At 35.0% G+C, this 115,343-nt stretch carries 108 protein-coding genes and 9 pseudogenes (2 of these 117 only partly in view); 38 read left to right on the top strand and 79 right to left on the bottom strand.

The genetic code is table 11. The features are described 5' to 3' along the window. The 15 genes from G7084_RS05345 to G7084_RS05280 all read left to right on the top strand — a co-directional run. Positions 1-464, top strand: partial view of a multidrug effflux MFS transporter gene (locus G7084_RS05345; RefSeq protein ID WP_166010726.1) — the 3' portion only. 709 nt of this gene lie to the left of the window's left edge; 464 of the gene's 1,173 nt are visible here — the last part of the coding sequence; its start codon lies off the left edge, out of view; the stop codon is at positions 462-464. Positions 465-687: 223 nt separating this feature from the next. Then, entirely contained in the window at positions 688-960 is a 273-nt protein-coding gene (locus G7084_RS05340) for a hypothetical protein (RefSeq protein WP_166010724.1), read from the top strand. A 9-nt stretch (positions 961-969) separates the two neighbouring features. After that, on the top strand, positions 970-1,752 hold the full coding sequence (locus G7084_RS05335) for a hypothetical protein (protein ID WP_166010722.1): 783 nt from the start codon (positions 970-972) through the stop codon (positions 1,750-1,752). Positions 1,753-1,791: 39 nt separating this feature from the next. Next, the gene (locus G7084_RS05330) at positions 1,792-2,424 is read left to right on the top strand and encodes a sugar transferase (protein ID WP_166010720.1); all 633 of its coding nucleotides are present in this window, start codon (positions 1,792-1,794) and stop codon (positions 2,422-2,424) included. Positions 2,425-2,493: 69 nt separating this feature from the next. Then, a complete protein-coding gene (locus G7084_RS05325; RefSeq protein WP_246163757.1) occupies positions 2,494-3,423 on the top strand; it encodes an MFS transporter in 930 nt (309 codons plus the stop codon). Next, complete coding sequence (locus G7084_RS08265) at positions 3,381-3,695, top strand: MFS transporter (RefSeq protein WP_246163756.1); 315 nt, start codon at positions 3,381-3,383, stop codon at positions 3,693-3,695. The genes G7084_RS05325 and G7084_RS08265 overlap by 43 nt, the downstream gene beginning before the upstream one ends. Positions 3,696-3,893: 198 nt before the next feature. After that, positions 3,894-4,610, top strand: a complete 717-nt coding sequence (locus G7084_RS05320) for a response regulator transcription factor (RefSeq protein WP_166010718.1) — start codon at positions 3,894-3,896, stop codon at positions 4,608-4,610. Continuing rightward, a complete protein-coding gene (locus G7084_RS05315; protein ID WP_166010716.1) occupies positions 4,610-5,971 on the top strand; it encodes a sensor histidine kinase in 1,362 nt (453 codons plus the stop codon). Before G7084_RS05320 ends, G7084_RS05315 begins: the two co-directional genes overlap by 1 nt. Positions 5,972-5,994: 23 nt before the next feature. Beyond that, positions 5,995-6,630: a uridine kinase gene (gene udk, locus G7084_RS05310; protein WP_166010714.1), complete on the top strand. Its 636-nt coding sequence runs from the start codon at positions 5,995-5,997 to the stop codon at positions 6,628-6,630. 43 nt (positions 6,631-6,673) lie between these two features. Continuing rightward, a complete protein-coding gene (gene pepA, locus G7084_RS05305) occupies positions 6,674-7,750 on the top strand; it encodes a glutamyl aminopeptidase (RefSeq protein ID WP_166010712.1) in 1,077 nt (358 codons plus the stop codon). A gap of 2 nt (positions 7,751-7,752) precedes the next feature. Then, the gene (gene ytpR / locus G7084_RS05300) at positions 7,753-8,409 is read left to right on the top strand and encodes a YtpR family tRNA-binding protein (RefSeq protein WP_166010710.1); all 657 of its coding nucleotides are present in this window, start codon (positions 7,753-7,755) and stop codon (positions 8,407-8,409) included. A gap of 9 nt (positions 8,410-8,418) precedes the next feature. Beyond that, positions 8,419-8,718 (top strand): hypothetical protein, encoded by a 300-nt coding sequence (locus tag G7084_RS05295; protein ID WP_166010708.1) that lies wholly within the window; start codon positions 8,419-8,421, stop codon positions 8,716-8,718. 18 nt (positions 8,719-8,736) lie between these two features. Next, complete coding sequence (murC, locus tag G7084_RS05290) at positions 8,737-10,077, top strand: UDP-N-acetylmuramate--L-alanine ligase (RefSeq protein ID WP_166010706.1); 1,341 nt, start codon at positions 8,737-8,739, stop codon at positions 10,075-10,077. Between the two features lie 94 nt (positions 10,078-10,171). Continuing rightward, complete coding sequence (locus tag G7084_RS05285; RefSeq protein WP_166010704.1) at positions 10,172-10,888, top strand: Bax inhibitor-1/YccA family protein; 717 nt, start codon at positions 10,172-10,174, stop codon at positions 10,886-10,888. A gap of 142 nt (positions 10,889-11,030) precedes the next feature. Beyond that, complete coding sequence (locus G7084_RS05280; protein ID WP_166010702.1) at positions 11,031-11,672, top strand: NAD(P)H-binding protein; 642 nt, start codon at positions 11,031-11,033, stop codon at positions 11,670-11,672. Between the two features lie 636 nt (positions 11,673-12,308). Here G7084_RS05280 and G7084_RS05275 read toward each other — a convergent pair. Continuing rightward, entirely contained in the window at positions 12,309-13,031 is a 723-nt protein-coding gene (locus G7084_RS05275) for an SDR family NAD(P)-dependent oxidoreductase (protein WP_166010700.1), read from the bottom strand. Positions 13,032-13,513: 482 nt separating this feature from the next. Between G7084_RS05275 and G7084_RS05270 the strand changes: the two genes are divergently transcribed. The 3 genes from G7084_RS05270 (at position 13,514) to G7084_RS05260 (ending at position 15,508) form a co-directional block, all read left to right on the top strand. After that, positions 13,514-13,819, top strand: a complete 306-nt coding sequence (locus G7084_RS05270; protein WP_166010698.1) for a hypothetical protein — start codon at positions 13,514-13,516, stop codon at positions 13,817-13,819. Positions 13,820-13,843: 24 nt separating this feature from the next. Further along, positions 13,844-14,913, top strand: a protein-coding gene (locus tag G7084_RS05265; protein WP_166009179.1) for an IS3 family transposase whose coding sequence is annotated in 2 segments (ribosomal slippage) — positions 13,844-14,060 and positions 14,060-14,913 — 1,071 coding nt in all. Because the reading frame shifts where the segments join, the coding sequence is not laid out codon by codon here. A 217-nt stretch (positions 14,914-15,130) separates the two neighbouring features. Continuing rightward, positions 15,131-15,508 (top strand): LPXTG cell wall anchor domain-containing protein, encoded by a 378-nt coding sequence (locus G7084_RS05260; RefSeq protein WP_166010696.1) that lies wholly within the window; start codon positions 15,131-15,133, stop codon positions 15,506-15,508. 38 nt (positions 15,509-15,546) lie between these two features. Here the strand turns inward: G7084_RS05260 and G7084_RS08445 are convergent. Next, positions 15,547-15,675: pseudogene (locus G7084_RS08445) on the bottom strand (IS3 family transposase); the annotation flags it as partial. A gap of 1,083 nt (positions 15,676-16,758) precedes the next feature. Between G7084_RS08445 and G7084_RS05245 the strand changes: the two are divergent. The 7 genes from G7084_RS05245 to G7084_RS05220 all read left to right on the top strand — a co-directional run bounded on the left by G7084_RS05245 (position 16,759) and on the right by G7084_RS05220 (position 22,552). Then, positions 16,759-17,193 (top strand): hypothetical protein, encoded by a 435-nt coding sequence (locus tag G7084_RS05245; RefSeq protein ID WP_166010691.1) that lies wholly within the window; start codon positions 16,759-16,761, stop codon positions 17,191-17,193. A 38-nt stretch (positions 17,194-17,231) separates the two neighbouring features. Next, the gene (locus tag G7084_RS05240) at positions 17,232-18,413 is read left to right on the top strand and encodes a thiolase family protein (RefSeq protein ID WP_166010689.1); all 1,182 of its coding nucleotides are present in this window, start codon (positions 17,232-17,234) and stop codon (positions 18,411-18,413) included. A 218-nt stretch (positions 18,414-18,631) separates the two neighbouring features. Further along, positions 18,632-18,760, top strand: coding sequence for a hypothetical protein (locus tag G7084_RS08360; RefSeq protein ID WP_281346929.1), 129 nt, complete (start codon positions 18,632-18,634; stop codon positions 18,758-18,760). Between the two features lie 63 nt (positions 18,761-18,823). Beyond that, entirely contained in the window at positions 18,824-19,333 is a 510-nt protein-coding gene (locus G7084_RS05235; RefSeq protein ID WP_166010687.1) for a hypothetical protein, read from the top strand. Between the two features lie 440 nt (positions 19,334-19,773). Then, on the top strand, positions 19,774-20,502 hold the full coding sequence (locus G7084_RS05230; RefSeq protein WP_343032798.1) for an EAL domain-containing protein: 729 nt from the start codon (positions 19,774-19,776) through the stop codon (positions 20,500-20,502). A 74-nt stretch (positions 20,503-20,576) separates the two neighbouring features. Then, positions 20,577-21,290 carry an EAL domain-containing protein gene (locus tag G7084_RS05225; protein ID WP_246163752.1) on the top strand — a complete coding sequence of 238 codons (714 nt, stop codon included), beginning with the start codon at positions 20,577-20,579 and terminating at the stop codon, positions 21,288-21,290. A gap of 74 nt (positions 21,291-21,364) precedes the next feature. After that, positions 21,365-22,552: a GGDEF domain-containing protein gene (locus tag G7084_RS05220; protein ID WP_166010681.1), complete on the top strand. Its 1,188-nt coding sequence runs from the start codon at positions 21,365-21,367 to the stop codon at positions 22,550-22,552. 35 nt (positions 22,553-22,587) lie between these two features. Here the strand turns inward: G7084_RS05220 and G7084_RS05215 are convergent, their stop codons facing one another. Next, the gene (locus G7084_RS05215; protein WP_166010679.1) at positions 22,588-24,123 is read right to left on the bottom strand and encodes a helix-turn-helix domain-containing protein; all 1,536 of its coding nucleotides are present in this window, start codon (positions 24,121-24,123) and stop codon (positions 22,588-22,590) included. Positions 24,124-24,327: 204 nt separating this feature from the next. On the opposite strand from G7084_RS05215, the pseudogene larD reads away from it, so the two are divergent. Continuing rightward, a pseudogene (gene larD, locus G7084_RS05210) lies at positions 24,328-25,040 on the top strand (D/L-lactic acid transporter LarD). Positions 25,041-25,149: 109 nt separating this feature from the next. On the opposite strand, the gene G7084_RS05205 reads toward larD, so the two are convergent. Next, positions 25,150-25,515, bottom strand: a complete 366-nt coding sequence (locus G7084_RS05205; protein WP_166010677.1) for a winged helix-turn-helix transcriptional regulator — start codon at positions 25,513-25,515, stop codon at positions 25,150-25,152. Positions 25,516-25,653: 138 nt separating this feature from the next. On the opposite strand from G7084_RS05205, the gene G7084_RS05200 reads away from it, so the two are divergent. From G7084_RS05200 to dltD, 8 genes and pseudogenes are all read left to right on the top strand, one after another. Beyond that, entirely contained in the window at positions 25,654-26,826 is a 1,173-nt protein-coding gene (locus tag G7084_RS05200) for an MFS transporter (RefSeq protein WP_166010675.1), read from the top strand. Between the two features lie 417 nt (positions 26,827-27,243). Beyond that, on the top strand, positions 27,244-27,450 hold the full coding sequence (locus tag G7084_RS05195; RefSeq protein WP_166010673.1) for a hypothetical protein: 207 nt from the start codon (positions 27,244-27,246) through the stop codon (positions 27,448-27,450). A 204-nt stretch (positions 27,451-27,654) separates the two neighbouring features. Continuing rightward, on the top strand, positions 27,655-28,278 hold the full coding sequence (locus G7084_RS05190; RefSeq protein WP_166010671.1) for a sulfite exporter TauE/SafE family protein: 624 nt from the start codon (positions 27,655-27,657) through the stop codon (positions 28,276-28,278). Positions 28,279-28,609: 331 nt separating this feature from the next. After that, positions 28,610-28,747 carry a teichoic acid D-Ala incorporation-associated protein DltX gene (locus G7084_RS05185; RefSeq protein WP_166011718.1) on the top strand — a complete coding sequence of 46 codons (138 nt, stop codon included), beginning with the start codon at positions 28,610-28,612 and terminating at the stop codon, positions 28,745-28,747. Between the two features lie 74 nt (positions 28,748-28,821). Next, the gene (gene dltA, locus G7084_RS05180) at positions 28,822-30,363 is read left to right on the top strand and encodes a D-alanine--poly(phosphoribitol) ligase subunit DltA (RefSeq protein WP_166010669.1); all 1,542 of its coding nucleotides are present in this window, start codon (positions 28,822-28,824) and stop codon (positions 30,361-30,363) included. Beyond that, positions 30,360-31,605 (top strand): annotated as a pseudogene (dltB, locus tag G7084_RS05175) (D-alanyl-lipoteichoic acid biosynthesis protein DltB). Before dltA ends, dltB begins: the two are co-directional and overlap by 4 nt. A gap of 15 nt (positions 31,606-31,620) precedes the next feature. Then, positions 31,621-31,860, top strand: a complete 240-nt coding sequence (dltC, locus tag G7084_RS05170) for a D-alanine--poly(phosphoribitol) ligase subunit DltC (RefSeq protein ID WP_166010667.1) — start codon at positions 31,621-31,623, stop codon at positions 31,858-31,860. Next, on the top strand, positions 31,853-33,106 hold the full coding sequence (gene dltD / locus G7084_RS05165) for a D-alanyl-lipoteichoic acid biosynthesis protein DltD (RefSeq protein WP_166010665.1): 1,254 nt from the start codon (positions 31,853-31,855) through the stop codon (positions 33,104-33,106). Before dltC ends, dltD begins: the two co-directional genes overlap by 8 nt. Before the next feature lie 452 nt (positions 33,107-33,558). Here dltD and G7084_RS05160 read toward each other — a convergent pair whose 3' ends face one another. After that, positions 33,559-34,239, bottom strand: coding sequence for a response regulator transcription factor (locus G7084_RS05160; protein WP_166010663.1), 681 nt, complete (start codon positions 34,237-34,239; stop codon positions 33,559-33,561). Between the two features lie 332 nt (positions 34,240-34,571). Here G7084_RS05160 and xerS point away from each other — a divergent pair, with 332 nt between their 5' ends. Next, entirely contained in the window at positions 34,572-35,648 is a 1,077-nt protein-coding gene (gene xerS / locus G7084_RS05155; protein WP_166010661.1) for a tyrosine recombinase XerS, read from the top strand. A gap of 387 nt (positions 35,649-36,035) precedes the next feature. On the opposite strand, the gene G7084_RS05150 is transcribed toward xerS, so the two are convergent. From G7084_RS05150 to G7084_RS05105, 10 genes are all read right to left on the bottom strand, one after another. Then, positions 36,036-36,707, bottom strand: coding sequence for a Crp/Fnr family transcriptional regulator (locus G7084_RS05150; RefSeq protein ID WP_246163750.1), 672 nt, complete (start codon positions 36,705-36,707; stop codon positions 36,036-36,038). Continuing rightward, the gene (locus G7084_RS05145; RefSeq protein WP_166010659.1) at positions 36,679-37,227 is read right to left on the bottom strand and encodes a DNA-binding protein; all 549 of its coding nucleotides are present in this window, start codon (positions 37,225-37,227) and stop codon (positions 36,679-36,681) included. Before G7084_RS05145 ends, G7084_RS05150 begins: the two co-directional genes overlap by 29 nt. 4 nt (positions 37,228-37,231) lie before the next feature. Continuing rightward, entirely contained in the window at positions 37,232-37,462 is a 231-nt protein-coding gene (locus G7084_RS05140; protein WP_166010657.1) for a heavy-metal-associated domain-containing protein, read from the bottom strand. 24 nt (positions 37,463-37,486) lie between these two features. Further along, on the bottom strand, positions 37,487-39,265 hold the full coding sequence (locus G7084_RS05135; protein WP_246163896.1) for a heavy metal translocating P-type ATPase: 1,779 nt from the start codon (positions 39,263-39,265) through the stop codon (positions 37,487-37,489). A 575-nt stretch (positions 39,266-39,840) separates the two neighbouring features. Then, complete coding sequence (locus G7084_RS05130) at positions 39,841-40,698, bottom strand: GGDEF domain-containing protein (protein ID WP_166010653.1); 858 nt, start codon at positions 40,696-40,698, stop codon at positions 39,841-39,843. Continuing rightward, a complete protein-coding gene (locus tag G7084_RS05125; RefSeq protein WP_246163748.1) occupies positions 40,688-42,817 on the bottom strand; it encodes a cellulose biosynthesis cyclic di-GMP-binding regulatory protein BcsB in 2,130 nt (709 codons plus the stop codon). The genes G7084_RS05130 and G7084_RS05125 overlap by 11 nt, the downstream gene beginning before the upstream one ends. Further along, positions 42,756-44,009, bottom strand: a complete 1,254-nt coding sequence (locus G7084_RS05120) for a glycosyltransferase family 2 protein (RefSeq protein WP_206212063.1) — start codon at positions 44,007-44,009, stop codon at positions 42,756-42,758. Before G7084_RS05120 ends, G7084_RS05125 begins: the two co-directional genes overlap by 62 nt. Before the next feature lies 1 nt (position 44,010). Continuing rightward, positions 44,011-45,606 (bottom strand): hypothetical protein, encoded by a 1,596-nt coding sequence (locus G7084_RS05115; RefSeq protein WP_166010649.1) that lies wholly within the window; start codon positions 45,604-45,606, stop codon positions 44,011-44,013. Then, the gene (wsfD, locus tag G7084_RS05110) at positions 45,599-47,053 is read right to left on the bottom strand and encodes a glycan biosynthesis hexose transferase WsfD (RefSeq protein ID WP_246163746.1); all 1,455 of its coding nucleotides are present in this window, start codon (positions 47,051-47,053) and stop codon (positions 45,599-45,601) included. The genes G7084_RS05115 and wsfD overlap by 8 nt, the downstream gene beginning before the upstream one ends. Before the next feature lie 67 nt (positions 47,054-47,120). Continuing rightward, complete coding sequence (locus tag G7084_RS05105; RefSeq protein WP_166010647.1) at positions 47,121-48,260, bottom strand: hypothetical protein; 1,140 nt, start codon at positions 48,258-48,260, stop codon at positions 47,121-47,123. A 131-nt stretch (positions 48,261-48,391) separates the two neighbouring features. Here G7084_RS05105 and wecB point away from each other — a divergent pair, with 131 nt between their 5' ends. Beyond that, on the top strand, positions 48,392-49,510 hold the full coding sequence (wecB, locus tag G7084_RS05100) for a non-hydrolyzing UDP-N-acetylglucosamine 2-epimerase (protein WP_166010645.1): 1,119 nt from the start codon (positions 48,392-48,394) through the stop codon (positions 49,508-49,510). Positions 49,511-50,597: 1,087 nt separating this feature from the next. Here wecB and G7084_RS08440 read toward each other — a convergent pair. From G7084_RS08440 to G7084_RS08355, 7 genes and pseudogenes are all read right to left on the bottom strand, one after another. After that, a pseudogene (locus G7084_RS08440) lies at positions 50,598-50,768 on the bottom strand (hypothetical protein); the annotation flags it as partial. Between the two features lie 142 nt (positions 50,769-50,910). Continuing rightward, a pseudogene (locus G7084_RS08260) lies at positions 50,911-51,199 on the bottom strand (DDE-type integrase/transposase/recombinase); the annotation flags it as partial. An 86-nt stretch (positions 51,200-51,285) separates the two neighbouring features. Further along, positions 51,286-52,248: a cation:proton antiporter gene (locus tag G7084_RS05085; RefSeq protein ID WP_166010639.1), complete on the bottom strand. Its 963-nt coding sequence runs from the start codon at positions 52,246-52,248 to the stop codon at positions 51,286-51,288. A gap of 164 nt (positions 52,249-52,412) precedes the next feature. Then, positions 52,413-53,254: pseudogene (locus G7084_RS05080) on the bottom strand (IS30 family transposase). Positions 53,255-54,012: 758 nt separating this feature from the next. Next, positions 54,013-55,082, bottom strand: a protein-coding gene (locus G7084_RS05075) for an IS3 family transposase (RefSeq protein WP_166009362.1) whose coding sequence is annotated in 2 segments (ribosomal slippage) — positions 54,013-54,866 and positions 54,866-55,082 — 1,071 coding nt in all. Because the reading frame shifts where the segments join, the coding sequence is not laid out codon by codon here. A gap of 294 nt (positions 55,083-55,376) precedes the next feature. Next, entirely contained in the window at positions 55,377-57,575 is a 2,199-nt protein-coding gene (locus G7084_RS08255; protein ID WP_166010637.1) for a MucBP domain-containing protein, read from the bottom strand. A 533-nt stretch (positions 57,576-58,108) separates the two neighbouring features. Further along, the gene (locus G7084_RS08355; protein ID WP_281346955.1) at positions 58,109-58,234 is read right to left on the bottom strand and encodes a hypothetical protein; all 126 of its coding nucleotides are present in this window, start codon (positions 58,232-58,234) and stop codon (positions 58,109-58,111) included. A gap of 16 nt (positions 58,235-58,250) precedes the next feature. Here G7084_RS08355 and G7084_RS05065 point away from each other — a divergent pair. Beyond that, positions 58,251-59,320, top strand: a protein-coding gene (locus G7084_RS05065; RefSeq protein WP_166010635.1) for an IS3 family transposase whose coding sequence is annotated in 2 segments (ribosomal slippage) — positions 58,251-58,467 and positions 58,467-59,320 — 1,071 coding nt in all. Because the reading frame shifts where the segments join, the coding sequence is not laid out codon by codon here. 179 nt (positions 59,321-59,499) lie between these two features. Here the strand turns inward: G7084_RS05065 and G7084_RS05060 are convergent. The 16 genes and pseudogenes from G7084_RS05060 to G7084_RS04985 all read right to left on the bottom strand — a co-directional run. Beyond that, positions 59,500-59,682, bottom strand: a pseudogene (locus tag G7084_RS05060) (IS3-like element IS1520 family transposase); the annotation flags it as partial. A gap of 383 nt (positions 59,683-60,065) precedes the next feature. Then, entirely contained in the window at positions 60,066-60,467 is a 402-nt protein-coding gene (locus G7084_RS05055) for a helix-turn-helix domain-containing protein (protein ID WP_246163744.1), read from the bottom strand. 70 nt (positions 60,468-60,537) lie between these two features. Next, positions 60,538-62,457 carry a copper-translocating P-type ATPase gene (locus G7084_RS05050; protein WP_166010633.1) on the bottom strand — a complete coding sequence of 640 codons (1,920 nt, stop codon included), beginning with the start codon at positions 62,455-62,457 and terminating at the stop codon, positions 60,538-60,540. Between the two features lie 26 nt (positions 62,458-62,483). Next, positions 62,484-62,855 carry a cupredoxin domain-containing protein gene (locus G7084_RS05045; protein WP_166010631.1) on the bottom strand — a complete coding sequence of 124 codons (372 nt, stop codon included), beginning with the start codon at positions 62,853-62,855 and terminating at the stop codon, positions 62,484-62,486. Between the two features lie 24 nt (positions 62,856-62,879). Beyond that, entirely contained in the window at positions 62,880-63,317 is a 438-nt protein-coding gene (locus tag G7084_RS05040; RefSeq protein ID WP_166010629.1) for a CopY/TcrY family copper transport repressor, read from the bottom strand. Between the two features lie 392 nt (positions 63,318-63,709). Continuing rightward, positions 63,710-64,366, bottom strand: a pseudogene (locus tag G7084_RS05035) (ABC transporter ATP-binding protein). Between the two features lie 2 nt (positions 64,367-64,368). Beyond that, entirely contained in the window at positions 64,369-65,394 is a 1,026-nt protein-coding gene (locus tag G7084_RS05030) for an FtsX-like permease family protein (RefSeq protein ID WP_246163743.1), read from the bottom strand. A gap of 146 nt (positions 65,395-65,540) precedes the next feature. Next, the gene (locus G7084_RS05025; protein ID WP_166010627.1) at positions 65,541-66,821 is read right to left on the bottom strand and encodes a chloride channel protein; all 1,281 of its coding nucleotides are present in this window, start codon (positions 66,819-66,821) and stop codon (positions 65,541-65,543) included. 47 nt (positions 66,822-66,868) lie between these two features. Continuing rightward, complete coding sequence (locus G7084_RS05020) at positions 66,869-67,390, bottom strand: YbaK/EbsC family protein (protein ID WP_166010625.1); 522 nt, start codon at positions 67,388-67,390, stop codon at positions 66,869-66,871. Positions 67,391-67,627: 237 nt separating this feature from the next. Beyond that, positions 67,628-68,644 carry a family 20 glycosylhydrolase gene (locus tag G7084_RS05015; protein ID WP_246163741.1) on the bottom strand — a complete coding sequence of 339 codons (1,017 nt, stop codon included), beginning with the start codon at positions 68,642-68,644 and terminating at the stop codon, positions 67,628-67,630. Between the two features lie 146 nt (positions 68,645-68,790). Continuing rightward, a complete protein-coding gene (locus tag G7084_RS05010) occupies positions 68,791-69,603 on the bottom strand; it encodes an EAL domain-containing protein (RefSeq protein WP_166010621.1) in 813 nt (270 codons plus the stop codon). Between the two features lie 23 nt (positions 69,604-69,626). Beyond that, positions 69,627-70,952 carry a glycosyltransferase family 2 protein gene (locus G7084_RS05005; RefSeq protein WP_166010618.1) on the bottom strand — a complete coding sequence of 442 codons (1,326 nt, stop codon included), beginning with the start codon at positions 70,950-70,952 and terminating at the stop codon, positions 69,627-69,629. 26 nt (positions 70,953-70,978) lie between these two features. After that, positions 70,979-71,560 carry a hypothetical protein gene (locus G7084_RS05000; protein WP_246163740.1) on the bottom strand — a complete coding sequence of 194 codons (582 nt, stop codon included), beginning with the start codon at positions 71,558-71,560 and terminating at the stop codon, positions 70,979-70,981. A gap of 501 nt (positions 71,561-72,061) precedes the next feature. Continuing rightward, a complete protein-coding gene (locus G7084_RS04995; RefSeq protein WP_166010616.1) occupies positions 72,062-73,399 on the bottom strand; it encodes a M20 family metallopeptidase in 1,338 nt (445 codons plus the stop codon). Positions 73,400-73,411: 12 nt separating this feature from the next. Then, a complete protein-coding gene (locus G7084_RS04990; RefSeq protein WP_166010614.1) occupies positions 73,412-74,917 on the bottom strand; it encodes a YfcC family protein in 1,506 nt (501 codons plus the stop codon). A gap of 212 nt (positions 74,918-75,129) precedes the next feature. Further along, positions 75,130-76,485 (bottom strand): MFS transporter, encoded by a 1,356-nt coding sequence (locus G7084_RS04985; RefSeq protein WP_166010612.1) that lies wholly within the window; start codon positions 76,483-76,485, stop codon positions 75,130-75,132. Between the two features lie 255 nt (positions 76,486-76,740). Between G7084_RS04985 and lepA the strand changes: the two genes are divergently transcribed. Continuing rightward, positions 76,741-78,516, top strand: a complete 1,776-nt coding sequence (gene lepA / locus G7084_RS04980; RefSeq protein ID WP_166010610.1) for a translation elongation factor 4 — start codon at positions 76,741-76,743, stop codon at positions 78,514-78,516. A 61-nt stretch (positions 78,517-78,577) separates the two neighbouring features. On the opposite strand, the gene G7084_RS04975 is transcribed toward lepA, so the two are convergent. The 41 genes and pseudogenes from G7084_RS04975 to G7084_RS04775 all read right to left on the bottom strand — a co-directional run. Next, positions 78,578-79,267: a dihydrofolate reductase family protein gene (locus tag G7084_RS04975; RefSeq protein WP_166010608.1), complete on the bottom strand. Its 690-nt coding sequence runs from the start codon at positions 79,265-79,267 to the stop codon at positions 78,578-78,580. A 123-nt stretch (positions 79,268-79,390) separates the two neighbouring features. After that, the gene (locus tag G7084_RS04970; protein ID WP_166010606.1) at positions 79,391-80,017 is read right to left on the bottom strand and encodes a TetR/AcrR family transcriptional regulator; all 627 of its coding nucleotides are present in this window, start codon (positions 80,015-80,017) and stop codon (positions 79,391-79,393) included. Positions 80,018-80,049: 32 nt separating this feature from the next. Further along, positions 80,050-81,141: an ABC transporter permease gene (locus G7084_RS04965; RefSeq protein ID WP_166010604.1), complete on the bottom strand. Its 1,092-nt coding sequence runs from the start codon at positions 81,139-81,141 to the stop codon at positions 80,050-80,052. Continuing rightward, a complete protein-coding gene (locus G7084_RS04960) occupies positions 81,141-81,857 on the bottom strand; it encodes an ABC transporter ATP-binding protein (RefSeq protein WP_166010602.1) in 717 nt (238 codons plus the stop codon). The genes G7084_RS04965 and G7084_RS04960 overlap by 1 nt, the downstream gene beginning before the upstream one ends. 216 nt (positions 81,858-82,073) lie before the next feature. Continuing rightward, positions 82,074-82,955 carry a class II fructose-1,6-bisphosphate aldolase gene (gene fba, locus G7084_RS04955; RefSeq protein ID WP_166010600.1) on the bottom strand — a complete coding sequence of 294 codons (882 nt, stop codon included), beginning with the start codon at positions 82,953-82,955 and terminating at the stop codon, positions 82,074-82,076. 19 nt (positions 82,956-82,974) lie between these two features. Continuing rightward, positions 82,975-83,586, bottom strand: coding sequence for a 5' nucleotidase, NT5C type (locus G7084_RS04950; RefSeq protein WP_166010598.1), 612 nt, complete (start codon positions 83,584-83,586; stop codon positions 82,975-82,977). A gap of 261 nt (positions 83,587-83,847) precedes the next feature. Beyond that, positions 83,848-84,117: a 30S ribosomal protein S14 gene (rpsN, locus tag G7084_RS04945; RefSeq protein WP_166010596.1), complete on the bottom strand. Its 270-nt coding sequence runs from the start codon at positions 84,115-84,117 to the stop codon at positions 83,848-83,850. A gap of 2 nt (positions 84,118-84,119) precedes the next feature. Then, a complete protein-coding gene (gene rpmG / locus G7084_RS04940) occupies positions 84,120-84,269 on the bottom strand; it encodes a 50S ribosomal protein L33 (RefSeq protein ID WP_006845447.1) in 150 nt (49 codons plus the stop codon). A gap of 279 nt (positions 84,270-84,548) precedes the next feature. Beyond that, on the bottom strand, positions 84,549-85,187 hold the full coding sequence (locus G7084_RS04935; RefSeq protein WP_166010594.1) for a hypothetical protein: 639 nt from the start codon (positions 85,185-85,187) through the stop codon (positions 84,549-84,551). Between the two features lie 7 nt (positions 85,188-85,194). Then, complete coding sequence (pepT, locus tag G7084_RS04930; protein WP_166010592.1) at positions 85,195-86,442, bottom strand: peptidase T; 1,248 nt, start codon at positions 86,440-86,442, stop codon at positions 85,195-85,197. 19 nt (positions 86,443-86,461) lie between these two features. After that, a complete protein-coding gene (locus G7084_RS04925; RefSeq protein WP_166010590.1) occupies positions 86,462-87,262 on the bottom strand; it encodes a Nif3-like dinuclear metal center hexameric protein in 801 nt (266 codons plus the stop codon). Further along, complete coding sequence (locus tag G7084_RS04920) at positions 87,231-87,950, bottom strand: tRNA (adenine(22)-N(1))-methyltransferase (protein WP_166010588.1); 720 nt, start codon at positions 87,948-87,950, stop codon at positions 87,231-87,233. The genes G7084_RS04925 and G7084_RS04920 overlap by 32 nt, the downstream gene beginning before the upstream one ends. Before the next feature lie 115 nt (positions 87,951-88,065). Then, positions 88,066-88,491: a nucleoside-diphosphate kinase gene (gene ndk / locus G7084_RS04915; RefSeq protein WP_166010586.1), complete on the bottom strand. Its 426-nt coding sequence runs from the start codon at positions 88,489-88,491 to the stop codon at positions 88,066-88,068. 123 nt (positions 88,492-88,614) lie between these two features. Beyond that, on the bottom strand, positions 88,615-89,286 hold the full coding sequence (locus G7084_RS04910; protein WP_166010584.1) for a hypothetical protein: 672 nt from the start codon (positions 89,284-89,286) through the stop codon (positions 88,615-88,617). A gap of 69 nt (positions 89,287-89,355) precedes the next feature. Beyond that, on the bottom strand, positions 89,356-90,633 hold the full coding sequence (locus G7084_RS04905) for a tetratricopeptide repeat protein (protein ID WP_166010582.1): 1,278 nt from the start codon (positions 90,631-90,633) through the stop codon (positions 89,356-89,358). Positions 90,634-90,674: 41 nt separating this feature from the next. Further along, positions 90,675-90,812 carry a hypothetical protein gene (locus G7084_RS04900; protein WP_166010580.1) on the bottom strand — a complete coding sequence of 46 codons (138 nt, stop codon included), beginning with the start codon at positions 90,810-90,812 and terminating at the stop codon, positions 90,675-90,677. Between the two features lie 13 nt (positions 90,813-90,825). Next, positions 90,826-92,073 (bottom strand): MFS transporter, encoded by a 1,248-nt coding sequence (locus tag G7084_RS04895; RefSeq protein WP_166010578.1) that lies wholly within the window; start codon positions 92,071-92,073, stop codon positions 90,826-90,828. 25 nt (positions 92,074-92,098) lie between these two features. Then, positions 92,099-92,632, bottom strand: coding sequence for an ECF transporter S component (locus G7084_RS04890; RefSeq protein ID WP_166010576.1), 534 nt, complete (start codon positions 92,630-92,632; stop codon positions 92,099-92,101). Next, a complete protein-coding gene (locus G7084_RS04885) occupies positions 92,625-93,446 on the bottom strand; it encodes a bifunctional hydroxymethylpyrimidine kinase/phosphomethylpyrimidine kinase (RefSeq protein ID WP_166010574.1) in 822 nt (273 codons plus the stop codon). Before G7084_RS04885 ends, G7084_RS04890 begins: the two co-directional genes overlap by 8 nt. Beyond that, complete coding sequence (gene polA / locus G7084_RS04880; RefSeq protein ID WP_166010572.1) at positions 93,433-96,117, bottom strand: DNA polymerase I; 2,685 nt, start codon at positions 96,115-96,117, stop codon at positions 93,433-93,435. The genes G7084_RS04885 and polA overlap by 14 nt, the downstream gene beginning before the upstream one ends. 201 nt (positions 96,118-96,318) lie before the next feature. After that, positions 96,319-96,723 (bottom strand): DUF3021 family protein, encoded by a 405-nt coding sequence (locus tag G7084_RS04875; protein ID WP_166010570.1) that lies wholly within the window; start codon positions 96,721-96,723, stop codon positions 96,319-96,321. Continuing rightward, positions 96,717-97,166 (bottom strand): LytTR family DNA-binding domain-containing protein, encoded by a 450-nt coding sequence (locus G7084_RS04870; RefSeq protein WP_166010568.1) that lies wholly within the window; start codon positions 97,164-97,166, stop codon positions 96,717-96,719. The genes G7084_RS04875 and G7084_RS04870 overlap by 7 nt, the downstream gene beginning before the upstream one ends. After that, complete coding sequence (locus G7084_RS04865) at positions 97,163-97,966, bottom strand: ABC transporter permease (RefSeq protein WP_166010566.1); 804 nt, start codon at positions 97,964-97,966, stop codon at positions 97,163-97,165. The genes G7084_RS04870 and G7084_RS04865 overlap by 4 nt, the downstream gene beginning before the upstream one ends. Positions 97,967-98,196: 230 nt before the next feature. Beyond that, a complete protein-coding gene (locus G7084_RS04860) occupies positions 98,197-98,847 on the bottom strand; it encodes an ABC transporter ATP-binding protein (protein ID WP_166010564.1) in 651 nt (216 codons plus the stop codon). A 161-nt stretch (positions 98,848-99,008) separates the two neighbouring features. Beyond that, a complete protein-coding gene (locus G7084_RS04855) occupies positions 99,009-100,253 on the bottom strand; it encodes an ABC transporter permease (protein ID WP_166010562.1) in 1,245 nt (414 codons plus the stop codon). Further along, a complete protein-coding gene (locus tag G7084_RS04850; RefSeq protein ID WP_166010560.1) occupies positions 100,253-101,152 on the bottom strand; it encodes an ABC transporter ATP-binding protein in 900 nt (299 codons plus the stop codon). The genes G7084_RS04855 and G7084_RS04850 overlap by 1 nt, the downstream gene beginning before the upstream one ends. Positions 101,153-101,168: 16 nt before the next feature. Then, positions 101,169-102,638, bottom strand: coding sequence for an MATE family efflux transporter (locus G7084_RS04845; RefSeq protein WP_166010558.1), 1,470 nt, complete (start codon positions 102,636-102,638; stop codon positions 101,169-101,171). A gap of 186 nt (positions 102,639-102,824) precedes the next feature. Beyond that, positions 102,825-103,844 carry a zinc-binding alcohol dehydrogenase family protein gene (locus G7084_RS04840; RefSeq protein ID WP_166010556.1) on the bottom strand — a complete coding sequence of 340 codons (1,020 nt, stop codon included), beginning with the start codon at positions 103,842-103,844 and terminating at the stop codon, positions 102,825-102,827. Positions 103,845-103,984: 140 nt separating this feature from the next. Next, positions 103,985-104,371 carry a hypothetical protein gene (locus G7084_RS04835; RefSeq protein WP_166010554.1) on the bottom strand — a complete coding sequence of 129 codons (387 nt, stop codon included), beginning with the start codon at positions 104,369-104,371 and terminating at the stop codon, positions 103,985-103,987. Continuing rightward, positions 104,364-105,692, bottom strand: a pseudogene (locus G7084_RS04830) (Y-family DNA polymerase). The gene G7084_RS04835 and the pseudogene G7084_RS04830 overlap by 8 nt, the downstream one beginning before the upstream one ends. Positions 105,693-105,850: 158 nt before the next feature. Beyond that, positions 105,851-106,831 (bottom strand): GMP reductase, encoded by a 981-nt coding sequence (locus tag G7084_RS04825; RefSeq protein WP_166010552.1) that lies wholly within the window; start codon positions 106,829-106,831, stop codon positions 105,851-105,853. A gap of 208 nt (positions 106,832-107,039) precedes the next feature. After that, positions 107,040-108,050 (bottom strand): membrane protein insertase YidC, encoded by a 1,011-nt coding sequence (yidC, locus tag G7084_RS04820; RefSeq protein ID WP_166010550.1) that lies wholly within the window; start codon positions 108,048-108,050, stop codon positions 107,040-107,042. Between the two features lie 236 nt (positions 108,051-108,286). Continuing rightward, positions 108,287-109,615, bottom strand: coding sequence for a dihydrolipoyl dehydrogenase family protein (locus G7084_RS04815; protein WP_166010548.1), 1,329 nt, complete (start codon positions 109,613-109,615; stop codon positions 108,287-108,289). 51 nt (positions 109,616-109,666) lie between these two features. Further along, positions 109,667-110,365 (bottom strand): amino acid ABC transporter permease, encoded by a 699-nt coding sequence (locus G7084_RS04810; protein WP_166010546.1) that lies wholly within the window; start codon positions 110,363-110,365, stop codon positions 109,667-109,669. Positions 110,366-110,402: 37 nt separating this feature from the next. Further along, the gene (locus tag G7084_RS04805) at positions 110,403-111,182 is read right to left on the bottom strand and encodes a transporter substrate-binding domain-containing protein (protein WP_166010544.1); all 780 of its coding nucleotides are present in this window, start codon (positions 111,180-111,182) and stop codon (positions 110,403-110,405) included. Between the two features lie 218 nt (positions 111,183-111,400). Next, positions 111,401-112,402: a nucleoid-associated protein gene (locus G7084_RS04800; protein WP_166010542.1), complete on the bottom strand. Its 1,002-nt coding sequence runs from the start codon at positions 112,400-112,402 to the stop codon at positions 111,401-111,403. Next, positions 112,399-113,472, bottom strand: coding sequence for a SepM family pheromone-processing serine protease (locus G7084_RS04795; protein WP_166010540.1), 1,074 nt, complete (start codon positions 113,470-113,472; stop codon positions 112,399-112,401). Before G7084_RS04795 ends, G7084_RS04800 begins: the two co-directional genes overlap by 4 nt. Before the next feature lie 12 nt (positions 113,473-113,484). Further along, positions 113,485-113,973, bottom strand: coding sequence for a pantetheine-phosphate adenylyltransferase (coaD, locus tag G7084_RS04790; protein WP_166010538.1), 489 nt, complete (start codon positions 113,971-113,973; stop codon positions 113,485-113,487). Positions 113,974-113,977: 4 nt separating this feature from the next. Then, a complete protein-coding gene (gene rsmD, locus G7084_RS04785) occupies positions 113,978-114,529 on the bottom strand; it encodes a 16S rRNA (guanine(966)-N(2))-methyltransferase RsmD (RefSeq protein ID WP_166010536.1) in 552 nt (183 codons plus the stop codon). A 9-nt stretch (positions 114,530-114,538) separates the two neighbouring features. After that, the gene (locus G7084_RS04780) at positions 114,539-114,847 is read right to left on the bottom strand and encodes a YlbG family protein (protein ID WP_166010534.1); all 309 of its coding nucleotides are present in this window, start codon (positions 114,845-114,847) and stop codon (positions 114,539-114,541) included. Positions 114,848-114,849: 2 nt separating this feature from the next. Further along, a protein-coding gene (locus G7084_RS04775) for an FtsW/RodA/SpoVE family cell cycle protein (protein ID WP_166010532.1) crosses the window boundary here: on the bottom strand, positions 114,850-115,343 show its 3' end. The gene runs 676 nt beyond the window's last position; the window shows 494 of its 1,170 coding nt (coding positions 677-1,170); the start codon falls outside the window, past its right edge; it ends in the stop codon at positions 114,850-114,852.

Raw genomic sequence — 115,343 nt, 5'->3', positions numbered from 1 at the left:
TCGATCATTTTAAAATGACGCCTGTGGCGTATGGATGGACCGGGTTATTAATTGCCGTCGCTAGTTTAACGGGTTCACTAGTAACGAATCGTTTAATTGGGCGATTTAGTGGTGCTTATTTGATGATGCTTGGTTTAATTGTGGCACTTCTCGGAGCTATTACGATGGGGCTTGGCGCGACAAATGTATGGGTGCTGTTTGGTGCCATTTTAGTAACCTTTACGGGGCTTAATATATTATTACCAATTGTTTTAAGTAATGCCTTATTAGGTTTTGAAGATGTCATTGGTACTGCTAGTGGGCTATTTAGTTTTTGGTATTATTTATTAATTAGCCTGTTAACATTTTTAATGAGTTTGATGCACAATGGGTCAATTTACATTTTGCCAATATACATCTTAATGGTTTTAAGTGGTATGGTATTTAGTTTTTTGGTGATTTGGAAAACCGAAAATCATAAATAACAATAATAATTGGCATATCAAATAGTGATTAATAATTTTGAAAAACCTTGGCGCTTCCGCGCTAAGGTTTTTTATTTTCTAAATATTTAGGTATAATTATTCATATATTTAACTAGTTTAGTATTTAGTGGTGCAAACGATCGGGGAAGATTATTTTTGATAGAAATAAAGTATTAAATGATTGACGAGAATACTTAAAAAATAGATAATATAAAGGATAGTCATGAATTTATCACAGTTTAAAACGGTAACGGAAGCGATGCCTGGCCAATATCAAGTTATGGTTCGGACAGAACAGACAATATTACCAGCAATCGCATTTGAAATAAATCAAAAACAAATTAAAGTTAAAGCTCAAAGTGATGGACAACTAAGCTTAAGAGATTTAAGTGATTTAACCGGTTGGGATCAAAGCCAGTTGGTTTTTGAGCTTGATCAAAAAATGCATTCTGTTTTTGGATATCGAGTTGAGGGGATGCAATTAATTTTAGGGTAGGTATGAAACGTGAAAAATAAAAAATGGTGGTTGATCGGCAGTGTTGTGGTTATTTTATTAGTGCTTGGGGGAGCGGCTTGGACAGTATGGACATCTCAAAAAGCAAACGATAGTCGAAACCCAGATCAAGATCAGTCAAGTCGGCAATCGGCAAAGACGAATTCAATCAAGCCGTTACAAGATGGGGCTAAAAATAAAACTAATGAAAGAACTTATCAGATAACGGATGCCGAAAAAAATTCTGCTCAATATGTTGCAAATGGTGCATTAACGAAAGTGGGCCAATATAGCATTAGTCCAGCCGGCAATCGAACTGAGTTACAACAAATTAATGAACAAGTTAATCAAAAACTCAGTATTGAGGGTTTGACATACGTAGTTAAAAAGGTGAAAGTACAATTAAATCAACCTAAAACCGATGAGGCTCTTGAAATGGCCCAGATGGCATTCAATGATCGAAGTCTTTCAGGAAACTATCAAACTTTGATTTTGAATTATTCGATCACTAATCAAACTGGACAGGTTGTTAAAACCGATGGATTGAAAGCAGTCAAAATTTCAGAACAGCATGTCGTTACCGTTCAAAGTGGTTTAGATAATGATGCGAAATTAAGTCAAATTAGCATTCAGCCAGGATCTACGGTCGAAACTTTTGCTACTGTATTGGTGGGGTCAAATGATGGAACCATCCAAAACCTCAAAACCGTTAATTTGAACTTTGCTGCAGTTTTGGATCAAAAACAAAATAACATTACTGACGAGCAACAAACTAAAATGACGATGACTTTTTAAATATTAATTCATTAGAAATGATAAGGAAGGAGAAGTTGGATGGAAACTAATGCATTATATGTTCTTTCAAAAAGGTTTGTCGATATCTCAGTCTCTCTCTTTGCCTTGATTATGTTATCACCCATTTTTTTGGTTGTTACTTGTTTTTATTTGGTGGGACGCAATCGAGGACCAGTTTTCTATAAACAAACGCGAATTGGTGAGTACGGCAAGCCGTTTGAAATTTATAAATTTCGGTCCATGGTGGTGGGCGCTGAAAAAAGGTTGTATCAAAATCCAGAGCTATATCAAAAGTTTGTCAATAATGGGTACAAATTACCTACGAACGAAGATCCTAGAATTACCAGGTTTGGAGCTTTTTTACGAAAAACGAGCTTGGATGAGATACCTCAATTTTTGAACATATTAATTGGGGATATGACTGTGATCGGTCCCCGGCCGATCGTGCCCTCTGAACTATGTGAGTATGAAACTGTGGCAAGAGTTGATAAATTATTATCAGTTCGACCTGGTGCAATGGGCTTGTGGCAGGGAAGTGGTCGAAGTGAGATTCAATACCCGCAACGGGCTGACATTGAACTAATGTATGTCGACCATCAAAGTTTGTGGTTTGATTTTATTGTTTTATTTAAAAATTTTGTGGCGATTTTTACAGCCCGTGGAGCTCAATAATTAATAAATTATCAATAAAAGGCTTGGACATTGGTCCGTGCCCTTTTATTTTAGAAGGAGGAATAATTAATGGAAACTGAAATGAAAAAGCAAAATTTTAGTTGGCCTTTGTTGGCTTCAAACTTTGCTTCAGTTTTTGGTGAAGGAATTTATCGATTTGCATTAAACTGGTTTTTAGTGGCTAGTTTTGGAAATGCTAAAATTTTAGGATGGTTAACAGGATTCGGCTTTGTAGTCTTTATGATCTGTGACTTGATTGTGGGGATATTATTGGATCGTTATAATCGAAAGATGCTCTTGGCGGGAGCGGATTTAGTTGGAGGATTATTAATTTTAGGTCTTTCATTTTTCTTGAATCCTGATAACCCACAAATTTGGTTATTGTTTGCAGTGACATTCGTTTTAAATGTTGATATTTCATTTGCATATCCTGCTGGTCGAACATTATTGCCCGATGTCATTAAAGCGGAACGGGTTCCCCGATTCAACGCAATGATTAGTATGGCGTTTACTCTGGGCCAGGCTTTAGGACCGATGGCGGGAGGTGTATTACTTTCATTAAATTGGATTAATTTTAAGGATTTTTTGTTAATTTACAGCGGTTTATTAATATTAACGGCGGGAATTAATTGTTTGATTCAGTATCACCCACAAAAAATTGTGCAAAACCATCCTCCTATGCTAAAGGGAATTGTAGAAGGTTACCATTATGTCTTTAAGACGCCTAAGCTATTGGAATCAATGTTATTGGCGATGTGGTCCAATTTCTTTTTTGAAGGCTTCGTTGTAGCGACGCCATACCTAGTTCAAAAAGTTTATGGCGGAGATGCTAAGATTTACTCAAGTATGTTATCGCTTGCGGCCATTGCAGGGCTTTTAATGGGGGTTTGGCTAGCACGTGTGCCGAAATTCAACCGGTTGCAGACTTTGTATTTTGATTTATCAATACTAGGGGGATGTATCTTATTGCCGCCCTGTTCCCTTATCTTCCGGTCTTGACGGTATTGGTGATTATTGCAGGAGCGACTCGTGCTGCGGTAACGATTAAAATTAATACAGTTAACCAACAAGAAAGTGACCCTAAATTTTTAGGACGTGTTATGAGTATTTCGTTCTTTTCGATTGATCTATGGGTGCCTTTGATTGTAATTTTAGTTGGCTATATGGTAGCGCCATTTGGTTCAACAATTCTTTACTTCTTCGGGGGATTAATGTTAGTGGGAATTTGGACGATTCATTGGTTAATTAAAAATAAACAAAAAACCAATTAAGATGACAATTTATAAATTTATCGACCAGCATTTTAGGCTTTTAATGAGCTAGAAATGCTGGTTTTACTTTTTTATTAAATTAAGATTAATCTTAGAAAGATAATTTGGATTATCGTGTTGAAAGTGTTGATATTGAGCCATATTTTTTGCTAAAATGATAGTTAGTATATTTATTACATCTAAATGGGGGCAATGTTTATGACAACTGTCTTGGTCGTTGATGATGAACCGGCAATTGTAACATTAGTAAAATATAACTTAAAACAGAATAATTTCAATGTGATATCAACAGGTGACGGCCGTGCAGTCCTTGAGTTGGTTGAAAAACATCAACCGGATTTGATTTTATTAGATTTAATGTTGCCGGGGGTTGATGGAATGACCATTACAAAACAATTACGGCAACAGCATAAGCAGGTCCCCATTATCATGTTAACGGCAATGGATTCTGAAAGTGATAAGGTCAATGGACTGGAAAATGGGGCGGATGACTATTTAGCAAAGCCCTTTCAAATTAGAGAATTGTTAGCCCGCGTTAAGGCAGTCTTACGGCGAAATAATAATCAGACTGTAAAAGTGGTTAAACCTAAAGAAATTATTGAAACGCTTCAGATCGGTGATATTATGATTGATTTAGTTCAGCAAAATGCCTATCAAGGGTCAACATTGTTGAACCTAACACCGAAGGAATATGACTTATTGGCTTATATGATGCAACATGCAGGACGGACATTAAACCGGGCCGAAATGGCTAAAGGGGCTTGGGATATTGAGCTATCTGGACTTGATACTCGGATGGTTGACATGCATTTATCCAATTTACGGGATAAAATTGAAAGTAAATCCAAACCATCGGTACTGATTAAAACAATTCGTGGCTTTGGCTACCGCTTTAGTCAGGAGGAGGGACAATAATGGTGAGATGGTCGAAATATGTTCGACAATGGTTGGTGCGTACGGTGATTGTTTTTTTAATTATTAAACTCTGTACTTTGATCATACTCAAACTAAATCCCGAAAAAATAGCTATCTCGATGTGGCTAAGCTTAGAATTGGAACTAACTCTAGCGGTGGTCTTAGGTTTAATTTCAGCAGTGATGCAATATCAGCAGGATCAGGCCTTGGCTGAATTTAATCAACGTGTCGGTCAAATTGGTGAACGTGGTAATATTATTTTAGAACCAAAACATCGTCTAGCCCCTCTAGCAAGGACTGTCAATCAACTCCAATCCCGTCAACAGGCGCAAATTCAATTATCTTTGCATAATGCCAATATCTTAAATACAGTTTGGAATGATATGCCCGTTGGGATCATTGAAATAACAGCTAAACGACAAATTTTAAGAATTAATCCTACTGCCCAGCAGGTGTTGCAATTAAAACATGATGTAATTGGCCAACATTACGATGATGTTTTAAATTATCATGAGTTAGTCGTGTTCATTGAACATGGAATTATCAGTGAGGGTAATCACCATAAAATGATTACGTTAGACCAAGATAATAAAGCGATGTTTTTAGACTTAACGATGGAGTATTACCCTGCCGAAGAACAAGTTGATACGGTGGTAATTGCTTTCTATGACGTGACGGATTTAGTCGAAGCACAATTCCGACAAACTCAATTTTTAGCCAACGTTTCGCATGAATTAAAAACGCCGCTAACTTCCATGCTAGGGTTTACAGAAACATTAATCGCCGATCCCGAGATGCCTGTGACAGTTCGACAAGATTTTATTGGAATTATTGCCCATGAATCGGAGAGATTATTAGATTTAACAAATGACATCCTTTCGTTAATTAAGACAGGCGATCAAGTTTTGCCAATTGTGCAGATTGATGTTAATCAAGTTGTGCAAACGATTTTAATGGGACAATCACAAGCCGTTCAAATTAAAAATTTGCGGGTTGAATTAACTACCAAACTACAAATTGCATATTATTTGGAACCACTTCAGCAAATTTTAAGTAATTTAATTTCAAATGCTATTAAATATAATCGGGATCAGGGCTTGCTAAAAATTAAAGTCGAAAAGACAGGCCAACGTTTAAAAATTAGCGTTAAAGATACTGGCTTTGGAATTGCTAGTAGCGCACAAGATCAAATTTTTGACCGCTTCTATCGGGTGGATAAAGCACGTAATCAACAAATTCCAGGGACCGGCTTAGGCTTATCAATTGTCCATGAATGGGTTGAAAGCCTCCATGGTACAATCAATGTCAAGAGTCAATTAGGCGTTGGGACAACGATTAAAGTTGAGTTACCAATTAAATAAAGATAAAGAGAGAATACAATATTATGGTAGGAAAAAAACCAATTATTATAGGGGTGAGTGGCGGATCTGGTTCAGGAAAGACCACAGTTAGTCGTGAAATTGTGGAACACTTGGCTGGTGAATCAGTGGTGATGATTGCCCAAGATTCTTACTATAATCAACAAGATTCGTTGACTATTGAACAACGGCGGCAGGTTAACTATGATCATCCAGATGCGTTTGACACTGAACTTATGATTAAACAGTTAAAACAATTATTACAACGCGAAGCCATTGAACAACCAACCTATGATTATGTGGTCTCAACACGTTCGAAAGAAACTTTGACGATACAACCGGCTGACGTCATCATTGTGGAGGGTGTTTTATTATTTGTTGACGCAAATTTGCGGGATCTAATTGACATTAAAGTTTACGTTGACACTGATGATGATATTCGATTTATTCGACGTTTGGAGCGAGATATGGTTGAACGTGGTCGGTCGCCAGAGTCAGTTATTAGTCAATATTTAGCAACGGTTAAGCCGATGCACCATCAATTTGTGGAACCAACTAAAAGATATGCCGATGTGATTATTCCTGAAGGGGGAGAAAACAAAATTGCAATCAATATGTTAGAATCACAAATTCGTGATTTTTTAAATCCAACACGGCATTAATTAAACGGGCTCATTTAACCCTAATGAAGAAAGAAGGTTAAGGATGGATACGCACACGTGGGAACGAATCGTTAAATATACTGAATTACAGGGAACCTCTGGTCAAGAATTTATGGTCCGTCAAGCTTTTCGTCAGGATTTAGCCCCATTAGTGGATCAAATAGTTCAAAATGGGCTAGGGGGACTGTACGGGTTACGAGAACATCAAAGTAAACAAGCACCTCGGATTATGTTTGGGGCGCATTTTGACGAAGTAGGATTCATTGTCAAAGCGATTACGGAGCGAGGTTTATTACAAGTCAAACCGTTAGGGGGCTGGAACCCATTTGTAGTTTCAGCGCAACGTTTTACTTTATTTACTCGTAATGAAAGTTTTCCGATTATTTCATCATCGATTCCACCACATTTGCTACGAAATCAAAGTAATGTGAATGGCGCCCCCAATTTAGATGACATCTTATTTGATGGCGGATTTAGTTCAAAAGCTGAGGCCTTGAATCTGGGTGTGTGCCCGGGCGACTTTATTGTGCCCCAAGTCAAAACGGAATTGTTGGCTAACCGTAAACGTGTTATTTCCAAAAGTTGGGATAATCGTTTTGGGCTGGTAACGATTTTAGATGTCTTAGAAAAAATTAAAGATCAGAAATTACCGAACACGTTAATGATGGGAGCAAATGTTCAAGAAGAAGTCGGTCTGCGAGGCGTTGGTCCAGCTGTGCATCAACTTCAACCGGATTTGTTCTTTGGATTAGATAGCTCTACAGCCGATGATTTGGTCACTGCGACGGGTCAAGGTCAATTGGATCAAGGAACCATTTTAAGAGTAATGGATCCGGGTGTGATTATGCCTAAGCGGTTAAAAGAATTTATTTTAGATATTGCAAGTGATGAAAAAATCCCGCTCCAGTTTTTTGTGCCAAATGGAGGTACGGATGCTGCTGGTGCTCAGTCACAAAACAATGGGATTCCGGCAGTCACTTTAGGCGTTGCTTCACGCTATATTCATACACACCAAACGCTTTGGTCAATTGCTGATTTTGAAGCAGCAAAAGCCTTGGTAGAGCGTTTAATTTTGCAATTAGATGCAACCACTGTCAATGATATTATTTATGGAGATTAAGTATGTTAATTACAAGTTATAACCCACAAGCTTTAGGGGATGTTTTAATTACAATTGTAAGCCCGTCAAGTGAAAACGATGTCGCTGAAACAAAAAATGGAGTGACAGTTATCACTAATTCTACTGGAGAGCTAGTCGGGATTAATTTTCTAGAGATTTCAAAAGTGTTGGAGGTTAGCAATTTAGCACAAGGACAGGTTTTTTTAACTGCTAGTCAAGTCGATCAATTAAATCAATATTTGAAGACAGCCGGATTTGAGGTGACTTTGAATGGACTGGAACAAGTTAAATTGGTCGTTGGATACGTCCGTAGTGCAGAGGCTCATCCCGATTCAGATCATCTCCAAGTGACGGTAACGGAGGTTGGACCAGACCAAGTGGTGCAGATTGTTTCAGGGTCACCGAATATGCAAGCCAACATTAAAGTAGTGGTCGCTCAAGTCGGCACGATGATGCCAAATGGATTAATTATTTGGCCGGGCGAACTACGCGGGGTCACCTCAAATGGAATGATTGTTTCGGGGCGTGAATTACAGTTGCCCAATGCACCTAAGCAACCAGGAGCGTTAATTTTGCCGAATGATTTTGCTCCCGTCGGAACCATTTTTGACCCGCACTCACTAGCAGCGCAAAGTTTATTTTCAGTTTCGAAAGCATAAGGAGCTGATATGTTAGAACGACCGGTATTACGTTATCAAGAATATCTCCCCAATTATGAAAAGGCCGTCCAACAGCTCATTCAACAAAAACGTGCGCAGGGCTATATTAATTTAGCACCAGCAAATTCGATCACGGCCACGCCAGCGAATTTATCAAAGCAGGAACCCGAACGACCAGCGCAGGTGGTCATCGATACTAATGAATTACTGGTGAAAAATCGAGGATTGGGCTTGAGTTTAAATGATATTATCTCGGAAGAGCAATCAGTCGCGCAACAAGTGAACTTGAATTATTTTAAAGAAAAATAAGAAGAAGGTAACAAAGAAATGGACAAGCAAAAAACTTATTATTTTATTGGAATTAAGGGATCGGGAATGAGTTCACTGGCTTTAATCTTACATGATCAGGGTTATGAAGTGGCGGGATCTGATATTGATCAATATACTTTTACCCAAAAGCCGCTTACGGATGTAGGAATTTCAATCTACCCTTTCGATGCGCAAAATATCAAACCCGAGATGGTTGTCATTCGTGGGAACGCCTTTGATGATAATCAGGTTGAAGTTGCCGCAGCCATGGCTCTGGGAGATGCGATTGAATTAATCTCTTATCCGGACTTAGTTCAAAGCCTAATTACTCAATATACTTCAGTTGGAGTTGCAGGTGCGCATGGTAAAACCTCAACTACGGGACTTTTGGCCCATGTTTTGTCGGGAATTGCGCCAACTTCATATCTAATAGGAGATGGTACGGGAAAAGGTGTACCAGATGCACGTTTCTTTGCCTTTGAGGCCGATGAATACCGGCGTCATTTCCAAGATTACACCCCGGATTACGCAATTATGACCAATATTGATTTTGATCATCCAGATTACTATCAAGATATTGATGATGTTTTTGACGCTTTTAATGATTTTGGTAAAAATGTTCAAAAAGCGATCTTTGCATGGGGGGATGATCTTAAATTGCGTGAAATACAAGTTAATGTTCCCGTATATTATTATGGACTAAACGCAGAAGATGATTTTATCGCGCAAAATATCAAGCGTTCAACCAATGGGTCGAGTTTTGACGCCTATTATCACGAAACATTTTTGGGTAATTTTCAAGTACCATTGTTTGGACAACACGGAATTTTAAATTCTTTGGCGGTTATCGCTATGGCATATGTTGAAGAAATTGATCTTGATTTATTACGAAAAGAATTGCTAAGTTTTAAAGGTGTTAAGCGTCGATTCACTGAGAAAACGGTGGGGGATGTTACTATTATCGATGACTATGCGCACCATCCATCTGAAATTAAAGCAACGCTGGATGCGGCCCGGCAAAAGTTCCCAGACCGCGAATTGGTCGCCGTGTTCCAACCACACACCTTTTCACGGACGATTGCTTACCTAGACGAATTTGCCGAATCTTTAGATCTGGCGGATCGCGTTTATCTAACTGAAATTTTTGCTTCTGCCCGTGAAACGAAGGGTGATATTTCCTCAGCAGATTTGGGAGCTAAAATGACGAAGTTTGGTGGTATTATTTCACCAGAAAATGTGGCACAATTAATGCAGCATGACCAAAATCCGGTTGTGGTCTTCATGGGCGCCGGGGATGTCCAGCAGACAGAGTTTTCATATGAGAAAATTCTTGCTAATGTTACGACTAACTTGCAATAAGCCCTCATGGTTAAGCTGGATAATTATGGTTAATTTAAGGGTTTTAGACTAAAATTGTATTTATAATTAATTAGGTAAAGGAGTAAGGATATTTATGGATAATTTACAAACAAAAGGTCCGCGTTTAGTTAATCCTGGAGCTTCAGGATTAAATTCTTTTTTCCTTAGGGTTTACAGCTATATGGGGATGGCATTACTCGTGACTGCTGCGACGGTCTTTATTGGAGTGACGATGTTTGCTCAACAAATTCTGGCTTTAACAACTGGGCTAGTGCCCACGTTAATCTTGTTTGCCTTATTATTTGGAATTAGCTGGATGGCAAATCGTTCGGCCATGAAAAATCCAGCCCGTTCCTTTGGATTGTTGATGGCGTACAGTGTTATCATGGGATTGTTCTTTACTTCAATTCTGTTATATATGACCCCACAGACGATTATTTTAGCATTCATTACAACTGCTGCATTATTTATGGGAATGGCGCTCTATGGTGTTACGACTAAGCGAGATATGTCAAAAATGGGAACTATTCTATTTGGGGCAGTATTTGCACTGGTAATTGGGATGTTGTTAAACATCTTTATTGGTGGAACCGTCTTGTATATGTTGATTTCGTGGGCGGGAGTCCTTGTCTTTGCGATCATCACAGCTTATGACATGAATCGCTTAAAGCAAATGTATTTACAGGTGGCTGGCGATCATCATGCTGAGCAGGGTGTGGCAGTATATGGAGCGCTAAATCTATATTTGGACTTCATTAATTTGTTCATTTATATTTTAAGAATATTTGGAATGTCATCAAATAGTAATTAATAACTGGCGCGGTTAGGATATAATATATCTTAACCGTACTTTTGTTTTTAGCAAAAATTAAAATGTAATTATAATACGGCTTTAAAGAAGCTCATCAAATCAATCATAAGTGGTTTTAGAAATAGATAGAAAGAAGGATTTTATGCAAATTTTAGTGGTCGGGGCTAGTGGTCGAGTTGGACAAGCCTTAATGCAAGTTTTAGAAGATGCTGGGCATCAAGTTATTGGAACTAGAAATCAAACTGTTAATGGTGAAACAAATAAGTTAGTGGCCTTGGACTTAGTCCACGCGACAGTGGATGAGTTGGCGGCTACGCTTCAACAGATGGCGACGTTTGACGTCGTGTATTTTGTGGCAGGATCACGCGGTAAAGCGCTATTAGAAGTTGATTTAAATGGCGCGGTTAAACTGATGACTGCAGTGGAACAATTAGGAATTAAGCGTTACATCCAATTAAGTTCATATAAGGCAGATCGTCAAAGTGAATGGCCTGGTGGTTATACAGCGAGCTTGACGCCATATAATATTGCTAAATTCTATGCTGATCAATGGTTACAAACTAGAACAAGCTTAGCTTATACGATTTTGCAACCTGGAACTTTAACCGAAGAACCAGAAGTGTCTGGGGTAGAACTTAATGGTGATCAACCTGGGGAAAATACAATTACAACCGTAGCATACGTTTTGGCTGAATTAGTGAATTACCCCGCTACAATCGGGCAAACGATTGTTATGCGGTCTGGTGATATGACGATTAAAACGGCCTTAGAGGCATTAAATTAATTTTGATATGAGAATATGAATATTCGCTTCGACTTAATAGTTGAAGCGATTTTCTTTTAAATAAAAGATTTCAATTTATTTGTAAAGTTGAATTGAACTCAAAAATTAAAGCTTATTCTAAGTGATTGATTGGAATTTTTTTTGAGGTTTTATCGAAAATTTTCCGTTCAATTTTGTTTGTATTTGTTTGCCGTTTTTATAAAACACAACATAATAAATAATTTAAGACATGCATAATGTTTTAAAATTAAACATTTAGTTCATGCATTATCTCTATAAGGACTAAGCTATTTTTCTAATTGCTTCAACTTGTCATTTCCCGATTTAAAGAAGATAGATTTTTCACGTTAGATGGTCTCAATCATATGTACATTTTCAGAAATTAATTGTAGCTGTACTTAATACACCTGATTTTTAGTATTTGCTGAAAATTTTGGAATTAAATATTTGAAGTGTTACACTACCATATTTTTGAGAGTAAATACATTTTTGATTTGTTTTGTTAGGAAGCTAGATAAATACATATGTACTTCTTTACTAAGTCTATTGGAATTTATTTTGAAAACATGATAAAACCCCATTAGTTTTTTTCAACTAATAGGGTTCAGTTCAAATGCTAATTATGATGTGATATAACTAGACTTCTGTCATTAAATATTTTGAAAGTCGGTGCTTTGCAATATCAGTGTTATATTTACCATTGCTTAATGGGACGATATGACCGTAATTGTCTATGAATTTACCATTCATATTATCCATATTAGGATTTAAAGCTAGATATGATACGGGTACTTCGGTATTTTTTACGGTCTTCGAGTGCTTCATTAAATTGCTTTGTACATCACCGGGGAAAAATGCGTTTACATTAATGTTATTAACTTTTAATTCTTTGGCAAGTAGTTTCACTAATAAGGTTTTATGGGTTAATTCCCACATTCCACGTAGTGTGATATTAAATTGAAGTTCCCAAATTGGCATTTTTTGAATAGGCTTAGGCATACCGGTTACAATTGCAATGCTAGGATGTTCTGCATTTGATAGTAAGTTTTTCAAGGCATGGTCTAAAAAATAATGTGATCTGAGATTAATGTCAATGTTTATTTGACGTGATTTAGGGTAAACACCAGCGCAGTCGATTAATACCTCAATATGATTGATTTTTTCTTTGATTTCAGTTAATACTGATTGTAAACCAATTTTACTACTAATATCTCCTAACATATAAGAAATATTTCTATTTGAATTTATTTGTTTTATTGCTGATTCGGCTTGTTCTTTGTTTCTTCTGATTAGGATTAATTGAACGTCCTCATTTGCTATGCTTTTTGCGATTGCGAATTCAACTCCTGACGTCCCCACCTGTTATTACTATATTTTTCGTAGACATTTCTAAATCTCTATTCAAAAAATTTTATATTTATTATAAAGTCAAATAATTATACTCCTTGATGTCTTATCGAAACAGGATCAAATAGAGAAATAATGTTTCAAAAATATAATAAATTATTTTAATGGTATCAAATGTAACGACACACAAGTCAAAAAATGAAACAAATCAGACAAAAAAAAGAAGCGCTTACTTTTGGCAACATTGTATACTTAAGTTATTCAAATATTAATATAAACTTAAAATAATAAATTAAATTGACATTATTTTAGAAAGTGGACGCATAATGACGGAGCACAGCACAGCACAGCACAGCACAGCACAGCACAGCACAGCACAGCACAGCACAGCACAGCATTTTTAATTAGCGAAAAAAACACGGAAGTGTGGTTGATGTAGAATTTCCTACAACAGTCATATTTTTTATTTAGCTTTTTGAAGGAGTTGATGATAGGTGGATGAAGAATTAGAGTACCTGATAAATCAGTTAAAGAAAAGCACTGATAGTGGTTTGACACTAGTTAATAGATCAAAAAGAAAGTATTTAACAAAAAAGGACGATTTAGAAACTAGTGTTTATATATTAATTGATGGAGTTGTGATTACTAGTTTAGTTGGTTCTGAAAACCAATATAATTTTTATTATTTAACTAAACCGGGAATAGTGACTATTTTAGGAACAGAAGAAGATAGTGTTGTTGTACAACCATTTGATATCTTGGCTCCTATGATGGAATTACGGACAAATTGTTCGATATAATACATCATAAAGGAGCTTTTTATTATGGTTATCAAATATTCAAATGACTTTAAAGAATCGATCGTAAGCTTGCATAAAGTTGGTCGTTCAGCTAATTCATTAGCAAAAGAATACAACGTTAGTGTTTCAACGGTTTCTAAATGGGTTAATCAAGCCGATCCTAACAATACGAAAGTATTGTCAGCAAATGAAAGGGCATTGATTAAAGAAAATAAACAACTAAAAGAAGAACTTGATATTTTAAAACGAGCAGCGGTGCTTATGGCGAAAAATTGATCATCAAAGGACGTATTCCTACCTTAAAAATTATTAATGACAATCTACAGGTTGGGCACCGCATTACTAAAATTTTGAACGTCCTCAGAATTCCACGATCGACTTATTATGGCTATATACATTGGAAGCCTGGTAAAACCCTTCTTCGTCGCAATTTCATTAAGCAAAAGGTATTAGATGCATGGTTAAAATATCCTATGTATGGATACCCGCGATTAACAATTTTATTAAATCGTCAGTTAAAAATTAAAATTAGCCAGCGTATGGTTTATAAACAGATGTACGCTTTAAAAATTAGGTCTAGGATGACTAAACGAATTAATAAGCCTAAAACACATACTGAATATGATCAACGACCAAATCTAATTAAAGGATTACCTGATCAATCCAATATTCTTTTAACAGATATTACGTATATTCCCGTTAAAAATACTTGGGTTTATCTAGCTAGTGTGTACAATCCCGTAACCCGGCGGGTTATTTCTTATAAAGTTGGAAGTCATATGACTAAGGAATTAGCAACCGACGTCATTAATCAAGTCGCAGTAAAGTCTGTTAAACCAAGCATTATTCATAGCGATATGGGGAGTCAGTATACAAGCGATTTATTTGAAAGTACTTTAACTCGTTTTGGGATTAAGCATTCTTATTCTCGTAAAGGACAACCTGGTGATAACGCAAGAATTGAGAGCTTTCACTCAATTTTGAAGCGTGAATACATTAATTTTCAAGAATTTAAGACAATTAATGAAGCAATAGCTGGCATTGATAGCTATATTCGCTGGTATAACAGTGATCGAATTTCCCTTGTAGCGTAGCTACAAATAAATCATATTAATATCCCGTTTAAAACGATAAGTATAGACGGGTTGTTTAGAATGGCATGGAAACATTAAAGGATGCACTTTTTTAGATAAATCACATACTTTACCAGTACGTTAAATAATTAAAACGTTTTTCAAAATTTATTCGTATTTTTATGTCCGAATTATTGACATAGGAGCCAACCCAAATACAAATACACCAAAAAAACCTGTGAACCCGGTAACAAAGACACCAGTGTTACCTGCAGATCCAGATATAAATACTCCTACTAAACCATTTGAACCAATAGTTGATATTCCACGTCTTTCAGTTTATCCAAAAGTTCAAATACCAACTATGCCAATAAAACCAAATATTGATAATCCAAATATTCCAGTTAATCCAGAAATAAATGTACCGACGTTACCAGTGGTTGATACTGACAATAGTGACTCAAATTCAGATTCTGATAATAACACCAATAGTGTTGTTAACACTATTAAAACGATGTTACCTAAGACTTCAACTCAAAAATTAACATTTACTGGAACTGAAATGTTAATTTTAATGTCATTAGCTGGATTGATTATCTGGAAGAAACACAAATAGAATAATTTAAAAGCTTACTGATATAATCTGAAGTGAACCTATTGGACTGGATAAAAAAATTGTCTAGTTTTCTTGATGGACCCAAGTCTGTATTCAATAGGTGAAAGGCTGCCGAGTCTTTCTTTTATTCGCATATTATTGTAATACTGAATGAATTCTTTTAATTGTTTCTTAAATTTATCTTAACTTATTATGAGTTATATTTGCTTTTATTATATGGGAAAAGTTTTCGATATATGCGTTATCAATTGGCGTTTTCTTATGTCTCATACTCTGTTCAAGGCTCGCTTGTTTTATTTTGTTTATAAATTGTTTCAATTGGTAATGCATTCTTTGATCACTATGAATAATCGCATTTTGTATTTTAGAATATTAGTCAATGGGTTTAATACAAGCTTTTTAACCTTGTGTATAGTTAATTTCTGTTATATCTGTGACAATTTTTTGATAAGGTGCACTTGCTTTAAAGTCGTGTTTAATCAATCGGTCACAGATTTCTGCAAACACATCCTTATAATAACGATAACGACGGATACTTTTTTTGAAAGTCGTACTTAATAATCCGTTCTAGCGCATGATTCGTAGAACGCGTTTATGATTAATTTCGAATACTTTCATCTTGAAAAGTATAGTGATTCTGCGATAACTATATTCTGTTTTAAATTTAGTTGATTTTACATCCTGAATGGCACTGAAGAGCACTTTATCACTTTTGTAATGATTAAGGTGAGGGAAGACATAATAGTAACACTTCGGCTTAGTTTAGCGCTATCGGTTAATTCATCCAAGATCATGCCATTGATTAATTCACGTACGTAGTGTCTTTTACGATGGTATATTAAAATATCGTGTAATTTGAAATAGTGTCTTAGAATATTCAAGACAGTCCCTAACAACTGATTTCTTGAATTGATTTGTATCCGTTGCCATAAAAAATAATCCCCTAAGTTGAACATTATTTTATCTAACCTAGGATGTTTACTTTACTAGATTAATTTTTAGTTGATAGGTTTTTTTATTATGCACAGTAAGCTACTCTAAATGAGATTAAAAAACAGTATTGGTAAATTTCATATCCAATTGTGCGAATTCTTTAACGGGTACTTTAGTAATGAAATAAGTTGAATGTCTTGATATATATGAATATTGACATTGATTAATTGGATGTAATAAAATATTTGTTATAGTTAAAGCTTATTTTATTGTTACCTCGTCATAATTAAATTATGAAAGACGGAGGTACCTAGTTAATGGCAAAATTAAAGAATTTTTCAAAAGTGAATCCAGTTAACCAAGCCAAGCTCTTTTTGATTAGCTCACTTGCAACAGTCATGGTTACCGTTAATTTTAATTTGTTTCAGCCAGTGGTCGCTAATGCAGCGATCACCGAGCAAACAGCCACCGTCAGTGATGGTATTGAAAATTTAACTCAAGTTCGATTAGCTGGACCATTCAATGAGCTAAATAATTCGTTGGACGCTTCACAGCAAAAGATGCAAGTCAAAGGAAACTATCAGGCGGGAGATCTCGTCCAGGTCATGCTGAATGGTACCGCATTTATAGGAGTGGTTCCTAATGATGCGAAAGTGGGGTTGCAGATTGCGTTACCCATAGTTGTACAGCAAAGCAGACTAAACGTGGCAATTGAGGGAACTTTGTATCAGGGAAATATAATTTCAGATTAATCAAATTATCAAAATGATGATCCATAGGAGAATAAATAATGGAGCGAGTTTATATTGTTGGGGCTAAGCGAACCCCCATTGGAAAGTTTGGTAGTGTCTTTGCGCCTTTAACCGCCTCGGATTTAGGGTCATTCGCAATTAAAGGAGCCCTAGAACAGTCTGGGCTAGCACCTGATCAAATTAGTCAGGTCTTGATGGGAAATGTTGTACAAGCTGGTCAGGGTCAAAATCCGGCGCGCCAAGCGGCGTTAAAAGCAGGGCTACCGATTCAAGTGCCAGCCATAACGATTAACGATGTATGTGGTTCAGGGTTATCTAGCATTAATATGGCGGCAGCTTTAATTCAGGCCAAGCAGGCAGATGTCATCGTTGCGGGAGGAATGGAGAGTATGTCTAATTCACCCTACGTTTTGGATCAAGCTCGTTTTGGCGCACGGTTAGGGGATGGCAAGATGGTAGATGCCTTATTGTCAGACGCGCTTACTGATGCGCAGGGCGGCTTTCATATGGGAATTACTGCTGAGAATATCGCTGACAAATATCATATTACTCGTGAGCGCATGGATCAGTTCAGCTATGAAAGTCACCAAAAGGCGATTGCCGCGATAGACCGACAAAAGTTTGATGATGAGTTGGTATCTGTGCCAATGGTTGATCGAAAAGGCCAAACTTATACTATCGCACAAGATGAGGCTCCACGGCGAGACACGTCGATTGAAAAATTGGCAAAGTTACCTACCGTTTATAAAACGGATGGAGCGGTCACCGCAGGTAATGCTTCGGGGCTTAATGATGGGGCGGCTGCCGTGGTATTAGTTAGTGAAAGTAAACTACACGAATTAGGGTTAAAGCCCTTGGCTCAATGGCAAGGAGCATCATTGGTTGGACTCGAGCCTGAACTCATGGGGATTGGTTCTTACTATGCGGTTGAAAAGTTATTCCGTGATTATCCGTATTTTAAGCAAGCGGATGTTGATTATTTTGAATTAAATGAAGCCTTTGCTGCCCAATCTTTAGCCTGTAATCAACTCTTGAATATCGATGCAAATAAAGTCAATCCAAATGGCGGAGCGATTGCTCTTGGACATCCAGTCGGAGCTTCTGGCAGTCGAATATTAGTCACATTGATCTATGAATTAATGCATGCTGATAAGCATGTTGGGGTAGCTGCCCTTTGTGTTGGTGGTGGGATGGGTGTTGCAGGACTGATCACGCGATAAGTTTTTTAATTGATAATAATAAATATACTGTTTTAAGAAAATTTGATATTGAAGGAGTAATTGTTATATGACAATTACTCTTTTTTACAATAGAATTATGATATATATTATCAAATACTCCTTATTTTTGTAGGGAATAGGACCACCAGTTGGGATGAAAGCCTGGAATCTAAAACAATTTTGAAAGATAATATTATATCCGTAGATTTAGGTAGCAAATGGAAATTAATGTCGATAAAAATATTGTTCTGGGACAATTTGTATCTGGTGAAGCAGATTTACAACGATCGGGTACCAAACAATCTAAAAATAATTTTAGTCATACGATTGAAACTTTATATAATTAAACTCAAGATAAGAACCTCCCTCTTTATGTCTTAACGAATGAAATTCCGCCCTTTGATTTTCCAATGTTGCATATTAAGCAACAAGTGATTGATTCAAATTATGGTGTGTTGGGAATGTATCTGAAAAGGTGGATTATGATGTATGAATTCATTATGGAGCATCCTGAAATCGAAAAAGTTGCATTAATGGATATTGACGAAACCGAGGTATTACAAAATTTTTTTAAGTTGATAGAAGATGATAAGTTGTACGTTGGGGATGAACTATTTGATTTGTCAAAAAATAATGTTGCGAAAGATCCTAATTTAGATTTTATCAAAGAGTTTTTAATGGATAACGAGCGTTTGCAACTACTCAATCCGGGATTGATCGCAGGAAGTCGTCGGATGATTTTGGGAATTTTATCAATCTATATCTTCCTAGTTGATCGAACGATTGCAGATGGAACGCAAAATCAATTTGAAAATTATGAAATGAATATTTTTAATTACATAATTTATAAATATTTTGATGAATCAAACAGATTGAAACGAAATGTCAAACAACACGATGAACTTTTTTCAATGAGTTAATATTTACTTCGGATCAGGAGCAGGAAAATGGATTTATAGATCAACAAATTAATATTAATGAACAAGTTACCTTCAAGAAAAAATCTAGTTGGTGATAGAAACGATCATGAATGCACATCAGTCCCAAAAAATTAGTATTTCTATTAGCACCAATGCATTAAATTTTAAAACTTTAGATCTGATATTACCTATTAATAATGAACGACTAATTTTATTAGGAAAGCGCCAAGATATCTTAAATGAGATAGTTGAAATTTACCACAATTAATAAGAGAAAGTTAAATTAAAAAATATTAAAAATTGTTACGATGGAATTAGGTTTACCTTAAAACGAAGTTGTTTTAATATTCCAAATTTATGTTTGTTAAATATTTTGTTAAAGGGGTATTTAAATGTTTACAAACAGTATAATAACCATTAAAATTTAGATAGTATATTTAATGATTGGAGTTTGGTACGTACAGATGAATGATTTTTATTTTATGGGTCAAAAAATAGTGAATTTATTAAAATCTGAAGATCCTGAATACGAATTATTACTACGTAGTCATAGTGTTCCTGGTTTTCCGGAAAAAGAATATGTTTCATATATGGTTTCAGAGGACAAACATCTTGAGTATCTAGATTTTTTGGAGCGTGAATTAATTCATATTCTAGAATTGAATCCAGGGCAACACTTCAGCTTAAACCTCGATCAACAAGAACTAGAGTATGATGCAACTTTAGAATTTTTATGTAAAATTGATGTAAAGTTGCGTGTAAATTTGACAATTGAAATTACTGAGTTACCTCCCCTCAAAAGGCATAAAGATTATCCAATGACTATTAATGTTGATGCAATTAGAGATATTAATCTTCTTGGGTATCGAGTATCCCTTGACGATGTAACACAAGGAAATAATTCCATCGGAAATATTTTATTGGTGATGCCGTATATTCATCAAATTAAATGGTCATATGTCCATGTTTTAAATCGGATTCCCAATGCTAGTATTGAAGGCTTAATTCAATTTTTAAATAAATTGAGCCATCAATTTGATTTGGAATTAGTTATTGAAGGGATTGAAGCATCGGAAATATCGGATTGGTTAGTAAAAAATAATATTACCAATCAACAAGGCTTCTTGTTTGCCAAACCAGCGGGTGTGGCGCCAATCAAGCTAATTTAAGTAGGGACGTTTAAGCCGTAGAATGATTTCGGTTATTAATTGGGGGAATATAAAAAATGTATGATTTTTATTTTATGGGTCAGAAGATCGTTAATTTAGCAAAAGATCAATATGATGAATATGAGTTATTGCTAAGAAGTCATAGTGTGCCTGGTTTTCCAGGGGCCTTATATGAAGAAGCAACTAACACTGAGGAACATCATCGAAACTATTTGGACTTTTTAGCCCAAGCATTGCCTCAGATTCTTGAAATGAATCCCAACAGTAGTTTTTCGTTTAATCTAGATCAACAGGAACTTGAATATGCGGGAACATATCAATTATTGAACTTGATTAAACCTGATTTGCGCGACCGCTTGATTATTGAAATTACCGAAAATCCAGCGACGGATCGAAAGTATGAATATTCAACTGCCATTAACGTGGAAGCCTTCAAGGCCATTCATGAACTAGGTTATAAAATAGCTTTAGACGACATGGAACAGGGTAACAATTCAATTGGTAATTTTTTGTTAGTTAAAGACTATTTAACACGAATTAAATGGTCATTAGTGCATGTGCGAAATATTTTGGATGATGAACAAGTGACTCTAATGATTCAATTGCTAAATACCATAACGATTGATAATCATTTAGATCTTGTAATTGAAGGAATTGAAAAAGAAGACTTATCAGATTGGTTGAAAAATCATAATATTACGATTCAACAGGGATATCTTTTTGCTAAGCCAAGTGACATTCTACCAATTCCATTATTGATTGATGAACGGAAAAAAATTATTGATTAAGCAATAAACATCGTTGCACTTGAGTGACGATGTTTTTATTACGCACTTTATGAAAGGAATATGTTTGAAGGACAATGATAATTTTTTTGAATCAATTATGGTCGGCGATCGGTCATGTCTTTACCTACTATACGTTACATGATTTTTTAATCGTATTGGGTCTTTTAGCGGTTGACTTTATTTTAGTTTTATCATTACGAAGCCATTTGCAGGACCCTGCAAAAAAAAGAATACTACATTTGATTGGCGGTTTTATTCCGATTTTAACGATCATCATCTTTCAGACCTATCTGATTATCATGAGTGGTGGCAAATTACTCCTATCACAGACTAATTTACAATTAGTGATACTGTATTATTTTATTTTAATGTTAGATAATAAAACGCAAATAATTTTAGAGTCTTTATTAGCATTGGGTATGCTGGGTTATTTTTTAACCCAGCAGAGCATTAGTTCTGTCCAATTGGGGTTAGGAATTTTGGGGTTAATCATTGTAGTTTTGAGTAGTTATTATATTAATGCTAACCGGAAAAAAATATTAAATAATATGTATCTTTATGTTTTTTGGATGATTATTTGGGGTAGTTCCTGGTGGTTGATTCTAATTTTGGGTGTGCATAATGGCGCAATTTATCAATACTTGGCCTTGTTAATTAAGTTTATTGTTTTAATGACAATCGTGCATTATCTAAATCACTTTGTACGATCCGCCTTAGACCGGTATTTGAGAATTGAAGATTCATCGAAGAAAGATTTTTTAACTGGAATTTGGAATCGAGAAGCTTTTAATCAAGAAAGTGAAAAATCCTTTCAGTTATTTCAATTGAATCAACGGCCATTCTATTTTCTGATGTTTGATATTGATAATTTTAAAGCGTTCAACGATACTTATGGTCATACGACGGGCGATAATGTGTTAAAGTCGGTAACGGCACAAGTTCAATTAACTTTAGAAAATACCAGCTTGGAAAGTAATTTTTATCGACTAGGTGGTGAAGAATTTGGTATTATTATTAATAATGCGACGACGCTAGAAGTGACTTCATTATCAAAGGTATTGGCTAAGAATGTGAAACGTCATCCGATAGTATATGATGGACAGACTTTAACATTAACGATTTCGATGGGAATTACAGTTATTAAAGCTGCAGATCTAGAATTTGATACGATTTACCAACGAGCAGATGATGCGTTATATTATTCAAAGGAACATGGTAAGAGTGCAATTACGATTGAGGATCAATTAATTGAAATTAAATAAAAATAACCCCAACAATTATATTGCTGGGGTTATTTTTATTTTTCTGCTCTTTTTTCTGCAGTAATCATGGTTACAATTTTATGTAAATTGGTACGATCACTGGAATTTAATTGTGGATTGACAAAAATTTGATATTTTTGATCAATAGACTCATCCAGAAAGAGAGCGGTACTAACTAATAGATCAGGTTGCACGTGATTTGAAGTTTTTTGATTAAAGATCGCAACATTAAAATATGGATCTAAAATTTCTCTCAGGTGTAATGTGAAAATTTGTTCCGCATAAGCCGGAGCGTCCATCTTAATTAAAATATTAATTTGGGGATCAAAATAATGGTGTGGGAAGATAAGCATAAAAGCCATTGCATTGAACATGATTGCAGTATTTAATTCGCCAGGATCAAGTTCAGTGTTGTTGGGTAAGGTGATATTTTTAATTCCTTCGAATAATCCAATTTCAATATTACCACCAAAGTGATCCATATCAATATTTGCAATGGTAAAACTCAAATCGTGGAATAAATTCAAATGGAACTGTCCGGCAATAATGGTAGCGAGAAATAGTTCCCCGGTTGGGGTACTAAAATCAATTTTGGTATTAGTCCGACTCTCAACAGCCATGATATACTTGACATTCTTTTTGTAAAAAGAATGGTTCAATTTTTTGAGTTTTTCATAAATAATCTGGGCGCGGTTACTAGTGGAATAGGCATCACTCATTGATTTAAACCAAAGAACAATAAAAGATAGTTCCGTATCGTTTAACCCAAAAAAATTGGTGAGATAATCATAAAATTCTTGATCACGATCATCTAAAATGAGTAGGTCTAGCATCTCCTGACTAATATCACCTGGGCTAATAAAATTATTAACTGAGATTTGAGAGAAGTTGGTGCCTAAGATGTACATGAGTTCCATTAACTTACCTTGATTAAAATCAATTGAATAAATGGTTCCAATGCGTAAAGCTAAATTACGCATGCTTTTTTGAGAAACGTTAGGGAAAGGCCACTGTAGGCCACGATAATTCCGCCATAAAAAAGTAGCTAAACCAAAACGAATTTTGGGTGCTGTTCCATGCAATGATAGAAAGCCTTTGGCAATTAAAATCGAGAGACCGTACTTCTCCATATAATTATTGAATTTAACGATGTTCCGACGCAGAGCAGTTTCACTAATATAGTGGTCATAACAAAATTGTTTGACATTGATTTCTCGTGTCACTAATAATTGTTTACAAATGATTAATGCTACTGATTCATCAATAATTTTGCTGTAAATATGTTGAAAAGAGATGCGATTACCTGTGAAGTAGTATAAATTGTTTTCTTTTTTTATTTCGCCATAATCAATATTTTCATCAGTTTTATTTTCTTCAGCCAAGGTGGCAACTGCATTTATTTCTTCAATATATTTATATATGGTCCGGCGACTTAACGGAAAATATTCTTGAATTGAAGTTACATCAAGACCACGTGGGTAGTCTGAGATAATTTGAAGAATGGCGCCCTGATGATGAATATCGTTACTATAAATATCAGCCGCAAAATGTGTGCTAAACTCTTCAAGCATTATATTCTCCTTGAGGTGCTAGTTATAAATATAATTATTATTTATTTTCATATTTAAATCAAGTGAAAGTGTAGAACTTACCATTAAAACTTTAATAAAGAGCTTAATGGGGAATAAAACATAACCTAATTATACTATTTACTTTACCATTTGAGTTGAGATATAATAATAAGGTTGTAGAATTTGTATTTTTAGGGAGTTAAAATGATTCATAATTTATTAGCTGAGTTTTTAAGCACCGCTTTAATGATTATTTTTGGGGTTGGCGTTCATTCGGACGTAGTATTGAATAATACTAAATACCATGGTTCGGGGCATTTATTTGCGATTACGACCTGGGCATTTGGGATTTCAGTGGCATTATTTATTTTTGGTGGGGTTTGTATGAATCCTGCAATGGCCTTGGCACAAAGTATTTTAGGACTTTTACCTTGGTCTTCATTTATTCCATATAGCTTAGCAGAATTAGCTGGGGGATTGTTGGTTCAATTATTGTCTGGATTATGTATGCTGATCAGTTTAAAGCCTCAGAGGGCAAAATTGATGGAATTACAATTCGCAATATTTTCACGACTTCACCAGCTATCCGAAACTTACCACGGAACTTTTTTGTTGAAGCTTTTGCAACTTTTATCTTTATTACAGGAATTTTGGCAATTGTCCAAATTAAGGCTGAAGGTGTGCCAGCGATCGGAGTTGGTTTACTAGTTTGGGCGATTGGAATGGGACTTGGTGGAACAACTGGTTTCGCGATGAATTTAGCGCGAGATCTAGGGCCGCGTATTGCGCATTGGATTTTACCAATTGCTAATAAGGCAGATTCCGACTGGAAATATGCGTTGCTTGTACCTGGAATTGCACCCTTTGTAGGGGCAGCTTGTGCAGCAGCATTTGTAAAATACTTTTTACATATTTAATTTATTAAAACAATCGAAACTAAGCGCTAATATTTGCGGTTAGTTTCGATTTTTTTATAAAAAAATAAACCGTGACGAGACGACACGGCTTAGTGCGAAGTTATTTAAACTAGGCTAAATTATCTCGATTTAATACGGTCACAGCTTCACCACGCGTTGAACGACGGTCAATGTTAACTTCTCCCCAAGTACATAAAAGATCAAGTAATTGGTTTAATGATTGACCATATTCTGAGAGGGAGTACTCAACATGTGGGGGAAGTTCTGGAAAAATCTTCCGGTTAATAATCTCGTTTTTTTCTAACTCACGTAATTGGGTGGTTAAAACTTTCTGCGAAATATTGGGAATAACCTTTAAGAGTTCACTGCTGCGCATGGGTTGGTGACGTAAATGGCAGAGAATAATGGGCTTCCATTTTCCTCCAATGATTTCAATCGTGGCTTCAACCCCAATGTTATAAATTTTTTCAGACATAAAATGAACTCCTTTGCGGACATACCTAACATTACCTTAAAGTACCTAAGAGATAATATTGTGCCTAATTGATTAAAGATTATATGCGTCTATAATAATATCACGTTGCTATTTTTATTGATATGGGGGACGAATAAAATGGAAAATAAAACAAATCCCAATTTAATCTTATTTGCTTTAGCTTTGAGCGCATTTGCAATTGGATCGACAGAATTTATTAGTGTGGGGCTTATGCCGTTATTAATGCAAGACTTTGGGATATCGATGGAGTTAGCCGGTTTAACTGTCTCAATTTATGCGTTGGGTATTACGATTGGTGCGCCTATTTTAGCGGTACTTACAAATCATTGGCCCAAAAAACGTTTACTACTACTCATCATGCTGGTTTTTATTATTGGAAATGTGACGGTCGCCACGGCGCCCAATTTTACCGTGGTCTTAATCGGGCGGGTTGTTTCGGCGTTGGCGCATGGTCTATTCATGTCAATTGCCTCGATTATTGCTGCGGATGTAGTGGCACCAAGCCATCGAGCGAGTGCAATTGCTGTGATGTTTACCGGCCTAACGGTAGCGACTGTAACGGGGGTTCCATTGGGGACCTTTATTGGACAGATCAGCACTTGGCATGTGTCATTTTATTTTATTGCGTTAATTGGTGTTTTCGGGTTAATTGCCAACTACTTCTTAATTCCAAATGATTTGCCACGGGGTAAGAAAACCAGTTTCATGGGAGTTGTTCGGGTCTTAAAAAATAAGTTTATTCTCATGGCATTGTTGATTACGGCATTAGGTTATGGTGCGACCTTTACGGTTTATACTTTTATCACGCCCATTTTACAGAATATGATGCACTGGAGTTCAAATGCGATTGTACTGATTTTGGTGATTTATGGGTTGATGGTGGCTGTGGGAAATACGATCGGTGGCCGGTTTGCCAATCAAAATATTTTACCAACGTTGGTTAAGATGTTTTTGGGCCTTTTAATTACGTTAATTTTATTCTTATTACTAATGGGGAATCATTGGTTGGGATTATTCAATGTGATGTTGCTTGGTTTGTTTGCCTTTATGAATGTGCCGGGATTGCAATTATACATTGTTCAAATGGCCGAGAAGTATACGCCTAATGATATTTCAATTGCATCAGCCTTAAACATCTCAGCATTTAATATTGGAATTACCTTAGGTTCACTATTGGGTGGACAAACGGTATCTAAAATTGGCTTAATTGCGACACCAATTTTTGGAATTATTATGGTGGCTCTTAGTATTTTATTGACTTTATATTTAAGTCGCCAAAATACACTTTAATTTTTAGGCATAATTAATTGATTTCTAGGGAACCTTTAGATCAAAGGTTGAGACTTTAAATAATAGTTGTATATGTATATATACAACTATTAATAAAAAATCTAATATTATAATTTTTATATGGTAAGAATAATATGTTAACGACCGTTCAGGTTTGCTAATTATTATTCTTTTTTTATTGCTGAAATGAAGGCGCTATTTGGCCATTTTGAGGGGTTTGAGAGAATCTTCACACCGTAAAATAAAGGATTAAAAAACATCGTCAAGAAAGCGGATACATTAATTCGCCGAAAAATGTAAACATTTGTGACAAAAAACGGGAAAAATTCTAATTGATACATATAATTTGAGTTTACGTATGAAAAAAATGGGGACTATCTAGATAAGATTAATCCAGGTAAGGCGACAACTCGATACTTGAATCAAAAAGTACTGTTTTTAGGTTTTGTTGGTGCGGGGATTAGTATCTTGGTGACTATTATCCCGCTGGCCATAGGAAATCTATTAAAAGTTCATGAAATAGCGACGTTTGGTTTTATTGGGGGAATGTTTTTAGTTATCATTTCTGTTATTGATAGTGGGCTAAGGCAAGTTAAAACAATCTATTACAAATATTGCTTATAGTATTTAGATTGTGATATAACATGGTAAGATAAACTAAAAGAAAATGATGGTTCTTTTTATAAAGTTTTTTGATACTTGTGGTAAATATTTATAAAGATGAAAAATAAAATTTAATTAAAAACTAGCATGATTTAAAGCAGAGCGGGCAGAATACGATATGATATTGATAGACGTGTTGGGAAGTTTTTTAAGGGGTAAATATAAATGAGTTTAACTGCATATATAATATTTTTAATTGGTGCGGCAACCCGCTATATTTTTGGCTTTGGTGAAGCATTAGTGACAACGCCATTATCTTTTAATTCAAACGATGCAGTCGCATTGATTGGGATTTTAGGGCTTGGATTGGCAGCACCAGCTGTGGTTAAAAATTATCGTTATATCGACCTTAAACTAATTATCAAACTGGTTAGCGGGGCGATTATAGGCGTTCCTTTTGGCTTGATGTTCTTAAAATTAGGTAATACGCTAATGTTGAAGTATTTAGTTGGCATTTTCTTAATTATGTATGCCATTTTAAACTTGATTAAGCTTAAACCACGACAAAAATCAAGATTTAAGCTTCCAGTTTTTGTGGCAGGCTTATTTTCTGGATTTATGGGTGGCGCAATTAATACGCATGGCGTACCAATTGCCATTTATGGTCAATTGGCTAAATGGCCAACTCAATATTTGCGAGCAAATTTACAGACATATTTTGGAATTATTGGCTTAATTATTGTTTTAGGTCAAGGATTATCCGGTCTTTGGAATCTTCGCGTGGGCTTAGATTTAATTTTATTATTGCCAGGCGTTGCTTTGGTAATTTTTATTTTGGAAAAAAGTTAAGTCATATTAACATAGAAACATTAAATAAATAGCTATATGGATTTTTAATTTTCAGCGGATGTTTAATGTTTATTTGATCATTATTTAGTAAAGGGGGGGAGTTTTTAGCGTCTTTCAGTATGCGGACATATTTACATATTTACGCATAGTGCGTATGAAAACAATAAACTAATTGCTGACGTTGCTTTTTAGCATTTGATTAGATTTGGGCATTTATGAATTTTCTTCATTTTTTCTTCATTTATTATAAGTTTTTATATAGCAAGGGTTCAGCTATACTTCTCTTTGAAATAATTTAGAAAACAGGTGGTTCTTGATGTTATTAATAAAGATGATTGAAAAAAATGCCGTGCAGATCTTTAATTTCATAATTAAGACTTTGTTTTATATGACCATATTGCTTATTATAATTTACTTGTATGGATATTCTGGAGTTGGTCAAGGCAACTTTATATATAACGAGTTCTAATTGAATATTGAGTCCCATGTTATCTGGCAGATTAAATATAGTTGATCCGTCGAGAAACTATCTAAGGTGAAATTATGAAGATTAAAAATATTGTAAAAACAATTGATCAATATGGTAATACAACACCCGAAAACCTCGTTTATAAATTTCACGATCAGGTGTTTACATATAAAAATTTAAAAAACCATTCCGACAGCCTTGCTGCATATTTAGATGGCTTAAAGATGCCTAGACAATCAAATGTAATAGTTTTTGGTGGTCATGAATATGAAATGATTGCTTCATTTTTGGGCTTAAGTAAAGCAGGATACACATTTGTCCCAGTCGATAAGAATTCTTCAATTGAGCGAATCAAGCATATTATTGAAATTGCTAAACCGAGTTTAATTTTAGCAATTAATGATTTTCCAGTCCAAACGGCGATTCCTGTGGTGAATTTAAACGCTTTAAAACAAATCATACATTCAGATCATTTGTATGAGTTGACACATGAAATTAAAGCATCTGAAAATTATTATATAATTTTCACCTCTGGAACGACAGGTCGACCAAAGGGTGTACAAATTTCCCATGATAATTTGCTATCTTATACCAATTGGATGTTAGCATCCGAAGTTTTTGCAGTACCCCAAGCCCCTCAAATGCTAGCGCAACCGCCATATTCATTTGACCTTTCGGTCATGTATTGGGCGCCTACATTAACATTAGGTGGTACATTATTCCCGATTTCTAGTGAGGAAAACTCCAATTTTAAACAGCTATATCTGGCTATATCTAATTTGCCAATTCAAATTTGGACATCAACTCCCTCGTTTGTTGATTTAGCTTTAGTATCAGATAATTTTAATGCCAAAAATTACCCGTCCATTGAAGCATTCTATTTTGATGGCGAAGAATTAACGGTTAAAACAGCCAAAAATTTAAAATCTCGCTTTCCTAATGCTCGAATCATTAATGCATACGGACCCACCGAGGCAACAGTTGCTATTTCGGCAATTGAGATTAATAATTTGATGATTGAACGAAATGAGCGGCTGCCGATCGGCATTCCCAATCCGGCTGCCCATATCTTAATCTTGAATGATCATGGTGAGGTTAGCTCAGAAAATCAAATAGGTGAAATTATTATTACTGGTCCAACTGTATCAAAGGGTTATCTACATAATACAATGCAAACAGATCGTTCATTCTTTAAAATTAATGATCATTGGGCCTATCGTTCTGGCGATTTGGGCCGAATAGATCAAAACGGCATCCTCTATTACAATGGCAGAATTGATTTTCAAATTAAATTAAACGGATATCGAATTGAGTTAGAAGAAGTCTCACAAAATTTACATCAATCGAGCCTGATCGAATCCGCGGTGGCGATTCCCAGATACGATCGCGATAAGTATAAAGTTAAACAATTGCTGGCATATATCGTATTAAAAAAAGGGATTAAAAATAAATATGATAACGAATTTTTAATTACCAAGGCAATTAAGACACAACTTCAGTCAGTCATGATGCCATATATGATACCTTCACGTTTTATTTTTCAAGATCAATTACCAATGACCAAAAACGGTAAAATAGATGTTAAAAAAATAATTCAAGAGGTTAATGAAAAATGATAAATATTTTTGAATATTTACCGAATTTAGAACCGTATGGTAATCCTCAATATTTTATTTATTTGATAATGGCACTATTGCCGATATCTATTGCCGATATCTATTGGCATATTTTTTTACGGTAAACGAATTAAAATTTATGAAATAATCATTTCAGCCATATTTATTGGCTTAATGTTTACAGGTAATCATTATCATCAATTGATCGCCCTACTCTTCTATGTCTTTTGGCAGTATGTCATTATTTGCTTTTACTCGAGATTTCGCTATACACGAAATGACACCTGGGTATTTGTCAGCATGCTTTTAATGGATCTCCTCCCATTAGTGATTGTTAAATTGACACCTGTATTGGACAGTAATCATAAATCATTTTTGGGATTCTTGGGTATTTCGTATATGATGTTCAAGTCTGTTGGTATTATCATTGAAATACGTGACGGGACATTAAAAAAAATCAATTTTTTTGAATATATTCGATTTATCTTGTTTATGCCTACGATTTCATCCGGACCGATCGATCGTTCTCGGAGATTTAATAATGATTTTAAGCAAGTTCCATCAAAAGATAAGTACCTATCAATGCTGGAAGTGGCTATCAATAATATTTTTAAGGGCTTTCTATACAAGTTTATCTTGGCGTATATTTTGGGGACACTACTACTCCCTTCTTTACAACGAATGGCTTTACAACAGGGTGGCTTTTTAAATATTCCCACGGTTGGTGTGATGTATACGTATGGACTATACCTATTTTTTGATTTTGCGGGCTATTCCCTTTTTGCGATTGCGATCTCAAATATTATGGGAATTGAGACTCCCATCAATTTTAATAAACCTTTTATGGCCAAAAATATGAAAGACTTTTGGAATCGATGGCATATTACCCTTAGTTTCTGGTTTCGGGACTACATTTTTATGCGTTTGGTAATGTTTTTAATGAGAAATAAAGTCTTCAAAAATAGAAATGTTACATCTAACGTTTCATACCTTGTTAATATGACAATCATGGGATTTTGGCACGGAATTACTTGGTACTATGTTAGTTATGGCTTGTTCCATGGTTGTGCTCTGGTGATCAACGATTGGTGGATTCGGACTAAGAAAAAACGCAATCTTCACATTAGGCAGAATAAATGGGTAGATGCTCTATCTATTTTTGTAACATTTAATATTGTGATGTTGAGTTTTCTATTGTTTTCTGGTTTCTTAGATCAGCTATGGTTTAACAAAAAAATGTAATTGGAGATTATTACTATGAATGTAAAAAATGAATTAATTGAAATCTTTGCTGACTTATTTATGGTAGATATTTCAAATATGATGGACGTCGATTTTTATGATGCGGGCATTCTAGACTCACTTGCTACGGTTGAATTAACCTTGGAAATTGAAGCAAAATTTGATATTAGAGTCCCAGTATCAGAGATTGGTCGAAACGATTGGAATACAGGCAACAAAGTTATTTTGGGGATTGAGGGCTTAATGAATGATTAGGCGTGTTTTTAACATTTTTGGTCCTTTAGTGTTAGCAATTTTTTTAATCGGTGGATGGATTATGCTAACACCTATCAATCCTAATAAATATTCTTTTAAAAATGAGCAAAAATCCGCAACGGCCCTAACGGCAGAAGTATTTAAAAATAAAACATTAAAAGAGCAGGCTTTCAGAGATCCAAAGCATAAATTTATTCCATTCTTTGGTTCTAGTGAATGGAGTCGGATGGATGCCCTACACCCCGCTGTTTTGGCTGAAAAATATAATCGTTCTTATCGACCGTTTCTGTTGGGTCAAAGAGGTGCACAATCATTAACGCATTTTTTGGGAATGCAGCAAATAAAAGGCGCAATCTATCAGAAAAAAGCAGTTTATGTCATTTCACCACAGTGGTTTACTAAACAGGGAGCTTCTCCCTTAGCAATCAAGCATTATATTAGTAAAGCACAGGTGTTGACGTGGTTGCTTTCTGCTAAAAATAGTCATTCTGATAAATATTTGGCCCAGCGGTTAATGGCTATGAATATGAATAGTGAATATTCGAAATATTTTAATAAAATTGTTGATGGTCGACCATTATCAACTTTTGATACTAATAGTATCAAATTACAATTGAATATTTTAATGCATGAAGATGCTTTTTTTGCTAAAATGCAGACAACAGATAAGTATCATACTAAAATTGTTCCTAAATTAAATGAATTACCAAATCATTATGACGAACAAAAATTGAATACGATCGCCTGTGAACTTGCAAAATCAAAAACTAATAATAATAAATTTAATATTGAAAATAACTTCTACACTCATCGAATTTTACCTAAACTAAGTAAATTGAAAAATTCTCAAAAACATTTTGATTATACGCATTCTCCTGAATATGGCGATTTAGAATTAGCGTTAAATCAATTTGCCGCATCTAAAACAGATGTATTGTTTGTTTTCCCACCCGTTAATAAAAAGTGGGCAGCTTACTCTGGATTAGATTTAGGTATGTATCAACGGGCAATTAATAAAATTAGATTCCAGTTGAAATCGCAAGGCTTTAACAATATTGCTGACTTCTCAAAAGATGGGCAACAAAAGTATTTTATGGAAGATACCATTCACGTAGGCTGGAAAGGTTGGTTAGCTTATGATAATCAGATTAAAAGTTTTGTAACATCTCCAGTCCATAAAAACAAATATCATATTAATGATTACTTTTTTAGTAAAGCGTGGTCTAACCAAAATTATTCGAAATAATTTGGCTACTAAGTTAATTTTAATTAACTTTTCAAAAATAAATATTGCAGTTTAAAATAGTTAATTCGAGCATATAAGCAAAAAGGACTATCAATTAGATGAGTCCTTTTTGCTTGTTTTTAATATAATACGTTGATTGTTTTTATTCTAGTTATCATTTTGAGAGATTATGAATGAAAAAATACTTCTTTGGGGTCGATTATTGTTAATTAATATTTCGGCATTGATATTTTGGGCTAGTTCTTGAGCAATTGATAACCCTAACTAAGTTCTAGAGATATGACCGCGAATTTCATCACTACGATAAAAGCGCTCAGATATATGCTTTTTTTCGTATTATGAAATACCAATTCCTTGGTTCACCACTTTGATTACGAATGGATGTGATACCTGGCATAACGAAATGAAGATGATTGAATCCATTGGTCTTATTCATTACAAACTATTCCCTGCTATTCAATATAATTATTTGAAATCATGTAACCTTGATTCCGGATCGTATGGATTAAATTCCTAGGTATTTTGTGCCTTAAGTTACGAATGTAGACATCAACTATATTCGGTTGACCTGTGAAATCCACGCCCCAAACGGCATCTAAAAGATCATTGCGAGAACAAGTGCGATCCTTATTAGTCATTAAGTAGACCAATAAATCGCACTCGCGTTTAGTTAAAGCAATGATTTTATCGTCGATACAGACCCGGGTTTTTTCAAGATTAATTTTTAAATTATTAATTGATATTAATTGATCGGAAACGGACTTTTGTGTATGTCGCAATGCGACTTTAATCCGGATTAATAGCTCTTCTAACTCAAATGGCTTTGTAATATAGTCATCTGCACCATTTGACAAGGCCATCACTTTGTCGCTAATGTAATTACGGGCTGTAAGCATAATAATAGGAACTTGACTAATTTTACGAATTTCTCTTAATAAATTCATACCACTCATTTTGGGTAACATCCAGTCTAATATAATAATATCGATTATATTAGTATATTTTTCAAACGTTTTTAACCCATCTTGACCATCTTTAGCAATTAAGACATCAAAATTTTCAAATTTAAATTCAGTTGCAAGAGAGTTAGCTAGCGCTACTTCATCTTCAATTAAGAGCAAAGTTTTATTCATGATTTCACCTATATGATATATTTATAATTAATTGGGTATAATTCTGAATGGTTTTTATCTTTATTTTCCGATATAGATTGAAAAGAATTAATGAGATATTTTGTAATAAGATTTAGTGGAATCATGCTCTGCTCCTAGAAGGATTGTAATATTATTAACGCCCATTATACTATTATTTTGGTTGAAAATTTATGATGATTTTTTGAAGAATAAACTATTATTCCGCTCTACCCAATTGGATTAGGAACGATAGCTATCAAACGATATCCGTACGTACATTGAACTAAAATATGGTAATATGAACATATTATTTAACATTTAGGACGCTAATTATGACTACTAAAGAACAATTTATTAAAAATACGAAGAAAAAGTTGGCAATTATGCCCCCAATCGTACAAAATTTTTATAGTTACCGTATATCAAGTGGTATGCAACCATCAACTATGTATACAACGATTTCGAATCTGCATCAATTTTTTGATTGGTATTTAACAACCTCTCCTACTTCCGAGATAGAACAAATTCAAGATTTTACATTGGAATCAATTGCTCAAATCACAGCTGAACAAATTCAGGAATATATTACAGAAATGTTATCAACCCCGATGCAGACAACCGGAAAATTAATTGGTAAGAATACGATTAATACTAGAATTATGACCTTACGCGGATTTTTTCGATGGTTAACGGTGGAGTCGACTGATCCTAATAATCAACCGTATAGTTACCTGACATATAACCCAATGGCTAAAATTAAATTTAAAGTTGGTGAAGCTACCTTAAACGCGAAAGCCAATGCTATTAATCAGAAAATCTTTGATGGTGAACGTAAATTTGATTTTTTAGAATGGCTTCGTTTAGAATATAAACCTTCATTATCACCACAGGCACGAAAACTTTTTGAGCAAACCGAGCAACGTAATTATGCTATCTTTTCCCTCTTAGTTGCTTCTGGTTTACGTGTTACGGAATTAGTAAATATTAATTTGACTGATTTAGATCAAGAAAATCACTTGATTAATCACGTTGTGCGCAAAGGTGACCATGAAGATGTAGTTAAGTATGCGGGTTGGGCTGAACCCTACTTACAAGATTGGCTAATTGAACGTCAATTGCGCTTTGGCCAAGATGAGCATGCTGCACTATTCCTTTCAACTAGCCGACAACAGGTTTATCGTATCTCCCAGTCACAAGTTGAACGAATGGTTAAAAAATTGACGAAAGCTTATGGTCGTGAAACAACCCCTCATAAGCTCCGGCATACCTTTGGGACTGAATTATATCGAGCAACCAATTCGGTTGTGGATGTTCAACAAGCTTTAGGGCAAACGACAGATTCAGCGACTAAAATTTATATTCATGCGGATCAGCAACGGAGAAATCAGGCAATTGAAGAACTTGAATAGTAGTAGTTTAGGCAAATAACACTAATAAAATGGGTACATTAAGCAAGTCGTATACATGAAGTAAGTGAACTTTTACCCTCCTGCTCTACGATTTTAAAAATTAGCATAAAAAACTGATATCTAAACTTAGATATCAGTTTTTTTAATGGATATTAATAGTGACAATAATTAATGTTAAGCTATTTTTTAATTGATCAAAATATGCCGATTAGAGTGACATCCCCTCTCTGCATTGCTATAAATTATTAACTCATAAAAGAAAAGTTGGACTATCCCAAAGATATTAATAGATTTTCAGTTGATTTACCTATCGCAATCGCTCACGATACCGATTCTATAAACATCATTATAGTACTGAGAAAGCTTTATTATTATGATAGTTAAATATTATTTTTGTATTTTAGAAGAAAAGATAAACCGGTTCAGACTCAAACGTTTTATTTCTTGCTTATCAACTAAGTCCTTCAGCACACGTGAAATAGTTTCGGGTGTCGTTCCTAAATATGATGCCGTATTCTTTAGATTAAATGGTAATTTGATCGTATAACTTTCCTGTTCCTCTATCAAGTCCATCAAGTAAGTCATAATTCGGTCTTTAGTCTTATAAATAGTTAAATAATAATTTTGTTGGTTAATTGTATTGATCTTATTAACAGTATGTTTAGTCAGTTCATAGCTTAACTGTGGTAATTCAATTAATAATTTTTTAAATTGATCTGCGTTGATTCGACAAACGTGAGAATCTTCTTCCGCGGTAAGAAAAACATTATTATTTTTTGTCCCAAATAACCAATTCTCACCGATGAAATCACCAGCGTACAACATCGTTTGGAGGTGTGCATCCCCATTCTCCATTAAACGTTCGACCTTGACACGTCCTGCCTCCAGAATGATTAACTGTTGTTCCTCATTAGGTGCATAAACGATATTGCCTTTTTGGACTAAAGTATGATGAACAATTTTTTCGATCTCCTCTTGATCAGCCCTTATTAATTTTTGAAATAAAGGAACAAGTTGTACGCAGAGCTGATTATTCATCGTCATCCTCGCTTTCAACATAAAGTCCCTCTTTAATCGAATGACCTAAGAATAGCTGACCTTGAGTAATCTGAGCCTTAATCCAACTGTAGAGTTGTTCTAATTGCTTGATTTCACCAAAATGGCTTTCTTTCTGTGCTAAGGCGATTCCCTTTGTAATATAAAGTAATTGGGTATCAAAATCTTTAATTAAATCAAATAATTGTTCGGCTCCGGCCTGATACTTAAGGGATGCATCCTCGGTTAGCCCAGTGTAAGTTTGTATTTCGCTTTGAGTAGTTGGAATTAGTTCATCTTCATCTCTTAGGCTTTGACTCAATTGCCAAATATAAGTTTGTTCGTTTTGATACCAATCTTGCGCAAACTGAGTAAAAAATAATTGAGCATGGTCCGTTGCAAATAATCTAGCTTGCTTAATCTTTAAAGAATGAATGGATAAGTTGGCAATGATATGACCAATCATGGCACCTGCAGTAGGATAATGGTGCTCAAATTCAGCCCGTTGAAGTTCTTCTTCATATTTACTGGTTTGATTAGTCATTAGATTACTCCTTCACTGTAACTTTTTGGACGGGATAGCCCAGATGATTTAGAATGTTTTGAATATTTTCAATGTTGTTAGCTGTATCATCTAGGACTAGTTTAATTTTACTAGCGTTAAAGAGCACATTTAGCTTTGATAAGCCGGGTTGACCCGTGAGTGCTTTTTGAATCTTAATCATACATGATGGACATGATAAATCGTCCAATTGCATTGTTACTTTAAAATTTGCCATTTTGATAACTCCTCTTTTAAAAAATTATTTGAAATAATTTAAGCGTAAAGCATTAAAAACAACTAATAAGACACTTAATTCATGGACTAACATTCCCATAGACATATCGACAAAATTAGTAAATAAGCCTATGAATAAAATTAAGACGGTCGCTAAAGCGATAAAAATATTTTGTTGCATATTATGCATAGTAGCATGCGCAAGTTTAATAGCTCGTGGAATTTGTGCTAGGTTTGATTTAACTAATACTAAGTCCGAAACCTCGATTGCAATATCCGTCCCGCCACCCATGGCAATCCCTAAGTCAGCTTGACTTAAGGCCGGACCATCGTTGATCCCATCGCCAACAAAGACGACAGACTCACCTTGACGCTGTAGTTGCTTCACGATGGTGAGTTTATCGGCTGGTAATAGATTCCCACTAGCTTGATCTAAAGGTAGTGTTTTTGCGATGGCATCGACAGCTTCTTGATTATCCCCAGATAAAAGAATTAGTTTCTTAGCGCCTTGTTGCTTAATTCGCTCCAAATTTTGCTGAATATTGGGACGAAGTTGATCATTGATAGTTAAAATCATGTGAACCCGCTGATTAACGGTTAAAATGACTTTGGAATCGGCTATATTGGTAGTTGATGCTGGGATTTTAATATGTTTGGCTTGCATCATTTTTGGATTGCCCACGAGGATTGATTGATGATCTATGTGAGCCGTTATCCCTTGGCCAGGAATTGTCTGAATATCTTGAATTGGATAAAAGTCATTTGTTTTATTAATCTTTAAAATAGCGCGTGCTAAAGGATGATTAGATTCATTTTCTATACTAGCTAATAGTTTGAGATTGTTATCCTGCTCCCCCATTAAATTTTCAATCTTAACGACAGTGGGTTCACCAATTGTTAAAGTACCAGTTTTATCAAAGATAAAATAATTTCTTTGAGTTAGGATATTAAAACTGGCAGCCCCTTTGGTGATAATTCCATTTTTTGCCGCAATTCCAATCCCCATGACGGTTGAAACAGGAACACCGATCACCAAAGCCCCCGGGCAACCTAAAACTAGTACTGTAATAGCGGTTTCGATGTTTTTTGTCCAAAGGGCGACCACAATACCTAAAATCAAGATCATCGGGGTATAATATTGCGCAAATTGATCAATGAATTGCTGTTCTTTGGTCTGGCTATCCTGTGCATCTTCAATTAACTCAATCAATTTACCAAAGACAGTTTCATCACCAGTTTTGTTCACTTTAACAACAATAGTGCCATCATTAACGAACGTACCAGCGAAAACATCGGATAATACTATCTTGTGGGTTGGTTTAGATTCACCCGTAATACTAGCTTCGTTAACATAACTGGTTCCTTGCACGACTACTCCGTCAACAGGGATTGTAGATCCAGCTTTAACTAAAATATATTGATTGGGAACTAGTTCATCAATAGCCACCTCTTCATAATGACGATCATCGGATGTATTAACTTTTAGCGCGGTGGTTGGGACGGTTTTAATTAGGTCACGAATTGATTGGCGCGTCTTTCTTAACATGATGACCTGTAACCAATCGCCCAAGGTAAAAAGCCATACAACGATTCCCGCTTCATCGTATTCATGAATCATAAGTGCTCCAAGCACTGCAATCGAAATTAGTAACTCAATTGATATACTTTTATATTGTAACGCACTTATGGCACGTAAAAAAATTGGCAAAATACCGATCAGCACCACTAATAATATTAGTATTTGAGATAATTTGCTGAGGTGTATAAAGTGGAACAATAATGCGAAACCTAACAATGTTGACATACCGATTAGATTGGCCTTTTGAAACTTTTTAAAAAAATTTTGTATCGAGGACATAATAAACCCCTTTATTTAGTAATTAAATTGATTGTAAGCTGTTTTATTAAAATATAAATTGATAGGTATCAAGTTTTAAAATAAAAAATACTATCTAAAAAAGCCAGCAAAGATTACTTAATTCAGCTGACTCTACTGGTTTATTTAATTGTAGATCAAGAATGATCATGCTGTGAGTTGGCTGACAACGAGTCGACAAGCGTTTATTGAATTTTGATTTTGGTCACAAGTTGCATAAATATTTTAAAAATTTAGGATAAATACTAAAAAAGCATATCTACGATTGTACTTGGCTAGTGTTCTTGTGTATTCATATAAATATGTATTTGTTCATAACGAACTACATAATTACAATGATTTTTATTAATAAATAAAAATGACCAAGGAACTAATTGATTCGTTAGTTCATCGGTCGTTTGGTTAGATATGAGTATTAGTTGCAACAATTAAATAAAGTTCTTTTTGATAGTATTCAAAATCTAAAAAGCAACTATATTCATAATTCATGGAAATATTTTCATTTAAACATCGTACTCGACTTCTTTAATTGCGGCTTCCATATATGCATTGGTATTTTTAATTTCATCTTCATTGTATTGTACGGCCCCAGTTTTTAAACTGATATCGATATCTTTTAAAAGACTAGAATTTAATAATAATTTGTCAAAATTTTCTTTAATTCTTTTTTCAACTATTTGAGCACCTTGAATATCAGTATAAAGTAAGATTGCCCATGTTAAACTATTCTCATTATCATTTATTAAGTAAGAAATATCATTTCCACGAGTGCTTTGCCGCAATGCGCTAGTTATTAATTGAATTAATTCATCAATCCGGCGATTACTCATAATTTCCCGTAATTGATCTAAATAACGGATTTGAATTGCGACAACACTTGTTGGTATGTTGAAACGCTGACTTGTTTCTGTGAAGATACTCGAGTCCTCTAAAAAAGCGACTGTTGTTCTTAAATGTGTCTTAGGGTTAAAGGCGCCTTGTTCGACAATTCTGGCTTGTAAATCTAAATTATCACTTTGTAGTTGGCGAAATTGAATGGTTAGTGCATAAAATGTAATCGATAATAAGATGGGGATTATTAACCAGTAAATTTGAAGTAGATCTATTTCACCATGATTGACGGTATTCAAAAATATCATATACAAAGCTTGACCAAACATAAATATTAAATTAAAAGCGATACCAATGAACAGATTGAAGAAATACGTTACTAAGATTAAAAGCATAGTTATAAATAAGTAAATGGCGTTAATCATTAGTTGACCTGATAGATTGGTAATAATTGCGGTCGTTAGAATTAACGCTAAAAAAATTAATAAATAAACATCGCTTAAAATAGAATTATTTTTATTATCTTTCATCACTGTTCCTTCCTAATGTTAGCTTACCATTTTTGTGCAAAATCATGATTGCTGATCCAATCAACGAAATTAAGATAAAAATAAAGATAAGAATGTATACAATTAATTTGTGATTGCGCTTTAACTTTAAATCCAGATCTAAACGGGCATCAGCTGCGGTGTCTTTTTTAAAGCGGTAAGTTTGTTTATGATTATTTTGATCAATAACAATTGCATCCCCATGAATTTGAGCTAATGAATCTTGTGAACTAATTTGATTAGCAGCCATAGCGACATCTGAATCGTGAATCGCTGTCAGAATTAAAAGTGATCGCTTTTGGTTATATGGAGATCTTAATAATTGAGCTGTACCAATTGTTTGACTGTATTTGGTTTCTAAACTCATTTTTTCATTTGAAATTATGTTTTGAAAATTATGATCAAATTTAAAATACAAATCATTATTTGCCTTTTTTATAAATTCATTATCATTAGGTGTTCCAAATGCAATGATGCTACTATTTGCGAGTTGACTTTTATTAGGAGTTTTTTGGTATATAGTTATATTTCCCGTATTTTGTTCCGCATAATTCCCAATTCCATAAAATAAACTAGCAAGTGTATCAAGATAAAAACTATTGATTTTTTTAGGCCTGATTAATGCAATATTGTCGAAAGTTTTATTTTTGATAAAAGTGCTTGGATAATTGTCAAATAATAAATTATTCATTGGTTCTGACTTAATTGAGATAGTAGATTGTGGTTCAATTACTGCCCAAGGAGTTGAATTTAAGGAACTATATTTATTAACCAAATCAAAAGTAACTTTTAGATTGAAGTTTCTGCTAAGAGATTGTCCATTTGGAATTTTTACTTCGAATGTATCATCATCTGCCTTTTGGGCTGTGAGTTGATGACTACCTATTTTTTTATCATCAATTTCGACGGAAATTAGAGAGTTCTTAAAGTCGATATTTTTGGCATATTTTGTGTGTAATTTAATTTTTGAACCGTTGGCATTATTTTGATTAACCGGCATAGAAAGCGAATAAGTCGCTTCATGGTGCCCGGCACCTGACAAATACGTTTCCGTTTGGGTTATATTTTGAATGTTTTTATTTTGGGATGTTGCTATGAATGTTTGAGTATTAGTTGAAATTTTCTTTTTTGCTTGTTGTGTCTCATTCATTAATTCTGGATTGGCAATAAAACGAGATGCCTTAATTAATTGTTTCTGATTTTTGGCAGTGACGATTAGATAATGTATATTTTGCTGAATAATAGTTTGAATTACAGCATGATCCTGATCTAAATTGGCACCAATATTTTTAAAACGTTTTGGCAAATGATCCTGTTTTGCAATGATGATTTGATAATTATAATTATCGATGCTGGTATCATTACTAGAAATAAGCGGTATTTTACCCTTATTTGACAGAATACGATCAAGACCTGTTAAAGCATATAGATTAGCCTCTATCTCTGGATCTGTTAATTCGGGATTTATCTGGATTGCAGATTTTTGATTTAAGACAGTATCCATTCCCGTAAAATGAGCGTAAAATTCATTGATTTTTTCAGCTGCATCAGTTAGAGAATAGTTTAAGTTAATATTTGAATCTTGATAAACTGTAAGCCAATTCGCTGGCGTCTCAGCAATGATAGTCTGGTCATCAACTTGATTCATTATCTGCCCTGATATTTGTAAATGATTTGAATCTTGAATTAAATCTGTTGGAATGTCGATCGTTTTGCTTTGCAGGTCAGACGTTGAATCCGGTCGAAAAGAATAGAATTTGACTCCATTTATAGATAATGTTAAATCAGAAACGTCATTATCAGTTAATTGCGATATTTTGAAATTAAAATTAATTTGTCCTTGATCAATATTCCAATAATTCATTTTAGTAAAAAATACATCATAGTGTACGCTTCGTCCAGAAATCGTACTGTTCGAATTATTGAAATTTTGACTAAAACTCTGATGTTCAGCTACATTATCTGCTAAAACAATATTATTGGGCCCATAAAGCATCCCAATTCCTAGAGCAATAAATAATAAAATAACTTGTATATTTTTACTTATAGCGCTTTGTTTTATACCATTTGGCTTCTTTATGAAAAATTTGTTCTCGAACATATCCTACCATCCCATATAAGGCTACTGCTAACCACATCTGACTATATATTAAATACATAGCAACAATTATGAATAAATTACTTATTTTCATTTCACCTTTTTCGGTTGTAATTGTAATAAAAGTTGTAACAATGAAACTTAAAATTGCAATAAACCACAGTGAATTACTAAATCCTATGAGCGTTGAATGAGTAACTCCAGCAACTGATAAAATGAAGATAATATCGGACAAGATTAATGATGCTAATAATAAAAAATATATTGATGAAAAATATACTAAATCAAAACGAATATGTTTACCTTCTTTAGTAAAAAGCTTCTTAAAATTTTTTAAAACAACATATATATTACCCTTAACCCAACGAGTGCGTTGATGGAACCATACATCCATCGTTTGTGGTTCCTGTTCCCAGGTCACCGCTAGCGGTTGAAATTTAATTAGATGTCCCAACCAATAAATTTGGAAACTGATTTCTGTATCTTCAGCTAATGCTTTTTCATCCCATCCACCAATTTGTTCGATAATGTTTCGTCGTATAACATAATTCGTACCGGGAATGGTTCCTAATTTAAATAATTGTTGTCTCCCAGCTTGTGCCATCCATTGAAAAGATAATGTTTCTATATTAATAAACCGGGTTAAAATAGACGCATTTTTATTTCGTGTTCTAAACTTACCAATTACTGCGCCGTATTCATCGTTAGACAGTAATTCAGCAACTAAATATCTGAGCGCACCACGTTCCGGGGTATTATCGGCATCATAAATTGAAATAACAGAACCACGGGATCTTTTTAATCCAATATTTAAGGCATTGGACTTACCCTTCCCCCCTGTGATCTGATCGGTATTAATAACTGTTAAATTACGAGTTGGATGCACCTGTTGTAAGTTTTTTAGTAGCTCAGCGGAATTGTCATTTGAATTGTCATTAATAACAATAATTTCATACTTATCGGTAGGATAATCAAATGCTAATAATGATTGAATGGTTTTGACGATAACAAGCCCCTCATTATGTGCGGGCACCATTATTGAAACAAAAGGAATTGTATTTTGAAGTTGTGGGGCAGGTGTTTTAGACCACTTTAAGTAATTAGTATAGCCAGCGATTGTCAATATTACATTTACAATCATAATGCCCCAAATTGAAATAATTGCAAAAAATAACGAAATATCTAGAATAGAAATTTTAATCACCTCTTTCTGAATGTTTACTACGTTTGAACATTTTCATGTAAGCCTTACGTCCTATAACTAAATAAATACCTAAGATAATAAAGGTTATAATGAAAAATATTAACATCATATTATTTTGAGCTTCGAAAAAAATATTACCCCAATTTTTGACAGGTTGATATTTAGGTGCTTTTTTAATTTTAATATCAACATTATGACGGTCTGCTAGTTGTCCATCTAATAGGTATTGGTTATTTGAAAACATAATTTCATGATCCTTTGTAGATAATTTAGTATCTAAACTATCATGAGTAAACAGTGAGAATTTTATTGACTCAACGTTCTTTTTAAGCTTATTCAATGCTTTTAAATTATTTGGCATATCAAAAGTTATGGCCAGAGGTATATTTGAATTAAAATTTTTATTATTTAATGTTATATCTCTATGGTCTGAATTTATCTGGTTCATATCTACGGCGTAAAATGAATTTTTAACTGTCTTACTAAAATCGTCTTGCTGTGCAAACCCGAATTGGGAAGGATTATTAAATAATATTTGTGTATTAGAGATGTTACTAAATCCATGCCGATAAGTTTTATCACGTAACCAATATTCATCCAACCCTACTCCAATTGGGTAGACATTTCGATCTAATAAATGGTTAACACTGGTTTGTGTTTGGTTATGTAACATTTCAATAGTGTTATTAGCCGGTCCATTATCACCTACGTATGGATTTTTAATGAAGATAAGCCCACCTTTTTGCGTTACAAGATTCAATGCATTACTAAATTTTTGATAAGCGTATAAATCGAAGTTATCATTTGGAATATTTACTGAAATAGCGAACGTTTGATTGAAGTTTTTAAAATAAGTAGAAAGTTCATTTAGTACATTTAAATCTGTATAGGGGGTAACACCGGTAATGGTTAGTAGAGGCTTACTTGATGTATCTGGCAAATGAAACATTGTTTTAATTAATGATGCTATTAAGAAGATACTGTCATCATTGCTATTATAATATGGAACATAAGCTTGATTGTTTCTCATAACCCCATATGGGAATAAACGATCTTGACCTTGTATTTTGAGGGATCCAATCGTATTAGTATCAGATGGTAGTTGATCAAATACTGTTAATTTATCTAAATGGGGTAAATGCTGATCAAGTTTTCGAGTTTGATCAATGAGTAGCCAATCACGTTGATAATAATCGAGGAATACACCATTGATAGCACTAATTTCATTTAAATTTACATTTCCACCGATATGAATTTGGATACCTTTAAATTTTAAGCGGTCCTTTACAAGATTTTGATTATCTTGTTCATGTTCAGGCCAATTAATTAAGGTGATAACCCCATCATAAGCACCCTTATCCAAGGTTCCAGAGTGATACTCATTAATGGGAATCATTTTCACATTACAACCTGTACTAACTAATAATCGGTTAAGAGAATACGCATTATCTGCTTTGTTATTGTCAGTATTATAAGAATCATAAACCAATAAAACTAGGGGATTATTGGCATCAGCATGACCCACGGTATTGAAAAAAAACATTCCCATAATTAATGTAATTAAAATTAACCATATTTTTTTAAACATAATTCTCTTCTCTTTGTTGATTAAAATGCCAGAGTTGATGATTGAGTATATCTGCAATCATAATGACTAAAATTAGATTAATCGCAACTGGAGCGTAAAATAAGTGTTTTGCTAAATCAGCATCACCATCTCCAATAACTGAAATAATTGGAATTCCAATTGCCATACTCATCAATCCCATAATCATAAACCAGCGAATTGTACCAGGGTTTTGACTATTTTTATTTTTAAAGTCATCATACATGGCTACAGAATTAATGAAGGCTAAAGTAAATGTTAATAAAATTAAGAAAGTGAATTTTTGTGGGAATATTGCCTTCATTAGTGTACTAAAGCCAGTAAAAAATTTAATTTGAGCGTATGGCTTAGCACCCGATTGTCTAGTATAATCTCCAACGGCTTGAGGCTGAGTTATCATTAGATCTTGAGCTGCTAAGTCTAGTAGGCGATTGAATTGATTAAGGTGTTTTAGATAGTATTTTATAAGCCATGTAGTTTTAATTTTTTTCGTTAAATGTTGCTGAGTATATTCTGCGGGTGGATTAATATCCGCATAGTTTTTTGGATTATAGGCACTTCCTCGTGTTAAACCAAACTGACCATTAATACCTTCTTTTTCAATTTGTTTGCTGGGATCTGAATCTGTATATAAAACTACACCATTTGAAAAGCTTTGATACATATTAATATCATTGAATTCCTTTGGAATTAAAAGAAATGTAATAACTCCCATAGTTAAGATTGTAAGTATTCCCGAAATTATGTAAATACGATGATTTTTCAGTCTTTGAGTTAGAAGGATGCTAACGGAAATAAAAACAAGACTTAAGGCCAAAGGAGCATTCTGTTGCTTATTGAAAACAAATAAAATAGTGCATATAAAATATATTAAGAGTAGTGGCCATCTTTTCTGATAGCGTTGTCTACTGTAGAGTAATAACATGGCAACGGCAATTATCAACAAGATATAGCCCCCTGCTTCAGCGAATAAAGAATTCATGTAGAGCGTAAATGAAGAATCAGCAAAAACAAAAACAATTAAAATGCTAATTCCATAATTTGTAAAATTTTTCTTGCCTAGAGTCAATGCCTCTGTCAAGAAGTAAATAGCTCCACAAAAAGGTATAAAATATACTAGCCCCATAAATCTAATATCAAAAATGGTTTTACTATAAAAGATTTTATTAATCCAAATTGCAATTTGGACGAATAAATTTTGTGATGAATGAATGATAGTTGGATGTTCGTTATAATATTGCATTATATTGTAATGCTGTACGACAAATTTATATGTGTCAGAATTATCCTTTAACGATGGATAAAGACCATTTTGATAAATAACTCTCCAAAAATCGCCGTTATCAGCATAACCATTCGGATAATTATTAAATAATAATGGTCCAACAATTGATATCGTTAAAATTAGAGCTAAAATTGAAGGTGTCATAAAATTCAAAAATTTTTTTTTAACCCTAGTTCGCATTATTAATCTACACCTCTTGAAGTTTGATGTTTTATTCAGCCGCAATTAATGCATTTAAATTATTATATGAATAAAATTGTTTGGTTTTATCATCACCCAATCCACCGATATATTTCCCACTTTTAAGTTGGCTCTGCCAGATGATAGACATTGCATTATCATAAGATTTTTTGTCATTTGTCAGTTTAAAAATTTGGGCCGCTAAAGCATAATTAGCAACTGAAGTTTCATGACTTACAGGAGTGCCCTTAATTGAATAACCATTAAATAGATTATTATTATTTACTCTTTCAATGAGCCATCTTTTACTGGTTGGTCGTAGTTCTCCGACTTGGGCCATGTGTAATAATACCTCTAAGCCTTCTGAAGTATTTAAATCATCAGAACTATAAATACCACTACTTACATTAAAATTACGTGCATATAATGGGAAGTCATCAGAAATATAACCATCTTTGACAATTTCAACTTGGTGTTTATATATTTTTTGGTTGTGACTATTCTGCTCTAACAATTTTAAAGTAGCTAAATCGTAATATGCCAAGCTACTTACATCCGCCCCTTTTTTGAGAATAGGATCATAATAATCAAGTAGTACATCTTTTTTTATGACAGATTTTTTTAAACTTTGGCATATTTCATTTATATCTTTTTCATAAAAATTGGTTTTATATTTTTGATCATACATAATTAATGATTTTACAATTCTTAAATCGTCTAATGTAGCATTTACACTCGACAATTCTTTATTAATTGGGTCAAAACGATAATTAAATTGATTATTGCGCCAAAAGGTTGCTTTCGTATTTTTATAAAAGCTCTCAAATGATTTTTTTGAGTCATTTGAGTCAACAGATACTAAATATTGTAACCAGATTCCAGAAGATTCAGTAAGCATTTCCTTGCCAGTTGCCAAATGGTCCTTGCTATCAGCATTGTCAACGGCTAAAGTGCTCGTATAAATACCATTGCTCGTTAGCAGATTTTTTTTAATAAAGTTAACTAAATTTTGTTGTTGTTGTGGATATTGATTTAATTTTATATTTTTAGTTAAAGGTATATTATCAGTCCTTACGGTATTACTATGTTTCATCGTAATTTTTATACTTAAAAAAAGGCCGGTTACAGCCAAAATTATCATTAATATTACGATTTTGTTTTTTTTGATCATGATTACTACTCATTTTTCGTATTTAGAATGAATTTAAATATGTAACTCAAAACAAATTATAAGCTTTAAAATATATAAAGTTAATTATATAATGATATATATATTTAGTCAAAAAAATGGAGATATATATCATGAAAAAAATTAAAGTAATGTCTATTTTTGGTACACGTCCTGAAGCCATAAAAATGGCTCCAATTATTTTAGAATTAAAAGAAAACTCTGATGCTTTTGAGAGTGTTACGGTGATTACGGCACAGCATCGGCAAATGTTAGATCAGGTTTTAGATATCTTTAGAATCACTCCTGATTTTGATCTTGATATTATGAAGGCTAACCAAACATTAAGTCAAATAACTAGTCGTATATTAGTTCAATTAGATATAATTATTGAACAAGAAAAACCAGATATTATTTTAGTACATGGTGATACAACGACAAGTTTTGCGGCCAGTCTCTCTGCCTTTTATCATCATATCAAGCTGGGTCATGTGGAAGCTGGGTTAAGAACATGGAATAAGTATAGTCCGTTTCCTGAAGAAATGAACCGTCAAATGACTGATATACTAAGTGATATGTATTTTGCTCCTACGCAACAGAGTTACGATAATTTGATTAAAGAGAATCATATTGCTAACAATATTTATATTACTGGTAATACTGCTATTGATGCGCTCAAGAAAACTGTAAATGATGATTACAACAATAGCATGTTCAAACTAAATGATTCTAATAATAAGATGATCTTAGTGACCATGCATCGGCGGGAAAATCAAGGTGTACCTATGCTTCAAGTTTTCCAGGCAATTCGTAAAGTTGTTGATGCTTTTACAGATATTGAAGTTGTCTACCCCGTTCATCTAAGTCCGTCTGTTCAAAAAGTTGCACGTGATGTTTTAGGAAATCATGAAAGAATTCATTTAATCAAACCACTTGATGTAATAGATTTTCATAATTTATCTGCCCAAAGTTACTTTATCATGACGGATTCTGGTGGGGTTCAAGAAGAAGCGCCTTCATTAGGTAAACCTGTTTTGGTCCTAAGAGATACTACTGAGCGACCTGAAGGAGTGGAAGCTGGGACACTTAAATTAGTTGGGACCAAAGAGTCATTTGTTATGAAAGCTATGACGGAACTGCTGGGAAACCCTAAAATATATCAAACGATGGCTATGGCTAAGAACCCTTATGGTGATGGCCATGCTGCTCGAAATATTGTTAGCGCAATTCAAAATGAATTCAATTCTAGGTAATTTAAAGTACCGTGTCTCACTTTTGTAGAAATATGGTCTTTTAAATGCAATATTTTTGTTCTTAGGTGTTTTTAAAATTTTTAATAATAATGCAAATTCCAGCAGTAATTCTGATTACCATATACAGTAGGTAATAATTAATGGGGCAATAATAACTAGAGACCTTAGTAGCAACTAATAAGTAGAATTGTAAAATTAATTGCAATCTTGTGTTGTTAGTCAAAATTGAAACTATGTTGATTCTACAATTAATACTCTGTAACACTATTAACTGAAATAAAATCTTGTTTAGTAACTTTAAATATTCCCGTTTTTAATTGGGTTATGGTGAACCTTTTTAGCCATTTTCCACCTTAAACGTGGCGTGTTCTTCTGGAATCACGACATAGAAATATTGGTAATGATGTAAAGTATCATGAATTTTTCACGTGTATTCATGTTAACATGTAAAAAATAATATTTTCGACATCGATCGCATTAATATCAACAAGTAAAACTTTATGATGATTGTAGTGCATATTTTGACTATCCATTTTTGACAAAATACCTCATACGGTGTTTTACAGCCTAAGCATTTTTTAGGTTGCTTGTTTAATTTTTTGTGAAGCAATTAACATATATTTCATTTGCTTTATTTATGTCCTTTCTTTTAGGCAAATATTCTTGAATTAGTCCATTGTTGTTTTCACTTGTCCCTATTTTGCCAAGGGGCGGTGGGTTTGAAAAATAAAACTCTGCTTTAAAGTACTTAGTGATTTTATTATGTCTGGAAAATCATTCCACCCTATCGTAGGGGATCGTCTTTAGCTTATTTTTGGGCAAGTTGGTTAATAAGGATTAGTGACGGGCTCTGAGTTTTTCATGATAGGTTTTTAAACTAAAGTATATCTTTATTTCCTATCAGCAAGCGTTACAACAAAAGAATGTACTGTTTTTTGCCAGTCACAGTATCTAGTTCTCAGTGACCGATTTCTTGACGTTGATTAGCTTCTTTAGGCCGTTGACTGATTGGATTTGAAATGTTAATATTCTCACGAGTTTCTTGATAATTCCACGATTGTCATAATTTAATGGCAATACTTTCAAATTACTTAATGATGGCCTTTATGCCACAATGAGTTTTGTATGTATGATAGCGTGATTGGATTTTAGATGTAGAATATTTGTTTCGATTTAATTCTCGAGAAATAGTTGATGTTCGATTGAGGCTTTTAGCAATGGAATTAATTGATAAAGAATCGTGTCGCATAATATAAAGACTTTCTCTTTCTCCTTATGGTAATATGGCGATAAGAACTCATAATTTATTCCTTTCAGTAGATGTTTTAGTCAACATCATTGTACAGAATTTTAATTACGAGGTTTTTTGTTGCACTTAAAGTGTAAATTAGAGCGTTAAAAATGTATTCACGTTTCAAAATTGAGTGAAAGCTTTCAATGCTTAATTTCCAACGTCATTAAAGTACTTTCAAATAAATCGCTGGTATATTGACAACCCATATCTCTATGAATAATTCTTAGTTTAACAGGCTTTACTGCAACTTGATTAATAAAGCCAGTTGCTAATTCCTTGGCCATATGATTTCCAAATTTGTAATAAATAAACCGTCGGGTTACGGGATTAAAGATACTAGCTAGATAAACCTAAGTATCTTTAACAGGAATATATGTAATATCTGTTAGCATAATATTTTATAACCATAATAAAAAGCTACAAAAAAGAGCAGTCGCCAAACGAATTTAGAATTCAGGCTTAGCTCAAAAAATACATTTAGTTATACTTTTTTAAATAATGGTTTCATTATTATTGGAGCTACTACAGTTGAGATGATTACTGCGGCTATAAATTCTGAAGATGTATCTTTATTAAGAATACGCGATGATATCCCAATTTGGATAATAACTAGTGCCATCTCCCCTCTAGATATCATGCCCGATCCAATTGCGTTTGACATATTAACATTAAGTCCCGATAGCTTAGCTCCCATATATGAACCATAGAATTTAGTGATTATAGCTAGTACACTAAATATTATGACGGCCAACAATTTATTATTTAGACTCTTTACTGACACCTCTAGCCCAATCGATCCAAAAAATACGGGGTAAAAAAAACAATTTCCGGATTTTGTAATCATAAGGCCAAGTACTTCAGAAAAATTAAATTTTCTCAAAAACAAACCCAATGCAAATGCAAATAAAGGTAGTAAATTGCTTATTCCTAACGTTCTTCCACCAATAAAAATTAAGAACAATGTTGCTGCTGTTAAAGCCATAATATCATCCAAAACAGCTGCTGAAAGAATAATTGCGCCCATTGGGGTGGCTAGTTTATTTTGTTCAGCTAAAACAGCTAAAGTAATAGAAATCGATGTTGCTGAAAAAACTACCCCAGAAAAAATTGAGACTTGCATACTATATCCAAGTGCTAAAAATGCAATTGGGAAAGTGACAGCCGGCAAAAGTACTCCTGCCCCAGCAATCATAGAAGAATTTTTAACATGTTTTTTCATTTCTTTTAAGTCAGAATCTAGTCCTGAGTTTAGCATCAATAGAAAAACACCTATCTCAGCAATCAAATGAATTAAGTCGTTTGGGTGTACTATATTCAAAAAACTTGTCCCTAAAAAGAGACCAGATAATAATTGTCCAACTACTTCAGACAACCCGAAGTATGTACCTGTTTTTCCAAGCACAATTGTAACAATAATTAACAAAAACAATAATAGATAGTCCATGATTTCTCCTAGCATTAAAAAAGCTTCAAAAAAGTTAGTTCCCCGACTAACAATTCTTGAAGCTTACGCTCAACCGACAAAATTAATTATAATAAGTATATCATAATATTATTAGTTAATTAAATTCTTTTCATAAACATATTATGATAAAGCAGATTGCAACTTTAATCCGAACACCTATCAAAATATTTCCTAAATGTAGACATGGCAGTATTTACGCTCAATATTTTTAATGGCCTATTATTAATTAATTCAAGCGCTTCAAATATTTCGTCCTCGGATACAAGATTAAAATTAGTCTTTTTAGGAAAAAATCAACGCAATTTTCGATTAAAGTATTCATTTGATTCTCGTTTCCATGGGGAATAAGGATGGCCAAAATATACAGGTAAATTGTAGTTTTTATTCAACTCTTGATAGCCTGAAAATTCTTTCCCATGATCAATCGTAATAGATTCAATACTTGAACTAAATCGATTCATAAAGGTTGAAAAAACTTTATTCATAGATTTCTTGGTACGATCTGAAATTTTAATTGCCCAAATAAATCTACTACGTCGTTCCACAAAGGTAGCTAGACATTGTTTTGATTGACCACGAGATGACAGAATAGTATCTGCCTCCCAGTGCCCAAATTCATTTCTCTTATTAACGTTATCTGGTTTTTGATCAATTGTAGCCTCAATCTTAAAGGTTCCACGTGTTTCATAGTACATAGATTGAAATGTAGAGCGATCTGTTCAGGAGACCAAGTCAATCGAAGATGATTACTAATAATTATGGCGTATTTGGGGGTAAGTGTTGTTTTTCGTCCGCACATAGTGCGTTTATAATTAGCATCACTTTGAGCCAAAACAGGGTCATATTTATTCATCCGGTGTAATTCATAACTAATTGTAGATTTAGAACGATTAAGTTTCTTAGCAATTGAATTTTGAGAATAACCATCTTTTAACAATTGATATATGGCTCCACGTTCAAATTGTGATAAAGTAGATGTACTCATAGTAAATGTTTCCTTTCATGGTTTGTGTCGTTACAACCATTCTACATTTACTATGGGTATTTTTTTATTCAAGTGTTCGGATTAATTTTAAAATCTGCCATATCTAAAAAATTAACTATACTGATTTCTAGCCCTGTATCGTTATTTAATATAAGGTCTGAAACCACATACTCCATGTCTATGATGTATTCACTGTCGCTTCTGATAAAAAATGGTAGTTCTTAGTACCCTAGTTCATCCGCAAACATTACTACTAATGACATTAGATAAATTCAGCCTTGATATAATATCTTTAGCATCACAAACCGTATTAATGTGTTCCGTCAAAAATATGTTTTAGTTTTACTTCTTCCATCGATCTGTCCCCCTTTTAGGCACAAAAAAAGAGCTATGTGAATTACACTTAGCTCGTACTTCAACCTTATTAGAATATGTAGATATATTTTCACTTGGTTATTTTTAGTTCTTACTTATGAATTTGATAGAATTTCCTCAACTTCAATTTCCGGAACCCAGAAAAATCAAAATAGCTTCATCAAAACTAATATTCAATTCATACAGTTTCATATTAGGCTCCTATGTCAATAATTCGGACATAAAAATACGAATAAATTTTGAAAAACGTTTTAATTATTTAACGTACTGGTAAAGTATGTGATTTATCTAAAAAAGTGCATCCTTTAATGTTTCCATGCCATTCTAAACAACCCGTCTATACTTATCGTTTTAAACGGGATATTAATATGATTTATTTGTAGCTACGCTACAAGGGAAATTCGATCACTGTTATACCAGCGAATATAGCTATCAATGCCAGCTATTGCTTCATGAATTGTCTTAAATTCTTGAAAATTAATGTATTCACGCTTCAAAATTGAGTGAAAGCTCTCAATTCTTGCGTTATCACCAGGTTGTCCTTTACGAGAATAAGAATGCTTAATCCCAAAACGAGTTAAAGTACTTTCAAATAAATCGCTTGTATACTGACTCCCCATATCGCTATGAATAATGCTTGGTTTAACAGACTTTACTGCGACTTGATTAATGACGTCGGTTGCTAATTCCTTAGTCATATGACTTCCAACTTTATAAGAAATAACCCGCCGGGTTACGGGATTGTACATACTAGCTAGATAAACCCAAGTATTTTTAACGGGAATATACGTAATATCTGTTAAAAGAATATTGGATTGATCAGGTAATCCTTTAATTAGATTTGGTCGTTGATCATATTCAGTATGTGTTTTAGGCTTATTAATTCGTTTAGTCATCCTAGACCTAATTTTTAAAGCGTACATCTGTTTATAAACCATACGCTGGCTAATTTTAATTTTTAACTGACGATTTAATAAAATTGTTAATCGCGGGTATCCATACATAGGATATTTTAACCATGCATCTAATACCTTTTGCTTAATGAAATTGCGACGAAGAAGTGTTTTACCAGGCTTCCAATGTATATAGCCATAATAAGTCGATCGTGGAATTCTGAGGACGTTCAAAATTTTAGTAATGCGGTGCCCAACCTGTAGATTGTCATTAATAATTTTTAAGGTAGGAATACGTCCTTTGATGATCAATTTTTCGCCATAAGCACCGCTGCTCGTTTTAAAATATCAAGTTCTTCTTTTAGTTGTTTATTTTCTTTAATCAATGCCCTTTCATTTGCTGACAATACTTTCGTATTGTTAGGATCGGCTTGATTAACCCATTTAGAAACCGTTGAAACACTAACGTTGTATTCTTTTGCTAATGAATTAGCTGAACGACCAACTTTATGCAAGCTTACGATCGATTCTTTAAAGTCATTTGAATATTTGATAACCATAATAAAAAGCTCCTTTATGATGTATTATATCGAACAATTTGTCCGTAATTCCATCATAGGAGCCTTATGTTGAAATTTATCAAAAACTGCACTGTTCCATCAATTCAAATATAGTTCAAAATACACCACTATTTTAGTTAGGAACCCCTTACCATAAATAACTGCGTCTTTTCCTAGTTCAATAAGATTGTTAGCCCCTAAATTCAAATTAACTAAAGCTTAGGAACCCGCGCAAAATTTTAGTTTCGAGTTTCTTTTATACCGTTTTTGCTTTTAATTTTATACGATATTCAATTACTTACGCTTCTTCCAAATTACTAATCCGGCCATCGCAACTACAAAGCTAATAACTCCAGCTAACGTTAATTTCTCAGCTGCCGTCTTAGGCAATAATGTTTGCACTCCTTCAACTACGTTATTTACAACGTTTTTAATCGTTGAATTACTATCTATATTCTTATCAGTGTCTCCAGAATTATCTGGTGTATCTGGCTCACTAGAATCAGTTGGGTTTTCTGAATCATCATTCTTAGCATAGATATAGGTCACAGTTTGAACTTTATCACTCAACGTTCCCGCGACACTTCCCTTAACTTCTTTGAAAGTATATCCTTCGATGTCTTTCTTTTTAGTTGTGTATTTATCACCAATGTTCCCGCTGTTGATTTCTGAATTGGTTATTTCTTTACCTGATTCATCAACATACTTGGCCGTTACATCAGCTGCTTTAACTGGATTTTTGGTGTAAATATACGTGACGGTCTGGCTCTTATCTGTGAATTCACCAGACTCACTACCTTTGACTTCTTTGAAAGTGTATCCTTCGATGTCTTTCTTTTTAGTTGTATAATTATCACCAATGTTTCCACTCTTGATTTCTGAATCGGTTATTTCTTTACCTGATTCATCAACATACTTGGCCGTTACATCAGCTGCTTTAACTGGATTTTTGGTGTAAATATACGTGACGGTCTGGCTCTTATCCGTAAATTCACCTGACTCACTACCTTTGATTTCTTTGAAAGTGTATCCTTCAATATGCTTCTTTTCAGTTGTGTATTTATCACCGACATTTCCACTCTTTATTACTGATTTTGAAATTTCTTTCCCGTTAACATCAACATACTTTACAGTTACCAATGATTTTGTAGTAGGGTTTTCCCCAATTTTTTGATGAATTATTCCCTTGAAATTAGTATAATCATGCGCGGCTCCAGCACTCCCATGTGCTAATCCCGTAAATTCATATTCTTTTTCACCATTAGAATGCCAAACTATAGTATATTTTCCGTTTTTGTAATCCTTTGTATATGTATCTTGTGCTTCATTAACTTGTGGTACTTCTTTATCTCCATATAAATGAATAACCATAGGAATATCAAATGTTTGTTCTACATAATTATCATACCGTCCACGGAAATACTCATTATTTAGATCAATGTCTTGTCCTGTGGCCAGTAAGTCTAGTTCATAATTAACATCTCCCTTTAATTCGGAATTCTCAGCCAATGTATAGATAGGAGACACATCCATAATATGATTACGTTCCATATTTATAATCATATTACTGACTTTGCTGGAACCATCTCCTGGAACTACTTTAGTATTATTTAATGGAGTAAGGTCATAAATATTATTACCTGTTAAACTAAGATAATAATCGCCTCTTTTTTGAGTAGGATTTTGTAAATTATGCCAATTACTACTAAATTTAATTTTACTAATATTTTCTAAACCCTGATCATTAATATTGTCATAATCCAATGATAAATATGATAATGGCGTATTCTCAAGTGCCTTTAGTGAGTCACTATTAATCCCTCCACGTCCCTCGTTTAAATGGTTGGCCTGTAATACAATTGCATTCTCATTATTCGATTTCATTATTGACAACGGGCTTAAATCAGAAACATTAGCTCCATCAATTATAACAATTGATAAATCTGTCTTTGAGTTACTTAAGAAAGATAAGTCTGTCATATTTGATAATCCTGGAGCATTAAAATGTGTAATATCAAAAATTCCAAGTTTATTTAGCTCATCTTGTGATATACTTCTTTGATTTTGTAACTCTACGTTTTTAATATTATGAAAATATTGAATACCTTTTAATGAAGTTAGTTTCACGTTATAAAGATTTGGGTTTAGACTATTAGAGTTATTGAATTCCGATTGTGGAATAGGCTTATCTAAATATTTTAATGGATTTAAATCAGGACTTAATGCATCCCATACACCTTTTGAAATATACTTTTGTTCACCATATGCATCAGACTCCCACTCTTTTGCCGTCATTTCTGGTACATCTTCTAATACAACAGACTTAGCATTTTTTGAAGTGATAGTTTTACTTTCAGTATATGTATCACTATCTGTTTTACTCATACTATTTGAAATACCCTTTGCATTGTCATTATGATCGGCTAATGCAATCATTGGTTTAACTAACCCGAGGACTGTGGAACTTAATAATAAATATTTACCTATCTTCATATCTTATCTCCTAAAAATATATTATTAAAAGCACAAAAAGAACTATTAATGTGGTTATTCCAAATTAATAGTTCTTCTATATTTTGATACACATGTAAAATAAACATTTTGTTTTGTCATTATGTAAATCCTTTCTGATTATACTGTCAAGTACATTCTTTTTTAATTTTAAATATTAACATTCAAATAGAATTACATATCATGATTTATATTTTAAACTAATTTTTACCCATTATCGACAATATATGTTTCATAATTTTAATCTTTTTATTAACATTCGATTCATTTAAATAGGGTTATATTAATTGTCTCTTGTGTCAAGAATTAGGACATAAAAATACGAATGAATTTTGAAAAACGGGTTAATTATTTAACTTAGTAGTGAAATATGTAATTTATCTAAAATAAATTACTTGTTTATTATTTCAAGGATATTCTAAATAACCCACTTATATTTATCATTTTTAAGTGATCTATTAATATAATTAACTTAGTTGTAACTACGCTATAAGGAAAATTATGTCACTGTTATACTAATGAATATAGCTATTAATTCCAGCAATTTCTTCATGAATGGTTTTAAATGTCTGTAAATTGGTGTATTCACGTTTGGCTCCTATGATGGAAATGCGGACAAATTGTTCGATATAATACATCATAAAGGAACTTTTTATTATGGTTATCAAATATTCAAATGACTTCAAAGAATCTGTCGTAAGCTTGCATAAGGTTGGCCGTTCGGCTAATTCATTAGCAAAAGAATACAACGTTAGTGTTTCAACGGTTTCTAAATGGGTTAATCAAGCCGATCCTAACAATACGAAAGTATTGTCAGCAAATGAAAGGGCATTGATTAAAGAAAATAAACAACTAAAAGAAGAACTTGATATTTTAAAACGAGCAGCGGTGCTTATGGCGAAAAATTGATCATCAAAGGACGTATTCCTACCTTAAAAATTATTAATGACAATCTACAGGTTGGGCACCGCATTACTAAAATTTTGAACGTCCTCAGAATTCCACGATCGACTTATTATGGCTATATACATTGGAAGCCTGGTAAAACACTTCTTCGTCGCAATTTCATTAAGCAAAAGGTATTAGATGCATGGTTAAAATATCCTATGTATGGATACCCGCGATTAACAATTTTATTAAATCGTCAGTTAAAAATTAAAATTAGCCAGCGTATGGTTTATAAACAGATGTACGCTTTAAAAATTAGGTCTAGGATGACTAAACGAATTAATAAGCCTAAAACACATACTGAATATGATCAACGACCAAATCTAATTAAAGGATTACCTGATCAATCCAATATTCTTTTAACAGATATTACGTATATTCCCGTTAAAAATACTTGGGTTTATCTAGCTAGTATGTACAATCCCGTAACCCGGCGGGTTATTTCTTATAAAGTTGGAAGTCATATGACTAAGGAATTAGCAACCGACGTCATTAATCAAGTCGCAGTAAAGTCTGTTAAACCAAGCATTATTCATAGCGATATGGGGAGTCAGTATACAAGCGATTTATTTGAAAGTACTTTAACTCGTTTTGGGATTAAGCATTCTTATTCTCGTAAAGGACAACCTGGTGATAACGCAAGAATTGAGAGCTTTCACTCAATTTTGAAGCGTGAATACATTAATTTTCAAGAATTTAAGACAATTCATGAAGCAATAGCTGGCATTGATAGCTATATTCGCTGGTATAACAGTGATCGAATTTCCCTTGTAGCGTAGCTACAAATAAATCATATTAATATCCCGTTTAAAACGATAAGTATAGACGGGTTGTTTAGAATGGCATGGAAACATTAAAGGATGCACTTTTTTAGATAAATCACATACTTTACCAGTACGTTAAATAATTAAAACGTTTTTCAAAATTTATTCGTATTTTTATGTCCGAATTATTGACATAGGAGCCCAAGTTCTTCTTTTAACCGTTTATTTTCTTTAATTAATGAACATTCATTTGATGATAATACTTTCGTATTGTTAGGATCGGCTTGATTAATCTATTTAGCAACCGTTGAAACACTAACGTTGTATTCTTTAGCTAGTGAGTTGGCCGAACGGCCAACATTATGCAAGCTTACGATCTATTCTTTGAAGTCATTTGAATATTTGATAACCATAATAAAAAGCTCCTTTATGCATTCGGCGATAACCGTAGGTTTCCCGAGATCTGATTGATTCTTGCTGAATAAATTCTTTCACTTTGGCATATTTATCAGGCTTCTGGTTACGTTTTAAGCGATCATAATGTGTCGCTCGAGGTAGTTTAATTCGTTTCAACAGTTCTGGCAATGAATACTACGACCTTAATTTAGTAACGATGTCGGCTTTTACTTTAGTTGTGTATTGTCCTAATTATTTTTTGTCTCTTTCGTTAAAGTCGCTAGCACTTTTAAAATATCACGATCCAATTCTGCATCATGTAGTTTGTGTTTAAGGTTAAGTATTTACGCTCTTCTTGTGTTTGTTAGAGTTGTTTCATCGGTTTAATTTTTACGTGCTCTGCCATAGTACGGGGGTTTCCTTTCACTTTAGTTCGTAGCCCAACAATACCTTGTGTCGAAACGATACTCACCCAGCTCTTAACTTGGCTAGGAGAGATATTAAAATGAACGGCCGCTTGAGACTGACTAACTTGATGGGTTTGAACATGGTTTACCACGGCAATTTTGAAATCTTGAGTATAAACCTCTTTAGTATGGCTTGTTGTTACCGCGGTCATTCCCAATGACTGCACTAACTTAACCCAGTGTTTAATTGGAGTTGTAGAAGGAATGTTATATTTTAGGGAGAGTTGTTCAAAAGTTAAATCTCCATTCAAGTAATCACTTACAACTTTTAATTTTAAGATACTGCTATACTTAGTCATAAAAAATACCCCACAATCGTTAGAATAACTGTCTAACAATTGTGGGGCACTTCAAATGAACGGATCCTTTTTACTGGATTCGAGTTTCATTTAAAAGTAAGGAATTAAATACAACTGAAATTGAACTGAATGCCATTGCTAAACCAGCTAATTCAGGACTAAGTGTGAGTCCTGAGTTTGTGAAGACACCTGCGGCGATGGGAATACCAATAATGTTATAGATAAAGGCCCAAAAAAGATTGGCTTTAATCTTATGAAATGTTTTCTGACTAATTTCAATCGCTCTTGTGACATCCTGAAGGTCGTTTTTGACCAATACAATATCTCCTGAATCGATGGCAATATCTGAACCTGAGCCCATAGCGATCCCTAAATCGGCCGTAGTTAGAGCTGGTGCATCATTAATTCCATCGCCCACAAATGCTACAGTTCCGCTCTTTTGCAATTGAATAATTGTTTCTGCCTTTTCAGTTGGTAAGACATTTGCAATTACTTGATCAATACCAACGCTTTGACCAATGTTTTTCGCGACACCCTGATTATCACCTGTTAACATAACGGTTTTAATTCCGCGTGATTTTAGCATAGCGATTGCAGCTTTAGAACTAGTCTTAGGAATATCTTGAATCGCGATGATTCCGATGACCACAGCATCTACGCTTAGGTAAACAATCGTTTTGGCTTCAGCTTCTAACTGCACCGTTTTTTGAATGAAATCATTTGATATTTTAGTATCAGATGATAAAATCTGATTATTACCTAGGACAATTGAATGATCTTGAATCATACCTTGAGCGCCGATACCAGTTAACGATTGAAAATTATTGACCGGCAATGTAGTAATTTTGGCATCATGACCAGCATTAAAAATGGCCTTTGCTAAGGGGTGTTCAGATAATTGTTCTAAACTAGCTGCTAATTGTATTATTGAATTTTTATTAGATCCGAATACATCAGTTACTAATGGTTGCCCCTGTGTAATAGTTCCGGTTTTATCAAAAACAACGGTTTTGATGTTTTCAGCAATTTCTAAAACATCACCATTTTTAATTAGGATTCCCATTTTGGCGCTTCGCCCAGTTCCGACCATTAAAGCAGTGGGCGTTGCTAAACCTAATGCACAGGGACAAGCAATAACAATTACTGCAACCGAATAACTGAGGGATTGACCAACGGGTAAATGTAAAGCCAAGTACCAGGCTAAGAAAGTTATGATTGCGATTATGAGCACAATTGGTACAAACACGTCCGAAACTTTATCGGTTAATTTTTGAATGGGTGCCCGACTAACCTGTGCCTTTTTGACTACATCTACGATTTGTTGAAGCATGGTTTCATTTTGAGTCTTAGTAACTTTAATGATAAGAGTTCCGTTGGTATTAATGGTTGCTCCAATGACTGGATCATCAACCTGTTTTTCAATCGGCAGACTTTCCCCTGTGATCGATGATTCATCAATGCTAGAATGACCGTCAATAACCACTCCATCAATTGGTACTTTTTCTCCCGGCAATACCTTAACTTGATCATTAATTTGAATTTCGGCTAACGGTAAAGTAATGTATTGACCAGCTCGCCAAACAAGGGCTGATTTTGCTTGAAGCTTAAGTAGCTTTTCGGTGGCATTGGCAGCTTGTTTACGCATTCGTTCTTCAAAAACTTGTCCCAATAAAACAAATGTAGTGACTACGGCGGCGCTTTCAAAATAAACGGGTTGATGAAAAAGCATGGCATAGATACTATAGAAATATGCCGTCGCTGTTCCAACCGCGACTAATGTGTCCATATTAGCGTGGTGTTTTTTTGAAGCCGACCATGCGCTACGCCAGAATGGTTGAGCAGAAAGTAACATGATTAGAGTTGTTAGTAAAAAGGCAATTAAATTATGACCAGGTAAGGACCAGCCCAAGGGCATTAAGATCATTTCTACTAATAAGGGAAAGGTCAAAAACAAGGAAATAAAAAAACGTTTAGTAATACTTAAATTCATAAAAGACTCCCTTACGTTACGGAACATTATTTAACAATTAACTTACCATGAAACATATTCATACCGCAGGACCACTCAAATTCTCCACTCTCTTCGGTATTAAGCATAATGGAAGTAGTTTGATCCTGGGGTAAGGCTTGGTTAATTCCAAAATCTGGAAAGACGACGTGATCTAAACAACTGGAATTATCGAGTTTAGTGAAGCGTAATTCTGTCGGAATTCCTTTTTTTACAATAACCTGTTCAGGTGAATAACCACCATCAACTTTAATATCAATAATTTGCTTTGATTGTTCCATCTTAGCCTCCTTCGTTTCGACCTGATGTTTACCGAAAAACCACCAAGTAATTAATACGATTAAAATAATACCAACAATTAAGACGCTGATTTGAGTCATGAGTTTCTCCTTTGTATTTTAGCTTTAAGTATGGCTATGTGCACATTGTTCAGGTAGACAATGACATTCAATTTCTGCCGGTGCATCGCTAAGGCGGTCCATTAAAATTGCCATCATGCTTTTGATATCACTTTGACTTAACGGAGATGTTTGGACTAAATTGGTAATCGCTTCACCTTTATGATGGTCACAGAATTGGCTAAACATATCTTGTGTGTATTGATTTGTGATATACGCTTCATCCACTGTCGGTATATAGATTAGTTCTTTACCATTACGTAAAGTTGCTAAAATTTCTTTTTTGACCAAACGACCGAGTAAGGTTTTAATCGTTGAATCTGACCAAGTTTGAGATTGTTGTAGAATATCAATCAACTCACGACTTTTAATTTTCCCTTGGGCCCAAATGACATGCATGACAGATAATTCAGCCGCGGACATGGCAGAATTTATTTTTGGCATCCTAAAAGCCTCCTTTTTTACAATCTACATCTGTAAATCTAATTATAAGAGATTCGTTTACAGATGTCAATTGTGATACTATGAGTCTATATATTAAATCATCTAACTAGTTAGTTTCATTAGTTCAATCTAATGAATCAATTTGTTGTTTTTAGTAATGTGTATTCGATACGTCTATAAATATTTGAACTGAGGTAACTTTTATTATGTGTGTAGACCTGGGTTTAATGTGCTGCAAATTTTGGTTTGTGGATCGAGCACAAATCATTTGTGACTATTATTTTACTTCCTGATCAATAATAACCCTCCGTAAATTGGACTAATCCTATTTTACGGAGGGTTATTTTAGAATTAGAGGGGCTAGGTCACAAAAAAACACATACTCCTTTCCGCTAAAGTTGTTCCATTTTACCATCGATGATTTGATAAACTTTATCCGCCATTTTTTTAAATCTTAAATCGTGGGTCACGACAATAATAATTTTATTACGGTCGTGTGCTAAGTTTTTAAGCATATCTATGACTGCAAATGAACGATCAGTATCTAATGCTGCCGTTGGTTCATCAGCAAGAATATATTCGGGATTGGTGTATAAAGCTCTGGCAATTGCTTTGTCCACCGGACAATTGATTAGGGTATTTATTTAGCAAATTTGTTAAACCTAGATCATATAATAATTTTTGCGTTTGTGCAGTATTTACATTGTTTTTCTTAATTTTATCGGCTAATCTGAATTGTTCCTCCACCGTTAGAAATGGAATAAGATTATACGATTGTAAAACAAAGCCGATTTTTTCTAAGCGAAGTTTCGTCTGCTCTTTTTTGGATAAGCTATCGATCTGTTGGTCATTAATAGTAACTTCACCTGCGCTTGGCGTCTGCACCCCCCCGCAATGGTTAGGAAAGTTGTTTTTCCGGAACCAGATGGACCAACGACGAGGATTAACTGACCACTTTGAGCTTGAAAGTTTATATTATCAAGTGCAATAGTTTTACTACTATATTCCCCGAAAATTTTTGTCACAGAATAAAAAATTAAAATTGACATTGTTAACCTCCAATAATTTTATATGGGTCAGCTTTAGTAATTTGCCGAATGGGTATTAAGGCGCCTAATAAGGACGTTATGATAATACCTAATCCGGTAATTAAGGTATTGCCAGGATCAATTGTAATCGGGACTTCAGTTGGTAAGACTACTGCAGTTCCTTCGCTCAAAATGATTGCTAAGATCACACCAATCAATGACATTATAAAGGATTGAAATAAGGTACTTATGACCAAATATTGTGTTGAAATGCCTTGCGCTTTCAATACACCAAGGTTTGGTAATTTTTGAACAGTCAAAATGTATAAGAAGATCGAAATAACAATTAGAATAATAATATACAAAAATCCAATCATAAAGTTGAAAGTTAGCTGTTGTGCATTATAGCCAGGTAGCTTATCAATAAATTGAGGAATTGGATATTGTTCAACCTCCCTGGGGATTTTGATATTCTTAGGTACTTGTCTAAAGACCACTGCATTGATTACACCACCATTTAATGGCTTAATTGTTTGAAAGGAAGTATAAACGACCGGTAAAGCACTCAAGGTTGCTCGGGGGGTAAATCCAGTAATTTTAATTTTTATATCCGAATTGGCGACTTGAATGAAATCGCCTATCTTGAAACCATCTTTTTTAAATTTATCAGATACTAAACCTTCGTTGATATTTTCACTTGGCCGTACGTTTGTGATTTGTAGATTTTTAACAATAAAAGACTCGGGATCAACAGCGATTAATTGGACATTCTCTTTTAAACCTGATGCTGATTTGACTAAGGTGCTGTATTGAGAAACTTTGGAACCGTTTTTTGATAAGATATCAACCACCGCGGGCGAAAGAAATGATTGTGGCAGCTTTCCTTCGGCGTAACGATTTAATACAATCTTATTCGCTTGCCATTCGGTTACTGCAGCTTTATTAAGATTGGCCAAACCGGTAGCTAATCCACTTAGAATAATTAGTAGATAACTAACAAGAAAAATTAAAGCTACGATCAAACCATAACGTAGTTTTTCATGTAACATTTATTTAATAGCTAGAAACATAATTAACTCCTTATAATTTTTAATACTTTAGATTACTGATTTATTTTTTAGTTATTATATCTGAAATGTCTTTGCGAACTAAATTGTACTATTAAATATGTAACAAGGATAATAAATATCCAAGGTTACAATCGACCTTTAAAATATAATTGAGAAATAATAACTGCGATTGTTACACCTAGACCTAACGGTAAAAATGCAGAATAATCCAGATGACTAACTTCAAAAATCATAAATAATGCCATTAACGGCGCCTGTTGTGAAGCAGATAATAAAATTGCAGCCCCTATTAATGCTGCTTGACTCAATGAAATTGGAAAGCCCAGTAAATGAAAGCCAAGCCCGATCAAAACACCTAATGCTGATCCGATCGCGATCGAAGGAGTTAAAGTTCCTCCTGATGCTCCAGCACGAATGGTTAAAACTGTCACAAGGGCTTTCGCTAAGGCACCAAATATCAGAATTCCAATAAAAAATTGATGACTATAATTCATAGATAGTTGTGCTAATGCACGGCCATTCCCCATAATTTGTGGGAAAACCGTTGCCACTAAACCGGTTAATATGGCTGCTAATGGTAACTGCCATAATATTTGTTTGTTTTTTGCTTGAAATTGATCAGCCCACTGAAATGCTTTGCGAAATAATGCGCCTGCGATTCCAATAAGAGGACCAGCAATTAAAACAAACGGGAGTATTCTGAAATTGAAATGAGTATCGTGAATTAAATAGTAAGGCTTAAAACCTTTTACCAGAGTACCTATGAGCATCGAAATAACACTCATACCAAGACTCACCGCCACTGTTTTAGGGGTTATTTTTTTTAATAATATTTCAACACAGAATAACATCCCCGTAATAGGTGCAATGTAGATTCCTGCAAATCCCGCCCCGGCAGCGGCTGCAATTAATAACTGTTGGTCTTCCAGTGTGATTTTAGACAAGCCTAACTTATTAATCAAATTAGACCAGCGTTGTGCCAACATGGCCCCGGCCTCACGGGGAGCTAACTCACGTCCCACCGATCCACCAGTTCCCACAAACATAATCTGAATTAAGACATCAATGATTGTTTGAACCCACGGCATCTGTTGACCCTTTAAAGCTTGATTAATACTGATGATTGGCTTAAATTTGGTTCGTAAAATATACCAAATGGCAGTCGCGACAACCCCACCGATGATCACTGACATAAGGCGATGGTTTCCAGTAATCATGATAGCACTAGGCATGTCAGCTGATTCTTTGAAACTCAAGAAAAACTGTTCAACTTTATCTAAAAATAAACTTAATATTAATGAACTGATTCCCACCATGATACCTAAAACAACCGTAGAAATAATTAATATCTCTGTTTGTTGATGAAGCACCTTTAGATTTTTTTGCTCTTTTAATCCGCGTTCCATTCATTCTTCCCCATTATTTTTCAGCCTGCTATTGTGAGATTTATAAACTAAATCTTTAAAATTTGATATGTATATCCGTAGCTCTCAATGAACTTCATAACATCCTGAGCCTCTAGGAAAATCGTATGTGTATTTTCATTGGGATGAAAAGTCAATCGCGTTTCATTATCTAACATTTCTTTATCGAAGTAGATGTCAACGGCTTGTTCTTGACTATACATCACACCAAACGGGGAGATAATACCTGGTTCTAAATTGAAAAGTTGCTCAATCTCTGGCGCCTTAGCCAGAGTTAAACGCTTTTGGTCAGATACTTCTTGAAAATGTTTAAAATCTAGCCGTTTTGCATCATCCATGATAATTAACGAAAAATGCTTCTTTTTGTCTCGGACAAGCATTGATTTAGTACGAACCCCTCTTAACCCGGCAATATATTGATCTGCCTCCTGAGTGGTCTTCGCTGGGGCGTGATTGAGCAACTGATATTTGATGTTCAGGGCATTGAGACGAGTAATTAAGTCTTCATATTTTTGGTGATTTTTAGTGATAAAACTTTCATTATTTTTCATGATTACTCCCGCCTCCTGTTTAATTTAAGTATATTAATTATACCAAAAATGAGCGCTTAAAATTAACCATTGTCCATTGATCTTGGACTGTTACGTCTTCTATATATTCAAACAGTTGAAACTTTAATGTGATAAAAAAAATTACCAAACGGTAATTTTTTAGCATTAGAATTGACGTACATTATTACATAGTTTTCTGATATTCGGTTAATTGAACTGAAAACGGGGGTGAATTTTCTAGGATCCAAGGTGGTTTTTGTTAATTTCAATCCTTTTAATAAAATTGACAATGGCTTGTGGCGTAATGAGATTTGATTTTTCTCCCCACAATGAAAAGAGCGCTCCTTTGGTGGTAATTTGCGGTTCCAATGTCCAATTTTGATTATTCGATTTTGGATCAATTTCATTGAAAATATTGGTCTGCCATTTATCATTAAGAGTATTGATGACAAAATCATCATCATTTCGATTACCAATATTACGAATTTGATAATACAAAACGTAGCTATTGGAATTAATGATTTTGCGATCTTCCCGCAGGATGTCTTTAACAGAAATATAATATTTACGACGCTCTGTGATTAAATTTTGATCATTAATATCGGTATGATTTCCCGATTGAGACCAGTAGTTAATGATTACATTATAATCTAATTTTGGTAGCTCAGTTTTTAAGATTTGATCATTCCAAACTATATTGGTAAAACCGAATTGATTTTGATGACGATTGACTTGATTGATGAATTCGACTAATTGTTTATGCAGTGATCGATTACCAGGGACCTCATCAGCCCCAATTACGAAGTTTAAATTAGGTTGCTGAGCAAAAATCGGGTTGAGTTCATCATAGATTATCTTAACAAATGTCAAAGCTTCAGGTTTAGTGTAGTCAATGGTTTCATGATCAAGTTTAATCTTTTGATAGACCTTAGGATGTGATATTTGAAGTTGTTTTAAAATTGCACCCATGTGAGCTGGGACATCTAAATCAGGCACTAACTGAATATCTATTTTATTAGCATATTGCACTAGTTGTTTTAACTCGGTTGAAGATAAGGCGGTTTGATCCGTAGTGTTTTTTAGATATTTTGATTGAAAACCAATATTTTCATTATCACTCAAGTGCAACTGAACATAATCAAAATGTTGTTTTTTAGCTGTTTTAAGAAGGATTTTAAGTTCCGATTTTGATAGCGGATGACGCGCAATATCAATGGTTAAACCTTGTTTATTTTCTAAATGGCCATAATTCATTAGCTGATTAATTTTAAAACACACTATTCCAGCACACAATAAGGTAATCACGATTAGTCCGACGATTCTTTTTGACATATTACTTCCTCTCAATATTTTGTATAAAAAAGACATCAGAATATTCTGATGCTCTTATAAATTTCAAACTAATGTAAATCAACATGACCATAATTTGGTTTATCAATTAAATAACCTTGACGGTATTTTAATTTTAAATTGTCAGCTAGTTCAATATCATCTGAATTTTCTAATTCTGTCACATCAATTTCAAATCCATAGCGCGTCGCAATGCGTTTCCACTCCCCCATATTGATATCAACCCACTGATTATCATCGGTTTTGCGGTATTGTGAAAAAGGAATTTTAATTCCGGAAATATCTTTGAACATCCAATTAACCTTTTTCAGGAAAATATTTGTAGATTCAATTTTTTCTAAAATAACATCTACACCTAATGCGCTACTTTTCCTTAAATTACTAATAATTCGCCTTTTAACGAATAAATTGGGGCGATAATCATCAGGAAAACTAATTTCAATTCTTAATTTCACGGGATAGATGGTTCCTCGAGCCCATCGAATGAACCATTCGTAACGCGGGTCATACATTTGATTAACTGTAATGTTGATTGAAAGAAAACCTTGCTCACCGTTCAAGCGGGGCAATACGTCTTTTAATAATGGGATCATTTCACGCAATGAAAAATTTTGAAAGTTCATAGGAAATTTCCAACGTTGATCGTCTGGGTCATAAAAACGCAAAAGCGCCTCATACCCTGCTTGATCACCATTCTCATCAATAATGGTTTGAATAAAATAACTATACTGATAGCTCGCATCGACATCCACAGTTGAATAGATGCCATTTTGATGTTTCGCCCAGAAAAAGTTCATGATAATTGATATCCCAAAAATAAAGGCGATGAAAGCAATTATCATGAGGGCAACGTATAAAATCATGAAGCACACTCCTACAATAAAAATTATTTTTTTAGTGATTTTCTGGTGGGACTGACCCAAGTTCCCTCACCCATACCCAACAATGATTTAATTGCGGGAATAAAAGTAGTGACAATGGTTAAAGGGTTAACCATCCAAAAAAACATCATATACAAAGGAGCAAATAAGAAATATTTAAACTTAGCAGCACTTTGATCTAAAAGCAAGGCAGCTAATAATTGTAAGAACCCTGAAAACAACTCGAACGTAACAAAAATAAAGCTCATGGCTAAACCGTGCCAAATACGTTCAAAATTACTTGTAAATAGAAAATATAACATTAGCAAAATAAAGATAACGCTGGTAATGAATAAGAAAAACGACCAGACAATTGAAAACGTGGTATCAATAAACATTGAAATGACATATCGGTATTTAATTGGATGAAGTAAAAATAAGTGTGCATTAGTGAGCCAAACTTCAGTTCCACCCTGGGCCCAGCGTTTACGCTGCTTATATAACTCACCCAAAGTTTCAGGCACGTTCATATGAAAAATTATATCTGGTGCAAACCGTGGTGTAACTCCAAATAATAAATGATCCCAAGCAATACTAATATCTTCAGTAGCTCGATCCTGTCGAAATCCACCAACATCAATCAAGAATTGTTTACTATACATCGTGTTCGCACCACTATATGAATACATCGAATCATTAATGGCCGTTTGACTACGCTTAATCACGCCAACGATGCTGGAAAACTCAACGGTTTGTGACTTACCCAAAATTTTTGTTCGATTTTGAACGTCCATGTTGGCAGTTACGGCAGCAGTATTAACATCCTCGGCATTAATAAAGTAATTCATATACTTCATTAATGCATTGGGCTCTGGCAATGTATCAGCATCATTACTTAGAATATATTCGCCTTTTGCAAAATACATACCAATATTAAAAGCATGTGCTTTCCCTTTATTTTTAATGACACGAATAATTCTTAAATTGTGATATTCCATTTGTAAACGGCGAAGGATTTTATTTGTATCATCTGTGCTACCATCATCCATAACCAGAATTTCATAATTATAATAATTCAATTGCGTGCTTAGATAATGAATGGTTTCTTCAATCATGACTTCCTCGTTATGAGCTGGAATCATGATCGTTATCATCGGCTGCTTTGGCACGGGGATAAATTTAAAATTAACTTCTTTACGGTTCGTCTTCAGCCAGCGATAACTGAGAGAACCAAAAAACCAAAACATGGCACCAATGACCGGGTATAGGCAAAGAATTAGTAAAATTATTCTTTCAACGATATCCCAGATACTGCCGCTACTTAGCATTTCATTAAATATAGTATTGACCATTCAATTTTTCCTATCATTTTATAACATTATCCACGATCAACTTTTAAGTAATCTGGCAGTTCATTATCGGCTAAATTTTGTTCTGGTTGTACCTCAAAATAACGCACATTATGGCGTAATGCTCGACTTCCAAAGCGTTTATTCATAAAATTATCCGACAACTTCTTTTTGCTGATATCATCAATTGAATCAAAGGTTGGCCATTTTTCTATGGTTCCCTCACGTCGGAAATTTTGGATGATTGTCATAGAGGTCGCATAAATGAGGGTAATACTGGCGGCAAACAATAATAAATAGATTAAGAACCAAATTTCGTTGGTTCCTTCACTGTAAGTCCAAAAAGCATGACCACGCTTTCCTTTCGTTATATGAGCTAGAAAAGTTTCGATCGTTATGAAACTAGGGACAATCACACAAAGCCAGCTAAAAATCGCTACACTAGTCTGCCAGATCTTTAATAACCAGTGTCCTTTTGCAAAGTAGTCGTCAGTATAACCGTATTGTTGGTCCATTTTGGCCGAATAGATCAAAGGCTTTGCAGTTTCCGACATATCATCAATATTTGACAAAACTGGTTCCAATATTTCAATTTTAATTTCATTTTTCATCACGTCGTTATTTACTCCATCAGATAAATTTAAATAATATTCAATTAATAGATTTAAAAGTTTTTAATTGAATACTATCCCTGGATAAAATTATATTTGTATAAATACAATAATTCAAAATAACGTATATATACGTGTGTTTATTCATTTATTTAGTTTTCTATCATATTTATTAAGTGGTATAAATTGTTACCAATTTAGTGTTGTTTACATATTAACATTTAATGAGTATATTTTCTATATTTATATTATTCTTTTAATCGAGTTAAATATATGCAACTAACTTGTTATAGAATTATCATATTAACAATACCTTGGCTATGTATGCCAATTTTGAGATTGATATAAGTCTATAGGAATTCCGGAATATTTATGCACTAATTTCATGATGAAACTATTTATTTAATAATGTTTGATGGGGTGTGATTAAATTCACTTCAAATTAAAAAGAGAATTATCTCATTGATAATTCTCTTCTGATATTTTATTAAAATAAACGGCTTAATCGACTAATAACGCTTTGAATGCTTCAGCATAAATTTCCATGGCCATTCGCATATCTTTCACTGGCCAGTGTTCATTCGCTTGATGCATAAAGTCTGGTGTTGTGGTGAGCATGGCACCAAAAGCCACACTATTTTTCATTGTTCGAGCGAATGTGGCTCCACCAGAGATTCCAGGTTCAGCGGCTGTATCACCCGTGACCTTAATATAGGCTTTCATCAAGGTTTGAACAAGGGTTCCGTCTTTTGGAACGTACAATGGTTCTAGGTAATCAAAATTTTCATATTTAAAGTTAAACGGGGTAACTTTTTCTTCCACTAATTGAATTAGAGCATCATGTTCCACTGTCACTGGGATCCGCATGTCAATTTGCATCCGTGACTCTTGAGCATTGATTTGTAGACTAGAAATATTGAATGTTAATTGACCGGAAGCGTCATCTTTGATTACACCCATCAGATTAGCTCCAGTGGCATCTTCACCGAAACTCTTAATAAACTCTAAGGCAGCTACGCCTGGGAAAACATCAGCTAAAGCGATTCCTAAACGTAAGAGCGCATTCGTGCCCTCAGGTGCGTTCATTGCGTGGACTGAATTTCCCTGAACAATTAATCCGTCGGCTGATTTTTGATATTTAAAATTATGCACTTGCAGAGCAGTTTCAACTTGATCCTGTTTAGAACCATTGTATGTTGCACTACCAGGTACCGCATTAAAAGCATTTACCAAATCGAGCTCTATTTCAGACGAACCAGGACCGACTAGATATGATTGTTGAAGGCCTTTTTCAGCATAAACTAATGGAAATTCAGCATCTGGAGCGATTCCCATATCAATGCCAGCCTCTTTTTCATTATACTTCGCCATGCCGCGCCAAAGAATTTCCTCATCAGTTCCAAAGATAAACCGGACTTTTTTATTAAAAGTCATTCCTTGGTCCAACAATGCCTTGAGGGTGAACATAGTTGCGATGGTTGGTCCCTTGTCGTCTTGAGTTCCACGACCAAAGAGAGCCCCATCTTTTTGAACTAATTCGAACGGATTTGTATTCCATGCAGCCAAATCACCCGCTGGAACAACATCGACATGACAAACAAGACCAAATATTTCATCACCCGAACCAATCTCAGCATAGCCATAATATCCTTCTGGATCAACATAAGTTTGGTAGCCTAACTCCTTTGCAATTTTTAGAATTTCATCTAAAGCTAAACGAATTCCAGTTCCAAAGGGTGCATTAGGCGCAGCATCAGTGTTGTATGAAGGTTGGGCGATCATTCGTCCTAAAGCATTAATTGCGTTATTTTGAATTTCATCAGTAATATAATTTGTCATGAATTTTTCTCCTTAAATTAAGGTACAAATTACTAGGAATCCAATTGTTACAATCAATAGAATTCCCATTAATTTAGCTGTAAACTTCAACCATGTGACAATGTTGACGTGCGCAATGGCAAGGGCTCCCATCACGATTCCAGAAGTAGGTGTAATAATGTTGACCCATCCAACCGCTGCTTGATAGGCGGTAATAACTAGATCAGGGGTCACACCTGAGAACTTTCCCAAAGGTCCCATTATTCCCATCGTGGCGGCGGCTAGTCCTGATGTTGATGGAATCAAGAATGACATTGGAATATAGAAAATAAATGTTAGAACAATGAATATTCCAGCTGGCAAGTGTTGTAACCCTTGTTCTCCAGCATGCAAGACTGTTGCAGTAATTTGGCCATCGTTCATCACAACTTGAATACCACGAGCAACGGCAATCACGATAGCGACACTTAGGAACTCATTCATTCCACCCAAGAATGAGTCGATGAAATCACTCTCTTTCATCTTGTAGACAAACATAACTACAACTGACATAAAGAGAAAGAGCATGGTCATCTCACTAAAGTACCACGTTCCAAATGGAGCCATATCGTGACCAATCAGGTTACCTAGGAATGGGATACCTGTGATCCATTTTGTGGCTGTATCAAAGAATGTCCAACTGGCATTAATACTGCTCCAAGGAATCAAACCGGCGACCATCACCACAAAGGTGATCCCAAAAATCCATAGAACCGCCTTTTGCCGCCCAGTCATTTCAGTATCTAATGTACCATCCCCAGATAAGGCAAATTCCTTCAAATCTTCCTCTCGTTGTTTGAAAACCAAAGACTTAGATGGATCTTGTTTAACCTTATTAGCATAACGCATGACATAAATAATGCTAATTACAATTGTAATGACTAACAAAATCAATCTTTGAATTAAGCCATCACCAGGTGAGATATTGAGGCTTTGTGATGCGACGCCTGTTGCAAATGGATTAACCGTTGAGGCTAAAACTCCCACTTGTGAGCCAACTAAGGCAATTGCAATCGCGACCAAAGAATCAAAACCAACACTAATCATCACCGCAATTAAAATAGGATAGAACGCAATTGTCTCCTCACCCATTCCATAAGTGGATCCACCAATGGCAAATAAAGTCATTAAAATGGGAATTAAGATTTTTTCTTTTCCCGCGTATTTTTTTAAGGTTGAAGAAATTCCATCATCAAGAGCCTTGGTTTTATTTACAACGCCTAAGAATCCACCAATGACTAAGATAAATAATGAAATGGCGACCGTTCCATCCCCATCCTCGGTCCCGACCATTCCTTTGATAGGGGCCATAAATACATCCCAAATTCCTTGAGGGTTAGCTGCTCGACTATGATATGTTCCTGCAATAATTTCTCCGGCTTTATTTGTTGCATACTGTCCTGCTGGAATAATCCAAGTTAGGATCGCAACGGCAATAATTAGAAAGAACAAAATCGTAAATGACGAAGGCATCTGAAATTTTTTCTTCTTTTCTTTCATATTCTCATCTCCTTTTTGTTAGTTAAGTATTTAACTTAATTACAGGATACCCTACTTGTAAGCGATTTAAAAGTGATAAATTAAAAAACATTAATATAAATTAAAAGTGCCTAGAATTTTGACTATATATTCACATAAATCAAAAATTATTCACTTTTATATATAAAAAAAGCATTTCAGAAGTTTCTGATGAAATGCTTTTAATGAATCATTTAGTTTGTGCGCCACTGTTTTTTTAAAGTGTTGATTGAAAGAATAAACAAGATGAGTGCCATAACAAATAGTCCAAATAAGACCATGACGCCCGCGCGACTTCCAAACATTGCACCATGAAGAGCATTTTGTTGTTGACCATTTGCAAAGAGTCTGGCTGCAAATGCAGTTGCTGCTGCACCCGTAAATTGTTGTAAAGTATTCAGAACACTATTCCCATCAGCTGATAAATTCTGATCTAATTGGCTGAGGGTGGCTGTCATCAAATTATTAACAGCTAATCCTGAACCAAACTGAGTCATAATATGGAATCCTAAAAGTAACCAAATCATTTCATTTTGAAAGGTTATGGCCATCAAAAACATGGCGATGGTCGAAATGACTAATCCAAAGGAGATTGGTTTGACTGGACCAATCTGGTCTAGAATTCGGCCGGAGATTGGTCCTAAAACTGCCCCAATTAATGCACCAGGGAACATAAATAATCCTGCGACTGTAGAAGATTGATGCAGACCAATTTGGATGAAACTTGGCAAAATAAATGAAAGAGCCAAAAACATCGCTTGATAAACGAGAACACCAACTAAGAGTCGGTTAAAAATGTGATTTTTAAAGACATGTAAGTTTAATAAGGTAGTTTTGCGGTTGAAGTAATAGAACGCCCCTAACGTGATTAAACTTAGGATTAGCCACATGCCAGATAGTTGTTCGATGGCTAGTAATAAGCTAGCTAAACCTACTGATAACATAATAAATGCAAGTAAATTAAAGGATTCAGTCCGTTTGACGATTTCACTCGGAATTGAACGGAGTCCTAAAACAAATGAAATGATAATTAGTGGTAATAGGAACCAAAAGATTGCCCGCCAACCTAAAGCAGCCATAACCACTCCGCCATAAGTTGGACCAATTGCTGGAGCCAACGCGGTGGTCATAGTTCCAATTCCCATCATAGTTCCACGTTTTTCAAGTGGTGATTTAGTTAGAATGATATGAAACATCAAAGGTAGTGCAATCCCTGTTCCAATTCCTTGGAAGACACGTCCCAACAATAAAATGGTTAAGGTTGGCGCAAAACTATCAGTTAAAACCCCAGTGAAAAATAGTAAGTTAGAAATGACGAATAATCGATATGCAGAATAATTTCGAATAAAAAAAGCAGATAATGGTACAACGACAGCAATGGCCAGAAGATAGCCTGTAGTTACCCATTGCACTCCATTGGCATTGACTTGAAATTCATGCATGAGGGCTGGAAATGTTACGTTCATTGAAGTCTCAATTAAAACTCCACTAAAGCACATGATTCCAGCGGCGACAATTGCGGCAAATACATGCCATTCTCTGGTTTTCATTTGTAATCCCCTTTTCTTGTTACAGGCCAAAACATAAAAAAGACGGCATAATCAATTAAGACTATGCTCGCCTCTGTTATCGGCATATTTAATAAAATTAAATACACTATCTGTACGAAATAATATCTTAATTTTAGCATATCTTAATCACATTGCCTACCTTAGACCCGCAAAATTCACAAAATGTAATGCAGTAGCAAACTAGGAATGTTATTCTAGAAAGAATGATTATAAAAAGGATAGGTTTTATTTAGAATGGCAAATCGGCAACAATATATTCGAAATTTTGCAATTATTGCACATATTGATCACGGGAAATCAACCCTAGCTGATCGAATTATGGAAATGACAAGCACTGTTAGTGATCGGGAATCATCAGCGCAACAATTAGATGATTTAGCCGTTGAAAAGGCGCATGGAGTTACAGTTAAATCAAAAGCGGTTCGGAACTACTATACTGATGCTAATGGTGATGAATATCAATTTAATTTAATTGATACACCAGGCCATGTTGATTTTAACTATGAAGTTTCGCGTTCACTTTCAGCAACAGATGGGGTTCTTTTGGTTGTGGATGCTACTAAAGGGGTTCAGGCTCAAACGGTTGCTAATTTCCGGTTGGCTAAAGAAGCCAATCTGACAATTATTCCAATCGTAAATAAAATTGATAATAATATGGCCGACGTAGATGGTACGATTAATCAAATCCTAGACCTCGATGCAGACTTTGCCGATCAAGAGATTTTAAAAATTTCTGCTAAAAGTGGCCTCGGTGTTGATAAAGTCCTTGAGGCAATCCGTGATCGAATCCCGGCCCCCCGCGGTGATGATCATGCCCCTTTGAAGGCCTTAGTCTTTGATTCAAAATTTGATCCCTACAAAGGCGTTGTCGCCCAAGTTAGAATTTTTGATGGTCAATTAACAAGTCAAACGAGTCAACTGTTTTTCGCAAACCAACTAAGTGCTACTAATAAAGAAATCGGTATTTTTGCCCCAGAAATGTTAACACTAAGCACCCTTTCAGCTGGTGATGTAGGCTATGTCGTAACGGGGGTTAAAGATTCGAACGCCATTAAAATTGGTGATACGATAACAAACGCCAATCATCCTACCCAAGAAGCTTTACCAGGTTATCAAGCGGTTGAGCCAATGGTTTATGCTGGCCTTTATCCTAAAAATAGTGATTACAAAGATTTGAAAATAGCGATTGAAAAACTGGCCTTAAACGATGCAGCTTTCCAATATGAACCAGAACAATCTGAGGCCTTGGGGATGGGATTTCGTGGGGGCTTCTTAGGAATTTTTCATCTTCAAATCATTCGGGAACGTTTACTAGCTGAGTTTGGCTTAGAAGTTCTAACGACTATGCCAAATTCAACGTTTAAATTAACCTTGAAAAATCAGGATGAACCGCTCTACGTGGAAAACCCCATTCAATTTCCAGACTGGTCAAAAATAGCTCAAATTGAAGAACCTTATGTTCACGCCAAAATGACTTTACCAAATGAAATGTTGAATGACATTATGCGGTTAGCAGAAGGCCGTCGTGGAACGCTAGAGGATCTAGATACACTAGGATCAATGGTAGTTGCTACTTATTTAATGCCCATTTCAGAAATTGCTTACGATTTCTTTAATGAATTAAAGTCAGTTTCGCATGGCTTCGCCACCCTATCTACTGAAGTGGCAGAATACGACTACTCGGATTTGGTCAAACTAGAAATTGCCATTGATTATGCTAATATTGATGCATTGACTTTGATTACTCATCGTTTGAAGGCAGAAAGAATCGCACAGAACATGGTGATCAAATTACGAGACTTAGTACCACGTAAATTACAAGTAATGCCAGTTCAAGCCATTGTTGAAGGGCGAGTGATTGCGCGCGAAAATATTCCACCATTACGTAAGGTTGCAGCAAAAGGCTCGACAGTTTCTAAAAAACAGCAACAATTACGGCGAAGTGGACAAGCGAAATCTAATATTGAACTCCCACAAGCGGTCTTTGATGCACTGCTAGACTTAGGTTAATTAAAATTAAAAAACCGTCAGATAGCATGGTTGCTACCCGGCGGTTTTTTGCACTATAATCCTAATTAGTCTCTTTTTTGAAAATCAAATGAACTCCACCATCATCTAACGGTTTAGCGCTGTTAAAATAGAATGTATCATTAACTTGATTTCCTAAAGTATCGAAAGCTACTTTTTGTATTACATTTCCATCAACATGAGGTGCAACGACTAAGGAAATTTCATCTACGACGTGTTCTTTTAAAAAGTAGCCATTAATTACAGCACCACCACAAACAGCCAAAGTATTAATTTTAAAGTATTGCTTTAGTTTAGCCAATACTTCTTCTAAATTAAATTCTGTTTCACCACCAATAATATAGGGTATATTCATTGAACGCAGAAATGCTAAATATTTTTTACTAGCTTGCTTGGTTACAATTTCAATGGCATGCATTTTATGGTCATTATATTCGAAATAATTCTGTTCCCAGCCACATTGCCCCTTACGATCAAACGAGATAGACCAGGTTTTTGATTGAATATTTGGAATCCAGTCCTCATAATTAATTCCAGCAGAATCATACTTACTTAAATCAGGCTTACCTGAAGCTGCATACATTTGAATTGTTGCTCTTCCGTTTGCATCAGCATTACTTAGACGAAATAATTCATCTGAATAATAGGATCCTGAAATGGCACTACCATAATAACCATCGATTTTACCATCAATCGAAACGTACATGTGAATAATAACTTTACTGCGGTTCATATTTTACTCCTCCCTTTGCTCATAAATTTAGTATATGCCTTAGAGTTCACTTTAAGGCAAACTGAAATTTTACATAATTAAAAAGGCTAAGACAATCTGCCTTAGCCTCCATTAATGTTCATATTAAAACGTTGCTACAATGCTTTTAGTAATTTTATCAGCAATCAGCTGAATGTCATAATCATTATTTGTATCTTCAAATTTAGTAATACGCAGTAACTCAAAGAACATTTGACCAACTAAAAGCCGAAATAAATCAATGACGGAAAATTTTGAATTTGTAATTAAAGTCTCAAAAGTTGAACTTAATTGTATTATTAGGGGAGTTGCTTTTTGTTTTAATCGATCTAGTAATTCGTTATTAACTAAAACTTCACTCATTAAAATTTGTAGAATAAGACGATTATCATAAATGAAAGTTAGACGGTCAATCACGATTAAATGAATTGTTTGTTCCAAACCTTGATCCTTAGGAACTCGATTTTGAACAAATTCTTGCCCATAGTTTGGCAATAAATTATCAATTAATGGATTGATAATAGTCTCTAGTAAGCCTCGTTTAGTTTTAAAATACTTAAAAATAGTCGCTTCACTCATGCCCGATAATTCCGAGATTTGAGCAGTTGATGTTCCATTGAAACCCTGTTCAGAGAAAAGACTGACAGCTGCACCAATTACTTTACGTTTTCCCGCTGGCATTTCCATGCTAGCGATTAAGTCATTGAAATCATCAATTATTTTATCTGTCATATTTATCCTTCTGTTTATATCATACATATATTTTATACTTTACGGTAGCGCTTTAAACCTAAGATATTTCCAACAGTGAGTAAAACTAAGAAAAATAATAGGATTAATAGGTCAAACCAAATTTGCGTGAATCCAGCTCCACTCATCACGACGTTAGTTAGCGCATCACCAGCGTACTTCATTGGCATAATATCAGCAATTACTTTTAGCCAGCCAGCCATTGAATCGATTGAAATTAATCCCGAGAAGAAGATTTGCGGTACAACCACCAACGGGATAAACTGCATCATCTGGAATTCTGATTTAGCAAATGTCGACATCAAGATTCCAAATGTTAAGGCCACCATTGCTAATAGAATATTAATTATCACAACCCATAGAATGGAACCAGTAACTTCCACATTTAGCACCCAGATTGTATAGCTGACGATAATTATTGTTTGTAAAATGGCTAAAAGTCCATAACTTAAAATATAACCAAAAACAATATCAGAACGTTTGACGGGAGTCGCTAATAAGCGATCTAGCGTTCCTGAAGCCCGCTCACGTAAGAGAGCCATTCCAGAAATCAGGAAGACAAAGAAAAACACGAAGAAGCCCATTAGAATTGGCAACATTTTATCTAAGTATGAAGTATTTTTATCACCATAATTATAAACATTATGAATTTTGGGCTGGGGTGCTTGAATAGGTGTGACTCCGGCCGCTTTCTGCATTTTTGTAAGTGCAGTTGCCAAATTTGAAATTTCATTCTTAACTTGAGCAGCAGACAAAGCTGACTTAGTTAAAGTCGTCTTAGTCGCATCCAAATTAGCATAAGTCACCGTAAAATCAGTACCATCATATTCAATAATTCCATCAACTTTTTGATCTTTCAAAGCATCTTTCGCAGTAGAATATTTTCCATAAGTTTTTAAACTGATATGATCAGTATCATCAAGGGTGTCTTTTAATGATTGTTCCATATTAACAGTAGCCAAATTAACCGTTAAATCAGAATTATTGTTAAATACAACCTTCATTAAACTCAAAACCAATAATGGCGCAATAAACATTAACATCAAAGTTCTCTTATCACGGAATAATTCCTTAAGAACTCGACGAGTAATTGATAGAATTCGCATTATTTTTTCTCCTCTGCCATCAAAAAGACTTCCTCAATTGAATCAACATGATAAGCATCTTCCAAAGCCTTAGGGCTATCATTAGCAATTAACCTACCGCCAAGTAATAAAGCTACCCGATCCACTAATTCGGCTTCATCCATGACGTGAGTTGTTACCAGAATAGTATGCCCATGATCTCGCATCTCTTGTAGTTCATGCCAAATTTGTCGCCGTAATGATGGGTCAATTCCAACCGTTGGTTCATCCAATATCAATAGTTTAGGATTTCCTAAAAAGGCGATTGCCAATGATAACCGACGCTTCATTCCGCCGGAATATCCAGAAGTATATTTATCTAAATTAGATGTTAAATCAACAATTTTCGCAACTCGATCAATTTCATTGGAAATATTTTTAACACCGCGCATCTCAGCAAAAAACTGTAAATTTTCTCGACCACTTAATTGTTCATATAATGCATCGGATTGAGCCATATACCCCAACTCACCTAGAATTTGACGTTGTGGCATGATCTTATTAAAAACAGTGGCGTGACCTTCATCGACGACTTCCATCCCTAAGGCGATTTTAATAATGGTTGATTTACCTGCCCCAGAGGGACCAATTAACCCAACAATTTCACCAGAATTTACTGCAAAGGAAACATCATCTAAAACGACTTGAGTGCCATATGTTTTACGAACATCAGTTAATTCAATAATTTCTGTACTCATAATATTCTCCCTTTTCTATCGAGTAAGTGATCACTTACTTACATCGATTCATTCTACTCCGTTTTAATCATTAGTCAAATTAAATTAATGTTTTTTGAGCTTATTTTGCAATGATGGTTAAAATGAACAAAAAAAAGCTAGGACAAATTAATTGTCCCAGCTCATTCTACAAATTTAATAGTATGTTATCTAATCTTTTCAGAATAGGCAACTAGATTAAGCCTGATCTGCACTATTAAAAACATCAATTCGTTCATTGAGGGCCTTTTCAATAGCTGAAAACCCTGGCTTCAAAAACTTACGAGGATCATAATTCTTACCTTCTAAGTCTTGATTTGAAAGAACATAATCCCGAATCCCTTGATGGAAAGCTAGTTGGGCTTCAGTATTGACGTTTACTTTAGCCACACCTAATTGGATCGCTTGTTTAATTTGATCATCTGGAATACCAGAACCACCATGTAAAACAATGGGCATCGGTTTATTAACGGCATTAGAAACGGCAGCTGATAACTCAGCTAAATGATCTAAATGGAGACCATTCCAATTTGCGGGATATTGACCATGAATATTACCAATTCCAGCGGCTAAGAAGTCAATTCCTGTTTCGGCCATTTGGATAGCATCAGCAATCGGTGCAATTTCACCGTCACCAACAACGCCATCTTCTTCACCACCAATTGATCCGACTTCCGCTTCAACTGAAACATCCGCTTGCTTGGCCAAATCAACGATTTCAGCCGTCTTTTTAAGATTTTCATCCAATGGTAAATCAGAACCATCAAACATTACCGAAGTAAAACCAGCGGCAATGGCTGCCTTAGCCCCTTCGTAGGTACCATGATCAAGATGGATCGCAATTGGCACATCTACTTCCATGGCTTCATCTAGATTCCGTACTAATTCAGCAACAACCTTAAAACCGCCCATGTACTTAACAGCACCCATTGAGATCGCCATTAAAGTAGGTGCTTGGCGTACTTTAGCTACTCGAAGAATGGCTTGAGTCCATTCCAAGTTATTAGTATTAAATGCACTAATGGCATATTGTTGTTCACGAGCGTTTTGGATCATTTGTTTTGCGTTAGTAATTGTCATAATTTTTTCCTCTTTTAAACTATTCCCAGTTTGCTTTTTCAAAATGTTCGAGCGATCCATGAAATGATAAATTCATGGCTTGGCTTGCTTTGATTAAGGCTTCTCGTTCAGATAAACTCTGCACTTGATAAATTTGTGCCGTTTGAATTAATAGTTGCATTAAACCATTGTCTGCTGTCCAGTTCATCTGTTTATTATAATCATATTGAATCCAAGCCGTTCCGCTGGATGCATCATCCCATTTCGCGGCACCATGATAAGGACGATCGTCGATTAAGATGCCACCTTCCGCTCTAGCAAGACCTTTATCGTGTGTCATAATGACGTGCTTATAGAACGGACTCTGTGCATCGTTGCCAAAGTATTCATTCAACCATTCCATTTTATTTGACCATGAGCTTGCATTAAACCACGGTGCTGTTGATAAGATATATAAATCATAGTATTTAGACAAAGTTTTGATACCATTCAAAGCCCCAGGTAATGGCTTGAGATGCCGAAATATATCTGGAATTTGATCGGGCTTCTCTAAGCCCATTTCAATGGCCTGTTCAGTCGCCGCTGTTAAAATGGGTAAAGTATCCACCAACGTATTGTCCATATCTAAAAATAATTTAGGTTTTTTAACCATTATATAATCCTCTTTTTTCAAATTGGTATAGGTAGATAATAACTTGTATTATACCGCAAGTTTGTGAAAAATAAAAATATATTTATGAATATAAATTGATATTTAAACTATGTTTTTATTTTTCATTTGGTGTTTTAATTTGTGAATATTTTTAACATAAAGATAAAGGTATAAAAATTGGTATGGATAAATATGATGATAATAAAAAATAACCGCAACTCATAGAGTTACGGTTATTCGTTTGCCTTTGATAAGTAAAACTTACCAAGAAGCTTTCTTGACACCAGGAATCAATCCCTTGTGTGCAAGTTGACGGAAATTCAAACGTGACATTCCGAACTCACGCATGTATGCATGAGGACGTCCGTCAAGTTGGTCCCGGTTGTGCATCCGAACAGGGGATGCATTACGAGGCAACTTTGAAAGTCCAATATAGTCTCCAGCAGCTTTTAATTCAGCGCGCTTTGCAGCGTACTTCTCAACAGTTGCTTCAATTTTCTTAGCCTTAGCGATCTTAGACTTCTTAGCCATGATTACTTAACCTCCTTGAATGTGGTAACTTTGCGCAACTTTGGAGAATACTTCTTTAACTCCAAACGATCGGGCGTGTTACGACGATTCTTAGAAGTTAGATAGATACGCTCACCTGTTTCGGCGGCTTCTAACAAAATGTTAATGCGCATTAACATACTCCTTGAATTAATGTATTTGGGGGTTGCCACCACCCACTAATGTAAACGACAGGTTTAGCTGCATTGGGCTAAACCCCAAGCTTGCGTCGTACACAATAGCTAGTAAATTACAAATAATAATATTACACGCCTTTGGGATAAATTGCAAGGCTTTTACCCTAATTGTGTAAAGTAAAATTACTTTACATATATTTTAGGGCAAATCTGTTTAATTTTCAGATCAAAATTAGTTGTTTTAGTGTTGAATTTGATCTCAATTAAATTTGATATTTAGCGCGCGGCCTTCGTAAAGTGCCAACTATTAAACATTATAGGGTAAACCAGAATGAAGTTGATCAGTTGATCGAATATACCAGCTAAAGGCCAACCAATGACTTGAGTAATAATTAAGCTAAATTCAAAAATCATCATTAAGGCGCCTGACAGTTGCCATAAATTAGCAAATGAAGTTTGTCCAATGGCTTGGAAACTTTGACCAATTTGCCAATAAAGCCACGCCATTCCAAAAATTATTAAGCCAACAAGTAATAAATAACCAATATATAGATTAGTAGCTTGGCTGATATCAGCTAAGTGTAAAATTGGGATTTCCCAACGAATTATTTGCAATAATGTGAATGCAATGATGAATTGTTGTAGTTTCTGCTGAATCAATGTTTCGTTTCTTTTACGATAATATTGGACTAAAGCCCAACTAAAAATTAATAATGCGATTGTTATACAAATGTTTAAACCGGTAAAAATCATTCGTTTTGGCTGATCGCTTGCAACTAAGATTGCCAAAATGTGGGTATTCGGTTGATAAAAAGGCCAAATCAAAACCCCGATAATCGGTTGGATGAGATTTAAAAGTCCACCAAAGAGTCCAAGCGCCCAAACGTATTTATTTTGCCACCATCCTTGATTCATAAGGTGTTCACTTCTCCCTTGTCTGTAAAACATTTAATTCAGAGATTTTCAATAAAGTATCAACCGCTTTTTGCATGACTTGTAATGATATATATTCATAACGTCCATGCATATTCTCACCGCCGGCAAATAAATTGGGCGTTGGTAACCCTAGAAAAGTAATTTTTGAGCCATCCGTACCACCCCGAATAGGTTCAATCTTGGGTTCGATTGCTAATGATTTTAATGCTGCCGAAGCCAATTCAACCGGATACATATTATCCTTTAAGATTTCACCCATATTATAGTATTCGTCTTTTGACGTTATCTGAATTCGTGAAGTCTTAAAAATATGATTCATTTGCTCAGCAATCGTATGTAGTTTTTGCTTACGTAGTTCAAATTGATTGCGATCATGGTCACGAACTAAATATTGCATCTGGGCTTGTTCGGGGGTTCCCGTCAATTTAATTAGATGCCAGAAACCCTCACGCCGGGTAGTATGTTCAGGACGATCATGCTCAGGCAATTGCGCGTGATAATCCATCGCGACTTGTAAGGCATTTACCATTGTATCCTTAGCTGAACCAGGATGAACATTTAATCCTTGGATCTTCACGGTTGCCATAGCGGCCGAAAAGGTTTCCCATTCAAGTTCCCCTAGTGGTCCCCCATCCACAGTATAAGCAAAATCAGCATTGAAATTATCGACATCGAAATGGTCCGCACCAGTGCCAATTTCCTCATCTGGGCCAAAAGCCAGCATAATTTTACCGTGTTCCACCGCTGGATGTTGTACTAGAAACTGTGCCATGTTCATAATTTCTGCTACTCCAGCTTTGTCATCAGCACCTAATAATGTCGTTCCATCAGTTGTGATTAAGGTGTCGCCCTGATAATGCGTTAGATTTGGAAATTGTTTCGGATCTAATTGGTAATCTGGATTCAATTGAATTACGGAATGACCATCATAATTTTCGACGATTTGAGGATTCACCCGTTCAGACGGAAAGTCGGCGGTATCGACATGAGCAATAAAACCAATCACTGGAACAGCAATATTTAAGTTACTAGGAATTTCAGCAAAAAGATATCCATCTGCCATCGTTCTAATATTTTGCACACCAATCGCTTCTAATTCATTCGCTAAATTGGCTATAAAATCGACTTCTTTCGAATCTGAAGGAACCGTTGTTGATGCTTCATTAGAACGAGTATCCATTCGAACATACTTCAAGAAACGATCTAGTAATTCTGAATGTTGTACCTTTACCATTTTCAGGCCTCCCAAAAAATTAAATATAAGTGTATGGATCTGTATTGACCTTAGAGCTAAAAACTTCAATTAAATCCCAAGAATAGGTTTGTTGCCATTTTTTAATTTGTTGGGTCATTTGATCCTTCACGATAGCTTCCATATGGTGATCCGGATCAATTACTACAAAGTCATGTGCTAAAACGTCATGACCCGTATGATAATATAAGTCGGCCGTAATTAAAGCTTCCGCGCCCATTTGCTGAGCCGTTATATATTCCGAACCTCCATCGCCACCAATGACGGCAATTTTTTGAATTGTTCGATTTAAATCATTGGCAATCACTCGGACGACTTTAACTTTAAATAAATCACGAATGAATTCAGCATATTTTTGAATACTAATCGGTTCTGCCAAGTCGCCAATGCGACCTAACCCGCTTTGTGGATTAACAGAATTTGGTAATAGTGGTTGCAGGTTCGATAATCCTAGCGCCTGCGCCAACCAATCATTCATCCCATTTTGAGCTGCATCTAAATTCGTATGGGCACTATAAACCGTTATATTATTTTTTAATAAATCAGCATACATTTTATTTTGTGGATCACTTAAATCTAAATTTTTAGCAGGGTGAAACATAATGGGATGATGAGAAAAAATAAAATCAACGTGATGTTCAATGGCTTCAGTAACAACCTCAGGGCGAACGTCTAAGGTAGTCATGACCCTTGTGATTTCTTGATTGGCATGCCCCACCTGCAAACCGACATTATCACGTTCCCAGGCTAAATTAATTGGTGCAAGATTCTCAATCGCTTGAATTAGTTTTTTCGCTTGCATTTCCTAATACCTCCTTAATTTGTTGGGCTTGATTTTGATATTCTTGATATGCAATTGAATTACCTTGTTTGGCTTGAAATAAGGTTATTAATAATTGATTTAACCGGTTCAATTCTGACTGCCACCTCTGTTTCCAAGTTAGGGTTTGGTGCTGTAAATTAAATGGTCCAAATGTAATTTGTTGCTCTGTAAAAGACGTGATACCAGGCTGCGCAACTAAAACTTCGTAGTAGTGCCCATCATCAAAAAGCATCGTTTCATCGACGAGTGCATACTGATTATTTTGTAACCAAGTTCGTACCATTGCAGTATCGGTATTGGGTTGCAAAATTAGTTTTTCGTATTGATGATGTTCGCGATGACCCTCTGCTAATATTTTTTGAATCAATTGCCCACCCATCCCGGCAATCACAACTGTATCAATGTGGTCATTTGGTTTGATCACGGCAAATCCATCACCCAAACGTGGCTCTAATTGCTTGGTCAATTCCGCATTTTTAATCTCCGCTTGAGCATTTTGCAGTGGCCCAAGCGCTACTTCTCCAGCAATCGCAAAATCTATTTTTTGATTTAGTAAGAGATGCGCAGGTAAGTAGGCATGGTCTGAGCCAATATCAGCTAAGCGAGCCCCTTTTGGAATAAACTTAGCGACACACGCTAATCGTTTTGACAAATTAATGGCATCCATTTTTAATTCTCCTGAAAAATATAATACTATTATTCTAGCATAATTTTAGACCTCTAATTGGATGATGAGGTGATTCAAATGAAAAACGTCCACCTTAGCGGTAGACGTTTATTTTTTATTTAGCTAATTCTGGAAACCATAACCCAATTTCTCGTTGCGCATTTTCTGGCGAATCAGACCCATGTACAACATTACGAACTTCATCACCAGGCCAATCTCTTCCGAAATCACCACGAATGGTCCCAGGAGCAGCTTCAGTAGGATTTGTAAGCCCCATTAAAGTTCGCCAACCTTTGACGACATTATCTCCTTCAACGACAATTGCCACCACCGGATGCTCCATCATATAATGCATTAATCCTGGGAAGAAAGGACGGTCTGCTAATTCAACATAGTGGGCTTTTAACAATTCTTCGTCAGCTTGAATCATTTTGATATCAATAATATCATAACCTTTTCGTTCAATCCGTCGAATAATTTCGCCGACTTTTTTTTGAATAACCCCATCTGGCTTAACAATTGCTAATGTTCGTTCTGTCATTTTATCTTTCCTCCACCTTTTGAATAATTCTATTATACCGAAAAAAGGACATTAATGTAACCGCTTTCGTCAGCTTAAGTTAACTTAATTTGCTTATTAGGGCATTAATGATGTACTATCTCCTTATTTCTGACGTAATAAGGGCCGTCTCACATATAATTTAGTTTTATTTTGTTCTAGGCCATGAAGAATTACCGGTTCCGAGGTCATTAGCGGTTGCGATTTAACTGGTTTCGTCTTCTTATCAATCGACTTCTTAGGATGTTGAGATTTATGCATTGCCTTATCAAGGTTCTCATTTTGCGGATGAACATTTGACCTTAGTTGTGGCGAATTTAATTTATGGGTGTTTGATTTATTTTGCTGGTTGGTTTTAGACCGTCCATCTTGCTTAGGAACGGGACTACTTTTCTTAACAGCATTTTTTTCTGCTTTAATTTTAGGACTAAATGCTGAATCAGGTTCTTTCTTTGGCTCATTTTCATCTCGCTCGGGTTTGACCACCGGAGCGGCTGTAATGGCTCCAACCTCAATAAAAACATAACTTGACACTTCGCGCCATTGCCAACGTCCTTTATATTGTTGGAGCGCCTTCCGCCAATGGACGACATAGGCTAGCGCTGATTTAGCCGAGTGCTTCGGTGGTAAAAGTTCGCTCTTGGTAATCTCGTACCGATTTAGAACTTGTAGATCGGTATTATGTTGAACCCATTGTTCTACAAAACTCAGTGCTTCGGTATCTTTATCGGCAACATTACCTAACTTAATCCAATTTTGTTGATGTTTTTTGGGCATAGAGCTACTCCTTTCGATCCTCTAAAAATCTAAATTAAAGAATACATGATTTTAATTTTGACGGCTCTATTAGAGACCATTTAATTCGTTTTCCATCTGATTCATTTCATAGTCATCAGGATTTAGTTTAAGATATTTTGGTAAAGTTTCTATTAGCATTTCTTGATTCCCAGCTTCGCGGAAATAATAAATAACTTCTTTTAGGAAAATGGAATTGTCAGTGAAAAAAGGAACCGCGGCTTGCCAATATTGATCAGCCATCTCATAACGTTCCAATTCTGTGTATGATTGGGCTAAATTCCAATATTCTTGGGGCTCTAACTCAAAATCATCATCAGCATCGACATACTGATTTAAGAAATTAATTTGTTCCAAATACTGTTCAGTATCTACCAACATTTGTGAATAGTTAGCAATGATATTATTTGATTCAGGTAAGTTTTGGAGCCCTTTTTGATATAACTGTTCTGCATGCTGGTAATCTTTCAATTGTAATGCGACGCGGCCCGCATTCAGATATGCACGTTCGTTAAATTGATCTACCGCTAACCCGGCCTCATAAATTCCAAGCGCATCTTTAGGCTTTTGCTTTTGCTCATAAATCTGTCCAAGTGGAACATACACACCAGCATAAGATGAATCTAATTCAATAAGCTTTTCAAAAACATCGATGGCTTGGTCTTGATTATTCTCATCGCTAGCATACAGCATACCTAACTGGAAACGAACTTCTGGAGTCAAATTAGCATCTTTAATCTGCTCTAGGTATCCGAGCGCTTTTTGTTGATCACCGATCATCGCATAAGATACGCCTATGCGTGAAACTAAATCAATTCCTGAAATTTGGGTCTCCCCTTGAACAATTAAATTGCGATAGAAAGGAATTGCTTCTGAATAACGAGTAAGTTCAAATAGAAATTCTGCTAAGGCAAATTGAATCACTAATTCATCCGGAGCCAATTGATAAGCTTCAGTTAATTTGTTTTCGGCAGCTTCTAGTAACCCTTCAGACTGATATAAATCAGCAAAAACCAATAATGCTTCTAAGTACGCTTCTGAATCATTCTGAATTGGTGACAAATATGTCAAAGCTTCATCACTGTGATCTTCAGAAATAGCAATTTCAGCTAATTCTGTACGCAGTAAATCTTCGTCTGGGTATTTTTCGAGTAATTTTTGATACGCCCGTTTGGCATTTGTTGAAAAACCTAGAGCATAAAGTTCCTCTGCAAGTGAATGAATTGTCTCATCGTCGTCATGGCGTAAAGATAAAGCAAATGATTTTTTGGCGGCATCTAATTGTCCACCTTCTAATTCATCTAGCATTCGTTCAGCATAACTTTGCATTCTTGATTACCTCATATCTACTTTCTAGTGCTAAATTATGATTATTTTTTGCTTTGTTTTGCTTTGGCTGAAGCTAATAATGCTTGTCTGGCCTGCTGCTTTTCGGTTTGCGTCACTTGCCCTTTTTTGGAAGCACCGCGAGAAAAATCATTATTTTTAATTGAACCTTTTGTTGTCATATTAACCTCGAATTTATTTGAATTTTTTGACGTTGACCATCATCACTGCCATGATCGTCATGATTATTATGATACCAACGAAAAAAATATTTTGTAACATTCCCGTTGGGTTTGCTTTGAAAGCCACACCATATAAGATAGGTCCCAGTGCTGCGATCAGATACCCCCCGGTCTGGGTCATTCCAGATAATTGGGCGGTATCACTTGGACGACTAGTTTTAAGAGCTAGCAATGTCATAACTGATAAGAAAAACCCGCCAATCATTAAACCATATATGATTGACTCGAGGGACCAAAACAAAAAATTCGATGTATTTTGGTAAAAAATGAAGCCTGCGGCACTTATTAAGCCAAGCGTTCCATTACTGATCATTAATAATGTGATCCCCCGATTAGACAAAGAAACTAGTAATTTGGGAATAATGATTGAAAAAATAATCGTCACAAAAGCATTAAACGACATGATGACCCCAATTTGGTTGCTGGGAACATGATGATACGCCATTAACGCTGGCATCCAAGCAACAAAAGTATAATTCAAAAACGATTGACACCCAAATGTTATTAGGAACGGCCAAGCCTGCCAAGTTCGCCATGGACTCAGTGTTACTTTCTCAGAATGATTGGTTAAATTCGACAACGTCGTTGTTTGCTCGAGCTGTTGACTTTTATTGGCTCCCAAAGGCTCTAAATGGCGAGTTACAAACGCCCAAACGAATAATGCTATTAAGGTAGCCCCGACTAATACTAACATTACGCTATTGATTCCACCTAATTGCAGTAACGGGACGGTCGTCAAATTGCATAAAGCAACCCCTAACATCATTGATAAGGAATAGGTTGTTGTATAAAGCGCAATCTGATTTGGTACAAATGCCATAATCACTGCGGGCATGAGTACATTTAAATGGGCAATTCCAATACCGATTAAAATAGTTCCTAAAATGATTAACATAAAATTGGGAAACACACGCGCGATACTTCCTAAGGTCATCAACACTGCTGCTAAGGTTACGGTTTTTTTCAAGCCTAGGCGATTAGCCGTATTAGAAGCAAAATTTGAAAACAACATAAAGACCACTAATGGGATAGTTGTTAAAATACTGAGCTGCTCTGGTACAACATGTAGCCGTTGAGCGAGTTGATTTAAAATCATAGGGATGGCTGAAATTGGGCTTCGCATCATTAAGCCCAATAAAATAATCGCCACTAACAACCCTATTTTAGGAGTATAGTACTTATTTTTAATTTTTGAATTCATGCATGTTTCCTTTAGATTGATTTGATTATTTCAAGATATTTGTTTGCTGACTTAATGCTCGTCTAAGAATTGGTAACAAAAGCAAGGCAACGATGGCTCCACTTAAAACTTGCAGGGCATTCCCAAAAAGATCGGCGGTTGCTATGGTCAGCGCTGTTTTTAGAGTGGCATGATTCCAAAGCTGTAAAAATATGCCGCTAATAAAATATCCACTAATCATGATAATTCCACCGCAAAGTATACTTACCAATTTAGTAAACCATTGTTGTTTTTGTGAATTGAGATAACCAATCATTAATCCCTCAGTACCATGAATGATTAAAGAAAAAAACATCCATTGAGGGTAACCCGCGATTAGATCAATTAAAAAGCCGGTCAAAGCACCAGTTACTCCTCCTGCCTTTGGCCCCAGAAGCCAAGCCATTAGAAAAATACCCACTTCTACTAAACTAATAAAACCGGTTGGTGTTGGCACACGTAAAAAGAAATTAATTACAATATTTAAGGCAATTATAACTGCCACAATGGTTTTTTGATAAACAGGTTTTAAATTATACATGCCGATTTGCTCCTTGCCAAACGTTACCCAGGTTGTTTTTAATCGCAATGCCATGGGAGATTCCATTTTTCACAAATATTTTGGCTTGCTGGACAGCCGGAATAATATTGTGGTTTTGGACAAGTTCACTTAATATAGCCGCCGAAAAGGTACATCCTGCGCCATTATTGAAATTATTTAGAATGATTGGATCAGACAATATTTCTACTTCGTTTCGTTCGGTAACTAAAACATCAAGGGCTTGCTTTGAGTCCAAGCGTCGACCACCTTTAACTACGATATTTTTAGCACCATTTCGCTTTAAAACTTGCGCACTATGAACTAAATCCGCTGGAGACTTTATTTTTTGCTGGGTTAACATTTCTGCTTCAACTAAATTAGGTGTAATTACGGTTGCCAGTGGGAACAAATGATCTAGATAAAAAGTACGAATTGCATCCATTTGAGGAGCATGGGCTTCTTTAAACACTAATACTGGATCAACGACAATCGGAATTGATTTTTCTAATTTTTGCAAAAAGTTTAGAACAACAGCCATCTGTTCCAAGTCTGGAATTAACCCTAATTTAACGCCGGCTAAAGTAAAATTCGTTTGAATTGATTCTAATTGAGCGGCTAATAATATCGCATCCTCTGCATGAATGTCAAAATTCGTGGGCATAACCGTCACAATACTCGTAATGGCGCTAACTCCGAATAAATTATATTCATTAAATGTAGCTAAGTCAGCTTGAATGCCGCCCCCTGCAATACTGTCTGAACCAGCAATAGTTAACACAATTGCTGGCGGATTACTAATATTATTTTGCATCATACCAAGTCTTACCCTCGTGCGTTTCAACTTTTAATGGAACTGTTAATTTAACTGCTGAATCCATTACTTCGGGGACTAATTGATGCATTAATTCTAATTCCTCTTCTGGAACTTCAAAAATCAATTCATCATGAACCTGTAGCAACATTTTTGATTTCAAATTTTGTTGATCCAGTGCCTTTTGCATTTTTATCATAGCAATTTTAATGATATCAGCTGCTGAACCTTGAATTGGAGTATTCATAGCTGTTCTTTCAGCAAAACTACGCGCATTAAAACTTTTTGCTTTGATGTCTGGTAAATAACGGCGGCGGTGCGATAGCGTCTCAACATAGCCTTTTTCACGGGCATCTAAGACAATTTTTTCTGTCCAACTTTTAACCCCGCTATATTCCAAAAGATAAGTTTCAATGATATTTTTAGCTGTTTTTCGATCAGTTCCAATATTCTTAGCTAATCCAAAATCAGAAATACCATAAACTATTCCAAAATTCACTGCCTTAGCCTGTCGTCTTAAATTGCCATCAACTACAGCGTCCGGATCCAAACCAAAGATTCGACGAGCTGTAGCAGCATGAATATCCTCATCATTTATAAAAGCTTGACGCATTATTTCGTCATCCGTAATATGCGCTAGGACTCTTAATTCAATTTGTGAATAATCAGCACTTAATAAGGACCAACCCTTTTGCTCCGGTTCAAAGGCTGCTCGAATTTGACGTCCCTCTTCTACGCGAACCGGAATATTCTGTAGATTAGGATCGACTGATGATAGACGTCCTGTCTGTGTCAAAGTTTGTAAGTAACGCGTATGCACTTTGGAATCACTGCCATGGATCACTCTTAATAGACCATCTACATACGTCGATAAAATCTTAGCTAATTGTCGATATTGTAAGATTGAAGCAACAATTGGTACGTCTGTCATTTGTTCTAAGACCTCAACTGATGTTGAATAACCAGTTTTGGTCTTTTTTAAAGGCTTCAGTCCCATCTCTTCAAATAAAATTACCCCTAACTGCTTAGGAGATTGAATATTAAATTCATGACCTGCCTGTTGATGGATTGTTTGTTCTAATTCAGAAAGCCGTTCGGTTAATTTCGACTGCATGCCTAATAAGCGTTCTGCATTAACTGTAATTCCGGTCATTTCCATTTGGGCGAGAACAAATGTTAAGGGTAGCTCAATTTCAGTATATAAATCGGTTTGTTCGTGTTCTACTAATTTTTGTGTTAGTGGCGCTTTCAAGGCGCCGATTGCTTGGACTTTTCTACCTAAATGTTCAAAAAAGTCGGTATCATTTTCCAAAATCGCAAATTTAGCCCCTTTTCCATAAACTTCGTCATCTGATTGGACATCAAAATAGTTATGTTCATGGGCAACTGTTCCTAAATCATTACTATTATCATTTACATTTAACAGATAAGAAACTAATAATAAATCAAAATCAACGCCAACTAAATTAACATTATAACGGTGCAAGGCTACAAACGTTTCTTTGGCATTAAAGACATTTTTCTTAACTGCTTTATTTTCTAGAACTTTTCGAACAGGTGTTGCTTGCGTTAATAATTCTAAATCACGACTTGCTAGATACCCTTGTTTTTGATTCCCTAACACGAAACCAACAATTGCCGCTCGATGATAGTTATCGCCATCTAATTCCAAATAAAAATCGACATCATCAGTTAATAATTCAACATGAGCTAAATTATTGGCTGTTAAAGGAACCACATTTAGAACCTGTTTTTCTTGCACACTTTCTCGTGCTCCAGCAATGGTATATCCTTGATTAGCCAATTTAACTAATTGTTGTTTAAAATCCAGATGTTGATAAAAGGGAATTAAGTCCTGATACTGGATTCCTTGATATATTAGATCTTCTAATTGGATCGTAACTGGGGCATCCGTTCTAATTCGAGCTAAATCACGTGAAAGAAACGCGTCATCTTGATACTGAATTAAATTTTCTTTTCGCTTAGATGCTTTCATGTCATCAATTTGGGCATATAGTTCGGGAATCGTATTATATTCTTGAATTAATTTGATCGCCGTCTTCTCGCCAATCCCCGGAACACCAGGATAATTATCGGATGGATCGCCTTGCAGTCCTTTGACTTCGACCACTTGATCTGGAGTTAGCCCACCATAGACGTCAGACACTTCGTTTGGCGTATATTTATCTATTTCGGAAATTCCCTTTTTAGTGATCCAAACCGTAATATTATCGGCCACTAATTGGCGCATATCGCGATCCCCAGTTACGATGGTGACATTATATCCAGCCGCAACCCCTGCTTTAGCCATTGTCCCAATAATATCATCGGCCTCATAATCGGGTAATTCATAGTTAGTAATACCATGTAATCGTACCATTTCACGCATTGGTTCAAATTGTTCAACTAACTCTTGGGGGGTCTTATCGCGATTACCTTTATAGTTATCGTACGCATTGGTCCGAAAGGTCGTTTTTCCAGCATCCCACGCAACGAGGGCCTTATCTGGCTCAAATGGATCCACAATGCCATCTAAGAGATTATTAAATCCTACAAGTGCATTTGTGTGCAACCCATCATGATTGACGAAGCGATCAACTTGATTTATTAGTGCATAAAATGCACGAAAAGCAAGTGAATTTCCGTCAATTAATAATAATTTTGGCTTTTCCATATCTGCCCCTTTCGATTTCAAAAAAGATTAAAGCACAATCATATCTTTGAATGTGTCATATCTTTAATTGTACCAAAATTTATGGGTCTAAAACCAAATAATATTAAACAACGCCCGATTCAATTTTTGTAATATAATCAAAAAAAATCAGACTAATCAAGCCAATGGACTATGATAATCTGACATTTCAGTTAAACACAATTACTTTAGTTGATCGTTTAATAATTTATTAATATTAAATATTTTTTTCTTGAAGAGATAGATTGATAGAAAGATATTAAGTAAATATATGATAAAAGTTATTATTAATACCTGCCCGACCGCTAATGGATCAAACCAACTGCCATTAAAATTAAAAACCAGAGCTAATAAACTTACTACTCCAAAATGAATTAAATAAATTAATGCTTTAGGCCACCTCTCAAATAGATCAAAAATTAAAGTTGTTAGTCCGACTAGCCCACTAAATAATAACAGCCAAATTAGACTCTGCCGATTTGGAAAAATATACCCCGTTAAAATGCTATATAGCATTTGAGAAAAAGCGCCAAAAATCATCCCCACTAAAACATGGCGTAATACTAGTGCTTTATAATTATTTACCATGAGCTTTCCTCCAGCCGATTTTTCAATTTGGTTAAGTAGCGACGAGAAATTTCAATTTCTACACCATTGTCTAAAACAGCCATAGCGTTTCCCCAATTGCTCTTAACTTCAGTTAACTTACTTAACTGAATTACTGACGATTGACTAATTTGTATAAAATCGTGATTAAGTTTATGAATGAACTGCGTGAGACTACTTCTGATTTCATAATGAGCATCAACAGTAATAATTTCAAGGTTATTTCGATTAACTTGAACTGCAATAATATCTTGTAAATTAATCAATGCTTGCCGGCCATTGGTACGATTTGTGATCATTATTTCATAATGCTTATATTCTGATAGATAATTTAAAAAATGATCGGCTTCACTTTGATCTGCGTCAGCTTCCAATGTAATAAACCAATCAACAGCATCATTGTTAGCTTTAAAGTTAAATTTCATTCGCGACTCCCTAACATAGTAATGATGATAAGTATCACACTCACTGATATTAAAATCAAATAAATTTCTACATGGGTGAGCTGATGATTTCCCCAGTTAATAATAGTTCCCAAATACTTTTTTTCCGAAAGAGTCAGTGGGGTTGTTATCAATTGATTTCGAAAGACACTTGCAGTTAAAAATCCTGGCCATCCTTGCATTAAATGTTGAGCACCGGTTGGAACAATCCCAATAGGAACGTAGGCTCCCACAAGAAAGCCACTCATTGTATTCAGCGCCGTTCCGACTCCTTGAAGGGCACTTTCATCATGAATAAAAGTTACGATAGCCCCATTTATTGCAACTGATATCAGTGTATTTAATAAAATCATGCTTACAACATTGCCCAGTTGTTCAAAATTAATGAAAAATTCACCTTGTAATTCAAAAAATATGACATATATAAAGTAAATAATAGTTGTCATTATAAAGCCCACAATACCGCTAGCAGTAAGGTAACTTCCCATAATCTGCCTCATACTTAAGCCATTAACTAATAAGTTTGCTTTTTGACCGCCCAATTCATCTGTAACCTTTGTTTTTAAAATGTTAAATGATGTTGTTAAGGTTGTAACCGATAGCGCTCCGCCTAAAAGCCATTGATTCAATAAAACCATTTGATCCTTAAAGTTAATACTTAAATTATGTTTTAAGAATATTTCATAAAGCCCCAAAATTAATAATGGACTGAATATTGACAAAAAAACATTACTTTTACTTTGAAAATATCGTAATAAATTTCTTTTTACTAATGCGCTCATATTCGGACCTCCTGTCCGGTTAAAGAAACATAGACATCATCCAGTGTCGTAGGCTGATAAGAAAATGTTTTGATATCTTGTTTTTGCAATTCATCAAGCATTTCAAAAACATTTTTTATCAAGAACCGTTGACCACTTTTCACCCAATGATTGGGAGCGATAAAATTAGGATCGAAAACGGTAAGATAATTATTTGCATAATTATAATTATTTGCATAATTATTTTCTAACTAGTTAACACTGCCATGAGCTAAAATTTCACCATGGTCAAAGATATAGACTTGGTCCGCTTGTTCAGCCTCCATTAGATAGTGCGTTGTCAAAAAAATTGTCATATTTTCCTTTTGTTTGAGATCATTCAAAATCCGCCATATTAATTGCCGAGTTTTCAGATCAAGAGCGTTAGTAGGTTCATCAAGAAACAAAATAGCCGGTTGGCCTAGCAAGACGTAAGCAATATCAACTCTTCGACGTTGACCACCAGATAAAGTAGCGATTTTTTGTTGTAAAATATTGGTTAATTTAAATAATTCAACGATCTTATTGAAATATCGCTGATTTGCGTGAACCAACTGCTGACTTAATTGCAGGTTTTGTAAAACCGTTAAATCATAATCTAAAATCGATTGTTGGAAAACAATTCCAATGTTTTTGCGAAGTTGCTTTTTATTTTTTTGGATGTTAATACCCTTAATCTTAATCTGCCCAGAACTCGCAGGTATAAGTGTCGTTAGCAATTGAATCATTGTCGACTTTCCAGCACCATTAGGTCCTAAAAATGCAATAAATTCCCCATTATTAATTGATAAATCAACATTTTTAACAACTTTTTTGGCACCAAATTGTTTAGATATTGATTGTGCTTCTAATATTATTCCCACTATACTTCTCCATTCATTTTTAGTTACTGGTACGTTATTAATATCATAATTAGTCTCTCAAATGATGGCGATTAATTTGGGATAATCGGTAGTTTTTGAATGATAATTGGTCAAAAAAAACAGTAACATCTCTGAAGACGTTACTGCCTCTTTTAAATAAATTATCGTTGTTCCCGTTTAAATAGTCCAACTAAACTCATAATTCCAGCCTTTGTTAAATTACCCTCATTATATTGTAAGACATTTTTTTTATAGACCTTTAGCCCAAACCGGCTTAGGAAGATAATTGTCACAATTTGAAAAATAATTGCTACCCAGATTTCAAAAGGTTGTGTCAATTGCAAACCAAGTCGGGCAGGCATTAATGTTTGTGAAGTGAATGGCACAAACGACAAAATTTTAACAATGATATTATCTGGCGAACCAGATACCATAAATGTCAAAATGTAGCCTAACATTGCTAAGTATGTAATTGGTGATACCGCTTGTTGAACCTGACTTTGGTCGTTAACTAAGGCGGCAATAATTGCGGTAAGAATCAAATACATTACAATTCCTAGGAAAACCATAGTCATGGAAATCAGCACAAAACTAAAATCAACACCATTCAAAACATTGGTAATCATTTTAAAGGTAGCATTCTCATGTGATATAAACTGGTAACCAATGACTCCTGCAATGACATAAATAAATAAGTGTAATAATGCTAAACTGATGATTCCCGCTAATTTACCGAAAAATTGGACGGCAGGGCTGGTAGCCGCTAACAAAATTTCCATAATTCGAGAAGATTTTTCATTGGCAATTTCATTGGCAATCATGCCGACATAAGCCGTTAGGAATACGAAAATAAAAATTCCTAGCCCAACAGTCAAAAGATAATTCGCTGTTTTGGTCGACTCACCGCTTGTACTTGTTCCTTTTGAACTCACTTGTTTAGTTTTAATTTGAGGGAGGGACGTTAATTCTTTCAACTGGGTTGGTGTTAAATTCATTGCTTGAGCTTGTTGTTGCATCGTATATTGATTTAATACTTGCTTAATTGCACTATCATCAACTGGATTACCCTGCGCCGAATTTTTAAGTTCATACCCATTGGTCGTTTGTTTCAAATAACTATCAATCTTTTTTTGTTTAAGCAGTTGATCAGCTTTTTGGCCATCTTTAATGATTTTATAGTTTGCTTTCACACTTTGGTCGGCCTTTAACGTACGAACCAAACTTTGTTCGACATTTAGTCCGACTATGGAATCATCATGATTGGACATCGCAGTAAAAATAAAGGCAAAACCGGCCACCACAACGGCAATTAATAATGGGGATAACACCAATGACCAATATCCTAATGTTTTGACTCTGATTTTAAAAGTTTGTTTAGTAACTAACCATAATTGTCTTTGAAACATTACTCTTGTTTCCCTTCTGTCGCTTCTCTTCTGAATATTTCATCCAAGGTAGGAGCCTGTTGAGCAAAAGCTGAGACGTAACCGTCTGCACTAACTAAATCAAAAACGGCTTGCCCCGCTTTGGGTTTAGTTAAATGAACTTGCCTTCCAATTCCCCGGGATTCAATGGATTTAACCCCATCAATTAACTGTAATTGCGCATTCGAAACATCAGATTCAATATAGATTTCAGTTCTTCCGAATGATTCGCGGATTCCATTTAGACTCCCTTGTAAGACGGTTTTACCTGCTCGTAACATTGTTAATTCATCCGATAATTGTTCCACACCCGCCATATTATGTGAACTAAATATGATAGTAGCACCTTGTTGTTTTAACTGTTTAATTTCTTGCATCACTATTTCAGTATTCACAGGGTCCATCCCGGTAAAAGGTTCATCTAAAATTACAAAGTCAGGATGAAAAATCAGGGTTGCAATTAATTGGATTTTTTGAGCATTTCCTTTAGATAATTTTTGCACCTTATCATTTAAAGCGCCCACAACCTCTAAGCGTTGCATCCAATTCTTTAGTTCGATTCGCGCTGTACTACGCTTCATACCGTGTAATTCTGCAAAATACAAAACTTGCTCTTCAATCGATAATTTTTGGTAAAGACCTCGCTCTTCCGGTAAAAAGCCAATTTTTGCCCGCATTTGATCATCAATTGGATGTCCATCCCAATTAATAGAACCGGTGGTTGGGTCAATAAAATTTAACAACATTCTAAAAGTTGTCGTTTTACCCGCTCCATTTTGACCAATTAAGCCCATGATATGACCTGGTTGAACGACTAAGTTCATATCATCAACAGCTAATTTTTGGCCAAATTTTTTTGAAACATGCTTTAATTCAATCATAAAATTCCTCGATTTATTATTTTTTATAGCGACGTCGGATTATCTTAGAATAGGCTCTAATAATTAACCAAGCCTTACTAATTAATGGACTTCTGAGTAAAATAATCCCAATTAAATAGATGACAAAACCTAATCCTAATTGAAAAACTGTCGTAGAAGGAAAAGGTGGCCAATCATAAGTTGAAACAATAATAACCAAATACATCAACAGCCCTGTAACTAAGTATTTAGCGGTAATTGCCACAATTCTTCCAAATGCAATGACTTCGCGGGCATAAAATAATTGAACGGCGAAGATTAAAAATTCCGTAATTAACAATGCATAGATTGCGCCAAATAATCCATACCGTGGAATAAATAAAAGCCCTAATCCAGTATTTAAAAATAAGCCGATAAATAAATTCGTATGGACAACCTTATCCTGACCGGCTAATCGCAAAAATTGACCACCTAAGATGGTATTCCAGCCCAATAATAGAATTAACGGTGATAACACTGTCATTAATAAGCCAACATCTTTAAAGATGCCACCCAAAAACCAAGTAGTAAATGTAACCGCGGTAGCTGCTGTCCCAAACATCACCGGAACAGCAAAGGCTGTGACGTATTCAACAGCAATATCAATATGTTCAATCAGCTTATTATAATTATTTTCGCGATAAATCTGATAAAAACGTGGCATGGTGCTTAGCCCTATTGTAACCACAATGACAATAGAGACTTGGTTGAGATGCAGGGCCGCTTCGTAGTAACCAACCCAATCTAACATTTGTGGTTTCAAGAGTGTCACTAGTAGCTGTCCCGTTAAGGAAAATAATTCTACGCCCAAAATTGTTGTCATCGCGGTTAAACTAGTTTTTAAAAATTGCCAAGAACCCCATTTAATTTGCTGAAATAACTTCTTCGGTAAACTAAACCACATTATTCCATTACCAATAATTCGAATCCATCCCATTAATAGTAAATAGCGATAGGCATCGTCAGTAGTTTTGACAGTAATCAATATTAACATTAAAAAAATAATTTTCATGGAAGCAGCTTGTAGAAGTGGTCTAATTGTTTGATGGGTTCCAATATAATACCAGGATAAATCTAAAAAGCTTCCAAACATCAGTAAATAACTCACTCGTAAAGTAGCTTGGTTTTGGAAGTAAGTAGGATTCCAACCAGTTGCCCAGTTGAGCAAAAGCCATAACATTAACATTCCGACAACCAACATCATGAGGCGGATAAAAATAATATTCCAAAATGTTCTAGGTACTCGTTGCTTAATAGTATACTCATTGTTTAAACTGAACTGCGCTAATAAATTTATTGACCCTAAAAAGATTAAGACAAAAATATCAGCTATACCTGTTGTAAAAGCAACAATTCCATAACTCTTGGCACCCAAGACATGCGTAAGATAAGCCAATGGAATTAAAGGAATAATCACATTAATTAATTCATAGCTCACTTGATTCAAATATGTTCTAAGTCCACGCATTTAATAATAGAAACTCCTTAATTTTAATTGACAAGTTAGATCATTCTACTTTGACTTATTCTAACAATTTTATTATACAGCAAATCGGGCTAAGTTGAAGTAAAGGAGCCACTAACACAAGGCTCTTAAAAAGCCTCCGCTAATGTGACTAATCGTCATTAACATTAATGGAAGCTAAATTAAATATTAAGCATTAAAGGGCCCCGACACCACTATTTTACCGTGGGTTTGCCCATTTTCAACTAGTTGTGTTACTTTTTTAATATTAATTGCATTTATTCCAGTTGAAATAGCATGATTAAGAGTTGTCTTTAAATGCCCTTGTTCAACTAAATATGTGATTGTTTTTAAAATTTGACCTTGTGAGGCCAGATTATAATCGTAGTCACTCTTCGCAAACATGTATTCCCAATCAAAACTTACCGCCAGATTCTTGAATATACTTAACGACAGAGCTTGTTCGACCCCGACAATCGTCCCCAAATGTCCAAAAGGTTCAATCAAATCCGGAAATTGCTCTAAGTATGGAATAATATTATGCAAAGCCGCAATATAACCAACTCGCTTAATGCCATATTGTTCTAAAGCCGGTTGTAACGCTTGATGATAGTCTAGTGGATATTTGACGCCATAACTTTTTAACCAAGCAAAGTTACGCGGACTACTAGTTGCTAAAACTTCCAGCCCACTCCACTCGGCTAACTGGCTCATAATTGAGCCCACTCCACCGGCACCATTGATTATGAGGATTTTTTGATTAGCATTAGCATTCGCTACAGGTGTTAAGCCAAATTTTTCAAATAGTAATTCATAAGCCGTTAAAGCTGTTAATGGTAATGCCGCTGCTTCAGGATCCGATAAGTTACGAGGAGCTATTGCGACCAGACGGGCATCTACTGCTTGAAATTCAGCATAACTTCCATCGCGCTGCGTGGTTCCAGCATAGTAAACTCGATCACCTATCATAAAATCAGTAACTTGATTTCCGATGGAAGTAACGATCCCCACCGCATCATAACCAATTATTTTGGGGATAGTTTGTCTCTTGGTAGTTTGGCGTAATTTGATATCAATCGGGTTGATTGAGATGGCCTTAACTTGAACCAAAACATCATTAGATAACAGTTGAGGAGTTTTTAGATCAACATCTAGGAAACTATCTGGGGTCTCAAGTGCTTTACCTTCATAAAAGCCAATTGCTTTCATCGCTATAATCCTCCTTAAGTGGGGTTTCAAATAATAAATTATATTAGTACGAGTGTTTTTGTTATTAACTAGCCCATTAATAATATTATAAATTATTTTAAATGTTTTTTTAATTTATTAATTCATAAATCTATCAACGTTTAAATTTTCATCTGTTTTTCTTGAATCCAATTAATCGATTCCAACGGTATTCTAATACTACCAATATAAACATTATCTTCATCATAACCCTTAACCATTCCAGAAATAATGGCCGGTACTAAATCATCTACAATTTCCTTTCCTTGAACACTAACAGAATGTTTTTTTGCGTAAGCACTAAATAATACCTTAGAGATATCTTCTTGTGACATACCAGGCATTAACTTTTGGTTCATCTTATTTTGTCTTTGTTGGGTATAATCCAATACATTTTCTGTATGATCAGATAAGTAATATCCTTGCCACTTCACCATTCCACGTTCTTGATATTCATTTTCAAAGAAATGTTTGGCTCGTTCCATTTGAGCTTCTTTCATTTTAACCATATGCGTTTCCCCCATTATGACCGCCAACTAATCCAGCACGGTCAATCATTGTTCCACCATCTCCCAAAGAAGATAGTTTCACGATTGATGTAACTCCATATTTATTTCTGATTTTATCAACTGTATCATCAAGATCACGCTCTTTTATTTGTTTAATTGGATCCTTCAAAAGGTCCAATTGTTCTTGACCCCCCTCAACTAATTTAGCCGCAGACACACCTAAATTTCTCACTACTTGTCCTCGATAATGTGTATCAAAAATATAATGCAATGCTTTTACAATTGAACCTGAGCTATTTGTAGAGTCAATTGATAGCTGAGCGTGAAAACCACTATTTCCATCTTCCTTCACACTTGCATAGGCAAAGCCCACGTACAGAGAAACAACACCAGCCTGTTTTCCCTTTGATCGTAATCGTGATGAAACTTGTTCACCGATTTCTCTGATGACATTTTTAATTTCATTAACCTCAAAATAATCTCTTGGTAACACTTGACTATTAGAGATATTACTAGATTTAACGTGATACTTATTTGCCACAACACTACGATCGACGCCCCAGGATAGTGCAAATAATTCTTCACCACGAATACCAAATTTACTCTTTAGAAAGGTTGGATCTGTATTAGCCAATTGACCCATTGAATATATTCCAAAATACTTTAATTTAGCTGAAGTCTTTCTTCCAATACTCCAAACTTCATCAAAATCAGTAATCGGCCATAACTTATCAGGAATCGTCTCATATGACCATTCCCCAATCAAACTTTTGGCATGTTTGGCCTCAATATCTAATGCCATCTTGGCCATTGAATTACTTTCTCCGATACCAACAGTTAAATATATCCCTAACTCTCTTTTAACATGCAACTGAATAATCCGTGCCAGTTTGGTCATTGTTAAATCTTGACCAAATTTATATTTCAAATAATTCCAATTAGGAGTTATATCTAATATGGATTCATCAATGGAATAAAGATGAAGATCTTCTTCAGAAACATATTGCCTAAAAATATCATTAACCCGCTTATTCATTGCAATATAGTGATTCATTCTCGGCTCTACAATAATAAGTCTGGGATCATTTGGGACATCACGTCTCCGCGTCACATTACTAATTCCTAATTCTCTTTTGGCGCGTGGAGAAGCTGCTAGGACCAAGCCACCATTCGTGTTTTCTTGTTGACTCATGACGACCAAAATTTATTTCAGTGGATTCAGCCCCAATGCGATACTCTCAACACTGGCATAAAAGCTTTTAGAATCAATTAATAATATTTTGCGGCGCACTTCTAATTGCGTTACCTCCCTAGTTTGCATGGTTATTCTCTTTTCTTGTTAAGTTTAACTTAATATGTTATAAATTATAAACTAATTAAGTTGAAATAAACAAGTATTTTGATGTTTTTTCCGATAAATTATGGTTAATTCCATGACAAATTAAAACCCCGAAAAATTTTCGGGGTTTTATCATCAATTTAATCACCATTCAAAATGGAATTTCTAACAATAACATAATCAACGTCCCGCAGATCCATCAATTTTTTGCCACCGGCATACGAAATAGATGATTGGAGGTCTTCTTGCATTTCATTCAATGTGTTGTAGATACTTCCTCGATATGGAACGAATAACTTTTTACCTTCTACATTTTGGTAAGTTCCTTTTTGAAATTGGGATGCCGAGCCAAAATAAGCTTTTACTGGGGCACCATCTAGATCTATAACTTCACCGGGTCCTTCTTGGTGCCCAGCTAACATAGAACCAATCATGACCATTGAAGCACCAAAACGAATCGATTTAGCAATATCACCATGATGCCGAATACCTCCGTCAGCAATAATTGGTTTAGTTGCGACTTGCGCACATTGATTAATCGCAGCTAATTGCCATCCTCCTGTTCCAAATCCAGTTTTAAGTTTAGTAATACATGCCTTCCCTGGACCAATTCCGACTTTAGTTGCATCCGCACCAGCTGCCTCTAAAGCCATGACCGCATCAGGTGTTGCAACATTCCCAGCAATCACAAAGGCGGTTGGCATTAATTGTTTAATATATTTAATCATTGCAATTGTAGAATCACTATAACCATGGGCAATGTCAATTGTAATATATTCTGGTATTAGATTTTGTTCTTTTAATATATCAATAAATTGATATTCACCTGGTTTAACACCTACTGAAATGGATGCAAACACGTCATTAGCGTGAGCTCGTTTTATAAAATCTAAGCGACGTTCTGGTTCAAACCGATGCATAACATAAAAATAATGTTTTTGACCTAGATCTAATGCTAAATCTTCATCAATAACAGTTTGCATATTAGCCGGAACAACAGGTAATTTAAACCGTTCGGGTCCAAATTGAATACTGGCATCAGCATCCTTCCGACTGTTAAGTACGCCTTTTTTAGGTATCAATTGAATATCTTCATAATCAAAAATAGAGTTTTGGTTCATTTTTAATCGCGCCCCTTTATTAAGTTCGGTTTTAGATAAATGTAATAATCTTTCGAAACCACTTTTATATTATATAACGAACTATATTTAAATTTCAATTGTGATTTTAACTAAAAAGCAAACTAAAACGTTTTTGCAAACAAAATCATTTATTTTTAGGCAAAAAAAAGACCCACCTCGTTATACTTGGGATAGGTCTTTTTAACTATTATTTTTTATGATTTTGTTGATTTCTCTCGCGATTAGAAAGCCGCTTAGAATTTGATTCCTTATTTTCAGAAGGGGTAACGTCCTTGCGTTCATTAGTTCCTTGTTGAGCCGCTTGTTGTTGCGCTGCGGCCATTTTATCCATAAAGCTAGAATTTTTATTTGATTCTGGCGTCTTGATTCGACCTGCAAGAGCATCTTCAACTACATCTTTAACTTCAAAGCTGTCCCCAACATGACGTCGCAAACGTGGTCGCCATAGGTTAATCATAAGAGTTTGCAAAACCATAATGACCGCCCCACCCATGAAGTATAATCCAATTCCGGCATTAGTAAAGAAGGTCATCATGAACATCATGATTGGCATCATAAACATCATAGTTTGCATTTGTTTCTTTTGCTCAGGTGGAATACCAATGGTTGATAGGTAAGATTGGAATAAATAAATTAGCCCGGTGGCGATGGCCAATCCAATACTAGGTTGAGCTAAATGAATGCCAAAAAATGTGGCACTCTTAATTCCGGCCGCTTGATTGACTGCCCACTCCATATTTTTCCAACCATGAATAATATTGGGATTGATTGCAGCATATAATCCAGAAAAAATGGGCCATTGAATAATTAAAGTTGTAAAATTCATTCCACCAAGCATTGACACATTATTCTCTCGATAGATATGCATCATGGCTTGTGTGGCTTTGGCTTGTTCATCTGGTGTTTTTGCGTTCTTTTGTGCTTCTTGTACGCGTGTTAATTGTGGTTGTAACAAACGCATTTTTTCTTGCTGAATTGTCATATTTCGTGATTGGTGAAGTTGCATGGGCAATAAGACAATTCGTACAATGAAGGTCAAAACTAAGATTGACCAGCCAATTGCGTTAGAATCCTTAAACATTCCCTCCATGATTTGCATGAAATTTGCTAAATATGGAGCCAAAAAGTAAATATGACCAGTAAAGAATAAAATAATCAATAAGATGATTAAAATTGGGGTTAAACCTTTGATTTTCATTTTTTGTTAACTTCCTATATTTATTAATAATTAGCATTTGCTGACTAGCTTGCTAGTTAAAAATTATAACATAATTATTACGTGGTTATCAAAAGACTTTACATCAAGTTTTATTTCTTTTTTGATTAGAGAAACAAAAAAGACTAAATCACGTAAATATCTGGAATTTAGGCGATCTAGTCGTTCATTTAAATTAATAAAAAGAATTAAATTGTGTAATTAATAATTGTAAGGGTTTAATAAAATTCCGCAAATTCACTGCCTAATGATGGATAAGCATACAGATTGGCTTGCGTTTCTTCAAAAGTGCGTTTGGTATTAATTGCTGTTACGAAGTAATTAATGAGCTCTTCAGCCTCAAAAGCTAAAATGCTAGCGCCCACAATTTGACCCGTTTGATTTAATGCAACTCTGATATGTGCATCATCATGATATCGGAAAAAAGTAATGACCTTTCCCAGCTCTAAATCCTTGACCACGAAGCCTTGCTTTTGAGCATCTTTCATCGATAGACCGGTTTGTGCAATCCGTGGTGTTCCAAATACAACCTGTGGCATTGTGGGATACTGTAGCGCTTCACTCGTCTGATCACTCAGCCGGCGTGCAACATAGCGCCCCTCATAGTTACCAACAGGTACTAATTTAGGAACATCATTATCGGCGACATCCCCAATCGCATAAATATCAGGATTAGTGCTTCGAAGATATTGGTCCACAAGAATATGTCCATCGCGAATTTCAATTCCGGCATTTTCAGCGTGGATTTTATCAGCATTTCCAACCCGTCCAACCGCGCTGATAACCAAATCAGTTAAGTACGTTGTTCCATTTGATAATCTGATTAAATATTGCCCTTCATATTTTTTAATTTCAACGATTGTTGCATTAAATGTTATGTCCACGCCGTTATGAATCATTTCCTGTTCGAATTTTCCGACCAATAGCTGGTCAAAGTCAGATAGTAAATGATTCCCCTGCGTGATTAAATGAACATTTGCATCGGCAAAATGACTAATATTAGCAAACTCAACGCCAATATATCCACCACCCAAAAAAGTAATATCTTGGGGCATTTCCGCTAAATTCAAAAAGTCTTCACTATCTAACATTAGGTCAGCACCTGGAAAATCAAGTTGACGCGGACGCTGCCCCGTTGCAATAATCCAATTTGTGGCTTGAATCTTTTGATTTTCCGTTGTAATGGTATTTCGATTGATAAATTGAGCATGCCCATAAATATGTTCAATTGTGGCTTGTTCTAACCCCTTTATTTTACGTGGCTTAACAGCATCCACATATTCTTGTTTAATAGCCATTAATTCGGGCCAATTAATTCTGGATGAGCCTACTAAACCTTTATTTTGCAATGCCTGCTCCCGATGAAGAATTTCAACGGCACTCAATAGGATTTTTTTAGGATCGCATCCATAATTAGGACATGTTCCACCCCACATATATTCTTCGATGATAACCACTTTTTGACCTAATTGTTGAGCTTCAAAGGCCGCTGCTAAACCAGCCGGACCAGAACCAATTATTCCAATATCAAAATTAGCTTGTTCCATCTTCATTCATCTCCTTTAATAATTATTGAAAATTGACTATTTTTTATCCAATTACGCGTTTAAATAGCGTGAAGTTTGTTTTTCAAGCCATCGTTGCACAATTGTTAGAACCGTCGTGATCGTCGCATAAACAATGGCCACTAAAATATACATAATTAATGTTTGATAATTTTCTGCTGCAATCTGTTGACTAAGATAAAATGTCTCTACAATGGTTATCACACTAGCTAAAGAGGTATCTTTAACTAATGATATCAAAGAATTGCTAAGCGGCGGTATGGCAATTCGAACTGCCTGCGGTAAAACGATAAAGCGATAAGCTTGTACCTTAGTGAGGCCCACTGATTGAGCGGCTTCTAATTGTCCTTGGTCTACTGATAAAATCGCTGCACGAATCGTTTCTGCCGCATAGGCACCAGTATTTAACGAAAAAACCGTAACAGCACTGATCCATGCATTAGCAAAAATATCAATGTGAGCACTTGGTAGGCCATAAAAAACGATAAAAAGTTGTACCAACATCGGCGTCGAACGAAATAACCAAATATAAAAAACTGCAAACCATTTTAAAATGATCGTTAGTATTCGTAAAGAGTAATTTCGCGGCGCAGTCATGACTCGAGTTAAGGCAGTCCCAGTAGCAATTACGAGGCCAAAACTAAACGAGATAGCGGCAAGTGGTAAAGTATATAATAATGCGGTCTGAAATAGTTGTGGTAAATATTTGAGAGCAAGTTGCAAAAATTCCATTCTAGGTTCTACCTTTAATTAATTTATTTTTGGACGTTTATTTTTTTGTTAAATCAGTTTTAAAATATTTCTGCGAAAGATGACTCAGTGTCCCATCTTTGGCTAATTCTTTGATTGCTTGGTTGATTTGCTTTTGCAATTTTGGATTGTTCTTGTTGAGCATGGGAGCAGCTGGAACAGAAGGTATCTCTTTATCCATCTTAACGGCCTTAACTTTTACGTCTGGATTTTTATGATGCCATAATTCAAAGGCCCCTGCATCATTTAATTCAGCATCGGCACGACCAGACTCAATAAGGTTCATCGCTTCTACCATTCCAGGAACTGCTACAATTTTGGCACCATTTTTCTTGGCCATTTGTCCAAAATTTGAGCTAGTTGACTGGGCCAATTTTTTTCCTTTGATATCTTTCAAGGTACGTAGTTTACCATTCTGTTTTTGAATTAGAACCGTTTTGGAATATAAATATGGTTCGGCAAAAATATACCTTTTTTTTCGTTCTTTGGTTACCCCAACATTATTTAAAATAACATCATATCGCTTAGAATCTAAACCAGTCAATAATGAGTCCCATTTTGTTTGAACAAATTTTGGTTTCATCTTAATTTTTTTAGCAACTACCTTAGCAACATCTACTTCATAACCAGTTAACTTGCCCTTTTCTCGGTATGAAAAAGGTGCATAAGTCCCCTCTAAGCCGACCGTTAAAGTTCCCTTTTTTAAAGTATCGCCGTGAATCACTGTAGCCCGAGCTCCCATTAAAAGTCCTAAAAGAGAACCCATGATAATAAGTGTACTAAACATTATTTTTTTCATTACTATTTACCCCTTTTCGATAAAAAAAGCACGTCCTCATTATCAAAATGAGTGCGTGCTTGTTCACTATCAAGAAATTATGACAAATTATTCATCAAAAACCCTTGATTGCCATCAAGCAACCAAGTTTCACAAATATAAAATTGTGTTTGTGTTTTCAACATAATAAAATCTCCTTTAACACCCTTAATTTTACAACGATTTATTCTAATGTCAAATTATGCATTAAATTTATTTTTAATATCATCAATTCCTTTGATCATCAAAGTGATTTTTCCATCAGGATTATTTATTAATTCTACTTGATTTTTATCTTGATAGGCCTCAATGGGAATTGAAATTTGAATACCTGAATCTAACACAAATTTCTGAGTAGCGTATTTTTTTTGATATTTCAACGGATTATCAATTTTAATATCATGCTTAATCGATCGACTTTCAAGGGCCTCTTGATAAACTTCTTGTGCACTAAAATTTTGATCGAACAAGACTTCTCCTATTTTTTCTGGAGATACGACCCCTTGATCTGACACATTCTCATAAATAATTTCTTGCGTGTTGGCTAGAGTTTCGTGCAAAGGCATGTCAAATTTATCGGCGACATGCTTCACTGCTTGCTTGAGACCTTGCAATTCGTTTTTTACACTTGGCTTTGGACTTAGTTGCGCAAATTGCTCAGCAAAATAAGCCATTCGTTGACCGTTATTTTGAAAATGCTTTTCAATGATGCGCACCGAACCATCCATTAAATCAACAATTAGTCCTTCATCTGGAACGGTCCCGGCATTAGGTAAGATCGCCTGATTAACAATTAGTTTATTACTTAATACATCATCCTCATAATCAACTAAATGAGCGAAACGAGGGGTAAAGTTCAATTTGAATAATGCAAAATAGTCATGATCTTCATCGCTATATTCTGAAATTAATAGATCGCTCCCAGGGACTGCTGGAATATCACTGATAATTGTAAATAATTTTTGAGCTAACTGACTAGTTTTATCAGCAAACGAATCGGTCCGACTGTCATCTAGGACTTGTGCTAAATAATCGTCGGCATTTAATTGACTAGTTTGGTAATCACTGACATTAAATTTCAGAATTTGCTTCTCAAGATAATCATGTAAATTAGGCTGATCTAAACTCATCTCATTTTGTGACAAGATCAACTGATGAGCATCTTGATCAAGGATATGCAGAATTACATGTTTTAAAATCATTCTTTACTTTCCTTCTTCACTGGATGTGTTTCTAAATAGTCAAGAGCTTGTTGAAAATTTGAAACTGGGACAATTTTTAGTTGTGGTTCGTATTTTTTTGCCGTCTTTAATGCTAATTGATAATTCGTTTGATGTTTTTCTTCATACTTTAAATATTTGGAAGGAACCTTTAGATAAGGCGCAAAAAAGATCTTAGCTCCGCTCTCACCGGCAGAGATAACTTTTTTATCTATTCCACCAATTTCACCAACATTCCCCTCGCGATCAATTGTACCCGTTCCAGATATTAAACGACCTTGTGCCAAATTTTGATGACTTAAAGTTTCATATAATTCCAATGAAAACATCAGACCACCGGATGGACCACCAATCTTGCCCATATCAGCAGTAATCTTAGGTTTTGTCGATATGGTTGTATGATCAATTAAGATAATACCAATTCCAGGGATTTTTTCATCGGTAGTGCTTAATGAAACCGTTGGGTGTGTACTATTATATTGCTTATGATTTCTAACATACGTAATAGTCAATGGTTGCCCAAGCTTGCTACTTCTAATTGTATTTTGAAAATCAGTCACACTAGATTGCTTCTTACCATTAATTTCAGTTATCATATCGCCGATTTGAAGATCTTTTTTAAATTTAGAATTCGCTTGAAGTGAACGTACATAAACACCATTGAAGTTCTCATGATATGGAACATTCGCTTTTTGTAGGGCGACAGCCTTAGCGTTGTTGAAGGCTGTTTTCATATCAATTTGATCAATTTTTTGTTCTTCGCTTGAAGTAGCACCTGCGGTTACTTGTTCTTTACTCATAAAATCAGCATGTGGATTGGCTAAAGTAATCAGCGCACCTAGTCCAGTTAATTGTGAAATAGTGACGGCTGTTAGACTATATTCACCCTTGAAGTCCGGCCTTTTGTTATCAACTTTAATAAAATTTTTTAATCCAACTGATATTCCTGGTGTTTCACTATATAACGGTAATGGTATCATCATAAAAGCAGCTAATAAAATAATGACCGCTGACCAAACTATCCATTTATAATTTCTTTTGAAAAAACGCATCTTTTTTAAGGCTCACATTCTTTGATATTTTTGTTGAATGGCCTGAACCACAGATTTAGGGACTAATGTCGTAATGTCAGCGTCAAAATGCGCTAATTCTTTAACCATAGAACTGGAAATTGCTTGATTTTCCGGTCGTGCCATTAAGAAAACAGTTTCAACACCCGCTATTTTCTGATTCAACTCCGCAATATTTTTCTCATATTGATAGTCACCAGCACTGCGTACTCCTCGAGCGATTGCCTGAGCATGCAAAGTTTGGACTAATTTCATTGTGAGACCATCATAGGTTAACACTTCCACATGTTCGATTTGAGTTTCTAAAATGATTTTTTCAATTAAAATTTTACGCTCATCTGGCGAAAATAAACTTGTTTTATTCTGATTCTGGCCAATCGCAATTATCACCTCATCAAAAAGCAAACTTAACCGCTTAACTAAGTCTAAATGGCCATTAGTAAAAGGGTCAAAACTCCCAGGGAAAATAACTTTACGCACCATAATTTTACTCCTCAAAACGATAGATAGTTATCACAGTTATTCCATATTCGCGCTGTTTCCATAATTTGAAATTACCAATCTCTTCTGGCAAATTAGCTTCTTGATCTGTTTCTGCCATCAAAATAGCTTCCTTAGCAATCAGGCCATTTTCAGATAGTTTAGCAACATCTGCTTGAATCGTTTGTTTAGCATATGGCGGATCAAAATAAAATAAATCAAATGGTTTTTGTCCACTAAGACGTTGGATTGCTTGTTCCGCACTACTCTTAATGATATTGAATTTTCCCTCTTCTTTAGTTACCGCAACATTTTCTTTAATTATTTTTATGGCTGCAAATTGTCGATCAACCAAGACGGCCTGTTCAATTCCTCGCGAAACTCCTTCAATACTCAACCCACCTGAACCAGCATATAAATCCAAAGAACGTCCACCATCAAAATAAGGACCGATCAAATTAAAAATGGCTTCTTTAATTTTATCTGTTGTGGGTCGCGTTGCTGACCCAGGCACCGCTTTAATCATTCGGCCCCCGTACTCTCCACTTATAATTCGCATTTTTTTCCTCTATAATTCATCATCAACTACTAAATCATCTAGTTCAAATTCATCAACCGTAAATGCCACAACGTCTTGATTACCGCCGACCGTCGAATCAACCTCAGGCCAGTTGGAAACTTCCACTGATTTCACAAATCCTAAGCGACTAATTAAAAGTTGCTTCTTATCAATATCGGCTTCATCCATATAAATAACCGCATATTTTAATTTATCTGAAATATATTCAATCACTCCAAAACGTCGTAATTGTTTAGCTTGTTTTACATTATTTAAGTAAACAATCACACTTCGACGTGCTTTAATTTCTAATGTCATAGTTAAGCTTGCTCCTTATTTTTATCAGCTAAATATGCTTCTTTTTCAATTTTAATTTGCTTAATTACATTCAAATCAATTGCAAACATCATTCCAAGCGAAAGGATGGAAGAACCTCCAACCGAGATCAAAGGGAATGTTACCCCCGTAATTGGTAATGCTCCCACAACTCCTCCCAAGTTAACGATCATCTGTAATAACAAATAGCTAGCTGAACCTACTAATAATAGACGATAACGCATTGAAGGTGTACGGAAGGCGAAATAAATTAAACGCCAGACAATAATTAAGAGCGCCAAGATAACCAAACCAACCCCAATCGCCCCCATTTCCTCACTCACTACGGCCATGATAAAATCTGTATTTGGTTCAGGCAAATTACTGTTCTTTTGTAAACTACGTCCCAAACCGCGCCCAAATAAACCACCATTACTAATGGCATAATATGAATTAATAACCTGATTACCAGTTGTTTGGGCATACTTCCACGGATTCA

The sequence above is a fragment of the Weissella coleopterorum genome, assembly GCF_011304355.1.
Taxonomy (GTDB): Bacteria; Bacillota; Bacilli; order Lactobacillales; family Lactobacillaceae; genus Weissella; species Weissella coleopterorum.
This window is presented reverse-complemented; position numbering and strand designations above follow the sequence as displayed.

Coding starts and splice junctions, on each gene's coding strand:
- G7084_RS05340 (WP_166010724.1), top strand. CDS start 688: ATGAATTTATCACAGTTTAAAACGGTAACGGAAGCGATGCCTGGCCAA.
- G7084_RS05330 (WP_166010720.1), top strand. CDS start 1,792: ATGGAAACTAATGCATTATATGTTCTTTCAAAAAGGTTTGTCGATATC.
- G7084_RS05325 (WP_246163757.1), top strand. CDS start 2,494: ATGGAAACTGAAATGAAAAAGCAAAATTTTAGTTGGCCTTTGTTGGCT.
- G7084_RS08265 (WP_246163756.1), top strand. CDS start 3,381: ATGTATCTTATTGCCGCCCTGTTCCCTTATCTTCCGGTCTTGACGGTA.
- G7084_RS05320 (WP_166010718.1), top strand. CDS start 3,894: ATGACAACTGTCTTGGTCGTTGATGATGAACCGGCAATTGTAACATTA.
- G7084_RS05315 (WP_166010716.1), top strand. CDS start 4,610: ATGGTGAGATGGTCGAAATATGTTCGACAATGGTTGGTGCGTACGGTG.
- udk (WP_166010714.1), top strand. CDS start 5,995: ATGGTAGGAAAAAAACCAATTATTATAGGGGTGAGTGGCGGATCTGGT.
- pepA (WP_166010712.1), top strand. CDS start 6,674: ATGGATACGCACACGTGGGAACGAATCGTTAAATATACTGAATTACAG.
- ytpR (WP_166010710.1), top strand. CDS start 7,753: ATGTTAATTACAAGTTATAACCCACAAGCTTTAGGGGATGTTTTAATT.
- G7084_RS05295 (WP_166010708.1), top strand. CDS start 8,419: ATGTTAGAACGACCGGTATTACGTTATCAAGAATATCTCCCCAATTAT.
- murC (WP_166010706.1), top strand. CDS start 8,737: ATGGACAAGCAAAAAACTTATTATTTTATTGGAATTAAGGGATCGGGA.
- G7084_RS05285 (WP_166010704.1), top strand. CDS start 10,172: ATGGATAATTTACAAACAAAAGGTCCGCGTTTAGTTAATCCTGGAGCT.
- G7084_RS05280 (WP_166010702.1), top strand. CDS start 11,031: ATGCAAATTTTAGTGGTCGGGGCTAGTGGTCGAGTTGGACAAGCCTTA.
- G7084_RS05245 (WP_166010691.1), top strand. CDS start 16,759: ATGGCAAAATTAAAGAATTTTTCAAAAGTGAATCCAGTTAACCAAGCC.
- G7084_RS05240 (WP_166010689.1), top strand. CDS start 17,232: ATGGAGCGAGTTTATATTGTTGGGGCTAAGCGAACCCCCATTGGAAAG.
- G7084_RS08360 (WP_281346929.1), top strand. CDS start 18,632: ATGGAAATTAATGTCGATAAAAATATTGTTCTGGGACAATTTGTATCT.
- G7084_RS05235 (WP_166010687.1), top strand. CDS start 18,824: ATGTTGCATATTAAGCAACAAGTGATTGATTCAAATTATGGTGTGTTG.
- G7084_RS05230 (WP_343032798.1), top strand. CDS start 19,774: ATGATTGGAGTTTGGTACGTACAGATGAATGATTTTTATTTTATGGGT.
- G7084_RS05225 (WP_246163752.1), top strand. CDS start 20,577: ATGGGTCAGAAGATCGTTAATTTAGCAAAAGATCAATATGATGAATAT.
- G7084_RS05220 (WP_166010681.1), top strand. CDS start 21,365: ATGATAATTTTTTTGAATCAATTATGGTCGGCGATCGGTCATGTCTTT.
- G7084_RS05215 (WP_166010679.1), bottom strand. CDS start 24,123: ATGCTTGAAGAGTTTAGCACACATTTTGCGGCTGATATTTATAGTAAC.
- G7084_RS05205 (WP_166010677.1), bottom strand. CDS start 25,515: ATGTCTGAAAAAATTTATAACATTGGGGTTGAAGCCACGATTGAAATC.
- G7084_RS05200 (WP_166010675.1), top strand. CDS start 25,654: ATGGAAAATAAAACAAATCCCAATTTAATCTTATTTGCTTTAGCTTTG.
- G7084_RS05190 (WP_166010671.1), top strand. CDS start 27,655: ATGAGTTTAACTGCATATATAATATTTTTAATTGGTGCGGCAACCCGC.
- G7084_RS05185 (WP_166011718.1), top strand. CDS start 28,610: ATGATTGAAAAAAATGCCGTGCAGATCTTTAATTTCATAATTAAGACT.
- dltA (WP_166010669.1), top strand. CDS start 28,822: ATGAAGATTAAAAATATTGTAAAAACAATTGATCAATATGGTAATACA.
- dltC (WP_166010667.1), top strand. CDS start 31,621: ATGAATGTAAAAAATGAATTAATTGAAATCTTTGCTGACTTATTTATG.
- dltD (WP_166010665.1), top strand. CDS start 31,853: ATGATTAGGCGTGTTTTTAACATTTTTGGTCCTTTAGTGTTAGCAATT.
- G7084_RS05160 (WP_166010663.1), bottom strand. CDS start 34,239: ATGAATAAAACTTTGCTCTTAATTGAAGATGAAGTAGCGCTAGCTAAC.
- xerS (WP_166010661.1), top strand. CDS start 34,572: ATGACTACTAAAGAACAATTTATTAAAAATACGAAGAAAAAGTTGGCA.
- G7084_RS05150 (WP_246163750.1), bottom strand. CDS start 36,707: ATGTTGAAAGCGAGGATGACGATGAATAATCAGCTCTGCGTACAACTT.
- G7084_RS05145 (WP_166010659.1), bottom strand. CDS start 37,227: ATGACTAATCAAACCAGTAAATATGAAGAAGAACTTCAACGGGCTGAA.
- G7084_RS05140 (WP_166010657.1), bottom strand. CDS start 37,462: ATGGCAAATTTTAAAGTAACAATGCAATTGGACGATTTATCATGTCCA.
- G7084_RS05135 (WP_246163896.1), bottom strand. CDS start 39,265: ATGTCAACATTGTTAGGTTTCGCATTATTGTTCCACTTTATACACCTC.
- G7084_RS05130 (WP_166010653.1), bottom strand. CDS start 40,698: ATGAAAGATAATAAAAATAATTCTATTTTAAGCGATGTTTATTTATTA.
- G7084_RS05125 (WP_246163748.1), bottom strand. CDS start 42,817: ATGTTCGAGAACAAATTTTTCATAAAGAAGCCAAATGGTATAAAACAA.
- G7084_RS05115 (WP_166010649.1), bottom strand. CDS start 45,606: ATGTTTAAAAAAATATGGTTAATTTTAATTACATTAATTATGGGAATG.
- wsfD (WP_246163746.1), bottom strand. CDS start 47,053: ATGACACCTTCAATTTTAGCTCTAATTTTAACGATATCAATTGTTGGA.
- G7084_RS05105 (WP_166010647.1), bottom strand. CDS start 48,260: ATGATCAAAAAAAACAAAATCGTAATATTAATGATAATTTTGGCTGTA.
- wecB (WP_166010645.1), top strand. CDS start 48,392: ATGAAAAAAATTAAAGTAATGTCTATTTTTGGTACACGTCCTGAAGCC.
- G7084_RS05085 (WP_166010639.1), bottom strand. CDS start 52,248: ATGGACTATCTATTATTGTTTTTGTTAATTATTGTTACAATTGTGCTT.
- G7084_RS08255 (WP_166010637.1), bottom strand. CDS start 57,575: ATGAAGATAGGTAAATATTTATTATTAAGTTCCACAGTCCTCGGGTTA.
- G7084_RS08355 (WP_281346955.1), bottom strand. CDS start 58,234: ATGATGTATTATATCGAACAATTTGTCCGCATTTCCATCATAGGAGCC.
- G7084_RS05055 (WP_246163744.1), bottom strand. CDS start 60,467: ATGACTAAGTATAGCAGTATCTTAAAATTAAAAGTTGTAAGTGATTAC.
- G7084_RS05050 (WP_166010633.1), bottom strand. CDS start 62,457: ATGAATTTAAGTATTACTAAACGTTTTTTTATTTCCTTGTTTTTGACC.
- G7084_RS05045 (WP_166010631.1), bottom strand. CDS start 62,855: ATGACTCAAATCAGCGTCTTAATTGTTGGTATTATTTTAATCGTATTA.
- G7084_RS05040 (WP_166010629.1), bottom strand. CDS start 63,317: ATGCCAAAAATAAATTCTGCCATGTCCGCGGCTGAATTATCTGTCATG.
- G7084_RS05030 (WP_246163743.1), bottom strand. CDS start 65,394: ATGTTACATGAAAAACTACGTTATGGTTTGATCGTAGCTTTAATTTTT.
- G7084_RS05025 (WP_166010627.1), bottom strand. CDS start 66,821: ATGGAACGCGGATTAAAAGAGCAAAAAAATCTAAAGGTGCTTCATCAA.
- G7084_RS05020 (WP_166010625.1), bottom strand. CDS start 67,390: ATGAAAAATAATGAAAGTTTTATCACTAAAAATCACCAAAAATATGAA.
- G7084_RS05015 (WP_246163741.1), bottom strand. CDS start 68,644: ATGAATTATGGCCATTTAGAAAATAAACAAGGTTTAACCATTGATATT.
- G7084_RS05010 (WP_166010621.1), bottom strand. CDS start 69,603: ATGATTTTATACGTTGCCCTCATGATAATTGCTTTCATCGCCTTTATT.
- G7084_RS05005 (WP_166010618.1), bottom strand. CDS start 70,952: ATGGTCAATACTATATTTAATGAAATGCTAAGTAGCGGCAGTATCTGG.
- G7084_RS05000 (WP_246163740.1), bottom strand. CDS start 71,560: ATGAAAAATGAAATTAAAATTGAAATATTGGAACCAGTTTTGTCAAAT.
- G7084_RS04995 (WP_166010616.1), bottom strand. CDS start 73,399: ATGACAAATTATATTACTGATGAAATTCAAAATAACGCAATTAATGCT.
- G7084_RS04990 (WP_166010614.1), bottom strand. CDS start 74,917: ATGAAAGAAAAGAAGAAAAAATTTCAGATGCCTTCGTCATTTACGATT.
- G7084_RS04985 (WP_166010612.1), bottom strand. CDS start 76,485: ATGAAAACCAGAGAATGGCATGTATTTGCCGCAATTGTCGCCGCTGGA.
- lepA (WP_166010610.1), top strand. CDS start 76,741: ATGGCAAATCGGCAACAATATATTCGAAATTTTGCAATTATTGCACAT.
- G7084_RS04975 (WP_166010608.1), bottom strand. CDS start 79,267: ATGAACCGCAGTAAAGTTATTATTCACATGTACGTTTCGATTGATGGT.
- G7084_RS04970 (WP_166010606.1), bottom strand. CDS start 80,017: ATGACAGATAAAATAATTGATGATTTCAATGACTTAATCGCTAGCATG.
- G7084_RS04965 (WP_166010604.1), bottom strand. CDS start 81,141: ATGCGAATTCTATCAATTACTCGTCGAGTTCTTAAGGAATTATTCCGT.
- G7084_RS04960 (WP_166010602.1), bottom strand. CDS start 81,857: ATGAGTACAGAAATTATTGAATTAACTGATGTTCGTAAAACATATGGC.
- fba (WP_166010600.1), bottom strand. CDS start 82,955: ATGACAATTACTAACGCAAAACAAATGATCCAAAACGCTCGTGAACAA.
- G7084_RS04950 (WP_166010598.1), bottom strand. CDS start 83,586: ATGGTTAAAAAACCTAAATTATTTTTAGATATGGACAATACGTTGGTG.
- rpsN (WP_166010596.1), bottom strand. CDS start 84,117: ATGGCTAAGAAGTCTAAGATCGCTAAGGCTAAGAAAATTGAAGCAACT.
- rpmG (WP_006845447.1), bottom strand. CDS start 84,269: ATGCGCATTAACATTTTGTTAGAAGCCGCCGAAACAGGTGAGCGTATC.
- G7084_RS04935 (WP_166010594.1), bottom strand. CDS start 85,187: ATGAATCAAGGATGGTGGCAAAATAAATACGTTTGGGCGCTTGGACTC.
- pepT (WP_166010592.1), bottom strand. CDS start 86,442: ATGGTAAAGGTACAACATTCAGAATTACTAGATCGTTTCTTGAAGTAT.
- G7084_RS04925 (WP_166010590.1), bottom strand. CDS start 87,262: ATGCAAGCGAAAAAACTAATTCAAGCGATTGAGAATCTTGCACCAATT.
- G7084_RS04920 (WP_166010588.1), bottom strand. CDS start 87,950: ATGGATGCCATTAATTTGTCAAAACGATTAGCGTGTGTCGCTAAGTTT.
- ndk (WP_166010586.1), bottom strand. CDS start 88,491: ATGACAGAACGAACATTAGCAATTGTTAAGCCAGATGGGGTTATTCAA.
- G7084_RS04910 (WP_166010584.1), bottom strand. CDS start 89,286: ATGCCCAAAAAACATCAACAAAATTGGATTAAGTTAGGTAATGTTGCC.
- G7084_RS04905 (WP_166010582.1), bottom strand. CDS start 90,633: ATGCAAAGTTATGCTGAACGAATGCTAGATGAATTAGAAGGTGGACAA.
- G7084_RS04900 (WP_166010580.1), bottom strand. CDS start 90,812: ATGACAACAAAAGGTTCAATTAAAAATAATGATTTTTCTCGCGGTGCT.
- G7084_RS04895 (WP_166010578.1), bottom strand. CDS start 92,073: ATGAATTCAAAAATTAAAAATAAGTACTATACTCCTAAAATAGGGTTG.
- G7084_RS04890 (WP_166010576.1), bottom strand. CDS start 92,632: ATGTATAATTTAAAACCTGTTTATCAAAAAACCATTGTGGCAGTTATA.
- G7084_RS04885 (WP_166010574.1), bottom strand. CDS start 93,446: ATGATGCAAAATAATATTAGTAATCCGCCAGCAATTGTGTTAACTATT.
- polA (WP_166010572.1), bottom strand. CDS start 96,117: ATGGAAAAGCCAAAATTATTATTAATTGACGGAAATTCACTTGCTTTT.
- G7084_RS04875 (WP_166010570.1), bottom strand. CDS start 96,723: ATGGTAAATAATTATAAAGCACTAGTATTACGCCATGTTTTAGTGGGG.
- G7084_RS04870 (WP_166010568.1), bottom strand. CDS start 97,166: ATGAAATTTAACTTTAAAGCTAACAATGATGCTGTTGATTGGTTTATT.
- G7084_RS04865 (WP_166010566.1), bottom strand. CDS start 97,966: ATGAGCGCATTAGTAAAAAGAAATTTATTACGATATTTTCAAAGTAAA.
- G7084_RS04855 (WP_166010562.1), bottom strand. CDS start 100,253: ATGTTTCAAAGACAATTATGGTTAGTTACTAAACAAACTTTTAAAATC.
- G7084_RS04850 (WP_166010560.1), bottom strand. CDS start 101,152: ATGATTGAATTAAAGCATGTTTCAAAAAAATTTGGCCAAAAATTAGCT.
- G7084_RS04845 (WP_166010558.1), bottom strand. CDS start 102,638: ATGCGTGGACTTAGAACATATTTGAATCAAGTGAGCTATGAATTAATT.
- G7084_RS04840 (WP_166010556.1), bottom strand. CDS start 103,844: ATGAAAGCAATTGGCTTTTATGAAGGTAAAGCACTTGAGACCCCAGAT.
- G7084_RS04835 (WP_166010554.1), bottom strand. CDS start 104,371: ATGGTTAAAATGAAAGAAGCTCAAATGGAACGAGCCAAACATTTCTTT.
- G7084_RS04825 (WP_166010552.1), bottom strand. CDS start 106,831: ATGAACCAAAACTCTATTTTTGATTATGAAGATATTCAATTGATACCT.
- yidC (WP_166010550.1), bottom strand. CDS start 108,050: ATGAAAATCAAAGGTTTAACCCCAATTTTAATCATCTTATTGATTATT.
- G7084_RS04815 (WP_166010548.1), bottom strand. CDS start 109,615: ATGGAACAAGCTAATTTTGATATTGGAATAATTGGTTCTGGTCCGGCT.
- G7084_RS04810 (WP_166010546.1), bottom strand. CDS start 110,365: ATGGAATTTTTGCAACTTGCTCTCAAATATTTACCACAACTATTTCAG.
- G7084_RS04805 (WP_166010544.1), bottom strand. CDS start 111,182: ATGAAAAAAATAATGTTTAGTACACTTATTATCATGGGTTCTCTTTTA.
- G7084_RS04800 (WP_166010542.1), bottom strand. CDS start 112,402: ATGATTTTAAAACATGTAATTCTGCATATCCTTGATCAAGATGCTCAT.
- G7084_RS04795 (WP_166010540.1), bottom strand. CDS start 113,472: ATGCGTTTTTTCAAAAGAAATTATAAATGGATAGTTTGGTCAGCGGTC.
- coaD (WP_166010538.1), bottom strand. CDS start 113,973: ATGGTGCGTAAAGTTATTTTCCCTGGGAGTTTTGACCCTTTTACTAAT.
- rsmD (WP_166010536.1), bottom strand. CDS start 114,529: ATGCGAATTATAAGTGGAGAGTACGGGGGCCGAATGATTAAAGCGGTG.
- G7084_RS04780 (WP_166010534.1), bottom strand. CDS start 114,847: ATGACATTAGAAATTAAAGCACGTCGAAGTGTGATTGTTTACTTAAAT.